Raw genomic sequence first — 115,343 nt, forward strand, 5'->3', positions numbered from 1 at the left:
TTCGCTTCGCGCTGTGCGCGGCTGTGGATTTCTTTCGCCGTCAGCCGCGCCTGAAGGCGCTCTGTCCCGCCCCGAAACGGAAACGCCGACGTCGCGCGCTGCGCATTAGGAGTCCGTTGACCAGTTTTGCCGTCCGCCATTGGCCGACACTAGACCTGCCACAGTCGCCAGGAACAAGGCGCGCGGGGTTCTGGTTGCTGCCGGATTGGGAGAGGCGGAGATGGCATCGTATCGCATCAAGGCGATTGGGGCGGGCTTCGAGGTCGGCACCGCCGAGCAGGCCGTGCTGGTCTGCCGCTCGCTGAAGACGGCACGCCGCGCCGTCGCCGATGCGCAGCGCCTGGAGCGGATGCCGCCGAAGCCGATCCCCTGGCGTGTGCCGCCGGAGAGTGAGACCTCCGCCGGCGGCGCGGACGATGCCGCGCACAGCGAGGATGCCGACACCGAGGTCCTCGTCGTGTCGGATGGCCCGCCTCTGTGCTGCTGACCAGATCATGATGCGATTCCACGGAATCGCATCATGATCTCATCTCCTTGTTTGAGCATCATCTCCGCGCAAACGCCTTCGGCGTTTGTCGCGAGGGAAAACCGGTTTCCACTTTCCGGATCATGCTCTAACCGGCGCGGAAGCGGCAGAACTGGAACTGCTGCGTCGCGCCCCACGGCGTGCGATGTGCCTCGGTGCAACTGTCCTCGAGCGTGAAGGCAGGACCCAGCGTTGCGGCCAGGCCGTGGGCGTCGTAGCGGACGACCAGCAGTCCGCTGCACTTCTCCGGACCATCGGGCGCGAACGTGCCGATGATGACGGCCCCGCCGGGCACCACCGCCGCGCGCAGGCGATCGACATAGGCGGCGCGGTCTTCAGGTGCGGTGAGAAAATGGAAGGCGGCCCGATCGTGCCAGACGTCGTAGCGCGCGTCCGGCGTCCAGGTGGTGACGTCGGACGCGATCCACGTCACCCCGGCCGCCGCGGCGCCGAGCCGGCCGCGCGCCGTCGCCAGGGCGGCGTCGGAGATGTCGAGCACGGTGAGCGCGCCGTAGCCGGCCGCGAGCAGCGCATCGACCAGCCGCGAGGCGCCGCCGCCGATATCGATGATCCGCGATGTCGGCGTCGCGCCGGCCTCGCGGATCATCCGCAGCGACGTCGCCGGGTCGTCCTGGTACCAGCTGACCTCGGTCTCGGCCTTGGTGGTGTAGACGGTCTGCCAATGGCTGGCGCGGTCGGGCATGGTATGGCCGTTTGGTGCAGAGGAGGCTCATCCTATCACGAGTTCGCAATATCGTCGCAGGCTGCGAATGCTGCACGAAGAAATCCGAGCGGTCTGAGATGTAACGCAGGCTCTTGCGGCGAGGACGGTGGGCTCCCTCTCCCCGTTCTTTACGGGGAGAGGGTTGGGGTGAGGGGCAGACGCACGGGAAGCGCAGGTGGATAGACCTGTACCCCCTTCACCCGGATTGCGTCTGACGATGCAATCCGACCTCTCCTCGCTTGCGGCAGGGCGATCGCATATGGTTTTCCCGGGCGGACCTTTCATGGCCTCATGGTTCGAGACGCGTCGCAAGAGCGACGCTCCTCACCATGAGGATCAACAGCTTTGCGGCGGAGAAAGGCCCTCATCCTGAGGAGCCCGCCGAAGGCGGGCGTCTCGAAGGATGGTCGCGGAAAGACTGCGCGCCCGGCCTCTTTCACCATGTGCGATCGCCCTGCCCGCAAGGGGAGGGGAGTCGACCGCTGTTGCCGCGATAGCGGTCGGCCTCAAAACGTCCCCGCCACCGTCACCCGGAACGTCAGCGGCTCGATCGGGTGCAGGACGCGGTCCTTGACGCCGGTCTGGCAGACCTGGGCCGGCACCCCTGTCGGCGCGTTGCCGTAGCACGCCTGGTACAGCTGGTCGGTCGGCAGCAGCGAGCCGTAGCCGTAGGAGATCTGGTTGGCCCTGGTGTTGAGCAGGTTCAGCACGTCGAGCTGGATGCGCCAGCCATTGGCGTCGCGGAAGCCGATGCGGCCGTTGAACACGCTGGTCGCGGTCGAGCGGAAATAGTTGTCCTCGGTCAGCGGCGTCGCGCCGAGATAGCGCCAGCGCAAGGACCCGAACCAGCCGGTCTTCTCGCCGAGCGTGATGCCGGCGGAGGCGATCATCGACGGCGCATTGGGGATGTAGTTGCCCGGCGCATTGCCGAGCTGGGCCTGCGGGTAGCCGGCGAGCGAGGCGTAGACCGCCGCCTGGTCGGCATTGTCACCGACGAAGCGGGCGTGGGTCATCGCCAGATCGGCGTCGATGTCGATCCAAGATGCCGGGCGATAGTGGTTGGTGAGCTCGAAGCCGTAGCGCCGGCTCGGCCGGCTCGCCTCGGTGTCGCCGGCGTCGCCGGAGAACAGGATCTCGGAATCCTGGTTGAGCATGAACACGCTCAGCGACGAATCGAGTCCCGGAATGATGCGCGTACGCACGCCGACCTCGGCGCCCTTGGTGCGTACCAGCAGCGGCGAGGAGGCGAGCTTGTTGGTCGGATCGGCGGGATCCTCGGTCGTGGTCGCGCCACGGGCGTCGTTGCTGTGCATGCCGTAGCCGGCGCCAAGGAAGAACTCGGTCTTGTCGAACGGCCCGATCACCATGCGGAACTTCGGGCTGCCGAGGCTGGCTGCGGCATCGCCGGTGTTGTTGCCATTGGTCAGCGAATACACGTGGGTCTGATAATAGTCGCCGCGATAGCCGACCGTGGTGCGCAGCCAGTCGGTCCAGCGCACCGTGTTTTCGACATACAGCCCGACGCTGCCTTCGCCGACCTTGTCGGCGCGAACGACGCCGGTGCTCAAGGGATCGATGTCGGAGAGCAGCACCCGCTGGCGGGTGTTGGCCAGCGCCAGCGCGATGTCATCGTAGCGCGTCTGGACGCCGAACGTCGTCTCCATGGGCCGGCCGGCAAAGCTGCCGTTCAAGGTGCGCGATGCGTTGGCGCCGAGCATCAGCCGGTCGTCATGCTGGTGAAACTGGTCGCCGTAGGTCGGGTTGCTGAGCGCGTAGGTGAAGTTGTTGTAGAGATCGAGCTGGCTCTTCACCGCATAGGCGTTGGCCTTCCAGGAGCCGGCCTCGTCGGTGCCGGCGATGCGGCCCGACAGCGCGAAGCGGTTGGTCTTGCCGCCGTCGGTCGGGTCTTCGGAATCGTAGCGCCCGAGTGTTCCCGAGGTGATGGCGCGCTCCGGCACCTGGTCGGTCGAGGTCCAGCGGTTCGCATAGGCCATGCCGGTGATCGAGAAGCCGTCAGTCGCCGTGCCCTGCGAGTAGCGCACTAGGCTGTTCAGCTTCTTGGCGTCGTCGGGCGTGGTCCAGGGACCGTCATAGCGGCCGGCCTCGCCGGCGATCAGCAGATGGCCGTCGCCGACATGCACCGAGTCCATGCCGAAGAAGCGGCGATAGCCGAAGCTGCCGGCCGTCATCTGTGCGATCGCCTTCGGCACGCTGTCCACCAGGCCGATATGGACGCTGCCGACCGAGGCGAAATCGCCTTCGTCGGCGAAGTACGGGCCCTTTCGGACGTCGACCCGGCCGATCGTCTCCGGCATCAGCCAGTTGAGATCGGCATAGCCCTGGCCATGCGCATGGGTGCGCATGTTCACCGGCACGTCATCGACGAACAACGCGAGATCGGTGCCGTGATCGAGATTATAGCCGCGCAGAAAATACTGGTTGGCTTTGCCTTCGCCGGAGTGCTGCGTGACGATCAGGCCGGGCACGGCTTCGAGCACCTCGCCGGGCCGCGTGGCTGGGCGGGCGTTGATCTCCTCGCCTGATATGACGACCTCGCTCGCCATGCCCTGCGGGTGCGGCGCACCGGAGCCGGCACTGGGCGTGCCGGATGGGGGCGTCGCTGCCGCGGCTGTCGCGGCCGGCGTCGCTCCGATGCGCGGGCGTAGTGCATCCGAAACCGGCCGCTGTGCCGTGCGTCGCGCCTGCGGCTTGGGCTTGGCGGTCCGTTTGGGCGCATCCACATCGACTGTCGGCAGCTCTGCGGGGGGCCGTTCCGGATGTGCCTGTGCCTGATGCGCCAAGGCCGCCATCAGCACGCCAACACTCGCCCCACACCACCGCATCGTCACGCCCCTCGAACTCGCCACAGGGCATGCATCATCAACTGCCGCGCGCCTTCGTTGGCCCGCGACATGCTCGCTTGGATCGCCCCACTGTCGAATGTTAAAGAACGCTAAGGTGACACCGGTATGATGTCAACGTGAACACATCATACTCATGCGGTGGATAGGCGCTTGCCGCGCAGCTCAGGGAGACGGGACATGCAGCGCCTGACGATCACGATCGACGACGACCTGCTCGCCGAGGTCGACGCCTTCATGGCCCGGCGCGGCTACGACAACCGCTCGGAAGCGTTTCGCGATCTGCTGCGCAGCGGCCTCGAAACCGCCGATACCGGCGCCAGTGACGGCCGTTCCTGCATCGCGACCCTCAGCTACGTCTACGACCATGCCGCGCGCGAGCTGCCGAAGCGGCTGACCCAGGAGGCGCATGACCATTCCGGCCTCGCCCAGGCGACCCTGCATGTCCACATCGACCAGGAGAGCTGCCTCGAGGTCACCGTGCTCAAGGGCGAGCGCCGCGAGGTCAAGGCCTTCGCCGACCACGTCATCGCCGAACGCGGCGTCCGCCACGGCCACGTCGCGATGATGCCGATCGAGGCGGCGCATGATCATGGGCATGCGCATTCGCATAGCCACGCCCATAGTCACAGCCACTCGCATTCCCACACGACCAAGAGCGGGAAGAAGTAGAGCAGAAAGAGATTTGGCACACTGCCGGCCAAATCCTCCAATGTCATGCCCGCCCCGATGCCGCTGATCATACGTGATGCGTCGCGCGGTGCCCCCCATTCCGCTTTCTCGTGCGCGGAGCGATGGTGGGCACGCGACCGACCTGCAGGCTCCTACTTTGCCCACCCTACAACTGATGTTTCCGATACCCATCAGATGGCCCGCATGGCTGCGCGTGACATCGTCGAGGCTGCGTCGAGCAACTGCTCTGAGCGCTGCCAGAGCCGGCGGCCAGCGCCCGGTCATGCGCCTGCGGATGCCGTTGGCGAAACACCTAGCGCCTGGTCCGACCGGGACAATGGCAGATAGCGTCAATCCTAGATTCACCATTGGCCACGTGCGGATGCGGCGCGGACGATTTTGCCGGGCCGAGAGATCATAAAGGCGCTACGGTTGTGACCATGAGCAGCGGTATCCCGACGGGCAAAACTTACCTTGGATTCTGTCTACTATGGACCGGTGTGATCTGCGTCGGTGGGCCGCTCTGCTTTGCGACTCTAGCGGCTGGTCACGTGATTTCTGGCGTCACTGCAATTCTGCTCGCTGGTTATGCGTTTTTCCGACACAGCAGATCGATTGGCCGACGCGCCAAGCGAGCAATTCGTCGACCCGCGTCGGAGCTGAGGCGTATTTTGGACCAGCAGCGAGGCGTTGTTGGCGGCGACAGTTCTCGTTAAGCAGCGGCTTAGTCAACAGTCTCAGCTATTGACCCGAAGGAGACGCCGAGACTAGAGATTGCGCCGTCTGGAGGTAGCTTCCCGGCGGGAGTGTGCGCTATCATCCAGCATGGTCGAGAATGTGATCTATACCCTGAACGCCAGGGACAACGTGATGCCCGAAGTTGTTCGGGACTATTTCGGCCTTTCACCATTTCAGATGATGAAAGAAATTCAGGGCTGGCGGGACGAGCTCGTTGATGCGCTCGAACTCAAGGGCATTGCCTATCGTAAGCTAAGACGGGCGCTTATACCGAGCACCGACCGAAAAGAACTGGCCCTTCTCTTCGAGAGCGACAAGACCGGCTCAGGCTCTTACGGTCACGCGATCTCAGAGCGCGTCATCCCGCTGTTTCCGAAGGACAGCACACACAGCATTTTGGACGGCGATCTTCTGGATCATGGACGGCCGGACGATTTGGTCGACGCCATGAATGCGGGTGCAATGTTCATTCGTGACGTGAAATTTCGACATCACACACAGTTTTTTGCCGTCTATATTAATAACCTCACGGACAAGATGGCGGTGAATTTCGTGGAAGAGCTGATGAGGTACGAGGCCTTCATCGGCTTTGCTGACATGACCTACATGTCCAGACTCAAGGTCTATCTGGCGACTTCGCTCGTCAACCTGGGCATCAAGCACAAGCGCATTATCTTACAGGAGCACGAGCCCGATAGGCCAAATACCGAAGACGTAAACACGGCCGGTTGGGCTTTTGAGGAAAGCGGCTACACTTGCAAAAGCATCGCAGATCCGCTGCCAGGCCTCTTGCTCTCTTACAAGATCGAGCGCCCTTTTTTGCGTGGCCGCGAGCGAGATGTTGAACTTTCACTCAACGCGGTGTCACCTGTGCCAGCCGATATCTCCGATCTTGAGGTGATCATCTCCGAAGAAAAATTGAAGTACTTGCAGGCTAACAAGAACGGAAGCCTGAAAATGGCGGACATGCAAGACGTTACCGTTGACAGATTGCGGACAGCGATCTCGGAAAAGCTCGCGTCTAACTACATCTACAACATGACTTACATCGAAGAGCACAGCACCGTTAAGTTCACCATCATGCTGGAGTTTAGGCGGAAGGATGCCAAGCCATCGCGGCACGCTGTGGCGCTAGAGTATTTGCCCGACAAAAAGGCTCTGCGCCTTATAACCTTCTTCTAGCTCGATCAATCTACAACGAGTCTTTCGGCAGAGGAGAGCGTCCGGGTATGGCCCTTCTCGGACTTTAGGCTCCGGCCGGCTGTCCAGTTCAGCCAGGTGCATCGGTTTTGGAGGGGGGCAGCGCCGTTGCATTGTCACCCGCGGCTGCAGCGGAGCAAGGCGCCGTTTGTCCACCCTGCGCGCCTTGCATCGTCCACGTCATTGCAAGGCGCCCTTGCGCCGACGTGTCCGCCGAAGCCGATCGGGCGTAGGCGGAAGCAATCCAGACTGTTGGTGCGGCCCCTGGATCGCGTCGCTTCGCTCGCGATGACGCCGCACTGCTGCTGCTGTCATGCGCCTTAAAGACCATGTGCGCGCAAAAACTAAATTTGTCAGTCCCATCAACCTGATTTGCCCTGTCCAGTCCCCGCGCGAAAAATATTCTGCTTCCATTTTTCCGAATTTCATGGTTCTCTCTCCGCATCCCGCCTCGATCGAAGAGGGACGTTTCGCGGTCGTCACGAGCGTTGGAGGCGGGGAGCGGTGGCCTGTCGGCGCGCAGCGCGCTGGAATCGCGAGCGGACGAACGCGACCGGCAGGACGGTGAAGTCGTATGGTCCTGGCGCCCCGATGCTGGCGCTAAGTCGTTCGGTGATGAGCCGGACGGCGACGGTGGCTACAAGCCCGGACACCGGGGAGAGTACGTATAAATCGTAAGCCCACCGCGCAGGGAGGGCCGGGTGATCTCGGCTGAACCTGTGGTACCTGCCGCCTGCATTTTTTTCCGCAGGCGGGCCACGGGCGCGGCCAGCGCCCGGCCTTCCCTGCACCCTCCGATCGATCAGAGGGTGATCCGATTGCAGAGCTCGGGCGTCACCAGCCGCGAGAAGGAGAGCGCATGTCTCATGCTGACATATCTCGGGCTGACATGTCTTGCGCCGATATCCGTTGTGCCGACATCGGCGCGCGCATCGCGGCGGTCAGCGGCGTCTCAACTCTTGATGCCGTAGGTCGCGAGGAACATGCGCACCGCGCTGGCCACAACCTTGTGCGTCTCGTCGGGCGAGGGAGCGGGGGCTCCCTGGAAGATGAAGGGCAGGAACAGCGTGGCTTGGCACATCAGCTGGAATTGCGATGCGGCGAGGTGACAATCGTCGATGGCGAGCTCCCCGGCATCGACGCGGGCCTGCAGATAGGCGGCGAGCCGGCCGATCGTGCCCTCGATGACGCAATCATAGTAGCGCCGTCCCACCTCCGGCATGCGTTCGGCGATCGCCATCACGGTGCGGATCGCCGATCCGCCGCCGGGGCGGCAGACGACCGCGATCCAGGCGGTACCGAATTCGTACAGCACGGTCGCGGCGTCGCGGGCGGGATCGAAGCTGAAGTTCGAGGCGCCCCGATGCACGGTCTCCTCCGCGACGATCGCCTCGAACAGGCGGAATTTGTCGGCGAAGTAGACGTAGAGGGTGCCCTTGGAGACGCCGGCGACGCGCGCGATCTCGCCCATGCTGGCGCCGTCGAAGCCCATGTCCATGAACACCTTGCGGGCGCCCTCGAGGATCTGTCGGCGCTTCGAGGAATCGTCGTCCGACGTCGTCTGGGTGGTGGTGTGGTCCGCCTCAATCATTGGTTTAGGCTGTTCCCGAAGATTTGGCCGGCGCCAACGTCACAAAAGCATCTGCGCGGATATGTTGCGGTAGCGAAGATATAGATTGACCGAACGGTTCGGTCAATGATAGATATGGATTGACCGAACGGTTCGGTCGGAATTTTCGGGGCCTCGACGGCCCCGCTGTCATGGGTGGGAGTCTCTGATGGCCGCTGCGAGAGACCAGGCTGTACGGGCGCGCCGTCCGGACGCTGATGAAGCGCCGGAACAGACGAGGTCTGAGCCGGTCCGGCCGCAGGCCAGCGACACGGCGCAGCGCAAGCCTGCTGATGCCAAGCCTGGCGACCTGAAGGCCGACGTCAGCACCGAGGCTCCATCCGAACGGCCCGCGCCGGCCGGCGCTCCCGCGGGCGCGAAGCCGCAGGCCGTGGCCGCCGCGGCTCCGAAATCCGGCAAGCGCAAGCGGGTGCTGGCCAGCATCGGCGTGCTGCTCGCGCTCGCCGCCGCCGGCTATGCCACGCACTATTATCTGGTCGGCCGCTTCATGGTCTCGACCGACGATTCCTACGTCCGCGCCAACAACACCATGCTGGGCGCGCGCGTCTCCGGGCACATCCAGGAGATCGTGCCGCGCGACAATTCGGTGGTCCGCAAGGGCGACGTGATCTTCCGCATCGACGACGGCGACTACAAGATCGCGGTCGACGCCGCCCGCAGCAAGATCGCCACGCAGGAGGCGACGATCGCGCGCATCGGCCGCCAGGTCGCCGCGCAGCAGAGCGCCGCCGAGCAGGCGCAGGCCAATCTCACCTCATCCGAAGCCGCGATGAAGCGCGCCGGGCTCGACTATGAGCGCCAGCAGGCGCTGAGCAGCAAGGGCTTTGCCTCGCACGCGACCTTCGAGCAGTCGGAAGCCGCGCGCGACCAGGGCATGGCCGCGGTCCGCGCCGCCCGCGCCGCGTACGACGCCGCGCGCGACAATGTCGAGGTGACGAAGGCGCAGCAGGTCGAGGCCCAGGCGCAGCTCGCCGAGCTCAAGACATCGCTCGCCAAGGCGGAGCGCGATCTCGAATTCGCCACCGTGCGCGCGCCGGTCGACGGCACCTTCTCCAACCGCCTCGTCAACACCGGCGACTTCATCGCGGTCGGCCAGCGGCTCGGCAACGTCGTGCCGCTCGACGAGGTCTTCATCGACGCGAACTTCAAGGAAACCCAGCTCCGGCGCATCCGTCCGGGCCAGCCGGTCACGATCAAGGTCGACGCCTATGGCGCGCGCGGCTTCAAGGGCGTGGTCGACAGCATCTCGCCGGCCTCGGGCTCGGTGTTCACCCTGCTGCCGCCGGATAACGCCACCGGCAACTTCACCAAGATCGTGCAGCGCCTGCCCGTGCGCATCCGCGTGCCGAAGGATGTGGCGCGGCAGAACCTGCTGCGCGCCGGCATGTCGGTCTACGTCACCGTCGACACCACCGACGCCAAGGATGCCGACACCGACGCCGACCTCGACGCATCGGCGACGGTGCAGGGGAAGTAGTTGGACAGGGAAAGTATTTTGAACTGATGCGAGGGCACGAGCTGTCGCGTCATCGGAAGTCAGCTCCCTCCCTCCTTGTGGGGGAGGGCTGGGGAGGGGGGTACTCCGGGCGAGACCGCCGTTGTGGGCCCCCTCCCCCAGCCCCTCCCCACAAGGGGGAGGGGAGCGCACCGGGAATGCGGCGCGGTCCTCGATCCAAGCGGACTAACTGACCATGGCCACCGCCACCACAGCCAACCCCACCATGAGCGCGCCGGCGGCGCCGTCCGACCGCATCGCGCCGCGGCGTCTGATCGCGTTCCTGATCATGGTGTTCGGCATGTTCATGTCGATCCTGGACATCCAGATCGTGTCGGCGTCGCTGACCGAGATCCAGGCGGGTTTGTCGGCAAGCTCCAGCGAAGTGTCATGGGTGCAGACCGCCTATCTGATCGCCGAGGTGATCGCGATCCCGCTGTCCGGCTTCCTGTCGCGCGCGCTCGGCACGCGGCTGTTGTTCGCGATCTCGGCGGCCGGCTTCACCATCTCCAGCTTCCTGTGCGGCTTCGCCTCCTCGATCGAGCAGATGATCCTGTGGCGCGCTCTGCAGGGCTTCCTCGGCGCCGGCATGATCCCGACCGTGTTCGCCTCGGCCTACACGGTGTTTCCGCGCACCAAATTCCACATCGTCGGTCCGATCATCGGCCTCGTCGCCACGCTGGCGCCGACGGTGGGCCCGACCGTCGGCGGCTACATCACCGATGCGATGTCCTGGCACTGGCTGTTCTTCGTCAACATCCCGCCGGGCATCCTGATCACGATCGGCGTGCTGGCGCTCGTCGATTTCGACGAGCCGCATTTCGAGCTGCTCGATCGCTTCGACTGGTGGGGCCTGTTGTTCATGGCCGGCTTCCTCGGCTCGCTCGAATACGTGCTGGAGGAGGGGCCGCAATATGAATGGCTGCAGGACACCTCGGTCGCGATCTTCGCTGCGGTCTGTGCCGTCTCGGCGGTGTGCTTCTTCTGGCGGGTGCTGACGGCCGACGAGCCGATCGTCGACCTCTTCGCGTTCGGCAACCGCAACTTCGCGGTCGGCTGCCTGCTGCAATTCTGCATCGGCATCGGCCTTTATGGCCTGACCTACATCTATCCGCGCTATCTCGCCGAGGTCCGCGGCTACAGTGCGCTGATGATCGGCGAGACGATGTTCGTCTCCGGCGTCACCATGTTCCTGATGGCGCCGGTGGTCGGTCGGCTGATGCTGAAGGTCGACATGCGCCTGATGATCGCGTTCGGCCTCGTGATCTTCGCGATCGGCTCCTACCAGATGACCGGCATCACCCGCGACTACGATTTCTGGGAGCTGTTCCTGCCGCAGGTTCTGCGCGGCGTCGGCATGATGTTCGCGATGGTGCCGACCAACAACATCGCGCTCGGCACGCTCGCGCCCGACCGGGTCAAGAACGCCTCCGGCCTGTTCAACCTGATGCGCAATCTCGGCGGCGCCGTCGGCCTTGCCGTGATCAACCAGGTGCTGAACGACCGCACCGACCTGCACATCTCCCGCCTGCACGAGCGCGTCAACTGGGGCAATGCCACCGCGGTCGAGACCCTCAACATGCTGCAGCAGAAGCTGCAGGGGATGGGCGACTCGGCGCTGATGGCGATGAAGCAGCTGTCGCAGATCGTGCACCGGCAGGCGGTGGTGATGGGCTATGGCGATGCGTTCTTCATGTTGACCTGCTTCTACATCGCGCTCAGCTTCATGGTGATGCTGCTCAACAAGCCGAGCTCGCCGATGGCCGGCGGCGGCGACGCACATTGACGTGAGCGGCCCGCGGGCGCCTGCGGGTTGCCAAATCATACCCTCGATGGTATGGAACAAGAATTGTCGCTCGAACCGGGGAGATTTGCATGACTGAATCGCATCTGCAGATCGCGTGCACCCGCTCGATGCCTGTTCTGGTGTTCGGCCGCTCGCTTTGAGCACCACCGCCTAACTTCCCAACGCCTGATTACTCATCCGCAGACCGCGCGACGCGTCACGTCTGCATTATTTGGAGCCGGCTGGCGCTGCGCGCGCGGCCGGATGATGCCATGACCGTCGACGTCTCCGGCCTGAAGGCCGACAAGCGTCCCGCCGCCATCCGCGTCGTGATGCCGTTCGTGTTCCGCCACTGGCTGAAGCAGCCGCGCATGACCCTCGGCATTGCATGCGCGCTGCTGGGCGCCACCGCCGCCGACCTGTTCATGCCGGTGTTCTCCGGCAAGCTCGTCGATGCGCTGACGCTCGGCCCGGCAAACGGCGATGCGCGACATGCCGCGCTGGTGGCATTCGCCGGCATCGTCGCGCTGGGCTTCGCCTCGATCGTGCTGCGATTGTCGGGCCTGCAACTGATCGTGCCTTTCACCCTGCGCATCATGTCCGACGTGGCGCGCGACGCCTTCGTGCGCGTGCAGCGGTTCTCGACCGACTGGCACGCCAACAGTTTCGCCGGCTCCACGGTGCGCAAGATCACCCGGGGCATGTGGGCGCTCGACCTCTACAACGACACTATCCTGCTGGCCCTGCTGCCGTCGCTGTCGGTGCTGCTGGGCTCGATGGTGCTGCTCGGCCTGCATTGGGGCGCGCTGGGTGGGGTCATCGCCGTCGGCGCGGTGCTGTACGTCGCGATGACGGTGGCGTTCTCGACCCGCTACATCGCGCCGGCCGCACGGATCTCCAATGCCTGGGACACCAAGGTCGGCGGCACCCTGGCGGACGCGCTGAGCTGCAATGCGGTGGTGAAGTCGTTCGGCGCCGAGGCGCGCGAGGACTCCAGGCTGATGCGCGTCGTCAGCCGCTGGTCCCGGCGCGTCAACCGTACCTGGCTGCGCTACAACACCACGGCTGCGACGCAACTCGGCGTGCTCTTGTGCCTGCGCTCCTCGGTGATCGGCGGCGCCGTCCTGCTGTGGATGGCGGGCAGGGCCTCGCCGGGCGACGTCACCTATGTGCTGACCAGCTACTATGTGATCCATGCCTATCTGCGCGACGTCGGCATGCACATCAACAACTTGCAGCGTGCGGTCAACGACATGGACGAGCTGGTGGCGATCCATGGCGAGCCGATCGGCATCGTCGATGCCGCCGATGCCAGGCCGATCGCCGTGACGGGCGGCCACATCGTGTTTGATGCGGTGACGTTCCATTATGGCGGCCATCGTGCGCCGCTGTACGATCGGCTGTCGGTGGACATCCGGCCGGGCGAACGGATCGGCCTCGTCGGGCGCTCCGGCTCCGGCAAGACGACCTTCGTCAAGCTGGTACAGCGGCTGTACGACGTGAGCGGCGGCCGGATCCTGATCGACGGGCAGGACATCGCCCATGCCAAGCAGGACTCGCTGCGCAGCCAGATCGCGATCGTGCAGCAGGAGCCGATCCTGTTCCACCGCTCGCTGGCCGAGAACATCGCCTATGGCCGGCCGGGCGCCAGCCAGGCGGAGATCGAGCAGGCGGCGCGGCTTGCGAACGCGCATGAGTTCATCACGCGGCTGCCGAAGGGCTACGGTACGCTCGTCGGCGAGCGCGGCGTCAAGCTGTCGGGGGGCGAGCGGCAGCGGGTGGCGCTGGCGCGCGCGTTCCTGGCGGATGCGCGCGTGCTGATCCTGGACGAGGCGACCTCGAGCCTGGATTCGGAATCGGAGGCGCTGATCCAGGAGGCGATGGAGCGGCTGATGAAGGGCAGGACCGCGATCGTGATCGCGCATCGGCTGGCAACCGTGCGCAGCCTCGACCGCATCCTGGTGTTCGATCGTGGCCGCATCGTCGAGCAGGGCAGCCACGCCGCGCTGGTCGGCAAGCCTGGCGGACTCTATCGCAGCCTGTTCGAGCGGCAGGCCATCGAGTTCGGCCAGCTCTCGGCGGCGGGATAACACAAATGGTGAGGGGCCCGGCGCTGTCGGCGCCGAGCCCCTCATGAACATATCAGCCGGCCTGTAAGCCGGGTTCTGTAGGGCACCGCCACACTTGCGCATGACGATACGCGACGGCCATTCCTCTGGGATCGCGCTTGCGCGTGACCTCGGGCAACCTACCCGGACGGCGAGCCTGACATCGCTCCCGCGGACGTCATCGCCTGACACAAAGTGCCTGGGCGATTGTCTCCGCGTGGCCGTCCCTATTCGGTTTTGCTCCCGGTGGGGTTTACCATGCCGGTTCCGTTGCCGGCCCCGCGGTGCGCTCTTACCGCACCTTTTCACCCTTACTTGCCTCCCTCGCGGGAGGAAGCGGTTCGTTCTCTGTGGCACTGTCCCTGGGGTCGCCCCCGCCGGACGTTATCCGGCACCGCATGTCGATGGAGCCCGGACTTTCCTCCCCGGCGGCCTTTCGGCGCTTGCCGGAGCGGCCGTCCGGCCGACTGATGCGGCCTGAATGGGGCTTTCCGAGCAGCACGTCAAGCCATCGCCATGCCGGCGAAAAATATTATCCTTCGCGTGTCGTTCCATGTCGGCGCCGTTCGACTGGATGTCGGCGATCCAGCCGAACATGAGGAGCAAGTCCGATGCAGTATCTGTTGATGATCTATCTGAACGAGGTCGAATACGCGAAGATGGAGAAGGCGGCCGAAGGGAAGATGCTGGCGGAATATCAGGCCTTCACCCAGTCCATCATCTCGAGCGGCAACTACAAGGGCGGCGATCGGCTGCAGCCGACCACGACGTCGACCACCGTGCGGGTGCGGGACGGCAAGATCCTCACGACCGATGGTCCGTTCGCCGAGACCCGCGAGCAGCTCGGCGGCTACTACATGATCGAGGCCAAGAATCTCGACGAGGCGATCGGGATTGCCGCGCGGATTCCCGGCGCCCGGCTCGGCTCGATCGAGGTGCGGCCGGTCTGGCAATACAATCATTGAGACCGGTGCGGCTCGCTGCCGAGAAGGTCACCGATGACGCCCGATGCGATCGACAAGGTGTTCCGCGATGAGGCCGGCCGCGCACTCGCGACCTTGATCCGGCTCGTCGGTGACTTCGATCTGGCCGAGGACGTGCTGCAGGATGCGTTCGCTGCGGCGCTGCTCAAATGGCGGGGGTCCGACGCTCCCGCCAACCCGCGGGCGTGGCTGGTCAATGTCGCCCGCAACAAGGCCATCGATCGCATCCGGCGGCGGAGCAATTTTCGCGACAAGGAGGCGGAGATCGTTCATGCGATCGAGCGTGATGCCGCCAGCGACGACGCCGACGCGCCGGCCGATCTCGACGACGACATGCTGCGGCTGATCTTCATCTGCTGCCATCCGTCGTTCGCGCCGGAGGTCCAGGTCGCGCTGACGCTGCGCACGGTCTGCGGCCTCACCACCGCCGAGGTCGCCCGCGCTTTTGTCACCGGCGAGGAGGCGATGGCGCAGCGCCTGGTCCGCGCCAAGCAGAAGATCCGTCTCGCCGGCATTCCCTACGAGGTGCCGGGACGCGAGGCGCTCGAGGAGCGGCTGCGCGGCGTCCTGACCGTGATCTATCTGGTGTTCACCGAGGGCTATCTCGCGACCTCCGGCACGGAGCTGATTCGCGAGGATCTCGCGCGCGAGGCGATCCGGCTGGGTCGGCTGCTGCTTGGCTTGATGCCGGAGGCGCGCGACATCAAGGGCCTGCTCGCGTTGATGCTGCTGCACGATGCGCGGCGCGCCGGCCGAACCGATGCGGCGGGCGACATCGTCCTGCTGGAGGAGCAGGACCGCTCGCTGTGGAATCGCGAGCAGATCGCCGAAGGGCTGGGGCTGGTCGAACAGGCGCTGGGCATGAAGGGGCTGCCGCAGTCCTACACGGTCCAGGCGGCGATCGCCGCGCTTCATGCCCAGGCGTCCAGTTACGCTGAAACGGACTGGCGGCAGATCGTCGGCCTCTACGAGGTTCTGCTGCGGATCGCGCCTTCGCCGGTGATCGAGCTCAATCATGCAGCCGCTGTCTCGATGGTCGACGGCCCGGCGCGGGCGCTGGCGCTGGTCGATGCGCTGGCCGCCCGTGGCGGATTGAAGCAGTACGATCTGCTGCCGGCAGTGCGGGCGGACCTCCTGCGGCGGCTCGGCCGGCGCGACGAGGCAAGCGCGGCCTATCGCGAGGCGAGCGCAGCGACGCAGCTCGCGCCGCTCAGGCGTCTCTATGCACGCCGGCTCGGGGAGCTCGACGCGGAGGCCTGACGCGTCAGGCGCGCGGCGCCTGATCCTCGGCCGGAAGGCTCGTCAGCAGCGCATGCAGCGTCCACAAGGTCGAGCGGTCGGCGATGCCGTCGATCTTTTCGGGGCGGAAGTGTCGCTGGAACGCCGTGACCACATCCATGGTGATGCCGTCGAATTTGCCGGTGATCGGCACGCCATAGCCGTATTTGGCGAGCGCCTTCTGCAGGCCCTTGACGTCGTCGCCGATGCTGCCGAGCTTCAGCGTCTCGCCCTTGGTGATCGCCGCCGGCTGCACCCAATGGCCGACGCCGGAATTCGCCAGCGAATGCCACGGAAATTTCTCGCCCGGATCCTTCTTGCGCGCGGGCGCGACGTCGGAATGCCCGAGCACGCGATGCGCCGGGACGTTGCGGCGGAGCATGATGCCCCGGCACAGCGCGATCACCGCCGCGATCTGCCGCGGTGGGAAATCCGGATAGCCCCAATCGTGGCCGCGATTGACGATCTCGACGCCGATCGAGCAGGAATTGATGTCCTCCTCGCCGCCCCATGACGAGAGACCCGCGTGCCAGGCGCGCAAGGCCTCCGGCACGCACTGGACGATGCGTCCGTCCTCGAGCACGACGTAATGCGCGGAGACCTCGCTGCCGGCGGTACACAGCTTGGTGATCGCCCCTTCGACATCCGGCATGCCGGTGTAGTGCAGAATGATCATGTCCGGCTGGCGCCCGCCCTTGCGCTCGCCGAAATTGGCCGACGGGATGACGTCGGAGGCGACCGACGAGTCCGGCGTAAAGACCGGCAGGTCGGCAACGCCTTTGGGGATCGGCAGCGCACGGGAACGCTTCGATTCCGGCTTGTCGGAGGGATTGGGCATGAACGACTCGAAGCGGACGGCGGCGGCGATGGCTCAAACCGGATATGGGCAGGCACTACTCTTTTACATGTCCCAGCCGCAATCGAAATCGCATGCGAGCCCTCGATATTGAGCCGACCGTTGTATCGCGACGGCACGTCCGCCGACCGGCGCGCCGGCTCTGCTTCGCACTCCAAGTGCCTAACATCCGCCACAGACCGTCAACGGTTTGTTAACGCTAAACGCCGTTACTGAGTGGTGAAGAGCCAAGCCGGCTTTCGGGACGGCAAGCCGCCACGATGCAAGGTCCTGCACGGCAGATTACGATCGAAACCGGTTCCGGGGCGCTCCGGCGCCGTGCGATCGCTGTCGGATCGAGGGTCTCGACGTGGCCGGATCGTGCTGCTGATGTCGTGACGGCTCCACGGATGACGGAGCGTCCCGAGAGATGGCTTGGCGAATTGACGGGGCGCGAGGATCGAAGGCGCGATGGGCTCGCTGCCGACCAAAATCAGTCTGAAGCAACGGCGCGCTCGCGGAGCGGCCGCGTGAGTACGGCTGACCAGCGACACGTCCCGGTGCTCGGCCCCGAAGCGGTCGAGATGCTGGCGCCGCGCGACGGCGGAACCTACGTCGATGCGACCTTTGGCGCCGGCGGCTATACGCGCCTGATCCTGGCGACGGCGGGAACACGGGTCATAGGGATCGATCGCGACAGCACTGCAATCGCCGGCGGCGCTGGTCTCCTCGCCGAAGCGGGCGATCGCCTGAAACTGGTCGAGAACCGCTTCTCGGCATTGGCCGACATCTGTGCATCGCAAGGCCTCACGCATGTCGACGGCGTCGTGATGGATGTCGGCGTCTCCTCGATGCAGCTCGACTCCGCCGCGCGCGGCTTCTCGTTCAGGTTCGACGGCCCGCTCGACATGCGGATGGGCGGCACGGGACCGACGGCCGCCGATGTCGTCGCCCACGCTGCCGAGCGCGCTCTGGCCGACGTCATCTATATCTTTGGCGAAGAGCGGCACTCGCGCGCCGTGGCGCGGGCCATCGTGGCCGCGCGCAAGGAACAGCCGATCACGACGACGCGGCAGCTTGCCGACATCGTCGCGCGCGTGGTGAGATCCAAGCCTGGCGACATCCATCCGGCGACGCGCACGTTCCAGGCGTTGCGCATTCTCGTCAACGAGGAGCTGGACGAGCTCGAACAGGCGCTGTCGGCCGCGGAGCGCGTGTTGGCACCGGGCGGCCGGCTGGCGGTCGTCTCGTTCCATTCGCTCGAGGACCGCATCGTCAAGACGTTCCTCGCCGAGCGCAGCAGAACCGGCGGCGGCTCGCGCCATTTGCCCGAGATCGCGCAGGAGGCACCGAGCTTCCAACTGCTCAACCGCAAGCCGGTCGTGGCCGCGGAGGCCGAGACCGACGCCAATCCGCGGGCGCGGTCCGCCAAGCTGCGCGGTGCCGAGCGTACGGCCGCGCCGGCGCACGCTTCGGCATCTTCTTCGCCCTGGCCGCGCCTGGCCGATGTCCTGCGAGGAGGCTGACCGATGCGCCTCCTGCACCTCGTCGTGATTTGCTCGCTGATCTTCGCGGCGGCCTATGTCTATCGCATCAAGATGGACTCCACGGCACGGGTCGAGCGCGTGCTGCAATTGCGCGCCGAGATCCGCGAGCAGCGCGAGGCCATCGCAGTGTTGCGCGCGGAATGGGCCAAGCTCGACGCGCCGCTGCGGCTGCAAGGGCTGGTCGAGCGGCATCTGCCGCTGAAGCCGCTCAACGCCACGCAATACGACAGCCTGAAGAATCTGCCGGAGCGGCCCCCGCGATTTGCGCGACCGGACAATCCGGATCCGATCGGATCGATGATCGATGCGATCGACGCGATCAACGAAGAGCCCCCCGTGACCGGGTCAGTGCGTCGCCCGGAGGATCAGCAATGACCGATCAGCTTCGGCCCGACGTCAAGCCGCAGGAACCCTGGCGGCAACGTCTGGTGCGCACGCTGCTGTATGGGCGCGATGTCGATCGGACTGCCAAGGCGCGCGCGCGCGTCGGCCTCGCGATCATTGCCTTTGCCGCCGTCTACGCGGTGATCGGCGGCCGCCTCGTGATGTTCGCGATCGGCTCGGATGGTCCGAGCGCGCGGCGCGCCGCGCAGCAGGACGCCATCGCCACCGCGCGCCCCGATATCGTCGACCGCAACGGCGCCGTTCTCGCCACCGACGTGAAGACGCCGAGCCTGTTCGCCGAGCCGCGTCGCCTCATCGACAAGGACGAGGCGATCGAGCTACTGACGGCGACCTTGCCGGATCTCGATACGGGCGAGGTCCGCGACCGACTGATGTCGCGCAAGGGCTTCGTCTGGTTGAAGCGCGAGATGACGCCGAAGCAGCAGCAGGACATTCATCGCCTCGGCCTGCCGGGCATCGGCTTCCTGCGCGAGAACAAGCGTGTCTATCCGACCGGCAACGAGGTGGCGCATCTGATCGGCCTGGTGAACATCGACAACCAGGGCATCGCCGGCATGGAGAAGTGGCTCGATAATCAGGGCCTCGCCGACCTGCATCGCGCCGGCTTCGCCACCGACCGACTGCAGCGGCCGGTTGAACTGTCGGTCGACCTACGCGTCGAGCATGCGCTGCGCGACGAACTGCTCAAGGCCAAGGAGAAGTTCAAGACCAAGGCGGCCTCCGGTCTCGTCGTCAATGTCAGGACCGGCGAGATCATCGCCATGGTGTCGCTGCCGGATTTCGATCCCAACAACCCGAAGGAAGCGCACGATCCAGACCGGATCAACCGCCTGACCACGGGCGTGTACGAGATGGGCTCGACCTTCAAGGCGTTCACCCTCGCGATGGCGCTCGACACTGGCAAGTATGATCTCAACTCGCTGTGGGATGCACGCGGGCCGCTGCACTACGGCAAATTCGCCATTCACGACGACGAGCCGAAGGGCCGCTTCCTTACCATGAAGGAGGTGTTCACCTTCTCCTCCAACGTCGGCGCCGCCAGGATCGCTTTGACTCAGGGCGTCGAGGGCCACAAGGCATTCCTGCGCAAGATGGGCCAGTTCGACCGGTTGCGCACCGAGTTGCCGGAGAGTGCCTCGCCGATCCTGCCCAAGCGCTGGAGCGAATTGAACACGATCACGATCGCGTTTGGTCACGGCATGGCGGTGGCGCCGCTGCAGGGCGTGATGGGCGTCAGCGCGCTGGTCAATGGCGGCTATCTGATCCCGCCGACCTTCATGAAGCGCACCGAGGCGGAGGCGATGCAGGTCGCCAAGCGCGTGATCAAGCCGGAGACCTCCGAAAAGATGCGCTATCTGATGCGTCTGAACGCCGAGATCGGCACCGCGCGCAAGGCTGACGTGAAGGGCTACTACATCGGCGGCAAGACCGGCACCGCCGAGAAGGTGATCAACGGCCGCTACGCCAAGAAGAAGGTGCTGACCCTCTTCACCGCAGTGATCCCGGCGGACAAGCCAAAATACCAGCTGCTGATCATGCTGGACGAGCCGCAGCCGTTGAAGGAAACCTATGGCTTCATCACCTCGGGCTGGAACGCGGTGCCGACCGCCGGCAACGTGATCTCCCGGATCGGGCCGCTGCTGGGAATCGAGCCCCGGTTCGACCTGCCGCCGTCCGACCGCCAAATTCTTGCGGCATCGCGGCTGACACAGTAAGCCGTCGTCGAATCGCAGGCTTTGGAGCTGCCGCCATCCCCGGGCGGGGCCAGGACTGGCACGGAACCAGGATGAAACTTCACGACCTCCTGGGCGATCAGGCGACGCTCGACGCTCCCATCGCCGCAGTCGAGATATCCGGCCTCGCCGTCGACAGCCGCGCCGTGCGGCCCGGCGACCTGTTTTTTGCACTCTCCGGCACCAAGACCGATGGTTCCCGCTTCATCGCGGCGGCGATCGCGGCCGGCGCGGTTGCCGTAGCCGGTGGGGCGGGTCCTGGAACAGAGCTGGCCGTTCCATTCATCGCGCTGCCGAACCCGCGGCGGGCGCTCGCGCTGGCTGCGTCGCGGTTCTATCCGCGCCAGCCGGCAACGATTGCCGCCGTCACCGGCACCAGCGGCAAGACGTCGGTCGCCGCCTTCACGCGGCAGATCTGGCAGAAGCTCGGCCGCAGCTCGGCCAGCATCGGGACCGTCGGGCTGGTGTCGGACAAGCGCACCGTCTACGGCTCGCTGACGACGCCCGATCCGATCGCGCTGCATCGGCAGATCGACGAGATCACGCAGGACGGCGTCACCCATCTGGCGTTCGAGGCCTCGTCGCACGGGCTCGATCAGTTCAGGCTCGACGGTGTCAGGGTCTCGGCCGGCGGGTTCACGAACCTGTCGCGCGACCACATGGACTATCATCCGGATATCACGCACTACCTCAACGCCAAGCTCAGGCTGTTCCGCGATCTCGTTCCGCCGGGCGGGCCTGCGGTGATCTCGGCCGATCATGAGTGCTCGCCGGAGGTCATCGCTGCGGCGCAGACGCGCGGTCTTCGCCTGATGACGGTGGGGACCCATGGCGATGGCGCGGGCGAGGGCATCCGTCTCGTGGCCGCTGCAATCGACGGCTTTGCGCAGCAGCTCCAGATCCAGCATTGCGGCCGCATGCATGCGGTCCGGCTGCCGCTGGTCGGCGCGTTTCAGATCGAGAATGCGCTGGTCGCAGCGGGCCTTGCGATCGGCACCGGCAGCGATCCGCAGGCCGTGTTCGAAGCGCTCGAGCAGCTCGAGGGCGCCAAGGGCCGGCTTGAGCTGGTCGGCGAGCACAATGGTGCGCCCATCTTCATCGACTACGCGCACAAGCCGGACGCGCTCGCCAAGGCGCTGCATGCACTGCGGCCCTATGCCGCCCGAAAACTCGTCGTCGTGTTCGGCGCCGGCGGCGACCGTGACACCGGCAAGCGTCCCTTGATGGGCGCGATCGCCGCCGAAGAGGCCGACAGCGTCATCATCACCGATGACAATCCGCGCAGCGAGGATCCGGCTGCGATCCGCGCCGCGATCCTGGCGGCCGTACCCGGGGCGCGCGAGATCGGCGACCGGGCGGAGGCGATCCGGGTCGCCATCGGCGAGCTGCAGCTCGGCGATGCGCTCGTGATCGCCGGCAAGGGCCATGAGACCGGACAGATCATCGGCAGCAATATTCTGCATTTCAGCGATCATGAAGCGGTCGCGGACGCGTTGGCATCGAGGACATCATGACGAAGGCGCTGTGGACCGTGGCAGAGGCGGCGCGCGCGCTCGGCCTCACCGGCGACTATCCGGAGACTCGAATCGACTTCGTCACGCAGGACAGCCGCGCGGTGAAGCCCGGCAGCCTGTTCGTGGCGCTGAGCGGCACGCCGAGTGGCGGCTTCGTGTCGAGCTTTGCCTCCAGCCGCGATGGCTGGGAGTTTGCGGCGAACGCCGAAGCGGCTGGCGCGGTGGCGATGATCGTGCCGCACAGGATCGATGGCGTCACCGTGCCGCAGCTCGTGGTGCCGGACACGCTGATCGATGGGCTGTGGGCGCTGGCGCGCGCCGCGCGGGCGCGCTTCCACGGCCCGGTGATCGGGTTGACCGGCAGCGCCGGCAAGACCTCGACCAAGGAGTTCATCGCCGCCTATCCCGGCGCGTCCGCGAGTCCGTCCAGCTTCAACAATTTCTGGGGCGTGCCGCTGACGCTGTGCAACGCCGATCCCTCCGCTTCGGTCTGGGTCGTCGAGATGGGCATGAACCAGACAGGCGAGATCGCGCGGTTGACGGAGCTGTCGCAGCCGACGGTGGCGCTGGTCGTCAACGTCCAGCCGGTGCATCTGGAGAAGCTCGGCAGCCTGGAAGCGATCAGGAAAGAGAAGGTCTCGATCGCGCGCGGTCTGCCAGCCGATGGCGTCCTCGTGCTTCCCTCAGATCTCGCGGCGCCGGAATGGACGGGCAAACTGATCCGCTTCGGCGGCGATGCGGAGGTGCGCGAGCTCTCGCACAACTCGCGCGGCGAAGCCTGGGATGTGATCGCCGATGTCGCCGGTCGTCGCGTCGCATTCGCGCTGACGCCCGGTGCGCCGCATCGCCTGCACAATGCGCTGGCGGCGCTGGCCTCGATCGCAGCGGCCGGGCTCGATCCGGCGCTGCTCGCGCCGACGCTCGGCCATGTCGGCATCATGACGGGCCGTGGCGTCGAGCAGACCGTCGGCGACATCGTTCTCATCGACGACAGCTTCAACGGCAATCCGGCCAGCATGGCGGCAGCGCTCGACAGTCTGCAGGCGCGACCGGTGCGGGGGCGGCGCATCGCCGTGATTGGCGACATGCTCGAGCTCGGCGCCGAGGCGCCGGCCTATCATCAGGGGATGGTGGCTCATCTCGCCGGGGTCGATGGCGTCTATTGCGTCGGTCCGCTGATGCGTCACCTGTTCGACAGCCTGCCGCACGCAAAGCGGCTCGGCTGGCACGAGGATCCGGTGACGCTGGATCCCGGCCGGGTCGCGGCGCTGCTGGCGCCGGGCGACGTCGTCGTCATCAAGGGCAGCAAGAAGATCTTCTGGGTCAACAAGTTCGTGTCGAAGCTCGCCGCGGCGCTGCAGCGGCCCGCTTGAAAATCGGGCGATATCGCGGCGCGGCAGAACGATATTTTCCACTGGCGGTCGAAGCGATCGTGCCGGACGGGTCTTTCCGCCGGCCTATGATTCGCACCCGGCCCCGATCATGGTTAAAAGAGGCTGGACCGGATTCGCGAGCGAATCCGTGTTCGCGGTCTCGGTGAGGCGGCATAGGCGGGTTGGATGTTCTACTGGTTGATCGAGCTGACGAATACGTTTCCGAGCCTGTCCGTGTTTCGCGGATTGCTGAACGTGTTCCGCTACATCACGTTCCGTACGGGCGGCGCGGTCGTCACCGGGGCGCTGTTCGTGTTCCTGTTCGGGCCGTGGATCATCGATCATCTGCGCCTGCGCCAGGGCAAGGGCCAGCCGATCCGCACCGACGGCCCGCAATCGCACATCATCAGCAAGAAGGGCACGCCCACGATGGGCGGCCTGATGATCCTGTCGGGCCTCGTCGTCTCCACCGTGCTGTGGGCCAATCCGCTCAACCCCTACGTCTGGATCGTGCTCGCGGTGACGCTCGGCTTCGGCTTCGTCGGCTTCTATGACGACTATCTGAAGGTGACCAAACAGTCGCATTCCGGCTTTGCCGGCAGACTGCGTCTGCTGATCGAGGCTGCGATCGCGCTGGTCGCCTGTTATGCGCTGGTGCGGCTCGGGCGCGATCCGTCCGCGACCGGGCTTGCCATTCCGTTCTTCAAGGAACTCGTCATCAAGTTCGGCTGGCTCTACGTCATCTTCGGCGCGTTCGTCATCGTCGGCGCCGGCAATGCCGTCAACCTGACCGATGGACTCGACGGCCTGGCCATTGTCCCGGTGATGATCGCCTCCGCCAGCTTCGGTCTGATCGCCTATCTCGCCGGCAACGCGGTGTTTTCCGATTACCTGCAGATCCATTATGTCGCGGGCACTGGCGAGCTTGCCGTGCTGTGCGGCGCGGTGCTCGGCGCGGGCCTCGGCTTCCTCTGGTTCAACGCCCCGCCGGCGTCGATCTTCATGGGTGACACCGGCTCGCTGGCCCTCGGCGGCATGCTCGGATCGATCGCGGTCGCGGTGAAGCACGAGATCGTGCTGGCGGTCATCGGCGGCCTGTTCGTGCTGGAGGCCGTGTCGGTGATCGTGCAGGTGGCCTCGTTCAAGCTGACCGGCAAGCGCATCTTCAAGATGGCGCCGATCCACCATCATTTCGAGCAGCTCGGCTGGACCGAGCCGCAGATCGTGATCCGGTTCTGGATCATCTCGGTGATGCTGGCCCTGGTCGGTCTCTCGACCTTGAAGCTGCGCTGACATGATCCCCGTTACCTCATTTGCCGGCAAGACCGTCGCCGTCTTCGGGCTCGGCGGCTCGGGGCTGGCCTCCTGTCATGCTCTGCGGGCCGGCGGGGCCGAAGTGATCGCGGCCGACGACGGCGCCGATCGGATGACGGAAGCGGCGAAGGCAGGCTTCATCACCGCCGATCTGCGCACCGTCTCCTGGGCGAACTTCGCCGCGCTGGTGCTGGCGCCCGGCGTGCCGCTGACCCATCCGGTCCCGCATTGGAGCGTGTTGAAGGCGCGCGAGGCCGGGGTCGAGGTGATCGGCGACATCGAGCTGTTCTGCCGCGAGCGCAGGCGGCACGCGCCGGATGCGCCATTCGTCGCGATCACCGGTACCAATGGCAAGTCGACCACGACGGCGCTGATCGCGCATCTGATGCGCGTCGCCGGCTACGATACCCAGATGGGCGGCAATATCGGCACCGCGATCCTGTCGCTGGAGCCGCCGCGGATGGGCCGCGTCCACGTGATCGAGATGTCGTCCTACCAGATCGATCTGACGCCGTCGCTCGATCCGAGCGTCGGCATCCTGCTCAATGTCAGCGAGGACCATATCGACCGCCACGGCACGATCGAGAACTATGCGGCGGTGAAGGAGCGGCTGGTGGCGGGTGTCCAGTCCAAAGGCACTGCGATCGTCGGTGTCGACGACGGTTTTTCGCGGGCGATCGCCGATCGGCTCGACCGGGGCGGCAAGCGCGTCGTGCGCATCTCGGTGAAGAACCCGCTGGCGGATGGGCTGTACGTCGAGCACGAGACGATCGTGCGCAGCGCGGGTGGCGCGCGCAGCGAGGTCGCACGTCTCGGTGGCATCGGCTCGCTGCGCGGTCAACACAACGCCCAGAACGCCGCCTGCGCCGCCGCTGCCGCGCTCGCGATCGGGGTCAGGGAGGATGTGCTGCAGCAGGGGCTGCGCAGCTTCCCAGGTCTGGCGCACCGCATGGAGCAGGTCGGCCGCCGCGGCAACGTGCTGTTCGTGAACGACTCCAAGGGCACCAACGCAGATGCGACCGCGCATGCGCTGTCGTCCTTTGCCGACATCTTCTGGATCGCCGGGGGCAAGCCCAAGGCGGGCGGCATCACCAGCCTCGCCGGCTTCTTCCCGCGCATTCGCAAGGCCTATCTGATCGGCGAGGCGGCTTCCGAGTTCGCCGGAACGCTTGGCGACAAGGTGCCGCACGAGATGTCCGGCACGCTGGAGGTCGCGGTCGCGCAGGCTGCCGCCGATGCGGAGGCCTCGGGATTAAAGGATGCCGTCGTGCTGCTGTCGCCGGCCTGCGCTTCCTTCGATCAGTTCCGCAACTTCGAAATCCGCGGCACGCATTTCCGCGACCTGGTGCAGGCGCTGCCGGGTGTGGAGCGGGTTGTCTAGGCCGCAAACACCGCTGTCGTCCCGGCGAACGCCGGGACCCATACCCGCAGGGAGCAGCTTGAGGCACGCCGGCCATTGGCTCTTTGCCCATCACGACGGCTACGGCGTATGGGTCCCGGATCGGCGCCGCGACGCGCTGGCGCGCGCCACGGCTTGTCCGGGACAACAGTTGAGAGGCCCTTAACCCTTCGATAACCATCCTGGGCGCCAATGGGCCGATGTCTCGGCTCAGGTGGACGCCCGATGCTCTCCCGTGAAGAACGCAATCCGCTGTCCGACTGGTGGTGGACGGTCGACAAGCCGCTGCTCGGCTCCATCCTCGCGCTGATGCTGTGCGGGGTGATCCTGTCGCTCGCGGCCAGCCCGCCGGTGGCGACCCGGATCGGGCTCGATCCGTTCCACTTCTTCAACCGACACGTCCTGTTCCTGTTGCCGTCGTTCATCGTGCTGATCGGCGTGTCCTTCCTGTCGCCGCGCCAGATCCGGCGCAGCGCGCTGGTGGTGTTCACGATCGCCATCGTGCTGATCGTGCTGACGCTCGCGATCGGCCCGGAGGTGAAGGGCTCGCGGCGCTGGATCACGCTGATCGGCGTCAACATCCAGGCGTCCGAGGCGGCGAAGCCGGCCTTCGTCGTCGTTTCCGCCTGGTTGTTCTCGGAATCCGCGCGGCGGCCCGACATGCCGGCGACCACCATGGCGCTGGTGCTGCTGCTGATGCTGGTGTCGCTGTTGGTGATGGAGCCGGATTTCGGCCAGACCATGCTGATCCTGATGGTCTGGGGCTCGCTGTTCTTCATCGCCGGCATGCGCATGATCTGGGTCGCGGGTCTCGCGGGCGCCGCCGCCGCCGGCCTGTTCGGCGCCTATCTCCTGGTCCCGCACGTCGCCGGCCGCATCAAGCGCTTCATGAACCCGGCCTCGGGCGACACCTTCCAGGTCGACACCGCGATGGAGGCGTTCTCGAACGGCGGCTGGTTCGGCCTTGGGCCGGGCGAGGGCATCGCCAAGCGCAGCCTGCCGGACAGTCACACCGATTTCGTGTTCGCGGTCGCCGCCGAGGAGTTCGGCATCATCCTGTGCCTGGCGCTGGTCGCGCTGTTTGCGTTCATCGTGATCCGCACGCTGTCGCGCGCCTATGCGACCGAGGACAGCTTCGCGCGCTTCGCAGCGTCGGGCCTCGCGATCCTGTTCGGCATCCAGGCGGCCATCAACATCTCCGTCAACCTGCAGCTGATCCCGGCCAAGGGCATGACCTTGCCCTTCATCTCCTACGGCGGTTCCTCGATCGTGTCGCTCGCCTATGGCGTCGGCATGATGCTGGCGCTGACCCGGCAGCGGCCGCGGATGGAGGTCGAGGCAGGCGACGCAGCCGGCGCGGTGCGCAATTACGCTTGAGGTCGCCTTGCTCGCAATGACGACACATTGCCTGTAAACAAGCCCGCATGACCTCAACCGCGCCTCTCATTCTGCTCGCGGCCGGCGGCACCGGCGGCCATCTGTTTCCTGCTGAAGCGCTCGGCGTCGAGCTGATCAGGCGCGGCTATCGCGTCCGTCTCGTCACCGATGCGCGCGCGCTGCGCTACAGTGGCCTGTTCACCAAGGACATGATCGACGTGGTGCCGAGCGAGACGGTGCGCAGCCGCTCGCCGGTCGCACTCGCGCGGACCGCGCTGCTGCTCGGCACCGGCACCATCGCGGCCTTCAACCTGATGCGGCGGCTCAAGCCCGCGGCCGTGATCGGCTTCGGCGGCTATCCGACCGTGCCGCCGCTGCTGGCGGCACGCCTCGCCGGCGTGCCCAGCCTGATCCACGACGCCAATGCCGTGCTCGGCCGCGCCAACCGCTTCCTGTCCGCGCATGTGAAGGCGATCGCGACCTCGTTGCCGGGTGTGCTCGACCGCGATCCCGCGCTGTCGGCCAAGACGACCACGGTCGGCACCCCGATGCGACCTGCCATCCTCGAAGCCGCGGGCGTGCCCTATGTCCCGCCGGAGACCGCCGGGCCGCTGCGGCTGCTCGTGGTCGGCGGCAGCCAGGGCGCGCGCATCATGAGCGACATCGTGCCCGGCGCGATCGAGCGGCTGGAGCCGGCGCTCTGGGGCCGGCTGATGCTGACCCAGCAGGTGCGCCAGGAGGACATGGCGCGGGTGCGCGCGGTCTACGACCGGCTGAAGATCAACGCCGAGCTGCAGCCGTTCTTCACCGACCTGCCGGCGCGGCTCGCCGCCAATCATCTCGTGATCTCGCGCTCAGGCGCCGGTACCGTGGCCGAGCTCGCCGCGATCGGCCGGCCCTCGATCCTGGTGCCGCTGCCCGGCGCCATCGACCAGGACCAGTTCGCCAATGCCGGCGTGCTGTCGGATGCTAGCGCCGCGATCCGGATCGTGCAGACCGAATTCACCTCCGACAGGCTGGCCTCCGAGATCTCGGCGCTCGCCGCCGAGCCCGCGCGCCTCGCCGCCATGGCGCAGGCCGCGCGCGCGGCCGGCCGGCTCGATGCCGCGGAACGTCTGGCCGATCTCGTGATCAGGACGGCGGCGCTCTAGTCGCGCGAGCGCACGGTGATCCCAAGATGAACCGGAGCTCCGACGATGGCGGCATCCTGCCCGACGATCATCCGATGCGCTTGCGGCGGCATCCGTCCTTCGTGCCTGTGCTCGTGGAATTCTGCGACCGGCTGATTGCGCCGCTGCGCGGCCAGCGCCTGATGATCAAGCTGTTCGGTCAGCGCGCTCCGACGGAAATCGCTGCGCATATCGTGATGATGCATATGTCGGCGCGCAAGCCGGTCGAGCGACCGACACTGACGCGTCTGCAGATGCGGCTGCCGGGTCCGCGGCAGACGGCGGCGTTCGTCGCGGTGTTGCGCGGTCTGTCGCTGGTGACCGTCGAGCGAGATCCCGAGGACGCTCGTATCCGCTATCTGGTGCCTGGCCCCGTCATCCTCGAGGGACTGCGAGGCTGGCTTGCCATGCACCTGGATTGCCACGCGCGGTTGACGCAGTCCGATGGACTGAGCCTTCGTCTGCAGGACGACGCCGCGTTATTTGCGGAGACGATCCGGCAATGTGCGGGCTGGCTCTGCCGCGACAACCGGCCGCTGACGGGCTTTCCCGATCTCGCCTGGACCGACGAGCACGACAGCGGCATCCATCTGGCCCTGACGCTCGTCGCCCGGTCCGCGGTTGGGCGCGAGGCCATCGCGATTTCGACGGCGGAGCTTGCGACCTCGCTCGGCGTCTCGCGCTCCCATATCCGCAATCTGCTGGCGACCATGGAGGGCCGTGGTCTGCTGCGCTTCGGCGACGGGCGCCGGCATCTGACGCTGACGCCGGGTTTCGTGGCTTCCGTGGAAGCTTGGTTCTGCCACCAGGTGTGCTGGCTCGCGGCCGCAGCCGCACGTGCGGATCGCGTGCTGCGGCCGGCTTGAGGGCGTCAGATCATCGTGACCCGGCCGGTGCCGATGTCATAGATGCCGCCCACGATCTTCACCTTGCCCTCGGCGACCATGCGGCCGACGATCGGCTTGGCAGTCGAGAGGCGCCGGACATTGTTGCGGACGTTCTCCGCGGTGGCTTCGGCCAGCAGATCCTGCGGCTTCTTCGCGATCGCTGCCTCGACGCCGGGTTTGAGCGCATTGATCAATGCGGGCAGGTGGCCTGGCAGTTTGGTGCCGTCCTTGAGCACCTTGATCGTCGCATCGATGGCGCCGCAGCCGCTGTGACCGAGCACCAGCACGAGAGGCGTGCCGAGGAACTTGACGCCGTATTCGAGGCTGGCGAGGCCGTCGTCATTGACGAAATTGCCGGCGACGCGGACCACGAACAGCTCACCGGGCGCCTGATCGAACACCAGCTCGGGCGCGACCCGGGAATCTGCGCAGCTCACGATCGCGGCGATCGGGTATTGGGCCGCGGCGCGCGCCGCCCGGCCGGCCGAAAAATCCTTGTTGTCGAGATTGCCGGCGACGTAGCGCGCATTGCCATCGACGATGCGTTTCATCGCGTCATCCGGAGAGATGGCGTTGGGCGGCATTGCGCTGTCGTTCGCCTGCTTGGCTTCCTTGGCAAACGCCGGAAGTGCGCCGACCGCCGCGGCAGCCAGCACTGCGCCGCCGCCGAGCAGCCGGCGGCGGGACAATACGGGAGGGTGCGTTTCACACAGCGAGCACATCGGCGAGGGTTCTCCATCAAAGATTGAAATATGCGTGCCCGGCACGCCGGCCGCACGGCTACTCATGCCACGCGAACTGACGCAGTGAGCGCGCAAAAATTGCAGGTATCCCGTTGGGAGGGGGCGGCATGTGATCGCGCTTAATAATTCGTGAAGGGAGGGATCGAGCGGGAACTCCTGGCCGATCGCCGCCGGCCGGGCTGCCAAAATCGGCTAAAACCGGGCGAACGCCTGCGAATTTGGCACTTCTTACTGCCCGGGCGGACTTGTCCAGGTCGGCCATGTCTTGCAAGAAGGGCTGATGATTCGCGGCCGCTCCCTCCGGTGGGGACGCCCGGAACCCTTGAGACGAGACGCCCCATGAGACTGCCGCGCGAGATCGGACCCATCCACTTCGTCGGGATCGGCGGCATCGGCATGAGCGGCATCGCCGAGGTGCTGTGCAATCTCGGCTACACGGTGCAGGGCTCCGACGCCTCCGACAACGCCAACGTCGCGCGCCTGCGCGAGAAGGGCATTACCGTCAGCGTCGGCCACAAGGCCGAGAACGTCGCGGGCGCCGATGTCGTCGTCGTCTCCACCGCGATCAAGCGCGACAATCCGGAGCTGATGGCGGCGCGCGCCCAGCGCATCCCGGTGGTGCGCCGTGCCGAGATGCTGGCCGAGTTGATGCGGCTGAAGAGCTGCGTCGCGATCGCCGGCACCCACGGCAAGACCACGACGACCTCGATGGTCGCGGCGCTGCTCGATGCCGGCGGGCTGGATCCAACCGTCATCAATGGCGGCATCATCAACGCGTACGGCACGAACGCGCGGCTCGGGGCGGGCGAGTGGATGGTGGTGGAGGCCGACGAGAGCGACGGCACCTTCCTGAAGCTGCCGGCGGATGTCGCGATCGTCACCAATGTCGATCCCGAGCATCTCGATCACTTCAAGACCTTCGAGGCCGTGCAGGACGCGTTCCGCGCCTTCGTCGAGAACGTGCCGTTCTACGGCTTCGCGGTGATGTGCATCGATCATCCGGTGGTGCAGGCGCTGGTCGGCAAGATCGAGGACCGCCGCATCATCACCTATGGCGTGAACCCGCAGGCCGATGTCCGGCTCGTCGACCTCGCGCCGATGGGCGGCGGCTCGTCGTTCAAGGTCGTGTTCCGCGACCGCAAGAGCGGTGAGACGCACGAGATTGCCGACATCGCGCTGCCGATGCCAGGCCGGCACAATGCCTCGAACGCAACGGCGGCCATTGCGGTCGCGCGCGAGCTCGGCCTGTCCGACGAGGCCATCCGCAAGGCGATTGCCGGCTTCGGCGGCGTCAAGCGCCGCTTCACCCGCACCGGCGACTGGAACGGCGTCACCGTGATCGACGACTACGGGCATCACCCCGTCGAGATCGCCGCCGTGCTGAAGGCGGCGCGCGAATCCACCAACGGCAAGGTCGTCGCCGTGGTGCAGCCGCATCGCTACACCCGGCTGCAGTCGCTGTTCGAGGAGTTCTGCACCTGCTTCAACGACGCGGACGCGGTCGTCGTCGCCGACGTCTATCCGGCGGGTGAGGCGCCGATCGAGGGCATCGATCGCGACCACTTCGTCCTGGGCCTGCGCGCCCACGGCCATCGCGACGTGGTGCCGCTGCCGAAGGCCGCCGATCTCGCTCGTATCGTCAAGGACCTCGCCAAGCCCGGTGACCTCGTCGTGTGCCTCGGCGCCGGCAACATCACGCAATGGGCCTACGCGCTGCCCGGCGAGTTGAAGGCACTGGGGTGAGGGCGGTGTTGAACCAGCCGTTCACCGAGAAAGTCAGGCCACTCGACGTAGCCTCTCCGTTCCCTCCCCCCTTGTGGGGGAGGGGCAGGGAGGGGGGTGAGCCGCAGACTCCGGAGTGCGTGGTCCCCCCCTCCCTAGCCCTCCCCCACAAGGGGGGAGGGAACGGAGCGTGCTACGTCGCAACGACGTCGGCCCAAACGAGGCAGGCCGCCGCATGACCTTTCCCGACATCACCCCCGATCTCAAAACGGCCATGCCGGAGCTGCGCGGACGGCTGCTCGCCAATGAGACGCTCGCGCCGCTCACCTGGTTTCGTGTCGGCGGACCGGCGCAGGTGCTGTTCACGCCGGCGGATGCCGACGACCTCGCCTATTTCCTAAAGCACCTCCCAACGGATATCCCGCTCTACGTCATCGGCGTCGGCTCCAACCTGATCGTGCGTGATGGTGGCGTCCCCGGTGTCGTGATCCGGCTGGCGCCGCGCGCGTTCGGCGAGGTCAAGGCGGAAGGCGACATCGTCACGGCCGGCACCGCCGCGCTCGACAAGCGCGTCGCGGAGGTCGCCGCGTCGGCCAACCTCGCGGGCCTGGAATTCCTGTTCGGCATTCCCGGCACCATCGGCGGGGCGCTGCGGATGAATGCCGGCGCCAATGGCGGCGAGACCAAAGACATTCTCATTGAAGCGATCGCTGTCGACCGAAACGGCGAGACGCACCGCTTCAACAATGCCGAGATGAAGTTCACCTATCGCGCGAGCGGCGTCGATCCGGCGCTGATCTTCACGGCCGCGCGCTTCCGCGGCACGCCCTCGGCGCCGGAGGCGATCCGGGCGCGCATGGCGGAGGTGCAGGCGCATCGCGAGACGGCGCAGCCGATCCGCGAGAAGACGGGCGGCTCGACCTTCAAGAATCCGCCGGGACATTCCGCCTGGAAGCTGGTCGATGCCGCCGGCTGTCGTGGACTCAGGGTCGGCGGCGCCCAGGTCTCGGAAATGCACTGCAACTTCCTGATCAACCTCGGCAACGCCACCGCCGACGACATCGAGACGCTCGGCGAGACCGTCCGCGAGCGGGTCAAGGCGGGCTCGGGGATCGAGCTGCAGTGGGAGATCAAGCGGATTGGAATCAAGGCGAGCTGATCGAGCCGCCTGCTCACGTGACGTCAGCGCAATCGCGACCGCGATTGTGAGATCAATCGAGAAGACATTGATGCGCACCACGATTTTGTTCGGCGGCTCCAACAAGGAGCGCCTCGTCTCGGTCGCGAGCGCGAAAGCCCTGCACGCCGCGTTGCCCGAGGCTGAGCTGTGGTTCTGGGACGTCGATGACACCGTGCATCAGGCCAGCGGCCAAGCGCTGGCCGCGCATGCCAAGCCGTTCGAGGAGCCGTTCACCGCCGATGGCGCCAGGATCGGCACGCTCAGCGAGGCGATCGATCGCGCCGGGGCCGAAGATCGGGTCCTGGTGCTCAGCCTGCATGGCGGCCGGGCGGAAAATGGCGAGCTTCAACTGATGTGCGAGCTTCGTGGCGTGCCGTTCACCGGCTCGAGCTCGGCGGCCTCGCACCTCGCCTTCGACAAGGTTGCCGCCAAGCGCTTCGCCGTGCTCGGCGGTGTCACGGCGGCCGAGGGTGTCGCGCTGGATGATGCCGAGGCTGCGCTCGCGCGCTACGGCCGGCTGATCGCGAAGCCCGTGAAGGATGGCTCGAGCTTCGGCCTCATCTTCGTCAACGCCAGCCAGGACCTCGTCGCCGTCAAGGCAGCGGCCGCGACCGAGGAGTATCTGATCGAGCCGTTCGTCATCGGGACCGAGGCGACCTGCGGCGTGCTCGAGCAGGCCGACGGCTCGCTGATCGCGCTGCCGCCGATCGAGATCCTCCCCGCCGACGGTGCCTTCGACTATTTCGCGAAGTACCTCGCGGCGGCGACGAAGGAAATCTGTCCGGGCCGCTTCAGTCCGGAGATCACTGCGGCGCTCCAGGCTGAGGCGATCAAGGCGCATCGCGCGCTGTCCTGCGGCGGCTACTCGCGCACCGACTTCATCGTCGCGGCCAACGGTCCGGTTTATCTGGAGACCAATACCCTGCCGGGCCTGACGGCCGCCTCGCTCTACCCGAAGGCTCTGGCGGCCCAGGGCATCGCCATTGTCGATTTCCTCAATCAGCAGATCGCCCTGGCCGAGAGGCGTACACGCCGATCCGGCGTGCGGTAGGCGCACCGGAGGAACCCGGCCCGGCGTCCCCCGGTGGTTCCTGTAACCCGTAAAATGCTTAAGAATTCCGGGCAAGGTCCTCATAAATCGGAGAAAAAATTCGTCTCCTCGGACCGATTTTACTTTTTGTTTACCAGGACGTCCGAAGGTTAACGCTGGCGCCTCAGTGGTGCTCGGCTGCCAGGTCGGGCCGTCGTGACGAACCGCGTCGCGATGGTCGGAAGGGATCCGGTCGGCCGGGACCGTGGGCGTGGGTCCGCGAGTATCTGCGGGCGCAACAGTTGATGAGCTCGTGCAATGGATGGTGCAGGACGCCTCGCTCGATCGCAGAGGCCTCAAGCTGACCTGAAAGCCGCTGCCCTTGGCGCGGCAATCCTGCTGCGCGAGTATGTCTCGGCCCGCCTTCCGCGTGTTCGCTTTGCGCGAGGCACGAAGCAAGGCAGGCGATCCATCCGACGAGACCTTGCGCCGGCGCAGGCCGCGCTCGCGCCGATGGTTGAGCGCGAGGCGCCGCCGCGCGTGGTCGAACTCGTCGAGCGCTATCTGCCGCGCCGGCTCGGCACCGTGGCGACGGTGGTCCTCTTGTTCGGCAGTGTCTGGCTCGGCATCGTCAAGGGCGGCCATGCGCAGGACGTCAGCGTGGCGTTGTCCGACACCCGCAACGCGCTCGCCAATGCGGCCGGGTTCCGCATCACGGCTGTCGCGATCAACGGCCGGAAGCAGCTTACCCAGGACGAGATCCTCGCGGTCGGCGGCGTTACCGGCCGCTCCTCGTTGCTGTTCCTGGATGCCGCCGCAGTGCGTGACAGGCTCAAAGCCAACCCCTGGATCGCCGACGCCACGGTGCAGAAGTTCTTTCCGAACCAGCTGCAGATCGACGTCGTCGAGCGCAAGGCGTTCGCGCTCTGGCAGCAGGACGGTCGCCTCTCGGTCATCGCCGAGGACGGCGCCGTGCTCGAGCAATATGTCTCGCGCCGCTTCCTGACGCTGCCGCTCGTGGTCGGCAAGGGAGCCGAGAGCCGCGCGCGCGATTTCCTGGCGCTGCTCGCCCGCTACCCGCAGGTGCGCGCGGTCACCAAGGCCGCCGTGTTCGTCGGCGAGCGGCGCTGGAACCTGCGGACCAAGGACGGCCTCGACATTCGCCTGCCCGAACATGATGTCGGCAACGCGCTCGCGACCCTGACCCAGCTCGATCAGGACGACAAGCTGTTCTCGCGCGACATCGTCGCCATCGACCTGCGGCTGCCGGACCGGCTGACGGTGCAGCTCTCCGAGGATGCGGGCAAGGCGCGCGACGAGCTGTTCAAGGACAAGAAGTCCAAGAAGAAGGCCGGTGACGCATGACCGGCTTCGATCGCCAGACTCCCAAGACGCGCCCGATGGGCCAGAAGCGCACCGCGCTCGTGGCCTCGCTCGACGTCGGCACCAGCAAGATCGCCTGCATGATCGCGCGGCTGAAGCCGGCGCCGCCGAGCGACGCGCTGCGCGGCCGCACCCACGCCGTCGAGCTGATCGGCTACAGCCAGATCCAGTCGCGCGGCGTCAAGGCCGGCGCCGTCGTCGATCCCGTCGAATGCGAGCAGGCGGTGCGGCAGGCGGTCGCGCTGGCCGAGCGCATGGCGAAGGTGCGGGTCGAATCCGTGCTGCTGCCGGTCGCAGGCGGCCGCGTCATGGGCCACCTGATCGAGGCCACCTCGGACATTCGCGGCGGCGCCGTCACCCAGGCCGATGTCAGTCGCGTCACCTCGACCGGCATGCACCACGCCACCGGCGACGGGCGCGCGGTGCTGCATGCCTTGCCCGTCGGCTACACGCTCGACGGCGTAAAGGGCATCCGCGATCCCCGCGGCATGCTGGCGCGGCAGTTCGGCGTCGACATGAATGTCGTCACGACCGACGCCACCGTGGCCAAGAACCTGATGCTCGTGGTCGAGCGCTGCCACCTCAACGTCGAGGCGATGGCGGCAAGCCCGTATGTTGCCGGGTTGTCGGTGCTGACCGACGACGAGGCCGATCTCGGCGCCGCCGTGGTCGAGATGGGGGCGGGCACCACGACGATCGCGATCTATTCCGGCGGCCGCTTCGTCCATGCCTCCGGTTTTGCGCTCGGCGGGCATCACGTGACCATGGATCTTGCGCGCGGACTATCAGCGTGCATTGCAGATGCCGAGCGAATCAAGACGTTATATGGCACGGTGCTGACTGGCGGGTCCGACGCGCGTGAGTTGATGTCTGTTCCGACGGCCGGTGACAACGAGCGGGATGTTCCGCAGATCGTGTCCCGCGCCACCATCGCGAACATCGTCAGGCACCGCGCAGAGGAGATTTTTGAAATGGTCCGCGACCGGCTGAAGGATTCGCCCTTTGCGGCAGAACCCAAGGCGCGCGTCGTCCTCAGCGGAGGCGCCTCCCAGCTGACGGGGCTGGTCGAGCTTGCGACCCGGATCCTCGACCGCCCGGTGCGCGTCGGCCGCCCGCTCGGCTTCGGTCGTCTCCCCAACGAGGCCAAGAACGCCGCCTTCGCGGTGCCGACGGGGCTGCTGGTCTATCCGCAATACGCGCACCTCGAACACGTCGAACCGCGGCATACGCGGCAGGTCGGGACAGGAACCGACGGCTACTTCGGAAAGGTCGGACGATGGCTACGCGAGGGCTTCTGATGACCGGTTTCCACCCCATGCGATTTTCAACAACACCAACCGCGGCCGGCGGCCGGGGCGAACCCACCCGCGCGTGATCGAGAGGCAATCATGGCACTCACTATTACACCTCCTGATATCCACGAGCTGAAGCCCCGGATCACCGTGTTCGGTGTCGGCGGCGCGGGCGGCAATGCCGTCAACAACATGATCACGGCCGGCCTGCAGGGGGTCGACTTCGTCGTCGCCAATACCGACGCGCAGGCGCTGACCATGTCCAAGGCGCAGCGCATCATTCAGATGGGCACGCAGGTGACCCAGGGCCTCGGCGCCGGCTCGCAGCCGGACGTTGGAGCTGCCGCCGCGCAGGAGGTGATCGACGAGATCCGCGATCATCTCTCGGGCGCCAACATGGTGTTCGTGACCGCCGGCATGGGTGGCGGAACCGGCACCGGTGCAGCCCCGGTCATTGCCAAGACCGCGCGCGAGATGAACATCCTCACGGTGGGCGTCGTCACCAAGCCGTTCCACTTCGAAGGCGCGCGCCGCATGCGCACCGCGGAGTCCGGCATCTCCGAGCTGCACAAGGTCGTCGACACCTTGCTGATCATCCCGAACCAGAACCTGTTCCGGGTCGCCAACGAGAAGACCACCTTCGCCGACGCCTTCGCGATGGCCGACCAGGTGCTGTATTCCGGCGTCGCCTGCATCACCGACCTGATGGTGAAGGAAGGCCTGATCAACCTCGACTTCGCCGACGTCCGCGCCGTCATGCGCGAGATGGGCAAGGCGATGATGGGCACCGGTGAAGCCTCCGGCGACAAGCGCGCGCTGACCGCCGCCGAAGCGGCCATCGCCAACCCGCTGATCGACGATTCCTCGATGAAGGGCGCGCGCGGCCTGTTGATCTCGATCACCGGCGGCAAGGATCTCACGCTGTTCGAGGTCGACGAAGCTGCGACCCGCATCCGCGAGGAGGTCGACCAGGACGCCAACATCATCGTCGGCGCCACCTTCGACGAATCGCTCGACGGGCTGATCCGGGTCTCGGTGGTCGCCACCGGCATCGAGCAGGCGCAGTTCAACCGCGGCGTCACGACGACTGCACAGCCGGCGGCGGCTGTCGCTCCGATTGCCGCCGCCCCGACCGCTGCCGCGGGTCTCCCTGAAAGCCGCCTCGCCGATCTGACTGCGCGCCTGCGCGCCGACAATCAGCGCCTGGCTGAACGCGCCGCCAAGCTCGAGCAGCAGGCGTCGCAGGCTCCGGCCGTCGCCGCGCCCGCGCCGATGGCGCCTGCGCCGCGTCCGGCTCCCAACCTCGAGCGCGACACGCTGGCCGCCGTCGCGGCCGCGATGGCCAGCGAGCCCGCGCCCGCATCTGCGCCGGTCCAGCCCGCCTCCTATGGCGATGTGACGGTGCGCCCGATCGCGCAGAAGCCGTCCCTGTTCCCGGAACCGGAGGCGCAGCGCGCGGCCCCGATCGAGCCGGCGGCCCCGCCGGAGACGTTCATCCCGCAGGCCGCGGAGCGGGTTCCGTCGCGCGCGCCGCGCATGCCGAAGTTCGAGGACCTGCCGATGCCGGCCCAGGCCGAGATCCGGCAGGCGCGCGGCGACGAGGGCGATGAGCATCCGCAGAAGACCCGGATGTCGCTGCTGCAGCGTCTCGCCAATGTCGGTCTCGGCCGCCGCGACGAGGATGCCGAGCCGCCGCTGCCGGTGCGGACCGCGGGTCCTGCCATGCCGCAGATGCCGCCGCTGCCGGAACGGAAGCCGCAGCGGAACGTTGCTCAGCAGGTTGCGAGCCACGAATCGCCTGTCTCGGAATATGCCCGCCGTCCCGCACCCCAGGGTCTGGACGTCCATGGCCGTCCCGCGCCTGTGTCCCCGGCGCCACAGGGAGACGACCATTTGGATATCCCGGCCTTCCTGCGCCGGCAGGCCACCTGAGAATTGTTACAGCCCTGATGGTGCTGAACAGGCCCGGCTCGCGAGAGCCGGGCCTTTTCCATGGCTGTCCGGGGCTCGTTGATCGCCGTTCAACTAACTGATTTTAAATGATTAATTATTCTTTCGGTGTTTAGATCGGGAACCAGGAGGGTTAAGGCCACGTTCCAGTTTGGTTAAGGGTTGGCGCGAATACGGCAGAGATGGGGTAACAATCCGTAAAGAAGCGTGAGTTGGCGCTCTTTGGGGCTCTCGTTAAGTTCTGCCGTGACTTGGGGATGCCTGAAACTGAGTCGGTTCGCGAGGGGCGGCCGATAAGGGATCAGGCGGGGTCTTGGGCGATCGTCGATGAAATTCAGCCGGCAAACAACGCTTCGTTCGCAAGCCACCGTCACCGGTGTAGGCGTCCACTCTGGTGCGCCTGTCAGCCTGACGATCGGGCCTGCGCCGATCGATGCGGGAATCGTGTTCCTCCGCACCGGCCTCGATGGCGCTGACCGCGAGGTCCAGGCGTCCTTCGGCTCGGTGATCGCCACCGAGTTGGCGACGGTGCTCGGTGACCGCCACGGTGCGCTGGTGTCCACTGCCGAGCATGTGCTCGCTGCGCTGCGCGGCATGGGTGTCGACAACGCCCTGATCGAGGTCGACGGCCCCGAGGTTCCGATCATGGACGGCAGCGCTGCGCCGTTCGTCGCTGCCATCGACCAGGCCGGAATCGTCAATCAGTCGGCCCCGCGGCGCTACCTTCAGGTGCTCAAGCCGGTCCAGGTGACCATGGGCGCCTCCACGGGCGAACTGCGTCCGAACAGCTCCGGCTTCCGGGTCGAAGCTGAAATCGATTTCACCAACCCCGTGATCGGCCGCCAAGCCTATCATTTCGAGCTCAGCCCCGAGCGCTTCCGCCGCGAGATCGCCCGCGCCCGCACCTTCGGCTGCATGAGCGACGTGTCGCGGCTGTGGAGCGCCGGCTTCGCGCTCGGTTCCTCCTTCGACAACACGCTGGTGTTCGACGAGGACCGCCTGCTCAATCCCGAAGGTCTGCGCTACGCCGACGAATGCGCCCGCCACAAGGTGCTGGACGCGATCGGCGATCTGGCGCTGGCCGGCCTGCCGATGCTCGGAACCTATCGTTCGGTCCGCGGCGGTCACAAGCTCAACCATGCGGTGCTGACTGCTCTGATGGCCGATCGCACCGCTTGGCGGATCGTCGAAGGCGAGACCGTGCGTCGTCCCCGCGTGGCCGCGGAGGTCGTCGGCGGCATGGTCGGTGGCATGGTCGCCCCGGCCTACGGCCCGGACGTGTCCTGAGCGGCGGCGTCCCGATCGGCTGATTCCGTCGGCTGACCTACGCAACGCGCGACATCGCCGGGAGCTTTGCTTTCGGCGTGGTTCAGATTTTTCCGTCTGCTTTTTTGTCAATGTTTGTTGCCGGCCGCGTCCTTCTCAGCGGCTGGACCCTCGGCATTTCGATGTTTTCCAACGGCTTCTTCAGCGGTAACCATGATGCGTGGCGGCAGCCTCGGTGTTGCCTTAATCCGGGCGGATTGGCTTCCTATGCGGTTGGTTGATGAAGTGTTTTCGGCTAGAGAGGCCGGGGCCGCGTGATGCGTGCCACCGGCGGGGCTCTTCCCTCGCGGTCATGAAGCGACCTTCATGGTGCGCGGCGTAGATCAGATCACAGGCATCGGGTTCCAAAGAAGCATGTCGATACAGCGTCTCACGCGCGACCTCCGTCATCCCGCAGCAAGCATCGGCCGGCTTAGGCTCGCCGCATCGCTGATCCTGCTGGCGCTGCCTCTGAGCGGCTGCGGAACGGGCGGACTCTGGGACAAATTCCTGGCCAAGGACGACACCTTCGTCGATGAGCCCGCGGACAAGCTCTACAATGAGGGCTTGTACCTGATGAATGAGAAGAAGGACGTCAAAGGCGCGACCAAGAAGTTCGAGGAGGTCGATCGCCAGCATCCTTATTCCGACTGGGCCCGCAAATCGCTGCTGATGTCGGCTTACGCCTCCTATCAGGCCGGCGACTACGACGGCTGCATCGGCGCCGCCACCCGCTACGTGACCCTGCACCCGGGCAGCCCGGACGCGGCCTATGCGCAGTACCTGATCGCCGCCTCGCATTACGACCAGATCCCGGACATCAGCCGCGACCAGGGCCGCACCGAGAAGGCCATCGCCTCCCTCGAAGAGGTGGTGCGTAAATATCCGACATCCGAATACGCCACCAATGCCAAGGCCAAGCTGGAGGGCGCCCGCGACCAGCTCGCCGGCAAGGAGATGGATGTCGGCCGCTATTACATGCAGAAGCGCGACTACACCGCCGCCATCAACCGCTTCAAGGCTGTCGTGACGCAGTACCAGACCACGCGGCACGTCGAGGAAGCGCTGTATCGCTTGACCGAGGCCTACATGACGATCGGTATCGTCGGCGAAGCGCAGACCGCGGCGGCCGTGCTCGGGCACAATTTCCCCGACAGCAAGTGGTACAAGGACGCCTATAATCTCGTGAAGTCGGGCGGCGTCGAGCCCGAGGAGAACAAGGGCTCCTACATCTCGCGCGCCTTCAAGAAGCTCGGCCTGGGCTGAGCGATCGGCCGGATCACTCGTCTGATCTGGCTTTGTTCTATATTCTTGTTTTGTTCTCTTTTTGCTGCTAGCATCGAGTCGTTCGCTCAGGGGCGTTCCGCCCCGTTACGAAGGACTTCGGTTCCATGCTGGCGCGACTGTCGATCCGTGACATCGTCCTGATCGAACGACTCGATCTCGAATTCTCGAATGGACTTGCGGTGCTGACCGGCGAGACCGGAGCCGGAAAGTCGATCCTGCTCGATGCGTTTGCATTGGCTCTCGGCGGCCGCGGCGACGCCAGCCTAGTGCGCCATGGCGCCGACCAGGGGCAGGTCACGGCCGTGTTCGAGATCGGCAAGGATCATCCGGCCGCCCGGATCCTCGCTGCCAACGGCCTGGATGCCGATGGCGAGATGATCCTGCGCCGCGTTCAGTTCGGCGATGGCCGCACCCGCGCCTTCATCAACGACCAGTCGGTCAGCGTGCAGACGCTGAAGGCGATCGGCGCCACACTGGTCGAAATCCACGGCCAGCATGACGAACGTGCGCTGGTCGACGCCGCCACCCACCGCCGGCTGCTGGATGCCTTTGCGGGCCTGGAGAAGGACGTCGCCGCGGTGGAAGCGCTGTGGGCAGCGCGCCGGACTGCGGTCACGGCGCTCGACGAGCATCGGGCGAGCATGGAGCGCGCGGCCCGCGAGGCCGATTATCTGCGGCATGCTTCGGACGAGCTGAAGAAGCTGGCGCCGAAGGAGGGCGAGGAGACGCGCCTCGCCGCTCGCCGCACGGCGATGATGCAGGGCGAGAAGATCGCAGGCGATCTGCGCGACGCGCAGGATGCCGTCAGCGGCAACCAGTCGCCGATCGCCGCGCTGGCCGCGGCGGTCCGCCGGCTGGAGCGCCGCGCGGCGAGCTCGCCCGCGCTGGTCGACCCGGCGGTCAAGGCGATCGATTCGGCGATCAACGCCCTGGAGGAGGCCGATCAGCATCTGACGGTGGCACTCGCGGCCACCGATTTCGATCCGCTGGAGCTGGAGCGCATCGAGGAGCGGTTGTTCGCGCTGCGCGCGGCCGCGCGCAAATATTCGACGCCGGTGGACGGTCTGGCTGCCTTGGCTGCCAAATATGCCGCCGACGTCGTCCTGATCGATGCCGGCGCCGAGCAGCTGAAGAAGCTGGAAGCAGCGGCGGCGGCAGCCGATGGGCGCTATGGCGCCGCGGCTGCCAAGCTGTCGGCAGCGCGGACCAAGTCGGCCGAGAAGCTGAACCGGGCCGTCCTTGCGGAGCTCGGCCCGCTCAAGCTCGAGCGGGCCAAGTTCATGACCCAGGTCGACAGCGACGCCGAGGCGCCGGGGCCGGAAGGCATCGACCGTGTCGAGTTCTGGGTTCAGACCAACCCGGGCACGCGGCCGGGCCCGATGATGAAGGTCGCCTCCGGCGGCGAGCTGTCGCGGTTCCTGCTGGCGCTCAAGGTCGTGCTGTCCGACCGCGGCTCGGCGCCGACCTTGGTGTTCGACGAGATCGACACCGGCGTCGGCGGCGCGGTCGCCGACGCCATCGGCGCCCGGCTGGCGCGGCTCGCGCACGGGGTTCAGGTGATGGCCGTGACCCACGCGCCGCAGGTCGCGGCCAGGGCGGACCAGCATCTGCTGATCTCCAAGGATGCGCTCGATCGCGGCAAGCGTGTCGTCACCCGGGTCAATACGCTGGCCACCCTGCACCGCCGCGAGGAAATCGCCCGCATGCTGGCCGGCGCCGAGGTCACCGCCGAAGCCCGCGCCGCCGCCGACCGGCTGCTGGAGGCCGCAGCGGCATAGCTGGAAACGGAGCAGCCGAACGCTTTGGCTCCGGGCGCGCATTGTGTACACCGTCATTTCGGGACGGCCTCCGGGCCGTCCCGCAATGACGAGCAGATCATACGCATGCCCAAGACAGCAAAACCGAAGCAGCCCGTCGACGTTGCCGATCTCACCAAGGCGCAGGCCAAGGTGGAGTGGAAGCGGCTGGCGCTGGAGCTCGAGACCCACGACAGGCTCTATTATCAGGATGACGCGCCGAAGATCTCGGACGCCGCCTACGACGAGCTGCGTCGCCGCTTCAATGCGATCGAAAAGCGTTTCCCTGAGCTCGTCAGCAGCGAGTCGCCGTCGCAGAAGGTCGGCGCTGCGCCCTCCGGCCGGTTCAAGAAAGTGCGGCACGCGGTGCCGATGCTGTCGCTCGACAACGCCTTCGCGGAGGGGGACGTGCGCGACTTCGTCGGCCGCATTGCGCGCTTTCTCAAGCTTGCTGACGAGCGCATCGATTTCTCCGCCGAGCCGAAGATCGACGGGCTGTCGATGTCGCTGCGCTACGAGGGCGGCGAGCTGGTCACCGCCGCGACCCGCGGTGACGGCGCCGAGGGTGAGGACGTCACCGCCAACATCCGTACCTTGAAGGACGTACCGCACAGGCTGCACGGCCGCAACCTGCCCGACATCTGCGAGGTCCGCGGCGAGGTCTACATGACCAAGCAGGCCTTCCTCGCGCTCAACGAGCGCCAGAAGGAAGCGGGCGACACCATCTTCGCCAACCCGCGCAATTCCGCCGCCGGCTCGCTGCGGCAAAAGGATCCGACCATCACCGCCTCGCGTCCCCTGGGCTTCTTTGCCTACGCCTGGGGCGAGATGAGCGCGATGCCGGCGGAGACGCAAAGCGGCATGATCAAATGGTTCGAACGCTGCGGCTTCACGACCAACCCGCTCACGAGGCTCTGCCACTCGGTGGAGGAACTGATCGCGTTCCATCGTCACATCGAGGAGCAGCGCGCCGAGCTCGACTACGACATCGACGGCGTCGTCTACAAGGTCGACCGCATCGACTGGCAGGAGCGGCTCGGCTTCGTGTCGCGCACGCCGCGCTGGGGCATTGCCCACAAGTTTCCGGCCGAGCGCGCCATGACCGTGCTCAAGGACATCGAGATCCAGGTCGGCCGCACCGGCTCGTTCACGCCGGTCGGCAAGCTGGAGCCGGTCGGCGTCGGCGGCGTCATCGTGCAGAATGTGACGCTGCACAATGAGGACTACATCAAGGGCATCGGCAACAAGGGCGAAGTGTTGCGCGAAGGCCGCGACATCCGGATCGGCGACACCGTGGTGATCCAGCGCGCCGGCGACGTCATCCCCCAGGTGGTCGACGTCCTCATCGACAAGCGGCCGAAGCACGCCAAGGAATTCCATTTCCCGAAGAAATGCCCGTGCCCGCTGCACACCGACGTCGTCCGCGAGGAGATCGCGACCGGCGAGGAGGGCTCGCGCGCCCGCTGCACCGGCGAGTTCGCCTGTCCGTTCCAGAAGATCGAGCACCTCAAGCTGTTCGCCTCGCGCCGCGCCTTCGACATCGACGGTCTCGGCGAGAAGCAGATCCAATTCTTCTTCGACCAGGGCTGGGTCAAGGAGCCCGCCGACATCTTCACGCTGGCCGCGCGCAACGCCAGGCTGAAGCTCGAGGAGGTCGAGGGCTATGGCGAGACCTCGGTGCGCAATCTCTTCAATGCCATCGACGCCCGGCGCGAGATCGCGCTGGAGCGCTTCATCTACGCGCTCGGCATGCGCCATGTCGGCGAGACCACGGCGCTGGCGTTGGCGCGCGGCTACGGCTCATGGGATGCGTTCCACGACGCCTGTCTCAAGGTCGCCAACGGCGACGAGGAGGCGATCGCGGAGATGGATGCGCTCGACCAGATCGGCGACACCGTGATCAAGAGCGTCGCGGCCTATTTCGGCGAGGACCACAATCGCGGCATCGTCGAGCGGCTGACGAAGGAGGTGAAGATCCTCGACGCGGAGAAGCCGAAGCGCAATTCGCCGATCGCGACCAAGACGGTGGTGTTCACCGGCACGCTGGAAAAGATGACGCGCGACGAGGCCAAGGCGACGGCCGAGCGGCTCGGTGCGAAAGTCTCCGGATCGGTGTCGAAGAAGACGGACTACGTCGTCGCCGGTCCCGGCGCGGGCTCAAAGCTGAAGGACGCACAGAAGCACGGCGTCCAGGTGCTGACCGAGGACGAGTGGCTGCAACTGATCGGGGAGTAGCTCGCGCGCTCGTCTGGTGCAGAAGATGGTTGTGGCACCACAACTGTCATCATCCGCGAAAGCGGATGATCAAGTATTCCAGAGGCAGTTGTTATACGACCGATCCGTCTCGGCGTACTGGATACCCGCCTGCGTGACAGCGAAAGTGCCGCGCGTGCGTACAATCCCTGACATCCGCCCTTCACATCACCCCGGCCTCATCCTCTTCCGCCGTCTCGATCAGCTCCTTCGTCACCTTCATCTGCGTGCGAGGAACCAGAAAGATCATGCTGCAGGCGCAGGCCAGCGACAACATGAGCATCGCCGACGTCAGCGGCAGCGTCGTTGCGTAGTGGCCGCCGAGATAGGCGCCGAGCTGCGACGTCAGCGCGCCCACGCCCATCTGCAGGAACCCCATCGCGCCGGAAGCTGTGCCCGCCGCGCCCGGCCGGACGCTGATCGCGCCGGCCGCGGAGTTCGCCATCACGGCGGCGTTGGCGAACATCAAGAGCATCTGCGTGCCGAACAGCACCGAGGGCACCTGGTTGAAGCCGAACAGGCTCCACGTGAAGTTCAGCGCGGCGCTGGTGAGCTGCAGCCCCAGGCCGAACCAGATCAGCCGATCGAGCGAATGGCGCGGCGCGTAGCGCACGCAGAACAGGTTGCCGACGAAATAGGCGAAGCCGGTGGTCGCAAACCACGCGCCATACTCCGCCGAGGAGCGGCCCATCTGCACCTCGACGATATACGGCCCGCCGCCGGCGAAGGCGAAGATGATCTGCGACGCCAGCACCTGGCACAGCATGTAGCCGAGGAAGGCGCGGCTCTTCACCAGCATCGCGACGTCGCGGCGGAAGCTCGCGCCCTCGATGCGGGCAGGGCGGGTCTCCGGCAGCGCCATGGTCACGGCGATCGCAATCACGATCGACAGCGCGGCGACGACATAGAAGATGGCATGCCAGCCGAGCGCGATCTCGATCAGGCCGCCGGTCAGCGGCGACAGCATCTGCGCGATCATCATGACGGCGACGACGAGGCTGATCATCGCCCCGATGCGCTCGCGCGCATAGAGATCGCGGATGATGGCGCGGCTGATCACCATGCCGCTGGCGCCGCCGAGCGCCTGGAAGAAGCGCGCCGCGATCAGCTGGGCCAGGGTGTCGGCGAAGATGCCGCCGACGCTCGCGACGATCGACAGCGCGAGCCCGGCGAGCATCACGGGGCGGCGGCCGAAGCGGTCCGACAGCGGCCCGAGCAGCAGTTGCGAGATCGCAATGCCGGCCATGTAGAACGACACCGTCATCTGCACGACGGAGGCGTCGCGGCCAAAGGTGGTCGCGAGCATCGGCAGCGCCGGTACCAGCAGGTACAGCGAGATCGGCGCCAGCCCGGTCATCACGACCAACAGGACCAGCATCGTGCGCGACGGAACGGCGCGCGGTGGCGCCGCTCCAGGCGGTCTGCTGATCATTCCATGCATGGTGCCGCTCAAATCAGGTGAACGCCCCGACTGTAGCGGCCTTCCATTTCGCGGAAATGCCTGTTTCGGCATGCGCCCATGCAGGCAGCGGGACGGCGCGCAGCCGGACCGTACGGCTGACTACAGTGGCGCTGTCGCCTGATCGAGCCAGCGCTGGTCGCCGTCGTCGAGCGCCGCTCGGACGGCGTCCCTGACCCGGGCATGATAGGCGTCGAGCCACGCGCGTTCCTCGGCGCTCAGCATCGCGACCTCGATCAGGCGCCGGTCGATCGGCGCCAGGGTCAGCGCCTCGAAGCCGTTCATCGGCTTCTCCGCGCCCGCGACGTCCTTCGCCACCACCAGCTCGAGGTTCTCGATGCGGATGCCGAACGCGTCGGTCTTGTAGTAGCCGGGCTCGTTGGACAGGATCATGCCGCGCTTCAGCGGCGTGGTGCCGAGCTTCGAAATCCGCGCGGGTCCCTCGTGCACCGACAGATAGCTGCCGACGCCGTGGCCGGTGCCGTGCTCGAAATCGATGCCGGCCTGCCACAGGAACTGCCGCGCCAGGGTGTCGAGCTGGGCGCCGGTGGTGCCGTCGGGGAAGATCGCGCGCGCGATCGCAAGGTGGCCGCGCAGCACGCGGGTGAAGCGATCGCGCATCTCCTCGGTCGGCGCGCCCACGGCGATCGTGCGGGTGACGTCGGTGGTGCCGTCCTGATATTGCGCGCCGGAATCGATCAGCAGCAGATCGCCCGGCATGATGCGGCGGTTGCTCTTGCGGGTGACGCGATAATGCACGATGGCGCCGTTGGGACCGGTGCCCGAGATGGTCGGGAACGACACATCCTTGAGCGCGCCGGTGTCGCGGCGAAAGCTCTCCAGCGCCTCGACCGCATCGATCTCGGTCAACGAGCCCTTCGGCGCCTCGCGATCGATGAAGGCGAGAAAGCGGGCCAGCGCGACCGCATCGCGCTGATGGGCGCGCCGCGTGCCGTCGATCTCGACCGCATTCTTGGCGGCCTTGAGCAGGCTGACCGGATCGGCGCCGCGCACCGCCTTGCCGCCGGCGCCCTGAATCAGGCGCGTCAGGGCATCGGCGGCCGTGGCGCTGTCGAGCGCGACGGCCGCGCCGGATTGCGCGAGCTCGGACAGGCGCGGTGTCAGCGCGTCCGGCTCCGCCACCTCGGCGCTCTGCTCGAGATGATCGCGCGTCAGGTTCGAGAGCTTGCGGGAATCGATGAAGATCGTCGGGCGTCCGGTCTTCGGCACCAGCGCATAGGACAGCGGCAGCGGCGTGTGCGAGACGTCGGCGCCGCGGATGTTGAAGGTCCAGGCGACGTTGTGGGAATCGGACAGGACGAGCGCTTCGACGCCGAGGCGCTCGATCTCCTGGCGGATCCGGCCGAGCTTGTCGGCCTCGCTCTCGCCGGACAATTCCGCGCCGTGGATGGCGACGGCGCCGAGCGGCGGCAGCGGCCGTTCGGTCCAGATGCTGTCGACCGGGTTGCGCTCGACCGGAACCAGCTCCGCGCCCGCCTTGGCGCAGGCGGTGGCCAGTCGTTCGGCCGCGGCCGTCGTATGCAGCCACGGATCGAAGCCGACGCGGTCGCCGCTCTGCAAATGGCGCGTCAGCCAGCTCTCCGGCGGCGGCTCGATCAGTGATTCCACCATCCAGGCCTTGCCGTCGACCTGCTTGCCGGCCTGCAGCGTGTAGCGGCCGTCGACGAAGATCGCGGCCGCCTGCGACAGCACGATCGCAAGGCCGGCCGAGCCGGTGAAGCCGGTCAGCCACGCCAGCCTCTCCTCCGAGGGTGGCACATATTCGTTCTGCTGCTGGTCGGCGCGCGGCACGATGAAGCCGGCGAGCTTGCGTCTGGCCAGCTCTTCGCGGAGCGCGGCGAGCCGCGCGGTCAGTGCCACGCCGGTTTCGGGTTCTTCGAACGTCTGGAACAGAGCTTCGAACATCGGTCTCATACTTTAGAAGTGAATCCTGCCGCGTCGGCGAATACTCCTTCAGCAGACAGTGCAGTGCACGAAGAATCTCCTTGCATTCGCCTGTGCAAAAAGATTTGCTGTCGCATGCCAGTCATCCGAAAGAGGTGCGGCGAGGAAACGTATGGACGTGACGACCACGATCGTAAAGATCATCCACGGTCGCATGATCCGGGGAGTGCCTCAACTCAACGGCGAGGGGATGCACGATGCCTGCTTTTACCTTCGAAAAATTATCGGCGCCCGCGCCGAGCGGACCGGCGTCCGCACCGGCCGAGAAGCCGCGCAGCACGCTGGCGGATTTCGTCAATCGTCTCGTCGCGCCGCGCGGTCGACGTGCCCCGCGTAATCAGTCCGACTCCACCTCGCAGCAGAGCCAGCCGAAGACGTAATCGCGAACTTGCCGCACCCAGCGCGCAGGTTCGATCCATGCCGTGAGCTGATCCGCCTCACTGCTGCTTCTGCAGCAACAGGCTGCTCCATCCCTCGATTCTCAAATGCCGGATCGGAACCAGGCCGCGGGCACGATAGGCGGCGCGGACGGCGCGTGCCTGCGGGGTCAACAGGCCCGACAGGATCACGAAGGCCCCTGGCGCGAGGTGGCGCTGCATCGGCGCAGCCAGCTGGCGCAGTGGGTTGGCCAGGATATTCGCCAGCACCAGGTCGAACGGGCCGGCTTCGGCAAATTCCGCGGCGGCGAAGCCGGTGGCCCGGATCACCTGGACCAGGGGGCCGGCGCCGTTGAGCCGGGCGTTTTCCCGCGCCACCATGACCGAGGGCGCATCAATGTCGCTCGCCAGCACGGACCGGCGCGTTGCCTTGGCGGCGGCAATCGCGAGCACGCCGGTTCCGGTGCCGAGATCCAGCACGCGCCGCGGCGCGCGCGTCTTGAGCACGTGATCGAGCAGCAGCAGGCAGCCCCGGGTGGTGCCGTGATGGCCGGTGCCGAAGGCGAGCGCCGCCTCGATCTCGATTCCGAGCTTGTTGCCGGGCACGCGGGCACGGTCGTGGCTGCCGTGGACCATGAAACGACCGGCCGGGACCGGAACGAGGTCGTCCAGGCTGGCCTTGACCCAGTCCTTGGCCTCGACGACCTCGAACGTCAGGGTCCGGGCCACGTCGGCGCCCGCCGCCCCGCCGACGAGCTCGCGCACCAGCGCCTGGTCGGGCGGATCGGCAAAATGCACCGTGACGTCCCAGCGCCCGTCCGGACGCTCGAACGCCGCAACCGCCGCGTCCCCCTCGAAGAACACCTCGGTCAGGACGTCGACCGCCGGGCGGGCGGTCGCTTCATCGGCAACCGTGAAGCTGGCCTTGTGGGTGGCGGGCGTGGTCGTTGAGGTCATCAAGGTGGATCCTGGCGAGATTTGACGGCGTGGTTAAGGGAATTGCCTGCCAACGCAAGCGATAGGACCGCAATTCTGCCGGATCTGCGCATCCAGCGGTTGTATAATGCCTTTCCTCATCCGAATAAAAGTTGAGGTTCAATTGCAGCGAAGAATCTCTGCAACTTGACCTGGGGGGATTATCCCGACTTTAGGGTCTTGGCCCCTAATGTTCCCGCCATGGGAACCGGATGATCCTCGGTTCCTGGGTTGGGAAACGAGGTTCAGATGAAGTCCATTCTGTCGAAGTTCTTGCGTGATGAATCCGGCGCCACCGCTATCGAATATGGCCTGATCGCAGCCGGCATCTCGCTGGCGATCATCGCCGCCGTCAACGGCCTGGGCAGCTCGCTCAGCAGCAAGTTCGACTCGATCAACACGTCCCTGAAGTAATCCGCCCGCCGCGGCGTTCTCGAAGAACCGGGCCCTGCGCCCGGTTTTTCTGCTTGAGGCCATATCAACCGCCGGGTCCACAGCATATCCACACGGCCGTGCACTGATTGTTTGGCAGTCGATCCACAGTGCGTCCTCAGCTTGTCCACACGGACGTCCGCCGCCTTTCCACCCCTTATCCTCAGCCGAACAGAGCGCGATGGTCCGCCAGGATCGCCTGGGCCGCATTGTGGCCGGGGGCACCGGTGACGCCGCCGCCGGGGTGGCTGCCCGAGCCGCAATGGTAGAGCCCCTTCAGCGGCGAGCGATAGTCGGCGTGGCCGAGCATGGGGCGGGCCGAGAACAACTGGTTCAAGGTCAGCGCGCCGTGGAAGATGTCGCCCCCGATCAGTCCGAACTTGCGTTCGAGATCGAGAGGTGACAGCACCTGCCGGCCGAGCACGCTGGCGGCAAAGCCCGGCGCATAGCGGTCCACGGTCGCGATCATGAGGTCGGCAACCTCGTCGCGGTGATTGTCCCAGGAGCGGCCGTCCGGCAGCTCGGGCGCGACATGCTGGCAAAACAGGCTGGCGACGTGCCGGCCTGCCGGCGCCAGCGTCGGGTCGAGTGTGGACGGGATCAGCAGCTCGACCACGGGATCGCGGCTCCAGCCATGCGCGCGCGCATCGAGATAGGCCTGGTCCATGTAGCCGAGGCTCGGGCCGAGGATGATTCCGGCGGAGAGATGGTCGCCGTCGCCCGGCAGCGCGCTGAACGAGGGCAGCCGGTCGAGCGCCACGTTCATGCGGAACGTGCCCGAACCGCAGCGCCAGTTCCGGATGCGGTTCAGGAACGGCTCGGGCACGGCGCCGGCCGGCACCAGGCGCGTGTAGAGCAGCTTCGGGTTCACGTTGGCGACGACGTGGCGGGCGCGGATGGTGCGGCCATCCTCGAGCACGACGCCGACGGCGCGGTCACGCTCGACGATCACCTCGCGCACGCCGGCCTCGAGCTCGACCAGCGTGCCCAGTTCCTTCAGGCACCCGGCCATCGCCTGCGTGATCGCCCCCATCCCGCCGATCGCATGGCCCCAGACGCCCTTCTTGCCGTTCACCTCGCCGAATGCGTGATGTAGCATCACATAGGCCGAGCCGGCGGCGTAGGGACTGGCATAGTTGCCGACGATGGCATCGAAGCCGAACAGCGCCTTCACCAGGTCAGTCTCGAAGATCTCGTCGAGCATCTCGCCGGCCGAGCGCGTGAACAGGTCGAGCAGGTCGCGCTGCTGCTCCAGCGACAGCGCGCGCAACGTGTTGGCGGTGCCGAGCGCGTTGAACGCCTCGCGGATCGCCGATAGCCCGAACTGGGCGACCAGGTTCGGCGGCGCCCGCAGCACGAGGCTGCGCAGCACGTCCGCGATCGCCTCGAGCCGGGCCGAGAACGGGCCGATCGCGTCGGCGTCCCGCGGGCTCAGCCGCGCAACCGACGCCAGCGTGCGACCCTCGCCCGTCAGCAGATAGCGACCGTCCGGCGAGGGCAGGAAGTTCTGCGCCCGGCGCTCGACGATCTCGAGCCCGTGCTCATGCAGCTTCAGGTCGGAGACGACGCGCGGATTGAGCAGGCTCACCGTGTAGGACGCGACGGAGTTGCGGAAGCCCGGATGAAACTCCTCCGTCACCGCGGCGCCGCCGACCACCTTGCGGCGCTCGACCACATGCACGCGCAGGCCCGCCATGGCGAGATAGGCCGCACAGGTCAGGCCGTTGTGGCCAGCGCCGATGATGATGACGTCGGTTTCATTCATGTCAGCTTCAAAAAGCCCTGTTTAATCACCCGCACCGGGAACCTCGGCTGGTGCTGTCGCGCCGGAAGGCTGCGACGTCAAGGAAAACTCCATTTTGCCTCAGCTCCTCGCCATACCGCCCTGCGATCCGCTATGTCTCGTCTGCTCATCGCGGTCCGGCCTCGGCATCTGATGCCGGCCGCGCTGCTGCCGGAGTTGTCATGACCTCAATCGCCTCGCCCGCCGCCGTCGCTCAGCCCTCCGCCGCACGCAACCGGCTGGTGCTCGTCGTCTATACCGCCGCCATTTTCGTCAGCGCGCTGCTGCTGTTCTCGGTGCAGCCGCTGTTCACCAAGATGGTGCTGCCGCGGCTCGGCGGCTCGCCGGCGGTGTGGTCGGTGGCGATGGTGTTCTTCCAGACCCTGCTGCTGGCGGGCTACGCCTATGCGCATTTTCTCACCCAGTTGCCCAGCCGGGTGCTGCCGATCGCGATCCATCTGCTGCTGCTCGGTTTCGCTCTGCTGACGCTGCCGTTGTCGATCGCGAGCAGTTGGGGCAACCCGCCGACCTCGGGCTACGGGCTGTGGCTGCTCGGCCTGTTCACCGTGTCGATCGGCCTGCCGTTCTTCGCGCTCGCCGCCAACAATCCGCTGCTGCAGGCGTGGTTCGTACGCACGGGCCATCCAGCCGCGCCCGACCCGTACTTCCTCTATGCGTCGTCGAACATCGGCAGCTTCCTGGCGCTGCTGTCCTATCCGCTGCTGATCGAGCCGATCTTCAGCCTGCGCATGCAGAACCTGATCTGGACCGGCGGCTATGGCCTCCTGATCGCGCTGATCGCCGGCTGCGGCGTCCTGCTGCTGCGGTCGCCGGTGATCGTCGCGAGCCTGCTGCACACCGAGGACAGCCATGCCCCGGCGCCACGCTGGCTGCTGCGCCTGCGCTGGATATTCCTGGCCGCAGTGCCCTCGGGCCTGCTGATCGCGGTGACCGCGCACATCTCCACCGACGTCGCGGCCGCGCCCTTGCTGTGGGTGCTGCCGCTGTCGCTCTATCTGCTCACCTGGGTGCTGGTGTTCCAGTCGCGGCCGCTGCTGCCGCACAAATGGATGCTGGCGCTGCAGCCGCTGGCGATGGCCGGCGTGATCGTGCTGCTCGCCTTCGGCGGCGAACAGAATCTCGCGCTCACGCTCGGCGGTCATCAGCTCTGCTTCTTCATCATCGCCATGGCCTGCCATGGCGAGCTCGCGCGCACGCGCCCGCCGGCCAAGTATCTCACCGGGTTCTATGTCGCGCTGTCGTTCGGCGGCATGGTCGGTGGCCTGTTCGCCGGGCTGATCGCGCCGTTCACCTTCTCCTGGGTCGCCGAGTATCCGATCCTGCTGGCGCTGGCGGCGTTGTGCCGCCCGGCTGCCAATGAGCGCCTGCCCGGGCTCACGCGCTGGTACTGGCTCCTGCTCGCGGTCATTGCGGTCGCGCTGCTGGTGCCTTCAGGCATGACCGGCAAGGTCACGACCTATCTCGAGGACCACCGCGTCTATGTCGCGGGCGCCGTGGGCGTGCTCGCCGCGCTGCTCGCTCTGCTGCTGAACGGCGGCCGCTGGAAGGTGTTCGCGACGGCCGCACTCGCGCTCGTCCTGATCCGCGCCTATCCGGCCGATGACGGCCGCGTCGAAACGGTGCGCAGCTTCTTCGGCGTGCACAAGATCGTGGTGACATCGGACGGGCACTACCACGTGCTGATGCACGGCACGACCATCCACGGCGCGCAGAAATATCTCAACGCCGACGGCTCCAAGGTGACGGGGCGTCCCGAGCCGATCACCTACTATCACAAGGACGGCGGCATCGGCCGCGCCATCACCGCGATCCGGGAGCGCAAGGGCGCGCCGCTCAAGGTCGCCGTGATCGGCGTCGGCGCGGGCACGCTGACCTGCGCGGCCCAGCCCGGCGAGAGCTGGAATTACTTCGAGATCGACCAGACCATGGTCGACACCGCCAGCGATCCGAAATATTTCAGCTACATCAAGAGCTGCGCGCCGGACTTCAAGCCGGTCATCGGCGATGCCCGGCTGACCTTCGCCAAGGAGCCGGACGGCGTCTACGATCTGATCATTGTCGACGCCTATTCGTCTGATGCGATTCCGATCCACCTCGCGACGGAGGAGGCGATGGCGATCTACAAGGCGAAGCTGGCGCCGCAGGGCGCTGTCGTGATGCACGTCTCCAATCGCCATCTGGAGCTGGAGAGCGTCGTGGTCGGCATCGCCGACGCCAACGACCTGAAGAGCTGGGTCTACAATGAGGACTCCGGCCGCGACGACGAGTACATCTTCCCGACCGACGTCGTCGTCAGCGCGCGCGACGATGCCGATGTCGGCAAGCTCGCCTCCTCGGACAAGTGGACCGAGACCGAGCCGACCGACGGCGAGCGGGTCTGGACCGACGACTATTCGAATATTCTCGGCGCGGTGTATCGGCGGCTTCGCGACGGCGAGTAGGCGAGGGCGCACGCCGCGTTCCCGCCGGTTGGGCGGCCGTCGGGATTCGGGTGGCGCGCGCCATGCGGCATGCGCGTTCGGAAAGAGGTGCGCTCCTCGATTCTGAATCGGCGCCGGTTGCGTCGCGTCAAATGTTCGCCGCTTGGTTCATCGCGATGGAGCGATATTGCATCGCAGAACATAGCACGATCTGCTTTCTTCAGCGGCTTTGTTGCGGAGCTGTCACGATCATGCTACCTTGAGGTGCGTGCCTCATAAAGGTTCCACGACGATGAGGCTCTCGGGAGGAAAGCGGCGGCTCGGTACGCGGCGCGGTAAGTCTCACACGACATCTTCACGACTCGAGGGGTGACGTCGATTTTGGCGACGCCCGTGCGCCTCGGGTTTTGTCGAGTTCACGTCGAGACCTGCAGTGCCGTGCGGGTGCAGGCCTCGTCCCGGGCGCGGAACGTGTCTTCAATGAGTACAAAACGCCGGCCGCATCAAGCAGGCCGGCTGACATGGGAGGGGTTTGATGAAGCGTCTTTGGATGGTCGGCGCGTCTGCTCTGTTGGCGATGGCGCTCGGTGTGGGCTCGGCGGGAGCGGCCGACAAGAAGGTCCTCGCCTTCGTCGTCAACGGCGCGTCCGACTTCTGGAAGATCGCCGAGGCCGGCGTGAAGAAGGCGCAGGGCGAGCTGCCCAACTACAACCTGCAGCTCAAATATCCCGAGCAGGCGGCCGCCGCCGTGCAGCAGCGGATGCTGGATGACCTCGTCGCGGCCGGCGCCGCCGGAATCATGGTGAGCGCCGTCGATCCGAAGAACCAGACCGAGCACCTCGACAAGATCGCGGCACAGACGGTGCTCTTCACCACCGACAGCGACGCGCCGCAATCGAAGCGCATCGCCTATATCGGCTCCTCCAATACCGAGCTCGGCAAGGACGCCGGCAAGCTGATGCTGAAGGCGCTGCCGAACGGGGGCAAGTGCGTCGGCTTCGTCGGCCTGCTCGGCGCCGACAACGCCCGCGAGCGCATCGAGGGCGTGAAGGAGACCATCAAGGGCTCGAAGGTCGAGCTGGTCGACGTGCGCGGCGACGAGATCGACCAGACCCGGGCCAAGCGCAATGTCGAGGACATCCTGGCGGCGATGCCCGATGTGAGCTGCCTGGTCGGCTTCTACTCCTACAACACACCGCGCATCTACGAGGTGCTGAAGGAAGCCGGCAAGCTCGGCAAGATCAAGATCATCGGCTTCGACGAGGATCCGATCACGCTCGGCGGCGTGAAGGACGGCGCGATCGAGGGCACGGTGGTGCAGCAGCCGTTCGAATGGGGCTATCAGGGCATGAAGCTGATGGCGAAGGTCGTTGAGGGCGACAAGTCGGGTGTGCCGGCCAACGGCATCATCATCGTGCCCGGCAAGGTGATCGAGAAGTCGAACGTCGACGACTTCATGGCGCAGATGAAGCAGATGCTGAAGAAGTGACGCGACGGCCGGCGTGCGCGAGCCCTTCCTCGAGCTGATCGACATCGGCAAGACCTATCCTGGCGTGGTCGCGCTCGACCACGCCAGCCTGTCGGTCGCGCCCGGCGAGGTGATCGCCCTGGTCGGCGAGAACGGCGCCGGCAAGTCGACCCTGATGCGCGTGCTCGGCGGCGTGGTGGAGCCGAGCAGCGGCACGATCCGGATCGATGGCGTGGCGCGGGCCAGCTATGCGGTGGCGGACGCGATCGCGGCCGGCATCGCCTTCGTCCACCAGGAGCTGAACCTGTTCGACAATCTCGACGTCGCGGGCAACGTCTTCATCGGGCGCGAGCCGGTCTATGGCGGGCCGCTGCGGCTGATCGACCGCGCGACGCTGCGGACCAGGGTGCGCCCGCTGATCGCGCGTCTCGGGGCCGATTTCGAGCCGGATACGCCGCTTGCCGAACTGTCCCTGGCGCAGCGCCAGCTGGTCGAGATCATGAAGGCTTTGTCGCTCGATGCGCGCTGCGTCATCATGGACGAGCCGACCTCCAGCCTCACCTTGTCGGAAACCGAGCGGCTGATGCATGTCATCGCCGGCCTGAAGTCGGACGGGGTCAGCGTCATCTTCATCACGCATCGCCTGAACGAAGTGATGCAATGCGCCGATCGCGCCATCGTGCTGCGCGACGGTCGCATGGTTGGCGCGCTGACGCGAGACCAGCTCAATCCTGCAGCGATGATCCGGCTGATGATCGGCCGGGACCTGCGGTCGCTCTACGTGCCGCCGGCCGCGCCGCCTGGCGAGGCCGTGCTCGACGTCATGGAGGCCGTGACCGCGACCTATCCCAACCAGGCCGTCAGCCTGCAACTCCGGCGCGGCGAGATCCTCGGACTTGCCGGCCTCGTCGGCTCCGGCCGTACCGAGCTCGCGCGCGCCATCTTCGGCGTCGAGCCGCTGCTGGCCGGGGGCCTCAGCCTGGAGGGCGAGCCGATCCGCATCTCGACGCCGCGCGCGGCGATCGATCGCGGCATCTATCTCATTCCGGAAGACCGCAAGGCCTGCGGCCTCTTGCTCGACCTGTCGATCGCCGAGAACGTCTCGCTGCCGGATCTCGCCTCCTATCTGAGCTTCGGACTTGTCGACATCAGGCGCGAGGCCGAGAATGCCGATCGACAGCGCGAACGGCTCAAGATCCGGGCGTCCGACGTCAAGGTGTCGGTCGGCACCTTGTCGGGCGGCAATCAGCAGAAGGTCGTGCTCGCCAAATGGCTGTCGATGCGGCCGAAGGTCCTGATCTTCGACGAGCCGACCCGGGGCATCGATGTTGGCGCCAAGCAGGAGATCTACGACATGCTGCGGCGGCTGGCGGATTCCGGTGTCGCGATCCTGATGATCTCGAGCGACATGGAGGAGGTGATCGGGGTGAGCGACCGGATCGCCGTGATGCATGAAGGCATGATTTCAGGTTTCCTGGCGAGAGACGAGTTCAGCGAGCACAACGTGCTTCAGCTCGCCGTCGGCCATACCGTCTGAGCGAGGGCGCCCGTGCAGAAGAAAGATCTCAGCCTGCTGATCCTGATCCTGGTGGTCGGCGCCGTCGTGGCCTTCATCAACCCACGTTTCCTCTTGGTCGGCAACCTCTCCAACACCGCCAACCAGGTTGGCATGTTCGGCATCTTCTCGATCGCCGAGGCCTTCGTCATCATTGTCGGCGGCATCGAGCTCGCGGTGGGGTCGGTGATCGCGCTGCTCGGCGTGCTGTTCATCGACCTCATCGTCAACCGCGACGTCGACTGGGTCGCTGCCTTGTTCCTCATCCTCGCCGGCGGCATCGCCATCGGCTTGGTCCATGGCACGCTGGTCACCAAGATGCGCATCCAGCCCTTCGTGGTGACCCTGTGCGGACTTCTGATCTATCGCGGCGCGGCGCGCTACTACACCGAGGATGCCACGGCCGGCTTCGGCTATGGCGCGAGCTTCCCGGCGCTGGAATGGCTGGCCGCCGGCCGCACCGATGTCCTCGGCTTTCCGCTGCCGCACAGCGTCGTGGCCCTCGCGATCGTCGCCGGCATCGCCTGGCTGGTGCTGCACCGGTCGGTGTACGGCCGCTATTTCTACGCCGTCGGCAAGAACGAGGAGGCGGCGCGCTATTCCGGCATCCGGTCCGACCGGGTGACGATCGCGGCCTATGTGATCTGCGGGGCCCTGACCGCGCTCGCCGCGGCCCTGCTGGCGATGTATACCCGTTCGATCTCGCCGGCGGTGCACGGCTCGTTCTACGAGCTCTATGCGATCGCCGCCGCGGTGCTCGGCGGCTGCTCGCTGCGCGGCGGCGAAGGCTCGATCATCGGCGTCGTGCTCGGCACGGTCCTGCTGCAAGTGTTGCAGAACCTGGTCAACCTGCTGGGCATCCCCAGCTCGCTCAATTTCGCCGTGATGGGCACGGTGATCCTGATCGGCGTGCTGGCCGACCAGTATCTCGTGCAGCGGCGCAAGCGCATGCCAACGGCCCGCGGGCAGGCCAGCGCCGATCGCGCGTCGGCCTCGCTCGGGCGCGTCAACGCCGAGTGAGAAGATCGCAACGGACCGAGCGCCGCCTGGTGGCGACGCCCGGTTGCTGGGATCAGTGCGCGATCAGTCCTGATAGGTGTAATAGCCGCGCGGCTGGTAGTAGGAGCGCGGCTGGTAATAGCGCGGCTGGGCGTAGCTCGGATTGCCGTTGTCGTAATAGTACTGCTGCGGCTGCTGCTGCGGATAGGCCTGGGCGTCATAGACGCGGCGGGCCGTGCCGGGCGGTGCCGGATAGCGCGCACCGTTGTCGCTGCCGTCGGCGGGATAGATGTAGCCGTCATCGGGCCGCTGCTGCGGAACGACCGGGCGTCCCGGCAGCATCTGCGGCTGCGGCGTCAGCACGACCGGCTCGCCACTGTCATCATACTGCTGCGGCGCCTCGCGCCGGGCAACAGCGGTGCCGCGGCGTGGATTGCGCGCCAGCGCCACCTCGGCCGATCCGGTCAGCGTCACCGTGGTGTTCAGTACGCCGTCTTTCTGTACCAAGTCATAGAGCGTCGTCGCGTTGGCCTTGGACAGCCGGACGCAGCCGTGGGACGCCGGGGTCCCGAGGCGGCTTTCCGAATCCGTGCCGTGAATCGCGTGACCGACCTTCGTGAAGAAGATCGAATGCGGCATCGGCGCGTCGTCGAATTCCTTGGAAAAATGATCGGCTTCCATGCGGAAGGCGCGGAACGAGCCATTCGGCGTTTCCCGTGAGGGAATGCCGGTCGAGACCGGCCAGCGATAGCGTTCGACGCCATCGACGGCGACCGTCATGATCTGGTTGTTCTTGTCGACGGTGATGTCGATCTTGGCCAGAGCCGGCGTGGCCGACAGAAAGGCGAAGCCGGCAACGGCAAAAAGGATGGTACGCATCTAACCTCTGGCCTCCAGGGCTCTCGACTGTGGAGAGACCTCAAAACGGGACTTCAACGCCCAGGTCATCGCCTCGGCATGCACTATGTCGGAATAGCGCGCTTTGTTCCAGCCAAGGGCGGCTTCAACCTTAATGGCGGGCGGGGGCCGGACAAAGGCTCGGCCTGTTCATCCGCGCTGACATTTTCGCGACCGCGGACGGTCTTTCATTCCGGCGTTTGGGACTTCTCTAATCGGTCCAATTTGTCATGACCGCGCAACTTTTTGGCCGCATCCGCGTTTCAAGGATTCCTCCATGCGGTTCCCAGGACTCAAAATGTTGACGATGAAGGCCAAGACGGCGGTGCTCGACGATCGCGCGCCGCATAAGCTGACCTATCTGCTGGCTGCGCTCGCACTGTTCATCCTGGCGTTGGCTTGGCTGGCGCTGCCGCAATTCGCCCACGCCCAGGGCATCATCCGTGGCGCCCATGAGGGGGCCCACGAAGGCAACCGTATCGCCGGCCCGGTGGGCGGCGTCGTCGGCGGCGCGGTCGGTGCCGGTGTCGGCGGAGCCGTGGGCGCCGTCGAAGGCGTGCTCGGCGTCCCGCACCGCTCGTATTACCACCGGCACTATCACTGCCGCGGATATCGCGACGGCTACGGCCGCTTTCACTGCTACCGCTGAGCTGTCACCACCAAGCTGAGGCGCCGGCTCAATGCTTGAGCCGGTAGCCGGTCTTGAAGATCCACAAGATGATCGCCATGCAGATCGCCAGGAACAGCAGCGTCACGCCGACGCTGATTTCCACCCTCACGTCGGCGATCTCATAGAAGCTCCAGCGAAAGCCGGAGATCAGGTAGACTACCGGGTTGAGCAGCGCGATCGAGTGCCAGGTCGGCGGCAGCATGTTGACCGAGTAGAAGCTGCCGCCGAGGAACGTGAGCGGCGTCACCACCAGCATCGGGACCATCTGCAGCTTCTCGAAGCCGTCGGCCCAGATGCCGATGATGAAGCCGAACAGGCTGAAGGTCACGGCCGTCAGCACCAGGAACGACAGCATCCACACCGGGTGCTGGACGTGCAGCGGCACGAACAGCCCGGCGGTGGCGAGGATGATCAGCCCGAGAATGATGGATTTCGTCGCGGCCGCGCCGACATAGCCGAGCACGATCTCGAAATGCGAGATCGGCGCCGACAGGATCTCGTAGATCGTGCCGATGAATTTCGGGAAGTAGATCCCGAACGAGGCGTTGGAGATGCTCTGGGTCAGCACCGACAGCATCACGAGGCCGGGCACGATGAAGGTGCCGTAGCTCACGCCGTCCACTTCGCTGATGCGCGAGCCGATCGCGGCGCCGAACACGACGAAATAGAGCGAGGTCGACACTACCGGCGACACGATGCTCTGCAGCAGCGTGCGCCAGGTGCGGGCCATCTCGAACTTGTAGATTGCGGCGACTGCGCGAAAATTCATTGCCGCACCAGGCTCACGAAGATGTCTTCAAGGGATGATTGCTTGGTCTCGAGATCCACGAAGCGGATGCCGGCAGTCCTGAGATCGCCGAGCAGGCTGGTGATTCCGGTGCGCTCGCCCTTGGTGTCGTAGTCGTAGGCGAGCCGCCAGCCGTCGTCGGACAGCGCGAGCTGATAGGGCGCGAGCGCCTCGGGGATGGTCTCGATCCGGTGCTGCAGATGCAGGCTCAGCCGCTTCCGGCCGAGCTTCGCCATCAGCTTGGCCTTGTCCTCGACCAGGACGATCTCGCCCTTGTTGATGACGCCGACGCGATCGGCCATCTCCTCGGCTTCCTCGATGTAATGCGTGGTGAGAATGATGGTGACGCCGGCGGCCTTGAGCTCGCGCACGACGTCCCACATGCCCTTGCGCAGCTCGACGTCGACGCCCGCGGTCGGCTCGTCCAGGAACAGCACCTGCGGCTCGTGCGACAGCGCTTTCGCAATCATCACGCGGCGCTTCATGCCGCCGGACAGCGTGATGATCTTGGCGTCCTTCTTGTCCCAGAGCGACAGGTCCTTGAGGACCTTCTCGATCAGCGCCGGGTTCTTCGGCTTGCCGAACAGCCCCCGGCTGAAGCTGACCGTGGCCCATACGGTCTCGAATGAATCGGTGTGCAGCTCCTGGGGCACCAGTCCGATCAGCGCCCGCGCGGCGCGATAGCCGCGGTTGATGTCGTGGCCGCCGACCGCGACCTTGCCCTTGGACGCATTGACGATGCCGCAGATGATGCTGATCAGCGTCGTCTTGCCGGCGCCGTTGGGCCCGAGCAGCGCGAAGATCTCGCCCCGCTCGATCGCGAGATCGACATTGTTGAGCGAGGTGAAGCCCGAGGAATAGGTCTTCGACAGGCCGGTAACGGAAATGACGGGAGCCATCACGGGGATTCGATGCGAGGGATTCGAAAAGAGCGGGGGAGCTGCGCGGAGGAGGAGCGCAGGCGAAGCGCTCAGATAGGAACGGGGGGGCGTTCGCGCAATCATGCGCGCGACCCTCGATCGTGTCGCTTGTTGGGCTTTTCCGTGGCCAATATGGTTAGGTGTTGCCGCTCAGCCACGGCTGGCGAGGATCGCCGCCTCGCGATGTCCGACAATGTTGCGTCCGCGAGCATCTTGGGTACGGTCGCGCCGTCTCGACATTTCCGCCGCGGAGAAGGACCGATGACGCCACGCGCCAGCACCGTTCGACCCACCTTCAAGCGCAGCCTCTCGGCGCGCTGCTTTGGCATGGTGGCCCTGGCCGTTGCGCTGGCTCTGCCGCTCGGCACCGGATCGGTCAGGGCCGCACCGAGCCCGGCGGCCGCAAGCACCGCCAGCACGACGCATGTCTATCTGCTGCGCGGCGTGCTCAACATCTTCTCGCTGGGGCTCGACGACATCGCCGCCAAGCTGGATTCGCAGGGCATTCCAAACACGGTCGCCAATTTCGTGTCGTGGTCGTCGCTCGCCGACGAGGCGGCGGCCGCCTATCGCGCCGGCCGGATCAAGACCATCATCCTGGTGGGGCATTCCTCGGGCGCGACCGCGCTGCCGGACATGATCAACAAGCTCGGCCAGCTCGGCGTGCCCGTGAAGCTCGCGATCGGTCTGGACTCGGTGTTCAAGACCAAGCTCGTCGGCGGCAACGCCGAGCGCTACATCAATTTCTACATCGCCAGCGGCGCCGGCGAGCCGGTCCGCCGCGACGACGGCTTCCGCGGCAAGCTCGAGAATGTCGACGTCCAATCGGTTCCCGGTGTTGGCCACGTCACGATCGAGAAGAACCAGATCATGCAGCAGAAGGTGATCGGTGCCATCGATGGCGTGGTGTTCGGCGGGCGGGGCCGCCCGGCGGCGGCGCCGCCGACCCGCATGGCCGCTCCGCAGCGCGCTGCGAACGTCGCCGGCTACCGGTAATCGACGACCGCGCCACTGGGCGCGCGCCCCAAAATGCTCCCATTCAGTGGCGACAAGCGGTATGGCAGGGGGGAGATGAGACCCTGCTCGATCTGAGCTTGTGAGCTTTCCCGGGAGCGCGAATGACCAGCGTGGCGCGAATCGCGAGACGGTGGCTCGGTCCAGCCAAGGCGGCTGCCGGCAGGAGACGGCTTGCGATCCTCCTCGCCGCACCTTTCCTCGCCGGACTTGCGGCGCCGAGCATCTCGCAGGCCGCCCAGCCCGGCGCTGCTTCCGCCCCTGCGCCGACCAGATCCGCGAAGGCATCCCCGGCAGTAACCCCCGCGGCGATCCGGGCCGTACCCGCTGCGCCGCCCGAGATCAGCCAGCCGCTGCCGCCGCCGCGGGTGTACCTGTTCCGCGGCGCACTCGGTCCGCTGTTCTCGACCGGGATGGACCGTCTGGCCGAAAAGATCGAGGCGGCCGGCTACCGGGCCAGTGTCTATGAATTCACGCTGTGCGACCTGATCGCGCTCCAGGTGGCCAAGAACTACCGCCAGGAGCCGGGCCCGATCGTGCTGATCGGCCATTCGATGGGCGGGCTGTGCAGCGTGCGCATCGCGATCACGCTGCAGGAGCAGAACATCCCGGTCGCCCTCGTCGTCACCGTCGATCCGGCGCATGCGACCAAGAGCGTGCCGTCCAACGTGCAGCGCTTCATCAACCTGTTCCTGTCCGACAACATTCTCGGCGGCGGCGACGTCAAGCCGGAGCCCGGCTTTCGCGGTCACTACGCCAGCTTCGACATGAAGGATCATGACGAGGTCACGCACATCAATATCGACAAGATGGAGGATGTGCACGCCCAGCTGGTCACCATGATCAGCCAGTTGTCGCAGACCTCGGCCACCGCCGACGCGGATCCGGTGCCGCTGCGCTACCTGGTGCCGCCGACAGCCTCCGTGGAGCTGTGGGACAGCGGCACTGCTCTGGCGGTGCGGCCAGGCGAGACCCTGGACCAGATCGCCGCCAATTATCACGTGCCGCTCTGGGCGCTCCAGCAATCCAACCGTGGCCTCGCCACCCAGCCGTTGGTCCCGGGCCAGCGCATCATTCTGCCGCGCCACCTGTTGCCGCAGGCGGCAAACCAGGCGCCGCAGCCGCCTTCGGCAGCCCAGGCCAGGCGCTGAGCGGCCTTAGCCCGGCGGCAGGAACGGAATGATCATCGGCACGCGCTGCCGGTAGGTGACGTAATCCGGCCCGAGCTCCTGAGCGAGGAAGACCTCTTCCATCTTCGCCTTCCAGGCCATCCCGAGCGAGATCAGGACGGCGCCGAGCACGGCGGTCACCGTGCCCACCGCGATGCCGGTGGCGATCATGCCGAGGATCAGCCCGGTATAGATCGGGTGACGGACCATGCCGTAGGGGCCGGTGTCGATGACCTTGTGGCCTTCCTTGTGGGTGATCGCGTTGGACCAGAAGCGGCCGAGATGGATGCGCGCCCACCAGGTGAAGGCGATGCCGGCCAGGGTCACCACGGTCAGCAGGTAGACGCCGGTCTCGCCGGGAGTCCAGAACGGCTTCTCGCCGAGCAGGCGCGAGGTCCACGGCGTGAACAGGATGCCGCCGAGCACGATCAGCGCGTGATAGCGGCTGGTCTTGATCACCGTCACATGCTTGCGGGTCTGCCCCGACCAGAATGAGGCGCCGACCCAGCTCGCGAGCCAGATCAGCCAGATGATGGCCAGCAGCGAGGTGGGCCAAGTGGTGGTCCAGCCGCTGAACGCAACTGACGAGATGGGGCTGGCATCGCCGGACATGTCTGCAAAACCGTTATGGGACGCGTGGGACCGGCTGCTCTTAGCTATTCGGCCGCAGTGCGAAAAGGGTGTTGTTTACCGTCGAGCCGCTTTCCCGGCTCGGAACCGAGCAGGAAGGCGATGGTCTCGCGCAAGGTCGGCTCGATCGGGCGCGGGACGTAGCCGAGCTCGCGCTTGGCCCTGTCGATCGACAGATCCGAGGCCGCGCGGGCGATCCGCACCCCCTCGGCGGTGCCGGACGGGCAGCGCTTGGTGAGGTGATCGGAGACGAACTCCAGCATGCCCGCCGACAGCTCGGCCAGCCGGCCGGGCACGGCGACTGCGACATGCTTGCGGCCGCTGATCGCCGCCATGAGATCGAGGATACGGCTGAGGCGCAGGCTCTCGCCGCCGAACACGTAGCGGCCGCCGACCTTGCCGCGCTCCATCGCCAGGATCAGGCCCGCCGCGACGTCGCGGACGTCGACCAGGTTGACGATGAAGTCGAGATAGAGCTGGACCCGGCTGTCCAGGAAATGCCGCAGCATCTGCGACGGCGGTGTCAGATTGCTGTCATGCGGCCCGATCGGCATCGTCGGCGTGCCCACCACGACGGGGAAGCCCTCCGCGGCGGCTGTCATGGCGCGCGCCTCGGCCAGCGCCTTGGAGCGCGTATAGGCCCCGGGCATCGCCTCGGCTGGCGGTGCTGTTGGCGCCGATGCGGCACCGGTCGAGCGGGGATAGTCGAACAGGATGGATTCGGTCGAGCAGTGCAGGAACCGGCGCACCCGGTCGGCGCGTGCGGCCGCCAGCACCGTTTCCGTGCCGATGCAGTTGACGCGATAGAAGTCCTCGCGGTCAGGCATCCACATGCCGGGCAGTCCGGCGAGATGATAGACCTGATCGACGCCGGCGACCGCCTGCTTCACCAGGCCCGCATCGAGCACCGAGCCTTTGATGTACTCGACGTCAGCGATCATGTGGCTGGGGCAGCGAATATCGAGCACACGCACCTCGGCGCCCCGCGTCACGAGCGCAGAGACGAGGTGATGGCCGATGAAACCGCTGCCGCCGGTGACGAGGATTTTCATTAGGGACGCGAGTGCTGATCGCCTTGAAGCCGGTCCGATGCAAGCCGATCCGGCGACCAATTCGGCGCGATGAGGTCGGCCACCGAAGGCCGCAGACCCAACGCCATGTACAATTTCGCCATCACGAACATCGGACCGAGAAAGAGATGCGCCGGATGATCCAGCAGAGATGGATTGTTGCGCTCGAACACCTTGTGGCCCACGGCCTGCGAGACGAAGCCGAAGATGATGAGCGCGGCAAACAGCGCCCAGAAGGCGACACCATGGACGTGATCGGCGATCATCATGGCCGCAGCAAGGAACAGCACCGCGAAGGCCAGGATGCCGGCCCCGAGTGCGGCATCGAGCAGCAGCCAGTAGAGCAGGACGGGCAGCGCCAGCACGGCGCCGAGGCCGATCCGGATGCCGAACGCGTCGAAATGCCACAAGCTCAGCGGCAGCACGGCGCCCAGGAACAACAGGATGATCCCGAACACATGCATCAGGCCGTTGCGCGGATCGCGATGATATTCGACGTAGTCGACCATCTGGCGTCGGAACATGGCGTTCATGGCTGGCTCGCTCGTCAATGAGATCCACCGCCGCTCAATCGACGGCCGCAAAGAGGGGGCTATACCATCAAGCGGCTGCATCGACAAACCCGGCAATCGCGGCCCATCCGCACGAGCGCGCAACCCGACTTGAAAACCGGTTCCATTCGCGCCTGTCGGGAAGAGCGCATCGGCACCTGCTGAAACAACAGTCGCGCCCGCAGCGCTCCGGGTTCATGGCCTGCGCGCGGGTCCCAATTGCATCAATTGCGATGCTTGCGGGGGCCCTGCTTGCCGGGCGTCGTCGGAGCAGGGGGCGAAGGCGGCGCTGCGGCCTCTTCGACGGTTTTTGCGATCGGGATGATCTGGATCTGCTGATTGACGGCGGCGGTCGGCTTGGACGGGTCGAGCAACTGCTCCTCGCCAAGTCCGATCGATTGCAACCGCTTGACCGAGATCTTGAAGGTGTTTGCCAGGATGTCGCGGATCGCGTCGGCGCGGCGCTGGCTCAGGATGACGTTGGACTCGCGCTTGCCGTTGGCTTCGACATGGCCGACGATCAGGAAGGTGTAGGGCAGCAGGTCGGAATACACCATCGCATCGGCGATCCGCCCGACGGTCTGGTAGGATTCCGGACGCACGATCGGCGTGTCCACGTCGAACTGGATGTCGACGTTGAAGGCCGGCAGATTCATCAGCTCCGGCGCGATCGGCGGGCGCTTCTGCGGCGGCGGCTCGTTGCGCCCGCGCGACCTGGAACGCTCCTGCGTCTGCTGCTTCAGCGCCGGCAGATCCAGCGCAGGCGCGGCTTCGAAGCGGCCGAGCTGGCGCACGATGTCCTCGCGACTCAGCTCCTGCGACCACGCGGGCGCGCTCGCGGCCACCAGCGAAGCAGCGATCAGCCCCGACAGCAGTGATCTCGCGGTCCGCCGCATCAGCGATACCCCGCTTCGCCCATCGCCTGCTGACATCGCGCGCTCACGCCGTTGGCCGTCAACAGGCACGGGATCGATTTGCTCGTCTCCTTCGTGGAGCCGCCGCACAGCTTGACGATCTCGCGCTGGCAGGCATTGGCGACCGTGACCCGTGCCGCGATGCGCTTCTGGATCGCCTCGAACGCCTTGAAATAGGTCGCCTTGCACTGCGCGGAGACCACGTCCTGGTTGCGCGAGAGGCATTCCTTGAGGCGGTTGGAGTCGAGGTTGACGCCGCGGCAATTGGCGGTGATGTCTGCGCCGCAGCTCGAGGCGATCAGCCCCGCGGAATCGCCAAAGCTCATCGTCTGCGCCGCCGCCAGCGAGGGCACACACAGCGCGACCGCAACACTCAACAGAATGTATCCTCGGACCATGATTGCATCTCATACGATGCACGCTGCCATGGTCAAGGCCTAACCAAGGCGAAGTGCGGCGGCGTGGCCGCCGGGTCACGCCCGCTGCACGAAGCTGTCGACGACGTGTTTCTCGCCGGCCTTGTCGAACGCGATGGTCAGCTTGTTGCCGTCGATCTTGACGACGTGGCCATAGCCGAACTTCTGATGGAAGACGCGGTCGTCGAGGGCGAATTCCGACGTCGTGCCGGTGGATTTCGCCACCAGCTCGCCCTCGATGGTCATCGGTCCGCGCTTGCCGCGGCCGAAATTACCGCCGAAGCCGCTGCCGAACGGATCACGGCCCGAGAACGGCGACGGCTCTTCCTTGAAGCCGCTCTCCGACGAACCGCGTGCCGCGCCCGGCCGACGCGCCTGTGCGCGCTGCCAGCCCGGCGTGGAATAGCTCGATCCGAACGATTCGACGTTGTCGAAGCGCGACGGACCGTAGCCGCCAGCACCGCCCCAGCCCGAGCCGCCCTTCGATTCGGTGATCTCGACGCTCGCCGCGGGCAGCTCGTCGAGAAAGCGCGACGGAATGGTCGTGGTCCAGGTGCCGTGGATGCGGCGGTTGGTGGCGAAATAAATCTTGGCGCGACGCCGTGCGCGGGTCAGGCCGACATGGGCGAGGCGGCGCTCCTCTTCCAGCCCGGCGCGGCCCTGTTCGTCGAGCGTGCGCTGGCTCGGGAACAGGCCTTCCTCCCAGCCCGGCAGGAACACGTTGTCGAACTCCAGCCCCTTGGCCGAGTGCAACGTCATCAGCGACACCGCTTCCTCGTCGGCTGCGCCCTCGCGGTCCATCACCAGCGAGATGTGCTCGAGGAAGCCGTGCAGGTTCTCGAACTCCTCCATCGAGCGGACGAGCTCCTTGAGGTTGTCGAGGCGGCCGGCGGCATCGGCCGAGCGGTCCTTCTGCCACATCTCGGTGTAGCCGCTCTCGTCGAGCACGATCTCGGCGAGCTCGGTATGTGGCGTCACCTCGCGCTGGGCGCGCCAGCGCTCGAACTGCAGGATCAGCCCGCGCAGCGAGCCGCGTGCCTTCGGCTTCAGCTCGTCGGTCTCGACCACCGCGCGCGCCGCCTCGAACAGCGGGATGCGGCGCTTGCGGGCGTGGTCGTGCAGCATCTGCACGGTGGCATCGCCGAGCCCGCGCTTCGGCACGTTGACGATGCGCTCGAAGGCGAGATCGTCGGCCGGCGAGTTGATGACGCGCAGATAGGCCAGCGCATCGCGAATCTCGGCGCGCTCGTAGAAGCGCGGGCCGCCGATGACGCGATAGGGCAGGCCGAGCGTGACGAAGCGGTCCTCGAACTCGCGCATCTGGTAGGACGCGCGCACCAGGATCGCGATGTCGTTGAGATGCTCGCCCTTGCGCTGCAGCTCCTCGATCTCCTCACCGATGCCGCGCGCTTCCTCTTCCGAATCCCAGGCGCCGGTGACGGTGACCTTCTCGCCCTCGACGTCCTCGGTGTGCAAGGTCTTGCCGAGCCGGCCTTCGTTGTGCGTGATCAGATGCGAGGCGGCGGCGAGGATGTGCCCCGTGGAGCGGTAGTTGCGCTCGAGGCGGATGACCTTGGCGCCGGGAAAGTCGTGCTCGAAGCGCAGGATGTTGTCGACCTCGGCGCCGCGCCAGCCATAGATCGACTGATCATCGTCGCCGACGCAGCAGATGTTCTTGAGGGCGGGGGCGGAGCTAGGCGCGGCAACACGTCTGTCGTCATCACCGGGCCGACGCGGAGCGTCGAGACCCGGTGATCCATCTTCTTCCGAAGACGTGATGGATTGCCGGGTCGAGCCCGGCAATGACGAGCCGGAGGACGACGGCGCCTGCGACAGCAGCCGCAGCCAGAGATATTGCGCCACGTTGGTGTCCTGATACTCGTCGACCAGGATGAACTTGAAGCGGCTCTGATATTGCCTGAGCACGTCCGGGTTCTCGCGGAACAGCCGGATGCTCTCGAGCAGCAGGTCGCCGAAATCGGCGGCGTTGAGAATCTTCAGCCGCTCCTGATAGCTCGCATAGAGCTTGCCGCCCTTGCCGTTGGCGAACACCGCGGCCTCGCCCGAGGGCACCTGGGACGGCGCCAGGCCGCGATTCTTCCAGCCGTCGATCAGCCCGGCCAGCATGCGCGCCGGCCAGCGCTTGTCGTCGATGTTCTCGGCCTGCAGCAATTGCTTGAGCAGGCGGATCTGATCATCGACGTCGAGCACGGTGAAATTGGACTTGAGCTGCACCAGCTCGGCATGGCTGCGCAGGATGCGGCCGGAGATCGAGTGGAAGGTGCCGAGCCACGGCATGCCCTCGACCGCCTGTCCGAGCATCTCGGCCAGCCGCGTCTTCATCTCGCGCGCGGCCTTGTTGGTGAAGGTCACCGACAGAATCTCACTCGGCCTCGCGCGGCCCTGGCTCAGAATATGCGCGATGCGCGTGGTCAGCACCCGGGTCTTGCCGGTGCCGGCTCCCGCGAGCACCAGCACCGGGCCATCGAGCGTCTCGACCGCCTCGCGCTGCTCCGGATTGAGACCCGCCAGATAGCGCGCACCACCGGTCGCGGCGGCGCGGGCGCGCGCGGCAATGCCGCCGGCAACGGGCTGGTGGTCGGGCGCAGGAAAAGGGCTCACGCGGTTGGGCTCGGTCATCAGCGAATCAGTCTCGTCCCTCGGATGGCATCATATGACGGCATCGCGAGGTCTGCAGGAAGGAGCCCTCATAGCAGGGATTGACGGCTATATGGGGCCGGCAGCGGCGTTTTACAGCCCTAAATCGGGGCAGACGGACGTCTGCTCCAGCCTCGGCGGGCTTTTGTTCCGGCAGATCGCGAATTTTTACCGGCCCGCGCGGCTGGAACCTTTGTTCCAAGCCACGATTGTTCTGGCAACGGCGCAAGCTCCGCGTCGCTTTGAACCGCAATCGAGAGACAGAGGTCGTGTCATGTTAGGCTGGGTTGTCACCTTCCTGGTTATCGCATTGATCGCCGGCATTCTCGGCTTCGGCGGCGTCGCCGGTGCCTCCATCGAGATCGCCAAGATCATCTTCTTCATCGCCGTCGTGCTGTTTCTGGTTTCGGCCGTCGTGGGCCTCGCCCGCGGCCGCAGCCGCGTGTAGTCGGCCTCATCCCTGACAATGAGGTCGGCGAAGGGCGCAGTGCCTCGCAAGAGGTGCTGCGCTCTTTGCGTTTTGAGGAGGTGTCAGGCCGGCGCCGTCAGCGCGACCTGCACCTTGGCGAGCGCCGGATCGAGCGCCACGGAGGCGAGGCGCGTATCGTTGGAGAGCGCGGTCAGAGTGAGCGTCTGGTCCTGCACGCGGAAGATCCGGCACAGCGTCGTCGCCTCGGAGGCGTCGCGCAGCATCACCGACAACGGCGCGATGTGGGTCTCGTCGGCGATCTTCTCCGCCACCAGCGCAAGTCGGGTCGCCGCCGCCGCAAGCTGCTCGGTGCGGTGGGCGGTCGTATTGGCCGCGAGCGGCAGGCCTTCTTCGTTGGTGAGCAGCACGGTCTGGAAGCGGCCGACCTCGGCGATGCGGTCGAGCAGCGGCACCAGCTCGCGGCGCCGGCCCGGCCGGCTCGCGAGCTGCGCGAGATCGAGCGAGATGCGCTCGCGCTCGACCAGCGGCGCCAGCACGTCCTCGATCGCGCTGCGCAGGCTGGTCTCGCGCTCGATGGCGTCGTGGCTGCTCTGCTCCTGCAACTGGTCGAGGCTGGCCGCCTGCATCTGTACCTGGCGCCGCAGCAGCTCGCGGGACAGCGCGCCCTGGCGGGCGCCGAACAGATAGCCCGAGGTCAACAGCAGAATGGCGGCGCCGAGGCCGCTCACGATGGCATAGATCGTCATGGTCGCTTCGTCGCTGTGAGTTGACTGCAATCGTCGACGCCCGCAATGCGCAGCACGGCCTTGCGGTCGCCCGCGACCGCCAGGGCATCGCCACGTGCCTCGCCGGCGCCGGCCGCGCGCACCGACATCCGCTGCGCCGGGAGACCCTCGCGCTTCAATTGGGCCGCGATCTCCTTGGCGCGCGAATAGCTCAACAGCACGTTCAGATCCTCGGTGCCGCTGGCATCGGTATGGCCCTCGATGATGATGGTCGCATCGCCGTGCCGCGCGAGCGCGCGTTGCAGGATCGCCAGCGACCGCTTCATGTCGGCAGGGTTGGGTCGCGCGCTGCCGCGCTCGAAGCCGACCGCCAGCGGGGCGAAGCACTCGGCGGGGGGCTTCGCGGGGCTCTGGGGCTCAGGGATCGCTGCGGGAACGACCGGCGGAGCCGGTGGCGCGATCACGACGGGGGCGATCGCGGGCGGCATCGGCGGCGCGACCACCGGAGCCGGCTCGACGGTCCGCGCCTCCCGCTGCCTGGGCGCCGCGTCGGCAACGTTGGAAACGCGGTCGTCGCGCTGCGGCACGGCCGCCACCGGACTCGCGGCCGTCGCAACCGGCGGCGCGGCGATGCCTTGCTGCCAGAGCGCTGCCGACATGACGGCGATCAGGGTGCCGGCGACGGCGAAGGCCGCGGCAAGCCAGATCGGCGCCTCCTCGCCGGCCACGGTGCACGCATCGACGCGCATCGCGGGCGAGGGCGGAACGGAGTTCGGGGAGGGCGCCAGCATCTCAGCCCACGGGCACCTTGAACTTCGGCGTGATCAGGTCGATGCCGCATTCGAGCCCCGCGCACCAGGCAATGAACTGGCGCGACATTGCAGCATCCGGAAACAGCGCGCCGTGCTGCGGGGCGATGATCTCGATGTCGAGCGTGCTCACCATCTGCGCCCACGCCTTCATGACGCGGTTGGAGACCATGTAGCGGCGGTGAAAGCCTTCCATGAAGCGCGTATGCGCCTTGAAGTCGCGCACGACGGTGTAGTCGACGCCGATCGAAGCGCCGAGGTCGCCGCTGTAGAGGATCTTCGAGATCGGATCGTAGAGCTGGAAATTGCCCTCGCTGTGCAGAAAGTGCGCCGGCAGCGCGTACAGCCTGCTGCCGGCGAGATCGAACACCATGCCTTCGTCGGGGATCGGCTTCAGCCGGTCGGCGACGATGTGGTCGAAGCCGAAATGCGGCACGAAGCGGGTCCACAGCTCCGAGATGTAGGCGTCGGCGTCGGTCGTCATCAGCCAGCCGTTGATAGCTGCGACGATGTCGGGATCCTGGTGCGACAGGAACAGATATTTCAGCCGCCCGCCCGCGAGCTCGCTGAAGGTCTCGCTGAGCACCCTGGAATAGACCTTGTGGCCGCCCGGATCGAGCAGCATGCCGACGCGGTCGTGGATGATCAGATGCTGGTTCGCCTGCACCGCGAGGTCGCCGGCGCCGAAATCCTCCAACAGGATGTTCTTGTGAACGCCGTCGTCATAGAGGACGGTATTGGCCATGAAATGACTCCCCGCCGGCGCCGCGCGATCGCCGCGCGCCGGCTCATTGACGACGATGCGCTAGAGCACCTTCTGCAGCGACCGGACGGCTTCGCGCATGTCGAAGAAGGTTAAGCCCAGCTTGCTGTTCTCGTTGGTGAGCGCGAGCAGCAGCGCGCCGCGGCCGGCGCTGACCAGCACGGCGTAGCCGGACTCGCCGCGGATGATGACCTCCTGCAGATGGCTGCGGCCGAGCTCCATGGCGGCCCGGCCGCCCAGCGACAGCAAGGTCGCGGTCATGCCGGCGACCCGCGTCTCCTCCATGTCAGCCGCGAGCACGCTCGCGATCATCAGCCCGTCCTCCGAGATCAGCGCGCAGGCCTCGACCCCGAACGAGTCGCTCTGCAGCTTGCGCAGGACGCGGTTGATTTCATCGAGTCGTGACATCGGCTTCTCCTCGACGGCGCGCGGGGCAAACTTGGAATGAAACTGACTTTGAGCCATGGCGGGGTCCTGGTCATCATCTTGAGCTGTTGAAACGGAAACGGCGGGAATGTCGATCTGTGCAGTAACGGCGGAGGGATACAGCGGGTCATCCGGGACCAGCGTCATCGTCTGTTCCGGACTGCCGTCCGGTGTCGTCAGCGCGCGCGTCTCGATCGTATCAACCGCGTCGTCGAGCGCGCGCTGCTCGGCCTTGATGCGTGATCGCGAGACCGGCGGATCCATCGCCTGCAACTGGGTCACCAGCGCCTGGCGGGCCGACTGGTAGACTTCGGCTCGGCGTTCGGGGGATGAGTCCGGCAGGTTCTCCATCGCGCGCGACAGCAGGATGAAGTAGTCGGCGGTGGTCACGGGCAGGGCCGCCGCATCCTCATGCGGACCGTGCGCTCGGCTCAGCAGGCTTGCGAGGCGTCCCATCGCTCTCTCGTCAACTCTACGCAACTAACGATGCGTAAGGTTAGGTCGGCACAAGAGACGCGACGAATGATCTGAATCAAATTAACTAAAATCGGGACCAAGCTGCGCAATCCGGCCCTCGAGTCGACCGGGGTTGATCATCATGTCGCCATGATCGCCCCGATGAGGCCGCATTGACGCCGCGTTCGGCGCAACTGCGCCTCGGTTGCAGCCAGAATCAGCTACGATCACGGCAACGAATGCGGTGCGGGGAGGGCGGCGTGAACTTCGGGGACTATGTGCAGCGAGATGCAACGGCGCTTGCCGCCGCGGTGAAGGGCGGCGAGACCCATGCGGCGGAGCTGCTGCAGCTCGCGCTGGTACAGAACGAGCGGGCCCAGCCGCGGACCAACGCCGTCTGCAGGCTGATGGAGGGCGAGGCCCGTGCGCAGCTTGCCAAGCCCGCCACCGGCCCGTTCACCGGCGTACCGTTCCTGATCAAGGATTGTGCCCAGGACTATGCGGGCCTGCCGACGGCCTATGGCAGCAAGGCGCTGTCCGGCTTCGCGGCCGCCGAGCATGCCTCGGTCGTCAGGCGGTATCTCGAAGCCGGCCTGGTGATCTTCGGCAAGACCAACCTGCCGGAGCTCGCGCTGAAGGGCGTCAGCGACTCCCGCGCTTTCGGCCGCGTCGGCAACCCCTGGAATCCCGCGCATACGCCGGGTGGCTCCAGCGGCGGCGCTGCAGCGGCGGTCGCCTCGGGCGTCGTGCCGATGGCCGCCGGCAATGATGGCGGCGGCTCGATCCGCATTCCCGCCGCCTGCTGCGGCCTGTTCGGGCTGAAGCCGTCGCGCGGCCTGATCTCGTCGGGCCCGGGCTTCGGTGAGTATTGGTTCGGCGCCTCGAGCGAGGGCGTGCTGTCGCGCAGCGTTCGCGACACCGCGCTCGCGCTCGACGTCATCGCGGGCAGCGAGCCCGGCGATCCCTTTCTCACCGCCGAGCCCGGCGTGGTCTATGCCAATGCGGTCGCCCGCGATCCCGGCCGCTTGCGCATCGGCTACACGGCGGCGTCGCCGATCGGGACCGAGGTGCATGCCGAGGCGAAGCTTGCGGTCGACAACGCCGTGAAGCTGCTGCGGGGCCTTGGTCACGAGGTCGAGGAGGCCACCCCCGACATCGACGGCGCCGCGCTCGCGACCTCGTTCCTGCACATCTATTTCGGCCAGGTCGCGGCGCTAGTCGCCGACGCGCGCGGCAAGGGCGCCAGGCGCGAGGAGTTCGAGCTGCTGACGCGGGTGCTGTCGACGCTGGGCGGCGCGATCTCGGCCGGCGCGCTGACGACGCAGCTGCTCAAATGGAACGAGTTCGCTCGCGCGCTCGCGCGCTTCCATGCGCGCTACGACCTGCTGCTGACACCGACGCTCGCACACCCTCCGATCCGGCACGGCGAGGGCGATCCGAGCACGGCCGAACAGACCCTGCTCGACATGCTCGACCGCATCGGCCTGCTCGGGCTGCTGACGCGCTGGGGCCTGCTCGACGGCATGATCGACAAGATCGCCCGCGACAGCCTGCAATATGTCCCGTTCACGCAGCTCGCCAATCTGACGGGAACGCCGGCGATGAGCGTGCCGCTGCACTGGACCGCCGACGGCCTGCCGCTCGGCGTGCAGTTCACAGGCCGGCTCGGCGACGAGACGAGACTGTTGCAGCTCGCCCGCCAGCTCGAGCAGGCGCAGCCCTGGTTCGCGCGCTTGCCCGACTGGGTGATGCAGGGCTGACCAGACGAGATGGGCCGGTTTGCGCAGCGCGGTCGTGCGTCGCAAGACGCCGTGCGCATCCATCGCGATTGCGTGCGCGCTGTTTGTGGTGTTCTATCTGAGGTGGAGCGCGGTTGCGGAAGCCGCGCCGGTTCGGCGACGTTGTTCAGACGGCGACGTTGTTCGGATCCGGCCCATCGCGCGTGACTGCCGTGGTGCGGAAGCCATTTCGCGCCGCTTCCGACGATCCGCTCGTCCGGTGCCGTGCCATGCTTGCTGGCGATATTCTCAGAGGGCGGGATCATGAACGTCACGGTCTATTTCGCGACCAACAGGCAACCGATCACGGCCGAAGGCACGAATCAGATTACCGGGTTCAGCTCCGAGCTCGGTCCCGTCAACGGCTTGAACATCAGGTATGGCCGGGCCGAGATCGCCGTCGATCTGCAGGCATCGAGCTATGGCCTGGTGCCTGGATCGCTTCATGTCGAGGACGAGCAACTGATCTTTCCGCAAGGCTCCCGAGCCGTCCTCGGCAGCAATACGATCTTCGGCGCCCTGCGTACCGACATGCTGGCGAAGGCGCGGCCGACGATCGCGTTCATTCATGGCTTCAGCAACAGCTTCGTCGACTCGATCGAACGCGCCGGTTGGATATCGGCGTTCTACGGGATCGATGCCAACATGTTCGTGTTCAGTTGGCCGTCGGTGGCCTCGCCGGTCGGCGTGCCGCTGCCGTTTGTGGACTATCAGCACGACCGCAAGACGGCGGCGGCATCCGGCCCGGCCGTGGCACGCACGCTGCGGCGGCTCTATGATTTCGTCGACGGCCTGCCGGAGAGCGAACGCTGCAACCAGAGCATTCATCTCGTCTGTCACAGCATGGGCGTCTATGTCCTGCGCGGCGCGCTGCAGGCCTTGATGCAGATGCCGGATCCGGCGGCCGGCGCGGCCATGGCTGGCAGCGTGCCGGCGATGGTGCGGATGGACGGCACGCAGCCGGCGCTGACCGGACTGCGCAGGACGTTCGACAAGATCGTGCTCGCGGCAGCCGACGAGGACGCGGATGCGTTCGACGACCCGGCGAAGCTGAAATATCTACCGCGCACCGCGAGCAGCGTCACGGTCTATCACTCGACCAAGGATTGGGTGCTGAACACGCTGAGCGCGGGCACGAAATTCAACGGTCCGCGGCTCGGCAATGACGGCCCCGACAACATGGGCAGCATCAGCGACAAGGTCACCGCGGTGGATTGCTCTGACGTCACGTCGTTCGCGCAGGACCCGCAGGAGCACCAGTATTATCGCATCTTTCCGGTCGTCCGTGACGACATCGTCCAGGTCCTGAGCGGCGTGCCGCAGAACCAGGTCGGCAACCGCGATCCGGCCGGGTCGGGGCGCTACCGCATCCGGCCGCAGGCCCGCTTGGCGGTCAGGGCCACCAGTCCCAAGCCGCGCGCCGCGAAGGCGCGCGTCGCCAAGTCAGGTGCTGCGAAGAAGAGGGCGGCCGGCGGGAGCTGAGCGCGGGACGCCGGCGCGCCCGCATGGCCCGCTGGTCCTACTTGCGCGGCATGCCGATGGCGCGGCCGAGCCCGTCGGGCTGCGGCAGCGCGGCATGCGCCCGCAGCACGCGGGCGATGTTGGCCTGGATGTCCGGCGGAAACGGCGCGACCTTGCGCTTGGTCATGTCGATGTGCACCGACATGTTCTCCGAGGTCGCCGAGACCCAGCCTTCCCCGGCATGGCGCAGTTCCTCGAAGGTGTGCAGCCGCTTCTCGTCGGCTGCGATCAGCCAGACCGCGACCTGGACGGGATCGCCGAGATGGATCTCGCGCAGATAACGCACGTGGCATTCGGCGGTGAAGGTCGAGCCCTGGCGCTCCTTCATATAGGCCGGGCCGATACCGAGCTCGGCCCAGATCTGATCGATCGCGCGGTCGAACATCACGTTGTAGTAGGCCATGTTGAGATGGCCGTTGTAGTCGATCCATTGCGGCTCGATCTGCATGACCTGTGACATGAACGGCCCGGCCTCTTGCGTCGTGGGCACTGCATTATCGCTCATCGGCTCTTCCGTTTGCTCCCTTGACCCCTGTTGCGTCCTTTGCCACGGTCCGCCCAACTTTCGGAGGAAGCAGTGGCGACGACGATCCCCCATCACGATTTGAAGCGGCCCGCGCCGGAGGCGCTGAAAAGCGCGCTCGACGCGCTCGCAGCCCGCTTCGGCAACCGGCTCATCACCTCGCAGGCCGTGCGCGAGCAGCATGGCCATACCACGACCTGGCTGCCGACGCAGCCGCCGGATGGCGTGGTGCTGGCGCAGGAGACCGCCGACATCCAGGACGTCGTCCGCATCTGCGCCCCCCGAGGCGTGCCGATCATTCCGTTCGGCACCGGCACCTCGCTGGAGGGCCAGGTCAACGCGCCCGCGGGCGGCATCTGCATCGACATGCGCGACATGAACAAGGTGCTGGAGGTGCATGCCGAGGACCTCGACTGCGTGATCCAGCCCGGCATCACCCGCAAGACGCTGAACGAATATCTCCGCGACCAGGGCCTGTTCTTCCCGATCGATCCCGGCGCCGACGCTTCGCTCGGCGGGATGGCCTCGACCCGGGCCTCCGGCACCAATGCGGTGCGCTACGGTACCATCCGCGAGAACGTGCTGGCGCTGAAGGTGGTGCGCGGCGACGGCGAGATCATCAAGACCGGCACCCGTGCCAAGAAGTCCGCGGCCGGCTACGATTTGACGCACCTGTTCATCGGCGCCGAGGGCACGCTCGGCATCATCTGCGAGATGACGATCCGTCTGCGCGGCATTCCCGAGACCATAGCGGCGGCGTCGTGCTCGTTCGAGACGGTGCGCGGCGCCTGCCAGGCGACGATCCTCGCGATTCAGACCGGCATTCCGATGGCGCGCATCGAGCTGCTCAATGCGGCGCAGGTGAAGGCCTGCAACGCCTATTCCAAGCTGACCCTGCCGGAGACGCCGCTGCTGCTCCTCGAATTTCATGGCAGTGAGGCCGAGGTCGCCGAGCAGTCGAAGAACTTTGCCGAGATCGCCAGGGAGTGCGGCGGCGGCGACTTCGCCTGGACCACCAAGCCGGAGGACCGCACCAAGCTGTGGCAGGCGCGTCACGACGCCTATTGGTCGGTGAAGGCGATCCGGCCCGGCGTCGGCGTGGTCGCGACCGATGTCTGCGTGCCGATCTCGCGGCTGGCGGACTGCGTCACCGAGACCGAGGAGGATCTCGCGCGTCTGCGGCTGACCTCGCCGATCGTCGGCCATGTCGGCGACGGCAATTTCCACTGCTCGCTGATGTGCGACGTCGACGATGCCGACGAGATGGCGCGCGGCGACGAGTTCATGCACCGCCTGGTCGAGCGCGCCCAGGCCATGGACGGCACCTGCACCGGCGAGCACGGCATCGGCCAGGGCAAGCAGAAATACCTCAAGTCCGAGCTCGGCGAGGAAGCGCTGGACGCGATGCGCGCGGTGAAGGCCGCGCTCGATCCGCACAACATCTTCAACCCCGGCAAGATCATCCCGGCCTGAAGCCGCATCAGGCCTCAACTCTCTCCTCGATCACGCTGCGCACCCTCTCCCCGTAAGAACGGGGAGAGGGTGCGCACTACCTGCGCGGCGACACGTCCGATCCAACCTCGTCAGGAGAGCACCAAACAAAAACGCCGCCGCGTTCGACACGCGGCGGCGCTGTAGTCCGTTCAAATCAACGGCAGACGCGGCGCGGTCCCCACGGGGTCGGCCGGACCCAGCAGGTGCGCGGGCCGAAGCCGCCATAACCGTAGGGGCGATAGACGCGCGGGGCGGGTCGGCAACGGCCCCAACGGTCGGGGAACCAGCCGGGACCGCAGCCGCCGGCGACGCGCTCGACATTGCCGTCCGGAGCAGCCGGCTGAGCCGGCAGCGTGAAGGCCTGCGCGGCCGACGCGCCCAGCATGACGGTCGCGGCGAGCAGGGCGGAGGTGAACAGATTGCGCATTGCAGTGCGGTCCTCTCGTTGGTTTCGAAGCAGTGCAGTCCTTAGACGTCCTCGGACAGGATTTGGTTTCGCAATTTTTTCGACGCCGCGAAACCTCTTCCTAGTACCATAGAGACCTCCACGACATCGATCGCGCGATGCAGCTCTGCTGATCATGGAGCGCATCGCTACGGCATCGTCGCCATCTTAGGATATTCTAGCAGACATTCGCTGCAAGGAACATGAACGACGAGCGACGTCTGCCGCTGGCTTTCGTCGCAGCCGGCATCATTTGCCGCCAGGCTGCGCCTTCGCGTCCTTCAGCGCCGTCTTGCAGCCGTCGGAGAGCTTATCGAACTTCTCGATCATGCATTGCTTGATGCGGCCGCCGCCCGGCATGATTCCCGTACAAAGCGTGCGCACGTCGTCGCCGCACGCCTGGCGCATCGCGCTCCTGTCCTGAGCCTGGGCGGCAGCGCCGAAGATGACTATCAACAGCAGCGGAAACAGCTTGTGCATGATCGATGATTCCTCTCTTGCCGCGGCCGACGCGCCGGGCCTTGTGAGGCTGCTGTCTCGCCGATCAATTTAGCAGGCATATGTCGAGCGTCGCCGCAACGTGTAACGGTTTGTATCACGAGGTCACTGCGCAGAGCGCAAGCGTCCGCTTGGCCCCGCAGGCGTCGTCGACCACGGCGGCGCTCGTGCCGCCATTCCCTCAAGCGTGCATATCCGAGGCACTGCCGCGCAGCTTCTGCAGCGCGTGATCGACGCTGTGGAACACGCGCTCCCGCGGCAGCACGTCGTACAGGCCGAACCGTTCGAAGGCCGCCTGGGCCCGCAGCGACTCCAGCCGCGCCACCGCGAACACGATGCCGGTCTCGTTGCAGATATGGATCATGTCGCGCAGGGTCTGCGCGGCGGTGAAATCGATCTCTACGATGGCACTGGCCTCGAACACCACCAGCCGCGGCTTGCGGCTGCGCAGCAGGCGCTGCATGTCGGCGCGGAACGTCGCCGCATTGAGGAAGCTGAGCGGGGCCTGGAAGCCGACCACGGCGATGTCGGACAGCTCCTCGCCTCTGATCTGCGGATGCGCCGGCCACCAGATCGTCGTGTCCGGCACGCGTTCGAAGGCGATGAGGTGGGCGCGCGTCGTGCTCCAGATGCCGTGCAGCAGCGACAGCGCGATGCCGAGCGCGACGCCCTGCTCGATCGGCAGCGCGATGATCGCCACCGCGGTGGCGAGGATGAGCAGGAACTCGCCCTTCGACGCACGATAGACGCTGGTGATCTGCGCGACGCGGATGATGCGCAGCGCGACGAACAGCAGCACGCCGCCGAGCGCCGCCTCCGGCACATTCGCAAGCAGCCGCGCGCCGAACAGCACGAGCAGCAGCACGATCGCGGCGGCGAGCAGGCCCGCGACCTGCGACCGGCCGCCGGTCTCGACCACGATGCCGGTGCGCGGCGGACTGGCATTGACGGGAAAGGCGCCGAACAATCCGGCCAGCAGGCTGCCGGCGCCGGCGCCGAGGAAGTCGCGGTCGACGTCGGCCGGCCGGTCGGGATCGGAGGGGAACGAGCGCGTCGTCGCCGAGGTCTGCACCATCACCACGACGGCGATCAGGAAGGCGAGGGGGACCAGCTTCGCCCATTGTTCCGGTCCGATCAGCGGCACGGACGGCATCGGCACCGTGCCGGCGATCTCGCCGATGACGGGCACGCCACCGCCCTGCAGCCCGGCCGACATCACGAACAGGGTCGCGGCCGTCAGCGCGATCAGCGCGCCGGGTATGCGGGCGCTGATCCGCTCGCAGACCGTGATGGTCGCGAGCACGCCGAAGCCGATGAGCATCGTGTATGCGTTGGACTTGCCGAGCTCGCCCGCGAGGGTCGCGATCCGCGCCAGCGTCGGCCCGCTCGGTGACGGCAGGCCGAGCACGCCCGGCAATTGTGAGACGATGATATGCACGGCAATGCCGGCGAGGAAGCCCACGGTGACCGGCACCGACAGCAGGTTGGCGATGCCGCCGAGCTTGAAGCCGCCGGCCAGCACCAGCATGACCCCGACCAGCAGCGCCAGCGCCGCGGCCAGGCTGCCGTATTCGGGCGTGCCGCCGGCCGCAAGCAGCGCCAGGCCGCCGGCGAAGATCGGCGTGATCGTGGAATCGGCGCCGCAGGACAGGAAGCGGTTGGCGCCGAACAGCGCAAACCCCAGCGATCCCGCCATGAAGGCGAAGAAGCCGATCTCGGGCGCGAAGCCGCCGAGCTTGGCGGTCGCCATCTGCTCGGGGATCGCGATCGCCGCCAGCGTCAGTCCGGCGGCGAGATCGGCGGGCAGGGCGCTCAACCGGTAGGATTGCAGGGAGCGGAGCAGCGTCCATGGACGCCCGGCCGCAGTCTGGTCTGTCATGAGTTTCTACGTCTCCGGACGTCGCTGCAGGCGGCAGAGCCACAGCCCGATCATCCTCGATGGCACGGCTGGATCGGGCAGCGCAACAGCGCAGGTGCAATTGCCCGCACGGCAGGACGGACTTGCAAGAACGTTGGAGTTGGCATCATTATTCTCTAATTCGGATTGGTTTGGATACTCGATTTGAGGCCCCCGAGGTCTCCATTGCCTGCAGCCTGCGAGACGGGGCTTCGTCTCACGACGGGATACGCCATTGTACAAGGTCGTCTTCCACCGGCTGATCTGGTTTCCGTATCGCCCCGAGCATGCGCTGGTGGGGCCGCTGCTGATGGCGCTGCTGTTCTTGGTGGCCGCAACCGGAGCAATCAAGGCCATCGATATTTTCACCTCGCTCGGCACGCAGGCCGCGGGGCACGAAGCGCGCATCACGGTCGTCGTCTTACTCCTGTGCCTGGTCGTATGCATCAACGCCGCAAGAGCGGACTACATCTCGGTCGTCGCGGCGATCATTCCCTGCCTCGTCACGGTCTTGGTGGTCACTGTGCTGAGCTTGCTCGGAACCTGGCCCAGATCGGACATGAACGCCGCGCTGATGCAGGCCAGCGTATCAGCATTCGCCGCCCTGTCGCTGATCGGCCGGCTCGTGCAGTCGGGCGGACCGGACCTCGGAAAAATCGGGGTGCTCTGGCGACGGGCAAAGGCCCATGTCCGCCGTCTCAAGGATACGGACGTCCAAAAGACGGATTTCAAGGTGAAGCGGGCGGAGCTGGTCGAAGACGTGGAGTCGCTCGCCAAGGAGCTGAAGGAGGCCGCCTCGCAGCTTGTCGAGCCGGGGTTGCCCAGGGGGGTGGAAAAGAAGCTCCGATCCTTCATTGCCTACAGCAAGATGGCCAGCCATGCCGACTTCATGGCGGCTGCGACGCAAGGTCAGGAGTCGCTCGTCGAAACTCTGACGGTGTTGAATCAGGGGCTTAGATAAGATGCGCGAAGTCATTCCTCTCTATTTCGCCACGCTCGACGGCGAGCAGCCATGTGCCTGGTCCCCCTTCGGCGTTCCGATGCGGCAGATGCAGGATTGCAAGAAGGAGATCATGCAGTCGAAGTACTCCAATTCGAAGCATTTCAGCGTCTCCATCTTGTGCGAGAAGCACGAAGCCATCCCGGACGAAGCGCTGTCGCAGACCATCGGGTGTCTGATCGACGCAAAATACCTGAAGCCGGAGAACAGGCGCTACATCGACGGCCAGTTCGTCGAGTTCAGCAACCGCCTGGACAGGGAGAAAATCGCGATATTGGGATTCGAGATCTACATCGTGGCCTCCGACCAGGAGCCGGAATGCGATCTCGATCGTGCCATGGAGTTCAAGGACAGGCTGATCCTGGCAGGCTTCGATCCTGACCGGCTCAGGGTCGATGTCGTCAGCGACCAGGCTTGCCTGACCAAGATATCCAAGCTGCGTCTCGTCAACATCAGGCATATGCAGAAAGCGATCAGTCTGCCGATGTTGAAGCCCTAGGAGGTCGTCGAGAATGGCAGCCAAGGACATCAAATTCGCCGGTGAAGCCCGCGACCGCATGCTGCGCGGCGTGGACATCCTCGCCAATGCCGTGAAGGTCACGCTCGGTCCGAAGGGCCGCAACGTCGTCCTCGACAAGTCGTTCGGGGCGCCGCGCATCACCAAGGACGGCGTCACCGTCGCCAAGGAGATCGAGCTCGACGACAAGTTCGAGAACATGGGCGCGCAGATGGTGCGCGAGGTCGCCTCGAAGTCCGCTGATGCGGCTGGCGACGGCACCACCACCGCGACCGTGCTGGCCCAGGCCATCGTCCGCGAAGGCGCCAAGGCGGTTGCCGCCGGCATGAACCCGATGGATCTGAAGCGCGGCATCGACCTCGCGGTCGAGGCGGTCGTCGCCGATCTCGTCAAGAACTCCAAGAAGGTCACGTCGAACGACGAGATCGCCCAGGTCGGCACCATCTCCGCCAACGGCGACTCCGAGATCGGCAAGTTCCTCGCCGACGCCATGAAGAAGGTCGGCAACGAGGGCGTGATCACCGTCGAGGAAGCCAAGTCGCTCGAGACCGAGCTCGACGTCGTCGAGGGCATGCAGTTCGACCGCGGCTACATCTCGCCCTACTTCGTCACCAATGCCGACAAGATGCGCGTCGAGATGGACGACGCCTACATCCTCATCAACGAGAAGAAGCTGTCGTCGCTGAACGAGCTGCTGCCGCTGCTCGAGGCCGTGGTGCAGACCGGCAAGCCGCTGGTCATCGTCGCCGAGGACGTCGAGGGCGAGGCGCTGGCCACCTTGGTCGTGAACCGTCTGCGTGGCGGCCTGAAGGTCGCGGCCGTCAAGGCGCCGGGCTTCGGCGACCGCCGCAAGGCCATGCTGCAGGACATCGCGATCCTGACCGGCGGCCAGGCGATCTCGGAAGACCTCGGCATCAAGCTCGAGAACGTCAACCTCTCCATGCTCGGCCGCGCCAAGAAGGTGATGATCGACAAGGAGAACACCACGATCGTCAACGGCGCCGGCAAGAAGGCCGACATCGAGGCGCGCGTTCAGCAGATCAAGGCGCAGATCGAGGAGACCACCTCGGACTACGACCGTGAGAAGCTGCAGGAGCGTCTGGCCAAGCTCGCCGGCGGCGTCGCGGTGATCCGCGTCGGCGGCGCGACCGAGGTCGAGGTCAAGGAGCGCAAGGATCGCGTGGATGACGCGATGCATGCGACCCGTGCGGCTGTCGAGGAAGGCATCCTGCCGGGCGGCGGCATTGCGCTGTTGCGCGCCAGGCAGTCCCTGAGCCGGGTGTTCAGGAGCAAGAGCGAGCCGGACAGCATTTCCGACCTCGCGATGTCTGACACGCACGATCTGGGGCGCTTGCTTCGTAAGCAGTCCTTGTTGAACAACAGGCTCTTGAACGAGATCTTCGCATCCATCGAGAAGCTGCTGAATTCCGACAGTCCGTTCGTCTATCCGGATTTCTTCTTTCAGCGTGTCCATCGTTTGCAGCTTCCCGATTCGCTCGAAGCCGAATTGATCGACTATCTGACAGAAATGATTCTCAACCTCAGAGAAAGGCGCGAATCCGCTCGCCGTCATTCACGGACGCGGGGAGCGGGCTGGCAATCTGCTCGGCAAAATCCGGATATCATGCATGGCTTTGGTATCGTCATGAAGGCGTTGGAAGCACCGGCGCGCCAGATTGCGGCAAATGCCGGAGCCGACGGCTCCGTCATCGTCGGCAGATTGTTGGAGCGGGATCAATATGCTTACGGCTATGACGCACAGTCCGACGACTACGGGAACATGATCAGCAAGGGAATCATCGATCCGACCAAGGTCGTGCGGACCGCCCTGCAGAACGCTGCCTCCGTTGCGGGCCTGCTGATTACGACCGAGGCGATGGTCGCCGAACTCCCCAGAGAGCAGGCGGCGGCTCCGGCCACGCCGTCCGGCGGCAGGATGAGCGGAATGGATTTCTGAGGCTCGCCCGAAACTCAGTTCGTTCGCGGCGACGTCACGAAGAACTGACGCCGCTCACGCAAGATCGCGATCCCAGGGCGGCTCCGGCGCGAAGGCCGCCGCGAGGTGGTCGATGAAGGCGCGTACCTTGGCCGAGGGCGTGCGATCCGGCAGGTAGACGGCATGCACCGCCAGCAGGTCCGATGGCGGCACCTCGAGCGTCAGCGGCACCAGCCGTCCCGCGCGGATCTCGTCGCCGACGATGAAGGTCGGCTGGTAGATCACGCCTTGCCCGGCGAGCGCTGCCGCGAGCAGCGCATCGCCATTGTTGGCGCGCAGATTGCCGCTCACGGTGACATCGACCGCGGCCTTGCCGCCCATGCGCCAGCGCGACGGGCCGGCCGCCGCCAGCGTGTAGCCGAGGCAGTTGTGGCCGGCGAGATCGGCCGTGGTGCGCGGCGTCCCATGCGCGGCGAGATAGGACGGCGCGGCGCAGACCATCATCCGGCATGGCGCCAGCCGCCGCGCCACCAGGCTGGAATCCTTGAGGGTGCCGATGCGGATCGCGAGATCCCAGCCTTCCTCGATCAGGTCGACCAGCCGGTCATTGAGCCCAAGCTCGACGCTGACGCCGTGATAGAGCGCGGCGAAGCCGGCGAGCAGCGGCGCGATCTGGCGCGTGCCGAAGGCGAGCGGGACGTTGAGTCGCAACAGCCCGCGCGGCTCGACGCGGTCGGCCGCGATCGCGCTCTCGGCCGCCTCGAAGTCGCCGAGCACGCGCTCGGCGAGGTCGAGATAGCGGCGTCCGGCCTCGGTGATGGTCAGCCGGCGCGTGGTGCGGTGAAACAGCTTGGTCCCTAGGCGTGTCTCCAGCGCGGCAAGGTGCTTTGTCACCATGGTCGGCGACATGCCGAGCAGGCGGGCCGCGCCCGACAGGCTTCCGGAGCCGGCCACCTTCGAGAGCACCTCCAGTCCGGTCAGCCGGTCCAACACTGGATCATCTCACTCTTATGGTGTGAACTGAATTTCCATTGTATCGGATTATCGTCTTTCGGGAAATGATCCATATGCTGGGCGTCCCCACCGGAGGTTCCGATGATCGATTCCCGTACCGCGCCCTATGCCGCGCTTCTGCTCCGCCTCACCCTTGGCGGGTTGTTTCTGGCCCATGCCAGCCTCAAGCTGTTCGTGTTCACGCCGGCCGGCACCGCCAAGTTCTTCGGCAGTATCGGCCTGCCACCCGAGCTGGCCTATCTGGTGATCACCGCCGAGATCCTGGCCGGCATCGCGCTGATCCTCGGCATCTACACCCGCTGGGTGGCGCTCGCCGCCGTGCCGATCCTGCTCGGCGCCATCTTCACCGTGCATGGCTCCGCCGGGTTCTTCTTCAACAATCCGAAGGGCGGCTGGGAGTATCCGGCGTTCTGGGCGGTGACCCTGGTGATCCAGGCCCTGCTCGGCGACGGCGCCTACGCGCTGGGCGGCCTGCGCAGCAGCCTTGCCGGCGGTCAGTTGCGCAGCGCGCACTGACACGGACAGTTGGGGTCGCTGACTGTTGCCACACTTTCGCTGTCATCCCCGCGAAGGCGGGGATCCATAACCACAGGCGGAACTGGTGTGGGAACGACGGTCGATACTCAGCCTGCCTCGAGTGTCGATCACGCGGTATGGGTCCCTGCCTTGGCAGGGACGACAGCTGTGGTTTTGGCGCGCTATCTTGACGACGTGATCTTGACGACGTGTCAGCAGTCCGAGGAGAGATGACATGACCCTTCCCAGCATCTTCCTGTCGCACGGCTCGCCGATGCTGCCGCTCACGGATTCGGCGGCGCGTGACTTCCTCGTCAGCCTCGGCGGCCGCCTGCCGCGGCCGAAGGCGATTTTGGTGATCTCGGCGCATTGGGAGACCGACATCCCCGCCGTCAATGCGGTCGCCACCAACGAGACGATCTACGATTTCTACGGCTTTCCCCGTGAGCTCTATCAGTTGCGCTATCCCGCGCCGGGAGCGCCCGATCTCGCGCAGGCCGTCGCGGCGCGGTTGCAGGCGGCCGGGCTGCCGGTCGGCATCGACCGCGAGCGCGGGCTCGATCACGGCGCCTGGGTGCCGCTGCTCCTGATGTACCCGCAGGCCGACATTCCGGTGCTGCAGCTCTCGATCCAGACCGAGCGCGGGCCGGCACATCATCTCGCACTCGGCCGCGCGCTGGCCCCACTGCGCGACGAGGGCGTGCTGATCATCGGCAGCGGCAGCTTCACCCATAATCTCGGCGAATTCCGCAAGCGCCGGCTCGACATCGACGACCCGGCGCCGTCCTGGGTGGTCGACTTCGCCGACTGGGTGCACAACGCCGCGATCGAAGGCCGCGTCGACGACCTCGTCGACTACCGCCGTCTCGCCCCGCATGCGCGCGACAATCATCCGACCGACGAGCACTTCCTGCCGCTGTTCGCTGCACTCGGCGCCGCGGGCGAGGGCGCCCGCGTCGAACGGCTGCACAACAGCGCCAATTACGGCGTGCTGCGCATGGACGTCTATGCGTTCCAGGGGCTTTCTCAGTCTTAAACCGGGCCAATTCTGGAGGCGAGGCAAAGAGATAAGCAGAGCTCGGGAAGCGTCAGACGTTCAAGCCTGCCGCTGTATTTTAGCCACGCCCAAAGGTTAAAATCATCTCTCGGGTTAGGTACGGGCTTGTCCGTACAACCCCGAATATGCATATCATCGAAGACTTCGGTGGCCCTGGAACCATATTTGTAAGAAAATGTTGGAATTTCAACAGCATCATGCTGGGGCCGCCCCACGGGGAGTAGCCATGGCTGGATTGACACTGGAACAGATTGCTGAGAAGGCGAAAAATCACCGAGTGAGCCCCGCTGAGCGAAAAGCCCAGCGAGTGAGTCTGATCATGGGTCTTCGCTCTAAAAACTCGACCTTAACCAGAGATGAGGTCTCGAGTTTCTTGGACCAAAATGAGGGGCATGAAACAGCCGAAAAGAAAGTCGGTTGACACTGGAAAGTTGACAACCCCTAATAGAAGGGCCCAGCTGTTGCTGGGCTTTTTTTATTGGTCGGGAAAATGCTCGATAGTAATTGGGAATTGATAAACGGGCCATCGGCCCATCATATTGAACAACTCAACGCGGCCAATAGCATCAACGTGCTGGAAGCACTCGTTACTTTGCTGATCCACTTCAATCAGCCGGATAAGTTGCCGTTGGCGCCAAACGAAATGGCTCTTCGCGAGCTTCACAGGTGCGGAACGTTGTTTTTGCTGAACAAGCCTGGTGAATATCGGGACGTGCCGGTCCAAGTCGTAAACGTAGAGACGGGCGAAGTCGTCTATCAGGCTCCGCCTTGGGAGCAGGTTTCGCGATTAATGAAGGAGTTTTTTGAAGAACTTCAAGCAATTTGGCGCGGCGGAGATGCTTTGGATGCAGCTGCTTTCGCCCTCTGGCGAATCAACTGGGTCCATCCGTTCAAAAATGGGAATGGTCGAACCGCCCGTGCTTTTTGCTATGCGTGCCTGAACGCTCGATTAGGCGTTATATTGCCTGGCACTACCACTGTGATCGATCAGATTATGCTTACGAGGCCTGACTACGAAGCAGCTATCCGCGTTGCCGATCAAGCTGCTGCCGCGGACCCAGCCGCACGAGAATTAGCTCAGATGAAAGATTACTTGAACCGATTGCTGCAAGTTCAGATCGCCAGCATTCCTGAGTCGTGATTGGTGCTCGCGAGATGAAGTTCGTCGGCTAGCGTAACGTACGCATCCTTGCCCGTCGGGTTACTTTGTCGCAGATCATTTCGCTTGCGTCGTCGGGCAAATCACCGCGATCCTCTCGCGCATCCCGCCTCATCATGAAGGGGCGTTGCGCGCGATCGTCACGACACGCGGGGCGGGGAGCGGTGGCCGCGAGGGCTCGCAGCATGTCCTGGGCAGCATGTCTTGGATATGCGGACGAACGATGTTCTTGCGGACGTGAAGTTGCAGGGTTCTGATACCTCGACGCTGGTATCTCCGCACGATGTGCGCAAGCGCATTGTCGCGCATGGCGGCCAAAAAGCCCGAGCGCCAGGAAGCCTGCATATAAGCGTGAAGACCATCGCGCAGGGAGGGCCGGGCGATCTCGGCTGAACCTGTGGTACCTGCCGCCTGCATTTTTTTGAGCAGGCGGGCCACGGGCGCGGCCGGCGCCCGGCCTTCCCTGCGCCCTCCTGTTCGATGAGGGTGGGTGAGCAAGCAAAGCTCGGGCGCAGATCGCGCTGCGGGGACGTGCAACCATGATCCGGCGAAGCTCGCCACATACGCGGTGTCGTCCCGGCCTTGAGCCGGGACCCATAACCACCGGCGGGAATGAGACGCGCAACTGTCAGCCATGTCCCTCGTGAGATCGCGCGGTATGGGTCCCGGCGTTCGCCGGGACGACAGCGGGGGCAGAGGAACAGTGCACCGCACACATGACCTCGCAGGTAGCTGACACCGCCGTCGCCCGCGCAGAAAATCCTTGACCCATTCGCATGCAGATGATGCGAAGGATGCACCAGGGAGTGAAACAACAACAATGCGCCTGCCGTTCTATTATGGCTGGGTCATCGTCGCCGTGACCTTCGTCACGATGGCCGTCGGGGTCAATGCGCGCACCGCGTTCTCGCTGTTCTATCCGCCTGTTCTCGCCGAATTCGGCTGGGACCGGGGTGTCACCGCCGGCGCGTTCTCGTTCGGCTTCGTTGCCTCGGGCATCGTCAGTCCGCTGATCGGACGGCTGATGGATCGCACCGGGCCGCGCGCGGTGATGGAACTCGGCGTCGCGCTGATGGCCGGCGGACTGTTGCTGGCGCCGCTGACCTCGCAGCCCTGGCATCTCTACATCACCATTGGCGTGATGGTCGGCGCCGGCAGCGTCTGCCTCGGCTATTCCGGCCAGTCCTTGTTCCTGCCGAACTGGTTCATCCGCCGCCGCGGCCTGGCGATCGGCATCGCCTTCGCTGGCGTCGGCATCGGTTCGATGACGCTGTTGCCGTGGGTGCAGCACATGATCGCGCAGACCAACTGGCGCACGGCCTGCACCGCGATGGGCGTCGTCGTGCTGGTCGTGCTGGCGCCGATCAATCTCTTGCTGCGCAAGAAGCCGGAGGAGATCGGCCTGCGTCCCGACGGCGACGCCGCGCCGCTCGCCAATGCGGCCAAGCCGGTCTCCAACGTCGTCGACGCCGCCTGGGCCGGCACCGACTGGACGTTGTCGCGCGCGCTGCGAACGGGTCGGTTCTGGTGGCTCGCGCTCGGCTATTTCTTCGGCCTCTACGTCTGGTACGCGGTGCAGGTGCACCAGACGAAATACCTGCTCGAGATCGGTTTCAGCTCGAGCGTCGCGGTGTGGGCGCTCGGCGCGGTCAGCCTGCTCGGGATCCCGGGCCAGATCGCGCTCGGCCATCTGTCGGACCGCCTGGGGCGCGAGGCGGTGTGGGGATTGGGCTGTCTCGGCTTCGCGATCTGCTTCGCCGCGCTGATCGCGCTCAAGGCCGCGCCGTCGCTCATGCTGATCTACATCATGGTGGCGACGCAGGGCGCGCTCGGCTACGGCCTGACCTCGGTGATGGGCGCGGTCGCGCTGGAGATATTCCAGGGCGCGCATTTCGGCAGCATCTTCGGAACGCTGATGCTGATCGGGCTATGCGGCGGCGCAGCAGGGCCGTGGGTGACCGGCGTGCTGTATGACTACACCCTGAGTTATACGCCGGGCTTCGTGATCGCCTTCCTCGGCGCCTTCGTCTCGGCGGCGGCGATCTGGATCGCGGCCCCGCGCCGGGTCCGCCTCGTTGCCGGCCAGTTGCACAGGTTAAAGACGGCGGGGGCTGCGGCATGATGTGTGAACTAGCCGGTTGCCATCGCGGCGCGGGCGTGAGCTAATCGGCCAATCCAGGGAGAGGGACCCCATGAACGAGCATGTTCAGGCCGCCAAGGCCGCGCCGCTGTTCAATCCGCTGTCGCCGGAGTTCATCCGCGATCCCTATCCCTTCTATGCGCAGCTGCGCGACAACGACCCGATGCATGTGACGCCGTTCGGGGCGTTCCTCGCCAGCCGGCATGCGGAATCGAGCCTGGTGCTGCGCGACAAGCGCTTCGGCAAGGACTTCGTCGCGCGTTCGATCCGGCGCTACGGCCCTGACATCATGAACGAGCCGATCTTCCGCAGCATGAGCCATTGGATGCTGCAGCAGGATCCGCCGGATCACACGCGCTTGCGCGGCCTCGTGGTGAAGGCATTCACGGCCCGCCGCGTCGAGGACATGCGGCCACGGATCCAGGCGATCGTCGATTCGACGCTCGACGAGATCATCCCGCGCGGCCGGATGGACCTGATCGAGGACTTCGCGTTCAAGCTGCCGGTCACCGTGATCTGCGACATGCTCGGAATTCCCGAGGAGCACCGCGAAGCGTTCTACAAGAGCTCGCGCGAGGGCGGCCGGCTGCTCGAGCCGGTGCCGCTGTCGAAGGCCGAGATCGCCGAGGGCAATGCCGGCAACGCGGTATCGAAGGCGTATTTCCAGCACCTGTTCGAGCTGCGCCGGAAACATCCCGGCGACGACCTGACGACGCAGCTGCTGCAGGCCGAGGAGGACGGCGCCAAGCTCAGCAATGAGGAGCTCACCGCCAACATCATCCTGCTGTTCGGCGCCGGGCACGAGACCACGGTCAACCTGATCGGCAACGGCCTGCTGGCGCTGCACCGCAATCCGGACCAGCTGGCGCTGTTGAAGGCGCGGCCGGAGCTGATCACCAACGCGATCGAGGAGTTCCTGCGCTACGATTCCTCGGTGCAGCTCACCGGACGGGTGGCGCTCGAGGACATCGAGGATCTCGGCGGCCGCCGGATCCCCGCGGGCGAGAGCGTGCTGTGCCTGCTGGGCTCCGCCAACCGCGATCCTGCGGTCTATCCGGATCATCCGGAGCAGCTCGACATCACCAGGGCCAACGTGAAGCCGCTGTCGTTCGGTGGTGGCATCCACCATTGCCTGGGGGCGCAGCTCGCCCGCATCGAGGCCGAGATCGCGATCGGAACCCTGCTGCGCCGGCTGCCGGAGTTGAAGCTGGACGATCCCGACAACCCGGAATGGCGGCCGACCTTCGTGCTGCGCGGCCTGAAGCGGCTGCCGGCGCACTGGTAACCATCTTCGTTAACGGAATTGTGCAACGCCCCCGGAAATACCGACAGCGCTGTGACTTCGCCATACTTAATCCTATATGATGCAGCGCTCCGGTATCGATGCCAGTGGGCCGCGGCCGTATTGGCTTTAAGGTTGGGACGCCGGAGCGTTGTCCTTTGAGGGAGACCCCGTGCAGACGACCCTGCTCGGCTTGGCGATTGCCTTCATCCTTGCGCTCCTTGCTGCGCTGATCGGCCCGTACTTCGTCGACTGGAACCAGTTCCGGCCGCAGTTCGAGGCCGAGGCGGGCAAGATCATTGGCGTGCCCGTGCGGGTCGCCGGTGCGCTGGACGCACGGCTGTTGCCGACGCCGACCTTGCGGCTGCGCCAGGTCACCTTCGGCGGCGCCAACGATCTCGGCAAGCTGCGCGCCGACAAGCTCGACGTCGAGCTCAGCCTCGGCGATCTGATGCGCGGCGAGTGGCGGGCGAACGAGCTCACCATCGGCGGCATGGCGGCCGATCTCGGGCTGGATGCCAAGGGCCAGGTCGACCTGCCGGCCGCGTCGGGCCGGTTCAATCTGGCGGCGCTCGCGATCGACCGGCTCAACCTCACCGGCCGAGTCGCCCTGCACGACGCCGCCAGCCGCTCGACGCTGGAGCTGACCGACATCGTCTTCTCCGGCGACGTGCGTTCGCTGGCCGGCTCGCTGCGCGGCGACGGCGCGGTGTCGATCCGCGGCGGCCGCTACCCCTTCCGGGTGTCGTCGAGCCAGGACAAGGACTCCAACGGCCTGCGCGTCCACCTCAACATCGACCCGGGCGAGCGTCCCGTGATGGCCGACATCGAAGGCCTCATCAGCTTTCCCAACCGTTCGCCGAAGTTCGAGGGCGCGCTGACCCTGTCGTCGCCCCCGAAGGAGCAGGGCGCCGACAACGACAAGCCCGCCCAGTCAGCGAAGGAGCCACCGGCGAAGCAGGCCCAACAGGCCAAGGCCCGTCCGCTGAGCCAGGCTGGCGCGACGCCTTGGCGCATCGCCACCAAGGTCGTCGGCGACCAGGCGTCGGCCAAGCTCGACCAGATCGAGGTCAGCTTTGGCCAGGAGGATCGTTCGCTGAAATTCGCGGGCAGCGGCGACATCCGTTTCGGCGCCGCCCCCGTGCTGAAAGCCTCACTGTCCGCACGCCAGCTCGATGCCGACAAGCTCCTGGCCGGCGGGGACGACATCAAGGACCGGCGGGCGATCGCGCCCGCGCTGGTGCTGCCGGCGCTGCGCAACTGGATTGCACAACTGCCGACCTTGCCGATGCCGGCCAACGTGCAGTTCGCGACCGAGCAGATCATGCTCTCCGGCCGTCCGGTACAGAACTTCACCGCCGACCTGCACAACGAACCTTCGGCATGGAGTCTCGAGAAGGTCGACCTGCGCGCGCCCGGCTCGACGCGGCTGACGTTCCGGACCATCGGCATCTCGACCTCGGTGACATCGGGCTTCACCGGCGCGCTCGATCTCGAATCGTCGGAGCCCGACACGCTGGTGGCCTGGCTGCAGGGCCGCAGCGACGGCAGCTATCGCACCCAGCGTCCGCTGCGGCTGCGTGGCGACCTCAACGTGGCGCCGGAGCGGGTCGCGATCGACAGCCTCAAGGCCGATATCGACGGCGGCTCCGTCGACGGACGCGTCGCTCTCGTCAACCGGCCAGCGGGGCCGGGCTCGCGTTTCGAGGCGGTGCTGAAGGGCGATCGGCTCGATCTCGACGCCGCGATGGCCGTGACGCGCTCGCTGGTCGGCGTCACCGGCGAGTGGCCGGCGGAGGCCAGTGTGGCGCTCGACGTCGCCCGCGCCAAGCTCAGCGGCCAGGAGCTGCGTCCGCTCACCGCGCGCTTTTCCTATGATCCCAAGACCATCGCCATCGACCAGATCAAGTTCGGCCAGAGCAGCGGCGTGACGAGCGAGGGCTCCGGCCGGTTCGATCGCGCCGACGCAACCGGACGGCTGGTGGTGACCTCGATGGCCGGCTCGCTCAAGGAGATCACGGCGCTGGTGCAGCCGCTCGCGCCGCAGATCGCCGCCCGCTTCGATGCGCTCAGTATGCCGCCCGGCGCCGCCCGGCTGAAGCTCACGCTCGATCTCGCCAAGGACCCAGCCAACGCCGATCGGAGCCAGGCCAAGGCGGTGCTCGATCTCGACGCGCCACGATTGAAGGGCTCGGCGACGCTGACGGCCAAACCCTCGGCCGCGGCGCTGCGCAGCTTCGAGGTCGATGCGATCGATCGAACGGAGCTTGGAATCGAGAGCCGGGTGTCGTCGGAGCAGGGCAGCGCCGTGCTGGCGCTGCTCGGGCTCGATCGCGTTGCGGCGGCGGACACAGGTCCGGCCCAGTTCGATGCCAGCGTGACCGGCGGCTGGCGGGCGCCGCTGCGGGTGAATGCCAAGCTCTCCGGCGCCGGTCTCGATGGCGATGCGCAAGGCACTGTCGATCCCTGGGGCGACACCGCAAAGGCCAACGTCAATCTGCGCCTGCGCAGCGCCAACCTGTCGCCCTTGTTTGGATTGAAGCCGCAGGATCCGGGCGCGCAGAACGTCCGCCTGTTCAGCCGTCTCGGTCTTTCCAACAATCGCCTGACGCTCGACGACATCGACAGCACGGTGGGTGGATCGCGGCTGCGCGGCCGGCTCGCGCTGGTGCTCGACGACGACAAGCAGATCGAGGGCGAGCTCGGGCTGGATGCGCTCGACGTGCCGCAAGTGGTATCGGTGCTGATCGGAGCGGCCGGGCGTGAGCCCGCCGAGCCTCTCGGCGCAGGTCTCTTGAAGGGGTGGCGCGGGCGTGTCTCGTTCCAGGCCCTCAGCGGCGCCATTCTGAATGGCATTGATCTGCATCCGCTGGGCGGCGCCATCAAGAGCGACGGCCAGTCGCTGACCATCGAGAACCTCAAGGGCAAGCTCGGCGGCGGCGACGTCGCCGCGACCATCGATGCGCGCTCCAACGCGAATGGTCTCGTCCTGAACGGCCGCGTCGAGCTCGCCGGCATCGACGGCAACGCGCTGCGCTATCACAGCCTGAAGATGCCGGCCGGCAAGGTCTCGGCCCAGATGACGCTCGCCGCCGAAGGACGCAGCGTGCAGGCACTGGTCAATGCGCTCTCGGGCAATGGCACGGTGACGCTCGACAATGCGGCGCTCCCCAATCTCGACCCGCGGGCGTTCGATGCGGCGTTGCGCGCGGCCGACGCCGGCCAGGTGAGCGACGACGGCAAGTTGCGGCAGGTGATCGAGCCGGTGCTGACGTCGGGGACGTTGCCGGTCGCGTCTGCTCAGATCCCCTTCATCATCCGCGACGGCCGGCTGCGGGTCGGCGCCACCACGCTCGACGCGCAAGGCGCCCGCGTCATCGTGTCCGGCGGCTTCGACATTCCGGCGGACAATGCCGACATTCGCGCCAGCCTGAGCGCCAATACGGTCGGCAATGCCAACAGCCGTCCGGAGATCCAGTTGTTCGTGGTCGGGACGTCCGAGGCGCTGACGCGCGCGGTCGACGTCACCTCCCTGTCGTCGTGGCTGGCGGTGCGCGCGATCGATCGCGAAACGCGGCGTCTGGATGCGATCGCGCGCGGCGAGGTGCCGCCGGCCTATCCATCGTCGACGGCGTCGCTGCCCGGTGCACCCGAGGCTGGCCCGGCGGCACCGAGCGCGGCCGACGTGCCGCTGCCCGGTCGTGATCCACGGCGCGAGCCGCGCGCCAAGCTGGGTGGTCCGCGCGCCGTCGTGTCGCCGCTGACACCGCCGCTCTCCGCTCCCGCCCCTGCGCCTCAGCCGGCGGCACCGATGGCATCGAGCCAGCCGCAAGTCGCGCCTTTGCCGCCGCCGGTCGAGATCAAGCCCGCGCCGGGGGCGCTGCCGCCGCGCCCACGGCCGGTGCCGCGCCCGCCGGTCGTGCTGACGCCGCCGGGCAGTCCGTGATTCCGGCCGAAGGCGTGCGGGGACCGCGCCGATGATGACCTTGCGACAGGTCGAGGTCATTCGCGCGGTCATGGTGACGGGCACCATCAACGGCGCCGCGCGCCTGCTGAAGGTGTCGGCGCCGGGTGTCAGCCGTCTGGTGAAATACACCGAGCGCTCGCTCGGCATCCGCTTCTTCCAGCGCCAGAACGGCCGCTACTTTCCGACGCCCGAGGCGCAGAACATCTTCGAGCAGATCAACAGCGTCTACGAGAAGGTCGACGATCTCAGCTACATCATCTCCAACATCGGCCGCGGCGCGCTGTCGGAACTGCGCGTCGGCTCGGTGCCCAGCATCTCCCAGGTGATGGTGCCGCGCGCGATCGAGCGCGTCCGCCGCCGCTATCCTGATTTGGGCATCGACATCAACATCCTCAAGATCGAGGAGGCGATCGACTATCTGATGCTGGGCAAGGGCGAGTGCGTGGCGATGAGCTATCGCCTCGATCATTCCGGGCTCGAATTCCTTCCTCTCGCCTCAGGCGAACTGTTCTGCATCGTCCCGCCAGGCCACGAGCTAGCCGGCCGCAAGCAGGTCTCCGCCGCGGAGATGACTCGCTATCCGTTGATCGGCATCGATCCCAATGACCCTTACGGCCGGATCATGGCCGAGATCTTCGCGCGCAACAAACTCAGCTACAACATCTCGATCAAGGCGCGCTTCGGCACCACGGTCTGCGCGCTGGTGAAGGCGGGGCTCGGCATCGCGGTGATTGACCAGTTCACGGTCGCGCATGGCGGCTATCCCGGCATCGAGCTGCTGAAGATCGCCGAGCCGACGCGGTTCGACACCTACATCGCGGTCAAGCGCGGCACGCCGCTGTCGCTTTACGCGGAGCACTTCATCGACTGCCTGCGTGCCGAGATGCGCGCACTGGAGCCGGGCCGGCGGCAGGTTGCGAGGCCGGGGAAGGCGGCGCTCGTCAAAAAATAACATGATGTTAGGTTCAGCGGATATTTGGGTAATTGTGTTAGCTGGCGGACGCGCTATCGTCCGCGACGCCATTCATCGCTCGTGCGGCGATCGCGCGAGCGGCAGCAGAGACTGAAGCCAACGTGCCCGATCTTTCCGCGCTCAAAGCCCGCAAATTCCTGACCGGCCTGATCGGTGCGCCGATCGCGCATTCGGCCTCTCCTGCCATGCACGAACATGCCGCGGCGGCGCTCGGCGTGCGCTGCCACTACCAGCTCATCGAGGTGGCCGGCGCCGACCGGGCCGGTCTGTCCGCGCTGCTGGAAGGCGTGCGCCGGCTCGGCTTTGCCGGGGTCAACGTGACCTATCCTTACAAGGAAGCCGTGGTCGAGCTGCTCGACGAGCTCGCGCCGAGGGCGGCGGCGATGGGCGCGGTGAATACCGTCGTCGTTCGCGACGGCCGGCTGATCGGCCACAACACCGACACCACCGGGTTCGAGCGAGCCGTCGCGCCACTCATCAGCCAGACCGATCGCGGCGTCGTCGCGTTGGTCGGGGCCGGCGGGGTTGGCAAGGCGATCGCCTTCGCACTTGCAAACCTCGGAGTCGCCGGCCTGCGCATCTACGACACTGAGCGCACGCGCGCCGAGAAGCTGGCGAGCCTGCTGCCGGTCGGCAACACGGTGACGGTCGCGGACAGCGTCGAAGCGGCACTGCACGGCGCAGTTGGCGTCGTCAACGGCACGCCGATCGGGATGTTGCCGAACCGCGGTACGCCGGTGCCTGATCATTTGTTGCGCGCCGACCTCTGGGTCGCCGACGCGGTCTATTCGCCGCTCTGGACGCCGCTGCTGAAAGCCGCCAAAGCCAGGGGAGCCCGGGTCCTGCTCGGCCGCGAGCTCGCGATCTACCAGGCCGCGGACGCGTTCGAATTGTTCACCGGCCTGGCGCCCTCGACCGAGGCGATGGGGGCTGCGTTCGACAACCACATGGCGGAGAGATATCCGGCGGTTGACGCCGCCTGAGCCGACGGCCAATACGCGCCGGAACAAGTCGTTCAAGCAAGAAACGCAAACAAGCGTTTAAGTCAGAGGAGGAAACAACGTGAGATCGATCATCCTGGCTGGCCTGTGCTCAGCCACGCTGCTGTCCGGTGCCGCCTACGCGCAATCCGGCGCCCCCATCAAGATCGCCGATGTCGCCGAGCTCTCCGGCGGCGGCGCGACCGTCGGCAACAACTGGAAGAACGGCATCGACCTCGCCGTCGAGGAAATCAACGCCAAGGGCGGTATCCTCGGTCGCAAGATCGAGGTGAGCCACGCCGACTCGCAGTCGAACCCCGGCGTTGCGCGTGCGCAGGTGCAGAAGGCGCTCGATGGCGAGCCCTACGTGCTGCTCGGGCCGGGCTATTCCGGCTCGGTGAAGGTGACGGCGCCGCTGGCGGCCGAGGCCGGCATCACCCAGATCATGGGCGGCGAGGCGGCCGAGCTCACGCAGGCTGGCAACAAGTTCCTTTTCCGCACGTCGTTCGGCCAGCAGTCCTCGATGCCGAAGGTCGCCAAGTACATCAACGACGAGCTGAAGGCGAAGTCGGTCGCGGTGGTCTGGGTCAACAATGATTTCGGCCGTGGCGGCCGCGACGTCATCACCAAGGAGTTCAACCGTCTCGGCATCAAGGTCGCGGCCGACCTGTCGACCGAAGCCGGCCAGGCGGACTTCGCTGCCGACGTCAGCAAGATCAAGGCGGCGGCGCCGGACGCCGTTTTCATCTACGTCAACGAGGAAGAGAGCGCGCGCATCCTGAAGGAGATCAAGCGCCAGGGTGTGACTGTGCCGCTGATCGGCGAGACCACGCTGGTCGGCCAGAAGGTGATCGAGCTCGCCGGTGATGCCGCCAACGGCGCTCGCGGCCACGTGGGTCTCACCACCGACGCACCGATCGAGGCCATCAAGGCGTTCCGCGACCGCTTCGTGAAGAAGTACAACTACGTGCCCGATCACAACGGCATCAAGGGCTATCTCGCGATCTACATGGTCAAGGCCACGACCGAGAAGATGGGCAAGGTCGACTCCAAGGCGTTCGCCGACACGCTGCACGGCCTGACCATCAAGACCTCGGCCGAACCGAACATCCTGATGGATGTGACCTTCGACCAGAACGGCGACATCGATCGCCAGGGCTTCCTGGTCGAGGTCGTGGAAGGCAAGCAGGTCGTGAAGCAGGTGTTGCCGAAGCTCAACTGAGGACAACGGTCGATCGGCGGCGCCGGTGTGGTGATGTCCGGCGCCGCCGTCACCCAAGGGCTCACGGGGAAACCATGTCCAATCTGCTCGACCTGATCGTGGCGGGACTCGCCACCGGCGCCATCTACGCGCTGGTCGCCGTCGGCTTCACCTTGCTGTGGCAGACCTCGCAGACCATCAACTTCGCCCAGGGCGAGTTCGTGATGCTGCCCGCCTTCCTGATGCTCGCGGTCATGCATCTCGGCGCGCCGTTCTGGCTCGCGGTGCTCGCCGGCGTGCTGCTGTCGGCGCTGCTGCTCGGTCTCGCCTTCAAGATGCTGCTGGTCGATCCGATGCTGCGGCACGGCGTGCTGCCGCTGGCGATCGCCACCATGGCGCTGGCGATCGGGATCAAGGAGGCCGTGAAGCAGTTCTTCAGCGCCGAGGCCTCGCCGTTTCCGTCGATCGTTCCCGCGGGCGATATCAGCGTGCTTGGCCGTGTCATCTCGCTGCAGAGTCTCGGCGTGCTCGCCGTTGCAATCCTGGCCGTCGTCGGCCTGACCACGCTGCTCAATCGCACCTCGCTCGGCCACCAGATGCAGGCGGCGGCGCAGAATCCGACGGTGGCGCGCATCATCGGCGTTCCCGTCGAGCGCATGATCCTGCTGACCTTCCTGATCAATGCCGTGCTGGTCGCGCTGGCCTCGCTGCTGATCACGCCGATCTACCTTGCCAAATTCTCGAGCGGCGAAGTGCTCGGGCAGGCGGCGTTCATCGCCGCGATCGTCGGCGGCTTCAACCAGGTGCGCGGCGCGATCGCCGGCGGTCTCCTGATCGGTGTCGTCGACAACCTCGCCGCGGCCTACGTCTCCACCCAGTATCGCGCGGCTGTTCCGATGGTGCTGCTGATCCTTGTCATCCTGTTCCGGCCGCAGGGCCTGCTCGGACGAGCCGAGGAGCGCACGGTATGACCCGGAACGGCAGACTGCTCCTCGCCGCGCTGGCGATCGTCGTCATTGCTGGCCTGATCATCATCCCGATGAACTTCAACCGCTACGGCCTCTATATCCTCAGCCAATGGGCGGTGATGACCATCGCCGCGATGGGGCTCAATCTCACGCTCGGCTATGCCGGGCAGGTGTCGCTGGCGCAGGGCGCTTTCGTCGGCATCGGCGCCTACGGTGCCGCGATCCTCACCACCCATGGCTGGCCGCTGATATCGGCGCTCGGGCTCGTCATCATCGTCTGCTTCATCGTCGGCTGGCTGTTGGGCTATCCGGCGCTGCGCGTGCAGCATCACTATCTCGCCTTCGTCACGCTCGCGTTTTCGACCCTGGCGTTCCTGGTGTTCCGCAACGAGAGTTGGCTCACCAACGGCATCTACGGCATCAGCAACATTCCGCGCCCCGAGATCTTCGGCTTCCCGACCCGCAAGCCGCTGCCGTTCTACTATCTCTGTCTTGGCTCCCTCGGCCTCGTGACGCTGGCGATGTGGTGGCTGATCCGCTCGCCCTGGGGCCGCGCCTTCATGGCGCTGCGCGAAAATCCGATCAGGGCGCAATCGCTCGGCATCGACACCAGACGCTACACGCTGATGGCGTTCGCGATCGGCTCGGTGCTCGGCGGCATCGCCGGAGTGCTCTATGCGCCGCTGACGCAATATGTCGATCCCGTGCCGTTCAACCTGCAGCTCTCGCTCGATCTCCTGATGATGGTGATCGTCGGCGGTGCCGGCTTCATGCTCGGGCCGTTCCTCGGCGCCATGATCGCGGTGCTGCTGCCGGAGTGGCTGCGCTTCGCCGAGGGCTATTATCTGATGCTCTACGCGGCCGCCGTGATCGTGCTGCTGATCTATTCGCCGAGCGGCATTCTCGGCATCCTCGACCGCTATCTCAGCTCACGGCGCACCCAGGCCGCATCCGCATTGCGGGCGGCGGCTCAATCCAAGCTGGAGGCCGCGCGATGACCGCAGTCCTCGACGTTCGCGACGTCAAGAAGAGTTTTGGCGGCATCACCGCCGTCAACGGCGTCAGCTTCGACGTGCAGGAGGGCGAGATCCTCGGCCTGATCGGCCCCAACGGCTGTGGCAAGTCGACGCTGTTCAACTGCATTCTCGGCCAGCTCGTGCCGAGCGGGGGCGAGGTGAGGGTGGACGGCAAGCTCGTCACCGGCCAGCGTCCGTCCGAACTGAACCGCCTCGGCGTCAGCCGCACGTTTCAGCTCTTGCAGGTCTTCCCGAAGCTGTCGGTGCGCGACAATCTGATCCTCGCCGGCCAGGAGCATCGCGGCAGCATGCTGTCGCGCCTGTTTGGTCCGTCGGATGCAGGGCTCACCGAGACCGCCGATCAGATGATCGGCTTCTTCAAGCTGGAGCATCTCGCCAACGAGCCGGCCGGCGGCCTGTCCTACGGGCAGCAGAAGCTGCTCGATGCCGCGATGGCGTTCATGGGCGGTCCACGGCTGGTGCTGCTCGACGAGCCCGCCGGCGGCGTCAATCCGACCATGCTCGGCGATCTCAAGGACCGGCTGATCGCGATCAACCGCGAGCGCCGCGCCACTTTCGTCGTGATCGAGCACAACATGGAGTTCGTGATGTCGCTGTGCTCGCGCGTGATCGTGATGGCGGAGGGCAAGGTGCTGGCGATCGGCAAGCCCGACGAGATCAGGGCCAATCCGGCCGTGATCGAAGCCTATCTCGGACACTGACGGAGCCGACGATGAGCGATCCCATTCTCGACGTCCAGAACCTCGTCGGCGGCTACGGCAAGATGACGATCCTCAACGGCACGACGTTCTCGGTGCCGGCGGGATCGATCACCACCGTGATCGGTCCGAACGGTGCCGGCAAGTCGACGGTGTTCAAGGCGATCTTCGGTCTGTTGAAGCTGCGCGAAGGCAAGGTCATCTTCAAGGGCCGCGACGTCACCGGCTTCAGCCAGCGCGCGCTGCTCGGCGCGGGCGTCTGCTACATCCCGCAGGGCCGCAACATCTTCGGCGAGCTGTCGGTGCGCCACAATATCGAGCTCGGCGGCGTTGCCGCGCCGCGTGAGATCGATCTTGCTGCGCGCGTCGAGGCGGCCCTCGACGTGTTTCCGGTGCTGCGCAAGAAGGCGGATCGGCAGGCCTCGACGCTGTCCGGCGGCGAGCAGAAGCAGCTCGAGATCGCGCGCGGGCTGCTGCTCGAGCCGCAGCTCGTGCTGATCGACGAGCCGTCGATCGGGCTGTCGCCGTTGATGGTGCAGCAGACCTTCGACATGCTGAAGCAATTGCGCGACCGCGGCGTCTCGGTGCTCCTGATCGAGCAGAATGCACGCTCGGCGCTGGAGATCTCGGACTACGGCATCGTGCTCGAGCTCGGTCGCACCCGCATCATCGACAAGGCCGATCGCGTGCTGGCCGATCCGCGCATCGGCCAGCTGTTCCTGGGCGGCGCGATGGAGGAGACGGCGGCATGAACCAGCGCTCGATCGCCACGGTCTCCATCTCTGGCGCGCTCGACGAGAAGCTCAAGGCGATCGCTGCCGCCGGCTTCGACACGGTCGAGATCTTCGAGAACGATCTGGTCGCGTTCGGGATGCGGCCGCGCGAGATCGGGCAGATGTGCCGCGACCTCGGCCTTTCGATCTGCGCCTATCAGCCGTTCCGCGATTTCGAGGGCATGCCGGAGCCGCAGCGCGCGCGCAACTTCGTCCGTGCCGAGCGCAAATTCGACCTGATGCAGGAGCTCGGCACCGACCTGCTGCTGATCTGCAGCAGCGTGTCGCCGGCCGCGCTCGGCGGCATCGACCGCGCCGCCGCGGATTTCCACGAGCTCGGCGAGCGCGTCGCGAGGCGCGGCTTGCGCGTCGGTTACGAGGCGCTGGCCTGGGGCCGCCATGTGCACGACTATCGCGATGCCTGGGAGATCGTGCGCCGCGCCGATCACAAGGCGATCGGCGTCATCCTCGACAGTTTTCATGCGCTGGCGCCGGCGCTGCCGACCAATGCGATCCGCGCCATCCCCGCCGACAAGATCTTCCTGGTCCAGTTGGCCGACGCACCCAAGCTCGAACTGGACGTGCTGTCCTGGAGCCGGCACTTCCGCAGCTTTCCCGGGCAGGGCGACCTCCCGGTCGGCGAGTTCATGGAGGCGGTCGCCGCGACCGGCTATTCCGGGCCGCTGTCGCTGGAGATCTTCAACGATCAGTTCCGTGCCGGCTCGGCGCCACGCACAGCGCTCGACGGCATGCGTTCGCTGCTGCTGTTGCAGGATGACCTCGCCGGAAAAATCCCCGCGGCGTCGGCAGAGCCCCGCTTCGCGCCTCGCGTGAAGAGCCACGGCATCGGCTTTGTGGAATTCGCGGTCAGCGAGGACAAGGCGGAGTCGCTCGCCGCATTGTTCGGGCAGCTCGGCTTCCGCAAAACCGGGCGGCATCGCAGCAAGGCGGTGCAGCGCTGGTCGCAGGGCGCGATCGAGCTGGTGATCAATTGCGAGCCGGCGAGCTTCGCGCATTCGCACTATATCACGCACGGTCCCGGCGTTTGCGCGTTGGCGTTGGATGTCGACAGTGCGGACCGTGCCATGGCGCGGGCGCAGTCCTTGAAGACGCGCACCTTCACCCAGCCGGTCGGGCCGGGCGAGCTGGAGATCCCGGCGATCCATGGTGTCGGCGGCAGCCTGCTGTATTTCCTCGATACCCACGGCCGTCACTGGGATGTCGACTTCGAACCGGTCGCCAGCGACAAGACGACTGATCGGCTCTTGGCCGTCGATCACATCGCACAGTCGATGCCGCATGAGGAGATGCTGTCCTGGCTGTTGTTCTATGCCGGGATCATCGACTTCTCGCGCCTGCCGCAGATGGAGATCGCCGATCCCAGAGGCCTCGTGCAGAGCCAGGCGATCGTCAACGGCGATCGCAGCCTGCGCTTCATCCTCAACGGCTCGACGGCGACGCGCACGCTGTCGTCGCGTTTCATCTCCGAGTTCTTCGGCTCAGGCGTCCAGCACATCGCCTTCGCCTGCGACGACATCTTTGCAGCCGTGGCCGAAATGCGCGCCCGCGGCGCCGGCTTCCTCGACATTCCCGACAACTACTACGACGATCTCGAAGCGAAATACGATCTAGCGCCCGAGACCATCGCGGCGCTCCGCGCCAACGAGATCCTGTACGACCGCGACGGCGACGCGGAGTTCTTCCAGGTCTACACCCACATTTTCGAGGAGCGCTTCTTCTTCGAGATCGTGCAGCGCCGCAACTACCAGGGCTTCGGCGCCGCCAACGCCGCGATCCGGCTGGCGGCGCAGGCGCGCGAGGTGCGGCCGGACACGATGCCGCGGCTGTAGCTCAGGGCTCCGGCCGGATCCCAGGCAGACTGACGATTGCCGCCGCCAGGTCTTCGATCACCAGCCGGACGCGCGCGATGCCGGCGCGCTCCGGGACGATCAGCATGCTGAGCGGAACCGACGGCAGCCTGTAGTCGGGCAGGAGCACCGTCAGCCTGCCCTCGGTGATGAGATCGTCGACCAGCCAGGCATGGGCTGCGGCGATGCCGCGCCCGGCCAGCACGGCTTCGCGCACCGCGAGGCCGTGATTGGTTCGGAAGCGGCCGCTGAAAGGCACCTCGTGGCGCTGGCCGTCGGCGGACACCAGCGCCAGCACGTCGCTGCCGGCGACATTGGGCATGCGGATGCCGTCATGGCCGAGCAGATCCTGCGGTACGCGCGGCGTGCCGCGTCCTGCCAGATAGCCCGGCGCCGCCACCAGCAGCCGGTGCGAATGGCCGAGTGCGCGCAGCTTCATCGAGCTGTCAGTGAGCGGCGCGAGACGGAGCGCGATGTCGACGCCCTCGCGCACCAGATCGATGCGCTCGTCGGTCAGATTGAGATCGATCGCGATGTCCGGATAGCGGTCCTGGAACGCGAACACCAGCCGGGTGATGTGCAGGATGCCGAACGCGGCCGTGCAGGAGATGCGGATCGTGCCGCTGGCGGCTCCACGCGTGCCGCGCGCCTCGTCGCCGGCCTGCTCGATCAGGCGCAGGATCTGGACGCAGTTGGCATAATAGAGGCTGCCCTCGGTGGTCAGGGTGACGCGCCGGGTGGTGCGGCTCAGCAGGGGAACGCCGATCGCGTCTTCAAGCTCCTGGAGATGACGCGAGATGGTGGACTGACCCAGCCCAAGCTCACGCGCGACGGCCGACAGGTTGCCCCGTTCGGCGACGCGAACGAAGCTGCGCATGTTGACGATGCTGACGTCCAACTTATCCATAATTCAGCATAATGTTATCGATAGCAGCCATATAGTGGATGAACGAGGCCGGGTCTATCTCCTGGATTGTTCCAGCCAAGGGATCAAGCCATGAATGTGCTGCTCGTCTTCGCCCACCCCGAACCCCGCTCGCTGAACGGCGCCCTGCGCGACGCCGCTGTCGCCGAGCTTCGGTCGCAAGGTCATCAGGTCAGGGTCTCGGATCTCTATGCGATGGGCTGGACGGCGGCCGCCGACCGCGCCGACTTTCCGCAACTGCCGCCCGATGTGCGCCTCAACGTCGCCACGGCCTCCGGCGAGGCGTTCGAGACGCACTCGCTCACCGACGACGTCAGGGCGGAGCAGGAGAAGCTCCTATGGGCCGACGCGGTGATCCTGCAGTTTCCGCTGTGGTGGTTCACGATGCCGGCGATCCTCAAGGGCTGGGTCGACCGGGTCTATTCCTACGGCTTCACCTACGGCGTCGGCGAGCACAGCGACAAGCGCTGGGGCAACCGCTATGGCGAGGGCGTGTTCGCCGGCAAGCGCGCGATGCTCGTGGTGACCACCGGCGGCTGGCAGGAGCACTATTCGGAGCGCGGCATCAACGGGCCGATCGACGACCTCCTGTTTCCCATCAACCACGGCATCCTGTTCTATCCCGGCTTCGACGTACTGCCGGCCTTCGTGGCGCACCGGGTGAACCGGCTCGATGAGGCGGGCTTCGCGGACATCGCCGCGCGGCTCCGCGCGCGGATGCGGACGCTGTTCACGGATCAGCCGATCCCGTACCGGCGGCAGAACCACGGCGATTACCTGATCCCGTCGATGCAGCTGCGTCCCGAACTCGGGCATGCCGACGCGCGCGGCTTCGCGCTGCATGTCGACGCTGTGCGATGACGTTGCCGCGGCGCGGGCTCAGCCCGCGCCCATCGCGACCGCGATGTGGTAGGTCGCGAACGCCGCCGCATAGGCGAGCGCGAACATGTAGAAGAAGGTCACGGCCATCCAGCGCCAGCTGCCGGTTTCGCGGCGGATGACGGCGAGCGTCGAGGCGCATTGCGGGGCGAAGATGTACCAGGCGAGCAGCGCCAGCGCCGTGGCGAGGCTCCATTTGCTCGCCAGCACCTGGCCGATCTGCTCGGCCGCCTCCTTGCCGCCCTCGATCGCATAGACGGTGCCGAGCGCGGCGACCGCGACCTCGCGGGCGGCCATGCCGGGCACCAGCGCGACCGCGATCTGCCAGTTGAAGCCGACCGGCGTGAGCAGGGGAGCGATCGCCTGGCCGATCATCGCCGCGAGGCTGTAATTGATCGCAGGTTCGGTGGCGCCCTCCGGCGGCTGCGGGAACGAGGCCAGGAACCAGATCAGCACCATCATCGCGAAGATCGTGGTGCCGGCGCGCTGCAGGAACATCTTGGCGCGGGTGTAGACGCCGATCGCGATGCTGCGCAACCGCGGCATCTTGTAGTCCGGCAGCTCCAGCATGAACGGTGCCGGCTGGTAGTCGCGCATCAGGAAGAACTTCACCAGGAACGACACCAGCAGCGCGCTGATGATCCCGGCGGCGTAGAGCCCGAACATCACCAGTCCCTGCAGGTTGACCAGGCCCCAGACCTTGGTCGGCGGGATGAAGGCCGAGATGATCAGCGTATAGACCGGAATCCGCGCCGAGCAGGTCATCAGCGGCGCGATCAGGATGGTGGTGAGCCGATCGCGGCGGTTGTCGATCACGCGCGTTGCCATGATGCCGGGAATGGCGCAGGCAAAGCTCGAGAGCAGCGGGATGAATGCGCGGCCATGCAAGCCGGCGCCACCCATGATGCGGTCCATCAGGAACGCCGCGCGCGCCATGTAGCCGAAATCTTCCAAAAGCAGGATGAACAGGAAGATGATGATGATCTGCGGCAGGAAGACGATGACGCTGCCGACGCCGGAGATCACGCCGTTCTGCAGGAAGCTCTGCAGCAGGCCCTCGGGAAGCTCGTCGTGAACGAGCTGGCCGAGCGCATCGAAGGCCGCCGACAGCACCTGCATCAGCGGCTGCGCCCAGGCGAACACCGCCTGGAACATCACGAACAGGATCGCCAGCAGGATGAGCAGCCCGCCGACCGGATGCAGCGCGACCGAATCGATCCGGGCGGTCCAGGTGTCCGGCCGCTCGGGCAGGCTGACCGTCTCCGCGATGATACGGTCGGCCTCGCGCTGAGTGGCGCGCAGCTCCGGGACCGTGAGCGGACGCCAGGTGTTGGCGCGCTCTCCGGTGGCCTCGGCCGCCTGGGCCAGGAGCTCGTCGGTCAGCCGCAGCAGGTCGTCGGTGCCGCCCTTGCGCACGGCGATCGACGTCACCACCGGCACGCCCAGCGCCTGCGACAGTGCGGGAACGTCGACCGTCACGCCACGCCGCTTGGCGATGTCGAACATGTTGAGCACGAGCGCCAGCGGCCGGCCGGTGCTCTTGAGCTCGAGCAGCAGCCGGACCGTCAACCTGAGATTGGTCGAGTCGGCAACGCACAACACCAGGTCGGGCAGGACCTCGCCGGTGGCGCGTCCCAGCACGAAATCCCGGGTGATTTCCTCGTCGGGGCTGCGGCCGCGCAGCGAATAGGTGCCGGGCAGGTCGACCAGCGAGACCTGGCGGCCCTGCGGGGTGACGAAGCCGCCCTCTTTGCGCTCGACCGTGACGCCGGGATAATTCGCGACCTTCTGGCGGCTTCCCGTCAGCGCGTTGAACAGCGAGGTCTTGCCGCTGTTGGGCGTACCCACCAGGGCCAGATGCAGCAGAGGGCTTTCCATGACGACGCTTTCCGCGCGGCCTATGCCACGATGACGGCCATGGCCTCGCGCCGGCGGACCGCGACGGTGATGTTGTCGACACGGACGGCGATCGGGTCTCGCCCGACGATCCCCTCATGCAGGATTTCGACCCGGGCGCCCTCGACGAAGCCCAGTTCGATCAGCCGGCTCTCCAGCTCAACGTCCGGCAACGACGACGCCGCGCCGCCAGCGGCCAGATGCTGGATCGTTCCGGTATAGCCCCTTCGGGCCAGACCGAGCGGCTGAGGCGGCCGTGTATCGCAGATTTCGCTCATAGCCTGTATTTTCAATCGCGTGCCAAGAGGTCAAGCGCGGCATGTTAAATGCCGCGGCATCTTAGAGCGATTTTAAACAGACCGGGCGGGCCGCCGTCTGATCTGCCTCAAGGAGCGGCAGCGGCTGCCGTGTGCCGGGTGTCCACCGCCGCCTTCGGCTCGAGGCCTGAAGACGCTGCGGCGCGGCTCTTGAAGTGGTCGAGCACGAACAGCCGGATCGCCGACGACAGGTTGCCCTGCTGGCGATTGTTGTCGATCTCCCCGACCAGTTCGGACAGGGTCATGTTACGGAGACCCGAAATCTCCTTCATGCCGTTCCAGAAGGCCTCTTCGAGGCTGACGCTGGTCTTGTGACCTGCGACCACGATAGAACGTTTTACGACGGGCGACTTCATCACGCGTCCTCGCCATTGATACGATGTTGATCGAGTAATTCGTTCGCGCGCTTGTCGCGTTGGGCGTCAGTTGCGCGTTCGGACTTCGTCCTGCCGAAGCGAGCGCGGTTGCCTTCGGCGACCTTTGCTGCCTGATCGCGCTCCACGCGCTTTCTGAAACGCTTCAAGTTGATGATGTCACCCATGCTTGCTCCAATCATCTAAGGCATCGAACATCACGACGAGAGCATGCGCATTGCGCGGATGAGCTCAGGCGTTCTCCAGACAATCACGTCATCGCTCCCTGATAGTTCGATGGCCATTCGCGTCGTTGCGAGCTGGATTTGTTTACTCACCAAACGCAGCAGAACTTGTAGTCGAGAGTATCCTTTAGGGGTTAACAGCGAGAATTGCATCACCCCCCGTAGTACTACGGGACTACCGCTACGCTCGCCCCGGCCTCGTCATCCTCTCGGGTTGAACGAGGCGGTCGAATTCCTCTTCGGAGACGAGACCGAGCCGCAAAGCTTCCTGTTTCAGCGTTGTGCCGCGCTGATGCGCTGATTTCGCGACTTTGGCGGCGTTGTCGTAGCCGATCTTCGGTGCAAGCGCCGTCACCAGCATCAGCGAGCGCTCCATCAGCTCGCGAATGCGAGCAGTGTCGGCCTGGATTCCGGTCACGCAATGTTCGCTGAATGAACGTGCTGAATCACCTAGTAATTGTATGGACTGCATCATGCAATGTGAGAGCAATGGTTTGTAGACGTTCAGTTCGAAATGACCCTGGCTGCCGGCCATGGTGATCGCCGTGTGATTGCCGAACACCTGGCAGCACACCATCGTGAGCGCTTCGCATTGCGTCGGGTTCACCTTGCCCGGCATGATCGAGGAGCCCGGCTCGTTCTCCGGCAGGATCAGTTCTCCCAATCCGGAGCGGGGGCCTGATCCGAGGAAGCGGATGTCGTTGGCGATCTTGAACAGGCCGGTGGCCGCCGCATTGAGCGCGCCATGGGCGTAAACATAGGCGTCGTTGGACGCAAGCGCCTCGAATTTGTTGGCGGCACTGGTGAAGGGCAGGCCGGTGGCGTCGGCAACATGCTTGGCGAACAGCTTCGCGAACTTCGGATCCGCGTTCAGGCCAGTGCCCACGGCGGTGCCGCCCTGCGCCAGCGGCAGGAGATCCCGCGCCGCGATCTCGATTCGTGCGATCGCGTTCTCGACCTGCGTGGCGTAGCCGGAGAACTCCTGGCCGAGCGTGAGCGGCGTGGCGTCCTGGGTGTGGGTGCGGCCGATCTTGACGATGTCCGCGAACGCGTCCTGCTTGGCACGCAGCGCCGCCAGCAGCTCCGACAGCGCCGGCACCAGATGGCCCGCGATCGCGCGCGCCGCGGCGATGTGCATCGCGGTGGGGAACGAGTCGTTGGACGACTGGCTCATGTTGACGTGGTCGTTCGGATGAACGGGCTTCTTGGTGCCGCGCTCGCCGCCCAGCAGCTCGCTGGCGCGATTGGCGATCACCTCGTTGAGGTTCATGTTGCTCTGGGTGCCCGAGCCGGTCTGCCAAACGACCAGCGGGAAATGGTCGTCGAGCTTGCCGTCGATGACCTCCTGCGCCGCCTGGACGATGGCGTCCGCCATGCGTGGCTCGAGCAGGCCGAGCTCGCGGTTGGCCTGGGCCGCGGCCAACTTCACCAGCGCGAGCGCGCGCACGATGCCGATCGGCATGCGGTCGTGGCCGATGCGGAAATTCTGCCGGCTGCGCTCGGTCTGCGCGCCCCAATAGCGGTCGGCGGCGACCTCGATCGGGCCGAAGCTGTCGGTCTCCGTGCGCGTCGATCCGTGCGATGATGAATCAGCTGAATGTACCATGAAGCATGCCCATGATTGATGGTGAACCGGCGTCGACCGGTTCAAGCATGCTTCAATCTAGTGGTCCAACCGCCGTTCCGCGCGCGGCGAATGGGCCTATTTCTTGCGGAAACGGTCCAGGCGCACGACCTCGGCGCCTTCCCCCGGCGAGGTCGGCGGGAGCGGCTTGTCGTCGCTGGTCTCGGCCGGCGTCGCAGGCAGCGGCCCGGCGATGGCCGATGGCGTCGGTGCGGCCGGCAGCTTCGGCGCGGCCGGCGTCTCGGCAATCGCCTCCGACGGCTCGAACTGCAGTCCGAATTGCACGGACGGATCGAAGAAGCTCTTGATCGCGTGGAACGGCACCACGAGGCGCTCAGGGATGCCGCCGAACGACAGGCCGACCTCGAACCGGTCCTCCGAAACCACCAGATCCCAGAACTGGTGTTGCAGGATGATCGTCATCTCCTCCGGATATTGCGCGAGCAGCCGCGGCGACAGCTTGACGCCCTCGGCCTTGGAGATGAACGTGATGAAGAAATGGTGCTCGCCCGGGAGCCCGTGGGCGGCAGCGTCGGTCAGCACCCGGCGCAGCACCCCGCGCAACGCGTCGCGCGCCAGCACATCGTATCGAATATGATCCGTCGCCATGATCGGTCCTGTGTCGTGAGGGCTGCGCCCGACGTGTCGAGCCGCCGCGCCCGGCAGGCAGCAGCATTCCCGACTCGCGTCAGTCACATCGTACCCGGCATCGGCGCCGAGGTCAGCAGCCATGCCGGTCGATCGCCAGATATGGGAACGGGTAGAAGCTGGCGGAAGTCCGGTCAACGGCGGAATGAACGGGTGCCGCGCCAAAAAACTGGGGACGGCACAGCCCGTGGAAGGAAACCGGTTAACGTGGAGGCAGGTGAAAGTGGAGGCTTCTGTTGCCAGGTGCCTCCGAACCCCGCCTAACGGAGCTTAACCCGTTAGGACTTTAAGGTGGTCTTTCAAACTGCGTTACGCAGCCTGAGCAACCGGAGCAAAGTTGTCGTTGGCAACTATTGCAGTAGCCCGATAACGGCGGAACAATACCGGGAAAAAGCTCGCCCTTTACGCCCTCGTCGATCCTATTTCGCCCCCGCCAAAACCCATCTGTCGGTGGGTTTTGGTGGAGGCGCCGGGTACCGCCCCCGGGTCCGAATGGTTTATTTCGACGGCGATTTATTTCCATAGCCGGCAAGCCGGCACCCCCTATATAGGCCGCCGGCCAGCGGATGCACAGGGCCGAAACGCCGCGGCGCGCGACAAAAATGTGGGCGGCTGCCGGGAACCTCTGGTTCGACCTTGGCAGCCTGGTTTTCGTCCTCCTACAGTGCGGCATGCCTCCCGAAGTTGCGCAGGTTGCCTCTCCCGCGGCCGACATCGCCAGACACCCGCCCAGCCTCCGCACGCTCTTCTTCGCATTCGCGAAAATGTCGCTGTCGGGCTTCGGCGGCGTGCTGGTGTTCGCGCGGCGTGCGATCGTCGACGAGCATCGCTGGATGACGGCGGAGGAGTTCAACGCGACCTTCGCGCTCTGTCATTTCCTGCCCGGACCGAACATCGTGAATTTCTCCGTGGTGTTCGGCGCGCGATTGCGCGGTGTCGCGGGCGGAATCGCTGCGTTTGCCGGCCTGCTCGGACCCCCGATGCTGCTGATCACCTCTCTCGGCGCCATCTACGGTCATTTTGGACAAGCCGACACGTGGCGACGGGCGCTTGCAGGCGTGTCCTGCGTGGCCGTTGGCCTGCTGGCGTCGGTGGTGTTTCGCATGATCTCGCCGCTCCTCACGAAGAGCGACGTGGCGGGCGTTGTCGTCGTCGCTGGCGTGTTCGTGGCGATCGGGCTGGCGCGCCTGCCGCTTCAGGAGGTTCTGCTGGTGGCCGTGCCGCTCAGCCTTGCCGTCACCTATGCCAAGACGCGGTGGGCACGATGAGCGGGGACGACAATCCGTTGTTCCAGCTGTTCTGGACCTTTGCGTTGATCTCGCTGTTTGCGGTTGGCGGCGCCGTGGCGGCGATTCCCGAACTGCAACGTGTTGCAGTCGAGGCCCGGCACTGGATGACAGACAAACAGTTCGCCGACCTGTTCGCACTGTCGCAATTGTCGCCCGGGCCCAACGTTCTGATCGTCACCCTGATCGGCTATTCGGTCGCAGGCGTGGCAGGTGCGGCGGTCGCGACGATCGCGATGTGCGGTCCCACTGCCGTGCTCTCCTATTTCGTCAGCCGTTGGCTCTCGAATGCGCGGGATGCGCGCTGGCCCGCCATGCTGCAGGCGGCGCTGGTGCCGTTGTCGATCGGCTTGATGGCGGCGAGCGCATGGATTCTCGGTCAGGCTTCCGACCAGACGTGGCGGGCGTTCGCGCTGACGGTCCTTGCCGCACTCGTTGCATCTATGACGCGACTCAATCCGCTCTGGCTGCTCGCCGCAGGCGGCTGCCTTGGTTTCGCTGGCCTTCTCTAGGGAAAGCCGCTAGCAAAACAGAAGCGCGACCGGTTTGCTCCGGGCCGCCGAACGAAAACAGTGCCGGCCATCAAGGCCGATCGGGGAGGGCGAGGCATGGCCGAGACCACGGGCCAATTGTCGGGCGAAACGGCGGGCATGCCGGCCGCCCGCAGCGTGACCGCCGCATCGATCATTCTGGTCCTTGCCTTCGCGCCACAGATCATCGAGCTGCTGATTGCCTTGGCCGGTCTTGTCGGTCCACTATCCGGACGCGGTCCGCTACAGGTCATTGCGGCCCATGCGTCGGCCTTGTCGATGGCGATCCCGAGCCTGGCGCAGCAATATGCCGCAAGCGGCAAGACCTCGCTGTCTTCCGATGTTCTGCTGGCTCTCATCTACACCTATCCGCTGATCGCGGTCGCAGTGTTCACATTCATGGTCCGTCCGCGCGCGGCGCAGGACTATTTCGGCGGCGTCGCGCTGATGGCGATCGCGCTGTTCGCGTTGTGGGCCTCCAGCGACCTGCAAGGCATGCGCGGCTTCTCGTTCGGTGCCGGAACTGCGCCGCGGATGTTCGGTCTGCTGCTGCTAGGGCTCGGAGCCGCCGTGGCCGTGATCGGCGTCGTGAGTGAAGGCGCGCAGCTTGCGACCTATCACTGGCGCGGACCGCTGTTCGTCTCGCTCGCGATCCTGACCTTCGCCGTCTCCATTCGCCCGCTCGGACTCTTGATCACGGGGCTTGCAAGCTTCCTGATCGCGGCGATCGGCAGCCCGGAGACGCGCTGGCGCGAGGCCCTGATCGTCGGCATCTGCCTGACCGGCGGCTGCGCGCTGCTGTTCCCCTACGTGCTGGGGTTGCCGATGCCGCTGTTGCCGCGTTTCCTTTTGCAGTGAGGGCGTGATGGATCTGTTTGCAAATCTCGCCCACGGTTTCGTCGTCGCGTTGTCGCCAATCAATCTGCTGATGTGCCTGATCGGCGCGCTGGTCGGCACGCTGGTCGGGGTTCTCCCGGGCATCGGGACCATCGCCACGGTGGCGATGTTGCTGCCGATCACCTTCGGCCTGCCGCCGGTCGGCGCGCTGATCATGCTGGCCGGTATCTATTACGGCGCGCAGTATGGCGGCTCGACCACGTCGATCCTGGTCAACATTCCCGGCGAGGCGACGTCGGTGGTGACC

Annotated in this window: 97 protein-coding genes and 2 other RNA genes (1 of these 99 only partly in view); 62 read left to right on the forward strand and 37 right to left on the reverse strand. The window is 66.2% G+C overall.

The window, feature by feature from the left end:
* Nucleotides 1-220 precede the first annotated feature (220 nt).
* Nucleotides 221-487: a hypothetical protein gene (locus ACQR10_RS22820; RefSeq protein ID WP_316217740.1), complete on the forward strand. Its 267-nt coding sequence runs from the start codon at nt 221-223 to the stop codon at nt 485-487.
* A gap of 127 nt (nt 488-614) precedes the next feature.
* Here ACQR10_RS22820 and ACQR10_RS22825 read toward each other — a convergent pair whose 3' ends face one another.
* Both ACQR10_RS22825 and ACQR10_RS22830 read right to left on the reverse strand, forming a co-directional pair.
* Nucleotides 615-1,229: a class I SAM-dependent methyltransferase gene (locus ACQR10_RS22825; RefSeq protein WP_434912075.1), complete on the reverse strand. Its 615-nt coding sequence runs from the start codon at nt 1,227-1,229 to the stop codon at nt 615-617.
* Nucleotides 1,230-1,756: 527 nt separating this feature from the next.
* Nucleotides 1,757-4,060: a TonB-dependent receptor gene (locus tag ACQR10_RS22830; RefSeq protein ID WP_434912089.1), complete on the reverse strand. Its 2,304-nt coding sequence runs from the start codon at nt 4,058-4,060 to the stop codon at nt 1,757-1,759.
* Nucleotides 4,061-4,291: 231 nt separating this feature from the next.
* On the opposite strand from ACQR10_RS22830, the gene nikR reads away from it, so the two are divergent.
* Both nikR and ACQR10_RS22840 read left to right on the forward strand, forming a co-directional pair.
* Nucleotides 4,292-4,783, forward strand: coding sequence for a nickel-responsive transcriptional regulator NikR (gene nikR, locus ACQR10_RS22835; protein ID WP_434880330.1), 492 nt, complete (start codon nt 4,292-4,294; stop codon nt 4,781-4,783).
* An 825-nt stretch (nt 4,784-5,608) separates the two neighbouring features.
* A complete protein-coding gene (locus ACQR10_RS22840; RefSeq protein ID WP_434912076.1) occupies nt 5,609-6,703 on the forward strand; it encodes a hypothetical protein in 1,095 nt (364 codons plus the stop codon).
* 970 nt (nt 6,704-7,673) lie between these two features.
* On the opposite strand, the gene ACQR10_RS22845 is transcribed toward ACQR10_RS22840, so the two are convergent.
* Complete coding sequence (locus ACQR10_RS22845; protein WP_434891812.1) at nt 7,674-8,312, reverse strand: TetR/AcrR family transcriptional regulator; 639 nt, start codon at nt 8,310-8,312, stop codon at nt 7,674-7,676.
* 187 nt (nt 8,313-8,499) lie between these two features.
* On the opposite strand from ACQR10_RS22845, the gene ACQR10_RS22850 reads away from it, so the two are divergent.
* The 3 genes from ACQR10_RS22850 to ACQR10_RS22860 all read left to right on the forward strand — a co-directional run bounded on the left by ACQR10_RS22850 (nt 8,500) and on the right by ACQR10_RS22860 (nt 13,722).
* Nucleotides 8,500-9,828 (forward strand): HlyD family secretion protein, encoded by a 1,329-nt coding sequence (locus ACQR10_RS22850; RefSeq protein ID WP_316217735.1) that lies wholly within the window; start codon nt 8,500-8,502, stop codon nt 9,826-9,828.
* A gap of 214 nt (nt 9,829-10,042) precedes the next feature.
* Nucleotides 10,043-11,632, forward strand: a complete 1,590-nt coding sequence (locus tag ACQR10_RS22855) for a DHA2 family efflux MFS transporter permease subunit (RefSeq protein WP_316181703.1) — start codon at nt 10,043-10,045, stop codon at nt 11,630-11,632.
* Nucleotides 11,633-11,904: 272 nt separating this feature from the next.
* Complete coding sequence (locus ACQR10_RS22860) at nt 11,905-13,722, forward strand: ABC transporter ATP-binding protein (RefSeq protein WP_434880327.1); 1,818 nt, start codon at nt 11,905-11,907, stop codon at nt 13,720-13,722.
* A 48-nt stretch (nt 13,723-13,770) separates the two neighbouring features.
* Here ACQR10_RS22860 and rnpB read toward each other — a convergent pair.
* An RNA gene (rnpB, locus tag ACQR10_RS22865) (RNase P RNA component class A) lies at nt 13,771-14,211 on the reverse strand.
* Nucleotides 14,212-14,351: 140 nt separating this feature from the next.
* On the opposite strand from rnpB, the gene ACQR10_RS22870 reads away from it, so the two are divergent.
* Together ACQR10_RS22870 and ACQR10_RS22875 are read left to right on the forward strand one after the other, a co-directional pair.
* Nucleotides 14,352-14,705 carry a YciI family protein gene (locus ACQR10_RS22870; protein WP_315802106.1) on the forward strand — a complete coding sequence of 118 codons (354 nt, stop codon included), beginning with the start codon at nt 14,352-14,354 and terminating at the stop codon, nt 14,703-14,705.
* A 33-nt stretch (nt 14,706-14,738) separates the two neighbouring features.
* Nucleotides 14,739-15,983 (forward strand): RNA polymerase sigma factor, encoded by a 1,245-nt coding sequence (locus ACQR10_RS22875; protein ID WP_316217732.1) that lies wholly within the window; start codon nt 14,739-14,741, stop codon nt 15,981-15,983.
* A gap of 4 nt (nt 15,984-15,987) precedes the next feature.
* On the opposite strand, the gene ACQR10_RS22880 is transcribed toward ACQR10_RS22875, so the two are convergent.
* Nucleotides 15,988-16,839, reverse strand: a complete 852-nt coding sequence (locus ACQR10_RS22880; RefSeq protein WP_315802108.1) for an N-acetylmuramoyl-L-alanine amidase — start codon at nt 16,837-16,839, stop codon at nt 15,988-15,990.
* A gap of 527 nt (nt 16,840-17,366) precedes the next feature.
* Here ACQR10_RS22880 and rsmH point away from each other — a divergent pair.
* The 10 genes from rsmH (at nt 17,367) to ACQR10_RS22930 (ending at nt 29,533) form a co-directional block, all read left to right on the forward strand.
* Nucleotides 17,367-18,362 carry a 16S rRNA (cytosine(1402)-N(4))-methyltransferase RsmH gene (gene rsmH, locus ACQR10_RS22885; RefSeq protein ID WP_316181708.1) on the forward strand — a complete coding sequence of 332 codons (996 nt, stop codon included), beginning with the start codon at nt 17,367-17,369 and terminating at the stop codon, nt 18,360-18,362.
* A 3-nt stretch (nt 18,363-18,365) separates the two neighbouring features.
* Entirely contained in the window at nt 18,366-18,758 is a 393-nt protein-coding gene (gene ftsL / locus ACQR10_RS22890; RefSeq protein ID WP_315713444.1) for a cell division protein FtsL, read from the forward strand.
* A complete protein-coding gene (locus tag ACQR10_RS22895) occupies nt 18,755-20,503 on the forward strand; it encodes a peptidoglycan D,D-transpeptidase FtsI family protein (protein ID WP_315802110.1) in 1,749 nt (582 codons plus the stop codon). Before ftsL ends, ACQR10_RS22895 begins: the two co-directional genes overlap by 4 nt.
* A 71-nt stretch (nt 20,504-20,574) precedes the next feature.
* The gene (locus tag ACQR10_RS22900) at nt 20,575-22,035 is read left to right on the forward strand and encodes a UDP-N-acetylmuramoyl-L-alanyl-D-glutamate--2,6-diaminopimelate ligase (RefSeq protein ID WP_434848479.1); all 1,461 of its coding nucleotides are present in this window, start codon (nt 20,575-20,577) and stop codon (nt 22,033-22,035) included.
* Entirely contained in the window at nt 22,032-23,408 is a 1,377-nt protein-coding gene (locus tag ACQR10_RS22905; protein WP_434848480.1) for a UDP-N-acetylmuramoyl-tripeptide--D-alanyl-D-alanine ligase, read from the forward strand. The genes ACQR10_RS22900 and ACQR10_RS22905 overlap by 4 nt, the downstream gene beginning before the upstream one ends.
* A 186-nt stretch (nt 23,409-23,594) precedes the next feature.
* Nucleotides 23,595-24,701 carry a phospho-N-acetylmuramoyl-pentapeptide-transferase gene (mraY, locus tag ACQR10_RS22910; protein WP_315802113.1) on the forward strand — a complete coding sequence of 369 codons (1,107 nt, stop codon included), beginning with the start codon at nt 23,595-23,597 and terminating at the stop codon, nt 24,699-24,701.
* 1 nt (nt 24,702) lies between these two features.
* The gene (murD, locus tag ACQR10_RS22915) at nt 24,703-26,103 is read left to right on the forward strand and encodes a UDP-N-acetylmuramoyl-L-alanine--D-glutamate ligase (protein ID WP_434893995.1); all 1,401 of its coding nucleotides are present in this window, start codon (nt 24,703-24,705) and stop codon (nt 26,101-26,103) included.
* Nucleotides 26,104-26,346: 243 nt separating this feature from the next.
* Nucleotides 26,347-27,498: a putative lipid II flippase FtsW gene (gene ftsW, locus ACQR10_RS22920; protein WP_315802115.1), complete on the forward strand. Its 1,152-nt coding sequence runs from the start codon at nt 26,347-26,349 to the stop codon at nt 27,496-27,498.
* 47 nt (nt 27,499-27,545) lie between these two features.
* On the forward strand, nt 27,546-28,649 hold the full coding sequence (gene murG, locus ACQR10_RS22925) for an undecaprenyldiphospho-muramoylpentapeptide beta-N-acetylglucosaminyltransferase (protein ID WP_434845778.1): 1,104 nt from the start codon (nt 27,546-27,548) through the stop codon (nt 28,647-28,649).
* A gap of 26 nt (nt 28,650-28,675) precedes the next feature.
* Entirely contained in the window at nt 28,676-29,533 is an 858-nt protein-coding gene (locus ACQR10_RS22930; protein WP_434912077.1) for a helix-turn-helix domain-containing protein, read from the forward strand.
* A 5-nt stretch (nt 29,534-29,538) separates the two neighbouring features.
* Here the strand turns inward: ACQR10_RS22930 and ACQR10_RS22935 are convergent, their stop codons facing one another.
* Entirely contained in the window at nt 29,539-30,276 is a 738-nt protein-coding gene (locus ACQR10_RS22935; RefSeq protein ID WP_315802175.1) for a carbonic anhydrase, read from the reverse strand.
* Nucleotides 30,277-30,636: 360 nt separating this feature from the next.
* Here ACQR10_RS22935 and murC point away from each other — a divergent pair, with 360 nt between their 5' ends.
* From murC to ligA, 10 genes are all read left to right on the forward strand, one after another.
* Complete coding sequence (gene murC, locus ACQR10_RS22940) at nt 30,637-32,040, forward strand: UDP-N-acetylmuramate--L-alanine ligase (RefSeq protein WP_434912078.1); 1,404 nt, start codon at nt 30,637-30,639, stop codon at nt 32,038-32,040.
* A gap of 214 nt (nt 32,041-32,254) precedes the next feature.
* Nucleotides 32,255-33,178, forward strand: a complete 924-nt coding sequence (murB, locus tag ACQR10_RS22945) for a UDP-N-acetylmuramate dehydrogenase (protein WP_316181719.1) — start codon at nt 32,255-32,257, stop codon at nt 33,176-33,178.
* Nucleotides 33,179-33,248: 70 nt separating this feature from the next.
* Nucleotides 33,249-34,250 carry a D-alanine--D-alanine ligase family protein gene (locus ACQR10_RS22950; RefSeq protein WP_434912079.1) on the forward strand — a complete coding sequence of 334 codons (1,002 nt, stop codon included), beginning with the start codon at nt 33,249-33,251 and terminating at the stop codon, nt 34,248-34,250.
* A 297-nt stretch (nt 34,251-34,547) separates the two neighbouring features.
* Nucleotides 34,548-35,594, forward strand: coding sequence for a cell division protein FtsQ/DivIB (locus ACQR10_RS22955; protein ID WP_315802121.1), 1,047 nt, complete (start codon nt 34,548-34,550; stop codon nt 35,592-35,594).
* Nucleotides 35,591-36,910, forward strand: a complete 1,320-nt coding sequence (gene ftsA, locus ACQR10_RS22960; RefSeq protein WP_008964399.1) for a cell division protein FtsA — start codon at nt 35,591-35,593, stop codon at nt 36,908-36,910. The genes ACQR10_RS22955 and ftsA overlap by 4 nt, the downstream gene beginning before the upstream one ends.
* A 90-nt stretch (nt 36,911-37,000) precedes the next feature.
* The gene (gene ftsZ / locus ACQR10_RS22965) at nt 37,001-38,836 is read left to right on the forward strand and encodes a cell division protein FtsZ (RefSeq protein WP_315802122.1); all 1,836 of its coding nucleotides are present in this window, start codon (nt 37,001-37,003) and stop codon (nt 38,834-38,836) included.
* Nucleotides 38,837-39,181: 345 nt separating this feature from the next.
* Nucleotides 39,182-40,141, forward strand: coding sequence for a UDP-3-O-acyl-N-acetylglucosamine deacetylase (lpxC, locus tag ACQR10_RS22970; protein WP_315802123.1), 960 nt, complete (start codon nt 39,182-39,184; stop codon nt 40,139-40,141).
* Nucleotides 40,142-40,534: 393 nt separating this feature from the next.
* Nucleotides 40,535-41,425: an outer membrane protein assembly factor BamD gene (locus ACQR10_RS22975; protein WP_315802124.1), complete on the forward strand. Its 891-nt coding sequence runs from the start codon at nt 40,535-40,537 to the stop codon at nt 41,423-41,425.
* A 125-nt stretch (nt 41,426-41,550) separates the two neighbouring features.
* Nucleotides 41,551-43,224, forward strand: a complete 1,674-nt coding sequence (gene recN / locus ACQR10_RS22980) for a DNA repair protein RecN (RefSeq protein WP_316217723.1) — start codon at nt 41,551-41,553, stop codon at nt 43,222-43,224.
* Nucleotides 43,225-43,329: 105 nt separating this feature from the next.
* Nucleotides 43,330-45,477: an NAD-dependent DNA ligase LigA gene (gene ligA, locus ACQR10_RS22985; protein WP_316217722.1), complete on the forward strand. Its 2,148-nt coding sequence runs from the start codon at nt 43,330-43,332 to the stop codon at nt 45,475-45,477.
* Nucleotides 45,478-45,658: 181 nt separating this feature from the next.
* Here the strand turns inward: ligA and ACQR10_RS22990 are convergent, their stop codons facing one another.
* The 4 genes from ACQR10_RS22990 to ACQR10_RS23005 all read right to left on the reverse strand — a co-directional run bounded on the left by ACQR10_RS22990 (nt 45,659) and on the right by ACQR10_RS23005 (nt 50,253).
* Nucleotides 45,659-46,936 (reverse strand): multidrug effflux MFS transporter, encoded by a 1,278-nt coding sequence (locus ACQR10_RS22990; protein ID WP_316217721.1) that lies wholly within the window; start codon nt 46,934-46,936, stop codon nt 45,659-45,661.
* A gap of 120 nt (nt 46,937-47,056) precedes the next feature.
* Nucleotides 47,057-48,880 carry an aminopeptidase P family protein gene (locus ACQR10_RS22995; protein WP_316217720.1) on the reverse strand — a complete coding sequence of 608 codons (1,824 nt, stop codon included), beginning with the start codon at nt 48,878-48,880 and terminating at the stop codon, nt 47,057-47,059.
* A gap of 121 nt (nt 48,881-49,001) precedes the next feature.
* Nucleotides 49,002-49,217: a hypothetical protein gene (locus tag ACQR10_RS23000; protein WP_316217719.1), complete on the reverse strand. Its 216-nt coding sequence runs from the start codon at nt 49,215-49,217 to the stop codon at nt 49,002-49,004.
* A 139-nt stretch (nt 49,218-49,356) separates the two neighbouring features.
* Entirely contained in the window at nt 49,357-50,253 is an 897-nt protein-coding gene (locus ACQR10_RS23005) for a 50S ribosomal protein L11 methyltransferase (protein ID WP_315802176.1), read from the reverse strand.
* 267 nt (nt 50,254-50,520) lie between these two features.
* Here ACQR10_RS23005 and ACQR10_RS23010 point away from each other — a divergent pair, with 267 nt between their 5' ends.
* A complete protein-coding gene (locus tag ACQR10_RS23010; RefSeq protein WP_315802129.1) occupies nt 50,521-50,685 on the forward strand; it encodes a Flp family type IVb pilin in 165 nt (54 codons plus the stop codon).
* Between the two features lie 181 nt (nt 50,686-50,866).
* On the opposite strand, the gene ACQR10_RS23015 is transcribed toward ACQR10_RS23010, so the two are convergent.
* Nucleotides 50,867-52,468: a phytoene desaturase family protein gene (locus ACQR10_RS23015; protein ID WP_316217718.1), complete on the reverse strand. Its 1,602-nt coding sequence runs from the start codon at nt 52,466-52,468 to the stop codon at nt 50,867-50,869.
* 200 nt (nt 52,469-52,668) lie between these two features.
* On the opposite strand from ACQR10_RS23015, the gene ACQR10_RS23020 reads away from it, so the two are divergent.
* The 4 genes from ACQR10_RS23020 to ACQR10_RS23035 all read left to right on the forward strand — a co-directional run bounded on the left by ACQR10_RS23020 (nt 52,669) and on the right by ACQR10_RS23035 (nt 58,970).
* Nucleotides 52,669-54,948 carry a spermidine synthase gene (locus ACQR10_RS23020; protein WP_316217717.1) on the forward strand — a complete coding sequence of 760 codons (2,280 nt, stop codon included), beginning with the start codon at nt 52,669-52,671 and terminating at the stop codon, nt 54,946-54,948.
* A 514-nt stretch (nt 54,949-55,462) separates the two neighbouring features.
* A complete protein-coding gene (locus tag ACQR10_RS23025) occupies nt 55,463-56,416 on the forward strand; it encodes a sugar-binding protein (RefSeq protein WP_409997908.1) in 954 nt (317 codons plus the stop codon).
* A gap of 13 nt (nt 56,417-56,429) precedes the next feature.
* Nucleotides 56,430-57,932: a sugar ABC transporter ATP-binding protein gene (locus tag ACQR10_RS23030; RefSeq protein ID WP_315802132.1), complete on the forward strand. Its 1,503-nt coding sequence runs from the start codon at nt 56,430-56,432 to the stop codon at nt 57,930-57,932.
* A 12-nt stretch (nt 57,933-57,944) separates the two neighbouring features.
* On the forward strand, nt 57,945-58,970 hold the full coding sequence (locus tag ACQR10_RS23035; RefSeq protein WP_316217716.1) for an ABC transporter permease: 1,026 nt from the start codon (nt 57,945-57,947) through the stop codon (nt 58,968-58,970).
* Between the two features lie 63 nt (nt 58,971-59,033).
* Here the strand turns inward: ACQR10_RS23035 and ACQR10_RS23040 are convergent, their stop codons facing one another.
* Nucleotides 59,034-59,828 (reverse strand): L,D-transpeptidase, encoded by a 795-nt coding sequence (locus ACQR10_RS23040; protein ID WP_316181738.1) that lies wholly within the window; start codon nt 59,826-59,828, stop codon nt 59,034-59,036.
* A 316-nt stretch (nt 59,829-60,144) separates the two neighbouring features.
* Between ACQR10_RS23040 and ACQR10_RS23045 the strand changes: the two genes are divergently transcribed.
* Nucleotides 60,145-60,495 (forward strand): hypothetical protein, encoded by a 351-nt coding sequence (locus ACQR10_RS23045; protein WP_315802135.1) that lies wholly within the window; start codon nt 60,145-60,147, stop codon nt 60,493-60,495.
* Nucleotides 60,496-60,523: 28 nt separating this feature from the next.
* Here ACQR10_RS23045 and ACQR10_RS23050 read toward each other — a convergent pair whose 3' ends face one another.
* Both ACQR10_RS23050 and ACQR10_RS23055 read right to left on the reverse strand, forming a co-directional pair.
* On the reverse strand, nt 60,524-61,285 hold the full coding sequence (locus tag ACQR10_RS23050) for an ABC transporter permease (RefSeq protein ID WP_315802136.1): 762 nt from the start codon (nt 61,283-61,285) through the stop codon (nt 60,524-60,526).
* A complete protein-coding gene (locus tag ACQR10_RS23055) occupies nt 61,282-62,202 on the reverse strand; it encodes an ABC transporter ATP-binding protein (RefSeq protein WP_316217715.1) in 921 nt (306 codons plus the stop codon). The genes ACQR10_RS23050 and ACQR10_RS23055 overlap by 4 nt, the downstream gene beginning before the upstream one ends.
* Nucleotides 62,203-62,484: 282 nt before the next feature.
* Between ACQR10_RS23055 and ACQR10_RS23060 the strand changes: the two genes are divergently transcribed.
* Nucleotides 62,485-63,219: a hypothetical protein gene (locus tag ACQR10_RS23060; RefSeq protein WP_316217714.1), complete on the forward strand. Its 735-nt coding sequence runs from the start codon at nt 62,485-62,487 to the stop codon at nt 63,217-63,219.
* 122 nt (nt 63,220-63,341) lie between these two features.
* Nucleotides 63,342-64,388 carry an alpha/beta fold hydrolase gene (locus ACQR10_RS23065; RefSeq protein WP_315802139.1) on the forward strand — a complete coding sequence of 349 codons (1,047 nt, stop codon included), beginning with the start codon at nt 63,342-63,344 and terminating at the stop codon, nt 64,386-64,388.
* Nucleotides 64,389-64,394: 6 nt separating this feature from the next.
* Here the strand turns inward: ACQR10_RS23065 and ACQR10_RS23070 are convergent, their stop codons facing one another.
* The 6 genes from ACQR10_RS23070 to ACQR10_RS23095 form a co-directional block, all read right to left on the reverse strand.
* The gene (locus ACQR10_RS23070; protein ID WP_315802140.1) at nt 64,395-65,018 is read right to left on the reverse strand and encodes a methyltransferase family protein; all 624 of its coding nucleotides are present in this window, start codon (nt 65,016-65,018) and stop codon (nt 64,395-64,397) included.
* Between the two features lie 44 nt (nt 65,019-65,062).
* Nucleotides 65,063-66,088 carry an NAD-dependent epimerase/dehydratase family protein gene (locus ACQR10_RS23075; RefSeq protein WP_316217713.1) on the reverse strand — a complete coding sequence of 342 codons (1,026 nt, stop codon included), beginning with the start codon at nt 66,086-66,088 and terminating at the stop codon, nt 65,063-65,065.
* A complete protein-coding gene (locus ACQR10_RS23080) occupies nt 66,088-66,639 on the reverse strand; it encodes an Mpo1-like protein (protein WP_315802142.1) in 552 nt (183 codons plus the stop codon). Before ACQR10_RS23080 ends, ACQR10_RS23075 begins: the two co-directional genes overlap by 1 nt.
* Before the next feature lie 242 nt (nt 66,640-66,881).
* Nucleotides 66,882-67,553, reverse strand: a complete 672-nt coding sequence (locus tag ACQR10_RS23085; protein WP_316217712.1) for an OmpA family protein — start codon at nt 67,551-67,553, stop codon at nt 66,882-66,884.
* A complete protein-coding gene (locus tag ACQR10_RS23090) occupies nt 67,553-67,969 on the reverse strand; it encodes a hypothetical protein (protein WP_315802144.1) in 417 nt (138 codons plus the stop codon). Before ACQR10_RS23090 ends, ACQR10_RS23085 begins: the two co-directional genes overlap by 1 nt.
* Before the next feature lie 75 nt (nt 67,970-68,044).
* Nucleotides 68,045-70,627, reverse strand: a complete 2,583-nt coding sequence (locus ACQR10_RS23095; RefSeq protein WP_316217711.1) for an ATP-dependent helicase — start codon at nt 70,625-70,627, stop codon at nt 68,045-68,047.
* A 292-nt stretch (nt 70,628-70,919) separates the two neighbouring features.
* Here ACQR10_RS23095 and ACQR10_RS23100 point away from each other — a divergent pair, with 292 nt between their 5' ends.
* On the forward strand, nt 70,920-71,093 hold the full coding sequence (locus tag ACQR10_RS23100) for a DUF1328 domain-containing protein (RefSeq protein WP_315802178.1): 174 nt from the start codon (nt 70,920-70,922) through the stop codon (nt 71,091-71,093).
* A gap of 83 nt (nt 71,094-71,176) precedes the next feature.
* Here ACQR10_RS23100 and ACQR10_RS23105 read toward each other — a convergent pair whose 3' ends face one another.
* From ACQR10_RS23105 to ACQR10_RS23120, 4 genes are read right to left on the reverse strand one after another with little or no spacing between them, the layout of a single operon-like run.
* Nucleotides 71,177-71,821 carry a hypothetical protein gene (locus ACQR10_RS23105; RefSeq protein ID WP_315713402.1) on the reverse strand — a complete coding sequence of 215 codons (645 nt, stop codon included), beginning with the start codon at nt 71,819-71,821 and terminating at the stop codon, nt 71,177-71,179.
* Entirely contained in the window at nt 71,818-72,591 is a 774-nt protein-coding gene (locus ACQR10_RS23110; RefSeq protein WP_316217710.1) for an OmpA family protein, read from the reverse strand. Before ACQR10_RS23110 ends, ACQR10_RS23105 begins: the two co-directional genes overlap by 4 nt.
* Nucleotide 72,592: 1 nt before the next feature.
* Complete coding sequence (locus tag ACQR10_RS23115) at nt 72,593-73,354, reverse strand: MBL fold metallo-hydrolase (RefSeq protein WP_316217709.1); 762 nt, start codon at nt 73,352-73,354, stop codon at nt 72,593-72,595.
* A 60-nt stretch (nt 73,355-73,414) separates the two neighbouring features.
* Entirely contained in the window at nt 73,415-74,254 is an 840-nt protein-coding gene (locus tag ACQR10_RS23120) for a roadblock/LC7 domain-containing protein (protein ID WP_316181753.1), read from the reverse strand.
* Between the two features lie 260 nt (nt 74,255-74,514).
* Between ACQR10_RS23120 and ACQR10_RS23125 the strand changes: the two genes are divergently transcribed.
* Both ACQR10_RS23125 and ACQR10_RS23130 read left to right on the forward strand, forming a co-directional pair.
* Nucleotides 74,515-76,014, forward strand: a complete 1,500-nt coding sequence (locus ACQR10_RS23125; protein WP_316217708.1) for an amidase — start codon at nt 74,515-74,517, stop codon at nt 76,012-76,014.
* 282 nt (nt 76,015-76,296) lie between these two features.
* A complete protein-coding gene (locus ACQR10_RS23130) occupies nt 76,297-77,514 on the forward strand; it encodes an alpha/beta hydrolase (protein WP_316217707.1) in 1,218 nt (405 codons plus the stop codon).
* A gap of 37 nt (nt 77,515-77,551) precedes the next feature.
* Here the strand turns inward: ACQR10_RS23130 and ACQR10_RS23135 are convergent, their stop codons facing one another.
* Nucleotides 77,552-78,058, reverse strand: a complete 507-nt coding sequence (locus ACQR10_RS23135) for a thioesterase family protein (RefSeq protein ID WP_316217706.1) — start codon at nt 78,056-78,058, stop codon at nt 77,552-77,554.
* 72 nt (nt 78,059-78,130) lie between these two features.
* Here ACQR10_RS23135 and ACQR10_RS23140 point away from each other — a divergent pair, with 72 nt between their 5' ends.
* Entirely contained in the window at nt 78,131-79,549 is a 1,419-nt protein-coding gene (locus ACQR10_RS23140; protein WP_316217705.1) for an FAD-binding oxidoreductase, read from the forward strand.
* 175 nt (nt 79,550-79,724) lie between these two features.
* Here ACQR10_RS23140 and ACQR10_RS23145 read toward each other — a convergent pair whose 3' ends face one another.
* The 3 genes from ACQR10_RS23145 to ACQR10_RS23155 form a co-directional block, all read right to left on the reverse strand.
* A complete protein-coding gene (locus tag ACQR10_RS23145; protein WP_315802153.1) occupies nt 79,725-79,997 on the reverse strand; it encodes a GCG_CRPN prefix-to-repeats domain-containing protein in 273 nt (90 codons plus the stop codon).
* A 267-nt stretch (nt 79,998-80,264) separates the two neighbouring features.
* On the reverse strand, nt 80,265-80,495 hold the full coding sequence (locus ACQR10_RS23150) for a hypothetical protein (protein WP_316217704.1): 231 nt from the start codon (nt 80,493-80,495) through the stop codon (nt 80,265-80,267).
* 199 nt (nt 80,496-80,694) lie between these two features.
* Nucleotides 80,695-82,392, reverse strand: coding sequence for a SulP family inorganic anion transporter (locus tag ACQR10_RS23155; RefSeq protein ID WP_316217703.1), 1,698 nt, complete (start codon nt 82,390-82,392; stop codon nt 80,695-80,697).
* A gap of 253 nt (nt 82,393-82,645) precedes the next feature.
* Between ACQR10_RS23155 and ACQR10_RS23160 the strand changes: the two genes are divergently transcribed.
* Genes ACQR10_RS23160 through groL form a run of 3 tightly spaced genes read left to right on the forward strand, consistent with a single transcriptional unit; the run spans nt 82,646 to nt 85,884 of the window.
* Nucleotides 82,646-83,371: a hypothetical protein gene (locus ACQR10_RS23160; protein WP_315802156.1), complete on the forward strand. Its 726-nt coding sequence runs from the start codon at nt 82,646-82,648 to the stop codon at nt 83,369-83,371.
* 1 nt (nt 83,372) lies between these two features.
* Entirely contained in the window at nt 83,373-83,909 is a 537-nt protein-coding gene (locus ACQR10_RS23165) for a hypothetical protein (RefSeq protein WP_315802157.1), read from the forward strand.
* Between the two features lie 13 nt (nt 83,910-83,922).
* The gene (gene groL / locus ACQR10_RS23170; protein WP_316217701.1) at nt 83,923-85,884 is read left to right on the forward strand and encodes a chaperonin GroEL; all 1,962 of its coding nucleotides are present in this window, start codon (nt 83,923-83,925) and stop codon (nt 85,882-85,884) included.
* Nucleotides 85,885-85,938: 54 nt separating this feature from the next.
* On the opposite strand, the gene ACQR10_RS23175 is transcribed toward groL, so the two are convergent.
* Nucleotides 85,939-86,856, reverse strand: a complete 918-nt coding sequence (locus tag ACQR10_RS23175; protein ID WP_316217700.1) for a LysR family transcriptional regulator — start codon at nt 86,854-86,856, stop codon at nt 85,939-85,941.
* 102 nt (nt 86,857-86,958) lie between these two features.
* Between ACQR10_RS23175 and ACQR10_RS23180 the strand changes: the two genes are divergently transcribed.
* From ACQR10_RS23180 to ACQR10_RS23245, 14 genes are all read left to right on the forward strand, one after another.
* Nucleotides 86,959-87,393 (forward strand): DoxX family protein, encoded by a 435-nt coding sequence (locus ACQR10_RS23180; RefSeq protein WP_315805528.1) that lies wholly within the window; start codon nt 86,959-86,961, stop codon nt 87,391-87,393.
* Between the two features lie 235 nt (nt 87,394-87,628).
* Nucleotides 87,629-88,429, forward strand: coding sequence for a DODA-type extradiol aromatic ring-opening family dioxygenase (locus ACQR10_RS23185; RefSeq protein WP_316217699.1), 801 nt, complete (start codon nt 87,629-87,631; stop codon nt 88,427-88,429).
* 511 nt (nt 88,430-88,940) lie between these two features.
* A complete protein-coding gene (locus tag ACQR10_RS23190; RefSeq protein ID WP_316217698.1) occupies nt 88,941-89,591 on the forward strand; it encodes a Fic family protein in 651 nt (216 codons plus the stop codon).
* 838 nt (nt 89,592-90,429) lie between these two features.
* Nucleotides 90,430-91,731 carry an MFS transporter gene (locus tag ACQR10_RS23195; protein WP_316217697.1) on the forward strand — a complete coding sequence of 434 codons (1,302 nt, stop codon included), beginning with the start codon at nt 90,430-90,432 and terminating at the stop codon, nt 91,729-91,731.
* A gap of 70 nt (nt 91,732-91,801) precedes the next feature.
* Complete coding sequence (locus tag ACQR10_RS23200) at nt 91,802-93,034, forward strand: cytochrome P450 (RefSeq protein WP_315805531.1); 1,233 nt, start codon at nt 91,802-91,804, stop codon at nt 93,032-93,034.
* 169 nt (nt 93,035-93,203) lie between these two features.
* Nucleotides 93,204-96,977: an AsmA family protein gene (locus ACQR10_RS23205; protein ID WP_316217696.1), complete on the forward strand. Its 3,774-nt coding sequence runs from the start codon at nt 93,204-93,206 to the stop codon at nt 96,975-96,977.
* A gap of 31 nt (nt 96,978-97,008) precedes the next feature.
* Nucleotides 97,009-97,950 carry a LysR family transcriptional regulator gene (locus ACQR10_RS23210; protein ID WP_316183616.1) on the forward strand — a complete coding sequence of 314 codons (942 nt, stop codon included), beginning with the start codon at nt 97,009-97,011 and terminating at the stop codon, nt 97,948-97,950.
* A 122-nt stretch (nt 97,951-98,072) separates the two neighbouring features.
* Nucleotides 98,073-98,954 carry a shikimate dehydrogenase gene (locus tag ACQR10_RS23215; protein WP_316183615.1) on the forward strand — a complete coding sequence of 294 codons (882 nt, stop codon included), beginning with the start codon at nt 98,073-98,075 and terminating at the stop codon, nt 98,952-98,954.
* Between the two features lie 79 nt (nt 98,955-99,033).
* Nucleotides 99,034-100,173, forward strand: a complete 1,140-nt coding sequence (locus tag ACQR10_RS23220; RefSeq protein WP_315805535.1) for an ABC transporter substrate-binding protein — start codon at nt 99,034-99,036, stop codon at nt 100,171-100,173.
* Between the two features lie 74 nt (nt 100,174-100,247).
* On the forward strand, nt 100,248-101,123 hold the full coding sequence (locus tag ACQR10_RS23225; RefSeq protein WP_315805536.1) for a branched-chain amino acid ABC transporter permease: 876 nt from the start codon (nt 100,248-100,250) through the stop codon (nt 101,121-101,123).
* Entirely contained in the window at nt 101,120-102,118 is a 999-nt protein-coding gene (locus tag ACQR10_RS23230) for a branched-chain amino acid ABC transporter permease (RefSeq protein WP_316217695.1), read from the forward strand. Before ACQR10_RS23225 ends, ACQR10_RS23230 begins: the two co-directional genes overlap by 4 nt.
* The gene (locus ACQR10_RS23235; protein WP_316183612.1) at nt 102,115-102,858 is read left to right on the forward strand and encodes an ABC transporter ATP-binding protein; all 744 of its coding nucleotides are present in this window, start codon (nt 102,115-102,117) and stop codon (nt 102,856-102,858) included. The genes ACQR10_RS23230 and ACQR10_RS23235 overlap by 4 nt, the downstream gene beginning before the upstream one ends.
* 11 nt (nt 102,859-102,869) lie before the next feature.
* On the forward strand, nt 102,870-103,607 hold the full coding sequence (locus tag ACQR10_RS23240; protein WP_316183611.1) for an ABC transporter ATP-binding protein: 738 nt from the start codon (nt 102,870-102,872) through the stop codon (nt 103,605-103,607).
* Nucleotides 103,604-105,478 carry a bifunctional sugar phosphate isomerase/epimerase/4-hydroxyphenylpyruvate dioxygenase family protein gene (locus tag ACQR10_RS23245; protein WP_316183609.1) on the forward strand — a complete coding sequence of 625 codons (1,875 nt, stop codon included), beginning with the start codon at nt 103,604-103,606 and terminating at the stop codon, nt 105,476-105,478. The genes ACQR10_RS23240 and ACQR10_RS23245 overlap by 4 nt, the downstream gene beginning before the upstream one ends.
* Before the next feature lies 1 nt (nt 105,479).
* Here the strand turns inward: ACQR10_RS23245 and ACQR10_RS23250 are convergent, their stop codons facing one another.
* Nucleotides 105,480-106,403 carry a LysR family transcriptional regulator gene (locus tag ACQR10_RS23250; protein WP_316183608.1) on the reverse strand — a complete coding sequence of 308 codons (924 nt, stop codon included), beginning with the start codon at nt 106,401-106,403 and terminating at the stop codon, nt 105,480-105,482.
* A gap of 90 nt (nt 106,404-106,493) precedes the next feature.
* Between ACQR10_RS23250 and ACQR10_RS23255 the strand changes: the two genes are divergently transcribed.
* Nucleotides 106,494-107,282, forward strand: coding sequence for an NAD(P)H-dependent oxidoreductase (locus ACQR10_RS23255; RefSeq protein WP_316217694.1), 789 nt, complete (start codon nt 106,494-106,496; stop codon nt 107,280-107,282).
* Between the two features lie 18 nt (nt 107,283-107,300).
* On the opposite strand, the gene feoB is transcribed toward ACQR10_RS23255, so the two are convergent.
* The 7 genes from feoB to ssrA form a co-directional block, all read right to left on the reverse strand.
* On the reverse strand, nt 107,301-109,178 hold the full coding sequence (gene feoB, locus ACQR10_RS23260) for a ferrous iron transport protein B (protein ID WP_316183604.1): 1,878 nt from the start codon (nt 109,176-109,178) through the stop codon (nt 107,301-107,303).
* A 20-nt stretch (nt 109,179-109,198) separates the two neighbouring features.
* Complete coding sequence (locus tag ACQR10_RS23265) at nt 109,199-109,474, reverse strand: FeoA family protein (RefSeq protein WP_315805544.1); 276 nt, start codon at nt 109,472-109,474, stop codon at nt 109,199-109,201.
* 107 nt (nt 109,475-109,581) lie between these two features.
* The gene (locus ACQR10_RS23270; RefSeq protein ID WP_315713371.1) at nt 109,582-109,869 is read right to left on the reverse strand and encodes a ribbon-helix-helix domain-containing protein; all 288 of its coding nucleotides are present in this window, start codon (nt 109,867-109,869) and stop codon (nt 109,582-109,584) included.
* On the reverse strand, nt 109,869-110,054 hold the full coding sequence (locus ACQR10_RS23275; protein ID WP_315805546.1) for a DUF4169 family protein: 186 nt from the start codon (nt 110,052-110,054) through the stop codon (nt 109,869-109,871). Before ACQR10_RS23275 ends, ACQR10_RS23270 begins: the two co-directional genes overlap by 1 nt.
* A gap of 238 nt (nt 110,055-110,292) precedes the next feature.
* A complete protein-coding gene (gene fumC / locus ACQR10_RS23280; protein WP_316217693.1) occupies nt 110,293-111,717 on the reverse strand; it encodes a class II fumarate hydratase in 1,425 nt (474 codons plus the stop codon).
* Nucleotides 111,718-111,813: 96 nt separating this feature from the next.
* Nucleotides 111,814-112,344: an SspB family protein gene (locus ACQR10_RS23285; RefSeq protein WP_315805548.1), complete on the reverse strand. Its 531-nt coding sequence runs from the start codon at nt 112,342-112,344 to the stop codon at nt 111,814-111,816.
* Nucleotides 112,345-112,605: 261 nt separating this feature from the next.
* Nucleotides 112,606-112,960, reverse strand: a transfer-messenger RNA (tmRNA) gene (gene ssrA / locus ACQR10_RS23290).
* A 94-nt stretch (nt 112,961-113,054) separates the two neighbouring features.
* Here ssrA and ACQR10_RS23295 point away from each other — a divergent pair.
* The 4 genes from ACQR10_RS23295 to ACQR10_RS23310 form a co-directional block, all read left to right on the forward strand.
* Nucleotides 113,055-113,651, forward strand: coding sequence for a chromate transporter (locus tag ACQR10_RS23295; protein WP_316217803.1), 597 nt, complete (start codon nt 113,055-113,057; stop codon nt 113,649-113,651).
* The gene (locus ACQR10_RS23300) at nt 113,648-114,181 is read left to right on the forward strand and encodes a chromate transporter (RefSeq protein WP_315805596.1); all 534 of its coding nucleotides are present in this window, start codon (nt 113,648-113,650) and stop codon (nt 114,179-114,181) included. The genes ACQR10_RS23295 and ACQR10_RS23300 overlap by 4 nt, the downstream gene beginning before the upstream one ends.
* 96 nt (nt 114,182-114,277) lie before the next feature.
* Complete coding sequence (locus tag ACQR10_RS23305; RefSeq protein WP_316217692.1) at nt 114,278-115,057, forward strand: tripartite tricarboxylate transporter TctB family protein; 780 nt, start codon at nt 114,278-114,280, stop codon at nt 115,055-115,057.
* 7 nt (nt 115,058-115,064) lie between these two features.
* Nucleotides 115,065-115,343, forward strand: the 5' end (the start) of a protein-coding gene (locus tag ACQR10_RS23310; protein WP_315805550.1) for a tripartite tricarboxylate transporter permease. 1,236 nt of this gene lie beyond the right edge of the window; 279 of the gene's 1,515 nt are visible here — the first part of the coding sequence; it begins with the start codon at nt 115,065-115,067; its stop codon lies off the right edge, out of view.

This window comes from Bradyrhizobium sp. HKCCYLRH2060, from assembly GCF_051168135.1.
Taxonomy (GTDB): domain Bacteria; phylum Pseudomonadota; class Alphaproteobacteria; order Rhizobiales; family Xanthobacteraceae; genus Bradyrhizobium.

Coding starts and splice junctions, on each gene's coding strand:
- ACQR10_RS22845 (WP_434891812.1), bottom strand. CDS start 8,312: ATGATTGAGGCGGACCACACCACCACCCAGACGACGTCGGACGACGAT.
- ACQR10_RS22900 (WP_434848479.1), top strand. CDS start 20,575: ATGAAACTTCACGACCTCCTGGGCGATCAGGCGACGCTCGACGCTCCC.
- ACQR10_RS23075 (WP_316217713.1), bottom strand. CDS start 66,088: ATGAAAATCCTCGTCACCGGCGGCAGCGGTTTCATCGGCCATCACCTC.
- ACQR10_RS23070 (WP_315802140.1), bottom strand. CDS start 65,018: ATGTCCGGCGATGCCAGCCCCATCTCGTCAGTTGCGTTCAGCGGCTGG.
- ACQR10_RS23195 (WP_316217697.1), top strand. CDS start 90,430: ATGCGCCTGCCGTTCTATTATGGCTGGGTCATCGTCGCCGTGACCTTC.
- feoB (WP_316183604.1), bottom strand. CDS start 109,178: ATGGAAAGCCCTCTGCTGCATCTGGCCCTGGTGGGTACGCCCAACAGC.
- ACQR10_RS23055 (WP_316217715.1), bottom strand. CDS start 62,202: ATGGCTCCCGTCATTTCCGTTACCGGCCTGTCGAAGACCTATTCCTCG.
- ACQR10_RS22930 (WP_434912077.1), top strand. CDS start 28,676: ATGAACCGGAGCTCCGACGATGGCGGCATCCTGCCCGACGATCATCCG.
- murB (WP_316181719.1), top strand. CDS start 32,255: ATGACCTTTCCCGACATCACCCCCGATCTCAAAACGGCCATGCCGGAG.
- ACQR10_RS23155 (WP_316217703.1), bottom strand. CDS start 82,392: ATGACAGACCAGACTGCGGCCGGGCGTCCATGGACGCTGCTCCGCTCC.
- ACQR10_RS22870 (WP_315802106.1), top strand. CDS start 14,352: ATGCAGTATCTGTTGATGATCTATCTGAACGAGGTCGAATACGCGAAG.
- ligA (WP_316217722.1), top strand. CDS start 43,330: ATGCCCAAGACAGCAAAACCGAAGCAGCCCGTCGACGTTGCCGATCTC.
- ACQR10_RS23210 (WP_316183616.1), top strand. CDS start 97,009: ATGATGACCTTGCGACAGGTCGAGGTCATTCGCGCGGTCATGGTGACG.
- recN (WP_316217723.1), top strand. CDS start 41,551: ATGCTGGCGCGACTGTCGATCCGTGACATCGTCCTGATCGAACGACTC.
- ACQR10_RS22820 (WP_316217740.1), top strand. CDS start 221: ATGGCATCGTATCGCATCAAGGCGATTGGGGCGGGCTTCGAGGTCGGC.
- ACQR10_RS23010 (WP_315802129.1), top strand. CDS start 50,521: ATGAAGTCCATTCTGTCGAAGTTCTTGCGTGATGAATCCGGCGCCACC.
- ACQR10_RS23120 (WP_316181753.1), bottom strand. CDS start 74,254: ATGGGACGCCTCGCAAGCCTGCTGAGCCGAGCGCACGGTCCGCATGAG.
- ACQR10_RS23305 (WP_316217692.1), top strand. CDS start 114,278: ATGGCCGAGACCACGGGCCAATTGTCGGGCGAAACGGCGGGCATGCCG.
- ACQR10_RS23240 (WP_316183611.1), top strand. CDS start 102,870: ATGAGCGATCCCATTCTCGACGTCCAGAACCTCGTCGGCGGCTACGGC.
- ACQR10_RS22975 (WP_315802124.1), top strand. CDS start 40,535: ATGTCGATACAGCGTCTCACGCGCGACCTCCGTCATCCCGCAGCAAGC.
- ACQR10_RS22855 (WP_316181703.1), top strand. CDS start 10,043: ATGGCCACCGCCACCACAGCCAACCCCACCATGAGCGCGCCGGCGGCG.
- ACQR10_RS23110 (WP_316217710.1), bottom strand. CDS start 72,591: ATGCTGGCGCCCTCCCCGAACTCCGTTCCGCCCTCGCCCGCGATGCGC.
- ACQR10_RS23180 (WP_315805528.1), top strand. CDS start 86,959: ATGATCGATTCCCGTACCGCGCCCTATGCCGCGCTTCTGCTCCGCCTC.
- ACQR10_RS23225 (WP_315805536.1), top strand. CDS start 100,248: ATGTCCAATCTGCTCGACCTGATCGTGGCGGGACTCGCCACCGGCGCC.
- ACQR10_RS23235 (WP_316183612.1), top strand. CDS start 102,115: ATGACCGCAGTCCTCGACGTTCGCGACGTCAAGAAGAGTTTTGGCGGC.
- ACQR10_RS23095 (WP_316217711.1), bottom strand. CDS start 70,627: ATGACCGAGCCCAACCGCGTGAGCCCTTTTCCTGCGCCCGACCACCAG.
- ACQR10_RS23135 (WP_316217706.1), bottom strand. CDS start 78,058: ATGAGCGATAATGCAGTGCCCACGACGCAAGAGGCCGGGCCGTTCATG.
- ACQR10_RS23130 (WP_316217707.1), top strand. CDS start 76,297: ATGAACGTCACGGTCTATTTCGCGACCAACAGGCAACCGATCACGGCC.
- ACQR10_RS23245 (WP_316183609.1), top strand. CDS start 103,604: ATGAACCAGCGCTCGATCGCCACGGTCTCCATCTCTGGCGCGCTCGAC.
- ACQR10_RS23040 (WP_316181738.1), bottom strand. CDS start 59,828: ATGCGTACCATCCTTTTTGCCGTTGCCGGCTTCGCCTTTCTGTCGGCC.
- ftsW (WP_315802115.1), top strand. CDS start 26,347: ATGCTCTCCCGTGAAGAACGCAATCCGCTGTCCGACTGGTGGTGGACG.
- ACQR10_RS23200 (WP_315805531.1), top strand. CDS start 91,802: ATGAACGAGCATGTTCAGGCCGCCAAGGCCGCGCCGCTGTTCAATCCG.
- ACQR10_RS23230 (WP_316217695.1), top strand. CDS start 101,120: ATGACCCGGAACGGCAGACTGCTCCTCGCCGCGCTGGCGATCGTCGTC.
- ACQR10_RS23255 (WP_316217694.1), top strand. CDS start 106,494: ATGAATGTGCTGCTCGTCTTCGCCCACCCCGAACCCCGCTCGCTGAAC.
- ACQR10_RS22840 (WP_434912076.1), top strand. CDS start 5,609: ATGGTCGAGAATGTGATCTATACCCTGAACGCCAGGGACAACGTGATG.
- ACQR10_RS22995 (WP_316217720.1), bottom strand. CDS start 48,880: ATGTTCGAAGCTCTGTTCCAGACGTTCGAAGAACCCGAAACCGGCGTG.
- ACQR10_RS22825 (WP_434912075.1), bottom strand. CDS start 1,229: ATGCCCGACCGCGCCAGCCATTGGCAGACCGTCTACACCACCAAGGCC.
- ACQR10_RS23050 (WP_315802136.1), bottom strand. CDS start 61,285: ATGAATTTTCGCGCAGTCGCCGCAATCTACAAGTTCGAGATGGCCCGC.
- ACQR10_RS22935 (WP_315802175.1), bottom strand. CDS start 30,276: ATGTGCTCGCTGTGTGAAACGCACCCTCCCGTATTGTCCCGCCGCCGG.
- ACQR10_RS23300 (WP_315805596.1), top strand. CDS start 113,648: ATGAGCGGGGACGACAATCCGTTGTTCCAGCTGTTCTGGACCTTTGCG.
- ACQR10_RS23265 (WP_315805544.1), bottom strand. CDS start 109,474: ATGAGCGAAATCTGCGATACACGGCCGCCTCAGCCGCTCGGTCTGGCC.
- ACQR10_RS23105 (WP_315713402.1), bottom strand. CDS start 71,821: ATGACGATCTATGCCATCGTGAGCGGCCTCGGCGCCGCCATTCTGCTG.
- ftsA (WP_008964399.1), top strand. CDS start 35,591: ATGACCGGCTTCGATCGCCAGACTCCCAAGACGCGCCCGATGGGCCAG.
- ACQR10_RS23015 (WP_316217718.1), bottom strand. CDS start 52,468: ATGAATGAAACCGACGTCATCATCATCGGCGCTGGCCACAACGGCCTG.
- ACQR10_RS22875 (WP_316217732.1), top strand. CDS start 14,739: ATGACGCCCGATGCGATCGACAAGGTGTTCCGCGATGAGGCCGGCCGC.
- ACQR10_RS22830 (WP_434912089.1), bottom strand. CDS start 4,060: ATGGCGGCCTTGGCGCATCAGGCACAGGCACATCCGGAACGGCCCCCC.
- ACQR10_RS22860 (WP_434880327.1), top strand. CDS start 11,905: ATGACCGTCGACGTCTCCGGCCTGAAGGCCGACAAGCGTCCCGCCGCC.
- lpxC (WP_315802123.1), top strand. CDS start 39,182: ATGAAATTCAGCCGGCAAACAACGCTTCGTTCGCAAGCCACCGTCACC.
- ACQR10_RS23065 (WP_315802139.1), top strand. CDS start 63,342: ATGACCAGCGTGGCGCGAATCGCGAGACGGTGGCTCGGTCCAGCCAAG.
- ACQR10_RS23085 (WP_316217712.1), bottom strand. CDS start 67,553: ATGCGGCGGACCGCGAGATCACTGCTGTCGGGGCTGATCGCTGCTTCG.
- ACQR10_RS23025 (WP_409997908.1), top strand. CDS start 55,463: ATGAAGCGTCTTTGGATGGTCGGCGCGTCTGCTCTGTTGGCGATGGCG.
- ACQR10_RS22990 (WP_316217721.1), bottom strand. CDS start 46,936: ATGCATGGAATGATCAGCAGACCGCCTGGAGCGGCGCCACCGCGCGCC.
- ACQR10_RS22905 (WP_434848480.1), top strand. CDS start 22,032: ATGACGAAGGCGCTGTGGACCGTGGCAGAGGCGGCGCGCGCGCTCGGC.
- fumC (WP_316217693.1), bottom strand. CDS start 111,717: ATGGTACATTCAGCTGATTCATCATCGCACGGATCGACGCGCACGGAG.
- ACQR10_RS23080 (WP_315802142.1), bottom strand. CDS start 66,639: ATGAACGCCATGTTCCGACGCCAGATGGTCGACTACGTCGAATATCAT.
- ACQR10_RS23100 (WP_315802178.1), top strand. CDS start 70,920: ATGTTAGGCTGGGTTGTCACCTTCCTGGTTATCGCATTGATCGCCGGC.
- ACQR10_RS23145 (WP_315802153.1), bottom strand. CDS start 79,997: ATGCGCAATCTGTTCACCTCCGCCCTGCTCGCCGCGACCGTCATGCTG.
- murG (WP_434845778.1), top strand. CDS start 27,546: ATGACCTCAACCGCGCCTCTCATTCTGCTCGCGGCCGGCGGCACCGGC.
- murD (WP_434893995.1), top strand. CDS start 24,703: ATGATCCCCGTTACCTCATTTGCCGGCAAGACCGTCGCCGTCTTCGGG.
- murC (WP_434912078.1), top strand. CDS start 30,637: ATGAGACTGCCGCGCGAGATCGGACCCATCCACTTCGTCGGGATCGGC.
- ACQR10_RS23020 (WP_316217717.1), top strand. CDS start 52,669: ATGACCTCAATCGCCTCGCCCGCCGCCGTCGCTCAGCCCTCCGCCGCA.
- ftsZ (WP_315802122.1), top strand. CDS start 37,001: ATGGCACTCACTATTACACCTCCTGATATCCACGAGCTGAAGCCCCGG.
- ACQR10_RS22955 (WP_315802121.1), top strand. CDS start 34,548: ATGGATGGTGCAGGACGCCTCGCTCGATCGCAGAGGCCTCAAGCTGAC.
- ACQR10_RS23060 (WP_316217714.1), top strand. CDS start 62,485: ATGACGCCACGCGCCAGCACCGTTCGACCCACCTTCAAGCGCAGCCTC.
- mraY (WP_315802113.1), top strand. CDS start 23,595: ATGTTCTACTGGTTGATCGAGCTGACGAATACGTTTCCGAGCCTGTCC.
- groL (WP_316217701.1), top strand. CDS start 83,923: ATGGCAGCCAAGGACATCAAATTCGCCGGTGAAGCCCGCGACCGCATG.
- ACQR10_RS23005 (WP_315802176.1), bottom strand. CDS start 50,253: ATGACCTCAACGACCACGCCCGCCACCCACAAGGCCAGCTTCACGGTT.
- ftsL (WP_315713444.1), top strand. CDS start 18,366: ATGCGCCTCCTGCACCTCGTCGTGATTTGCTCGCTGATCTTCGCGGCG.
- ACQR10_RS23250 (WP_316183608.1), bottom strand. CDS start 106,403: ATGGATAAGTTGGACGTCAGCATCGTCAACATGCGCAGCTTCGTTCGC.
- nikR (WP_434880330.1), top strand. CDS start 4,292: ATGCAGCGCCTGACGATCACGATCGACGACGACCTGCTCGCCGAGGTC.
- ACQR10_RS22850 (WP_316217735.1), top strand. CDS start 8,500: ATGGCCGCTGCGAGAGACCAGGCTGTACGGGCGCGCCGTCCGGACGCT.
- ACQR10_RS23190 (WP_316217698.1), top strand. CDS start 88,941: ATGCTCGATAGTAATTGGGAATTGATAAACGGGCCATCGGCCCATCAT.
- ACQR10_RS23115 (WP_316217709.1), bottom strand. CDS start 73,354: ATGGCCAATACCGTCCTCTATGACGACGGCGTTCACAAGAACATCCTG.
- ACQR10_RS23165 (WP_315802157.1), top strand. CDS start 83,373: ATGCGCGAAGTCATTCCTCTCTATTTCGCCACGCTCGACGGCGAGCAG.
- ACQR10_RS22895 (WP_315802110.1), top strand. CDS start 18,755: ATGACCGATCAGCTTCGGCCCGACGTCAAGCCGCAGGAACCCTGGCGG.
- ACQR10_RS22950 (WP_434912079.1), top strand. CDS start 33,249: ATGCGCACCACGATTTTGTTCGGCGGCTCCAACAAGGAGCGCCTCGTC.
- ACQR10_RS23285 (WP_315805548.1), bottom strand. CDS start 112,344: ATGGCGACGGATCATATTCGATACGATGTGCTGGCGCGCGACGCGTTG.
- ACQR10_RS23185 (WP_316217699.1), top strand. CDS start 87,629: ATGACCCTTCCCAGCATCTTCCTGTCGCACGGCTCGCCGATGCTGCCG.
- ACQR10_RS23150 (WP_316217704.1), bottom strand. CDS start 80,495: ATGCACAAGCTGTTTCCGCTGCTGTTGATAGTCATCTTCGGCGCTGCC.
- ACQR10_RS23045 (WP_315802135.1), top strand. CDS start 60,145: ATGTTGACGATGAAGGCCAAGACGGCGGTGCTCGACGATCGCGCGCCG.
- ACQR10_RS23270 (WP_315713371.1), bottom strand. CDS start 109,869: ATGAAGTCGCCCGTCGTAAAACGTTCTATCGTGGTCGCAGGTCACAAG.
- ACQR10_RS22880 (WP_315802108.1), bottom strand. CDS start 16,839: ATGCCCAATCCCTCCGACAAGCCGGAATCGAAGCGTTCCCGTGCGCTG.
- ACQR10_RS23275 (WP_315805546.1), bottom strand. CDS start 110,054: ATGGGTGACATCATCAACTTGAAGCGTTTCAGAAAGCGCGTGGAGCGC.
- ACQR10_RS23295 (WP_316217803.1), top strand. CDS start 113,055: ATGCCTCCCGAAGTTGCGCAGGTTGCCTCTCCCGCGGCCGACATCGCC.
- ACQR10_RS23090 (WP_315802144.1), bottom strand. CDS start 67,969: ATGGTCCGAGGATACATTCTGTTGAGTGTTGCGGTCGCGCTGTGTGTG.